The 113888-nt window shown below is 71.7% G+C and carries 101 protein-coding genes and 1 pseudogene (2 of these 102 only partly in view); 41 read left to right on the top strand and 61 right to left on the bottom strand.

Annotated elements, in window-relative coordinates; all coding sequences use genetic code 11:
* The 4 genes from B0675_RS28675 to B0675_RS28660 form a co-directional block, all read left to right on the top strand.
* A protein-coding gene (locus B0675_RS28675; protein ID WP_081222506.1) for a non-ribosomal peptide synthetase crosses the window boundary here: on the top strand, positions 1-8020 show its 3' portion. 14231 nt of this gene lie to the left of the window's left edge; the window shows 8020 of its 22251 coding nt (coding positions 14232-22251); its start codon lies beyond the left edge, outside the window; its stop codon occupies positions 8018-8020.
* Between the two features lie 121 nt (positions 8021-8141).
* On the top strand, positions 8142-8357 hold the full coding sequence (locus B0675_RS28670; RefSeq protein ID WP_081222505.1) for an MbtH family protein: 216 nt from the start codon (positions 8142-8144) through the stop codon (positions 8355-8357).
* Between the two features lie 7 nt (positions 8358-8364).
* On the top strand, positions 8365-9939 hold the full coding sequence (locus B0675_RS28665) for an amidohydrolase (RefSeq protein ID WP_081222504.1): 1575 nt from the start codon (positions 8365-8367) through the stop codon (positions 9937-9939).
* A complete protein-coding gene (locus B0675_RS28660; protein ID WP_081222503.1) occupies positions 9936-10163 on the top strand; it encodes a hypothetical protein in 228 nt (75 codons plus the stop codon). Before B0675_RS28665 ends, B0675_RS28660 begins: the two co-directional genes overlap by 4 nt.
* A gap of 201 nt (positions 10164-10364) precedes the next feature.
* Here B0675_RS28660 and B0675_RS28655 read toward each other — a convergent pair whose 3' ends face one another.
* Positions 10365-10943, bottom strand: a complete 579-nt coding sequence (locus B0675_RS28655; protein ID WP_143661131.1) for a hypothetical protein — start codon at positions 10941-10943, stop codon at positions 10365-10367.
* 94 nt (positions 10944-11037) lie between these two features.
* Here B0675_RS28655 and B0675_RS28650 point away from each other — a divergent pair, with 94 nt between their 5' ends.
* Entirely contained in the window at positions 11038-11538 is a 501-nt protein-coding gene (locus B0675_RS28650) for an NUDIX domain-containing protein (protein ID WP_081222501.1), read from the top strand.
* A gap of 24 nt (positions 11539-11562) precedes the next feature.
* Here the strand turns inward: B0675_RS28650 and B0675_RS28645 are convergent, their stop codons facing one another.
* Positions 11563-12444, bottom strand: coding sequence for an alpha/beta hydrolase (locus tag B0675_RS28645; protein WP_081222500.1), 882 nt, complete (start codon positions 12442-12444; stop codon positions 11563-11565).
* A gap of 205 nt (positions 12445-12649) precedes the next feature.
* On the opposite strand from B0675_RS28645, the gene B0675_RS28640 reads away from it, so the two are divergent.
* Positions 12650-14695: a BTAD domain-containing putative transcriptional regulator gene (locus B0675_RS28640; RefSeq protein WP_081222499.1), complete on the top strand. Its 2046-nt coding sequence runs from the start codon at positions 12650-12652 to the stop codon at positions 14693-14695.
* 180 nt (positions 14696-14875) lie between these two features.
* Positions 14876-15319 carry a cyanase gene (gene cynS / locus B0675_RS28635; RefSeq protein ID WP_081222498.1) on the top strand — a complete coding sequence of 148 codons (444 nt, stop codon included), beginning with the start codon at positions 14876-14878 and terminating at the stop codon, positions 15317-15319.
* On the opposite strand, the gene B0675_RS28630 is transcribed toward cynS, so the two are convergent.
* From B0675_RS28630 to B0675_RS28605, 6 genes are all read right to left on the bottom strand, one after another.
* Positions 15282-17753 (bottom strand): glycoside hydrolase family 3 N-terminal domain-containing protein, encoded by a 2472-nt coding sequence (locus tag B0675_RS28630; RefSeq protein ID WP_081222497.1) that lies wholly within the window; start codon positions 17751-17753, stop codon positions 15282-15284. The two genes, cynS and B0675_RS28630, sit on opposite strands and share 38 nt — an antisense overlap.
* The gene (locus B0675_RS28625) at positions 17750-19684 is read right to left on the bottom strand and encodes a cellulase family glycosylhydrolase (protein ID WP_081222496.1); all 1935 of its coding nucleotides are present in this window, start codon (positions 19682-19684) and stop codon (positions 17750-17752) included. The genes B0675_RS28630 and B0675_RS28625 overlap by 4 nt, the downstream gene beginning before the upstream one ends.
* Before the next feature lie 71 nt (positions 19685-19755).
* Complete coding sequence (locus B0675_RS28620) at positions 19756-20802, bottom strand: LacI family DNA-binding transcriptional regulator (RefSeq protein WP_081222495.1); 1047 nt, start codon at positions 20800-20802, stop codon at positions 19756-19758.
* Entirely contained in the window at positions 20799-21626 is an 828-nt protein-coding gene (locus B0675_RS28615) for a carbohydrate ABC transporter permease (protein WP_081222494.1), read from the bottom strand. The genes B0675_RS28620 and B0675_RS28615 overlap by 4 nt, the downstream gene beginning before the upstream one ends.
* Before the next feature lie 16 nt (positions 21627-21642).
* Positions 21643-22584, bottom strand: a complete 942-nt coding sequence (locus B0675_RS28610; protein ID WP_081222493.1) for a sugar ABC transporter permease — start codon at positions 22582-22584, stop codon at positions 21643-21645.
* 52 nt (positions 22585-22636) lie between these two features.
* Entirely contained in the window at positions 22637-23926 is a 1290-nt protein-coding gene (locus tag B0675_RS28605) for an ABC transporter substrate-binding protein (RefSeq protein WP_081222492.1), read from the bottom strand.
* A gap of 727 nt (positions 23927-24653) precedes the next feature.
* Here B0675_RS28605 and B0675_RS28600 point away from each other — a divergent pair.
* A complete protein-coding gene (locus tag B0675_RS28600; protein ID WP_081222491.1) occupies positions 24654-27701 on the top strand; it encodes a glycosyl hydrolase in 3048 nt (1015 codons plus the stop codon).
* 127 nt (positions 27702-27828) lie between these two features.
* Here B0675_RS28600 and B0675_RS28595 read toward each other — a convergent pair whose 3' ends face one another.
* Positions 27829-29337: a hypothetical protein gene (locus tag B0675_RS28595; RefSeq protein ID WP_241540046.1), complete on the bottom strand. Its 1509-nt coding sequence runs from the start codon at positions 29335-29337 to the stop codon at positions 27829-27831.
* Positions 29338-29709: 372 nt separating this feature from the next.
* Between B0675_RS28595 and B0675_RS28590 the strand changes: the two genes are divergently transcribed.
* Positions 29710-30933, top strand: coding sequence for an MFS transporter (locus B0675_RS28590; protein WP_081222489.1), 1224 nt, complete (start codon positions 29710-29712; stop codon positions 30931-30933).
* Positions 30934-30969: 36 nt separating this feature from the next.
* Here the strand turns inward: B0675_RS28590 and B0675_RS28585 are convergent, their stop codons facing one another.
* Positions 30970-31578: a TetR/AcrR family transcriptional regulator gene (locus B0675_RS28585; RefSeq protein WP_081222488.1), complete on the bottom strand. Its 609-nt coding sequence runs from the start codon at positions 31576-31578 to the stop codon at positions 30970-30972.
* A gap of 163 nt (positions 31579-31741) precedes the next feature.
* On the opposite strand from B0675_RS28585, the gene B0675_RS28580 reads away from it, so the two are divergent.
* The 5 genes from B0675_RS28580 (at position 31742) to B0675_RS28560 (ending at position 35220) form a co-directional block, all read left to right on the top strand.
* Positions 31742-32194: a DUF1801 domain-containing protein gene (locus B0675_RS28580; RefSeq protein ID WP_081222487.1), complete on the top strand. Its 453-nt coding sequence runs from the start codon at positions 31742-31744 to the stop codon at positions 32192-32194.
* 367 nt (positions 32195-32561) lie between these two features.
* On the top strand, positions 32562-33170 hold the full coding sequence (locus B0675_RS28575) for a lamin tail domain-containing protein (RefSeq protein ID WP_081222486.1): 609 nt from the start codon (positions 32562-32564) through the stop codon (positions 33168-33170).
* A 401-nt stretch (positions 33171-33571) separates the two neighbouring features.
* On the top strand, positions 33572-33775 hold the full coding sequence (locus tag B0675_RS28570; RefSeq protein WP_037622929.1) for a cold-shock protein: 204 nt from the start codon (positions 33572-33574) through the stop codon (positions 33773-33775).
* 105 nt (positions 33776-33880) lie between these two features.
* On the top strand, positions 33881-34378 hold the full coding sequence (locus B0675_RS28565) for a hypothetical protein (protein ID WP_081222485.1): 498 nt from the start codon (positions 33881-33883) through the stop codon (positions 34376-34378).
* 212 nt (positions 34379-34590) lie between these two features.
* On the top strand, positions 34591-35220 hold the full coding sequence (locus B0675_RS28560) for a class I SAM-dependent methyltransferase (RefSeq protein ID WP_081222484.1): 630 nt from the start codon (positions 34591-34593) through the stop codon (positions 35218-35220).
* A 121-nt stretch (positions 35221-35341) separates the two neighbouring features.
* Here B0675_RS28560 and B0675_RS28555 read toward each other — a convergent pair whose 3' ends face one another.
* The 5 genes from B0675_RS28555 to B0675_RS28535 form a co-directional block, all read right to left on the bottom strand.
* Complete coding sequence (locus tag B0675_RS28555; protein WP_081222483.1) at positions 35342-36364, bottom strand: ABC transporter permease; 1023 nt, start codon at positions 36362-36364, stop codon at positions 35342-35344.
* A complete protein-coding gene (locus B0675_RS28550; protein WP_081222482.1) occupies positions 36361-37323 on the bottom strand; it encodes an ABC transporter permease in 963 nt (320 codons plus the stop codon). The genes B0675_RS28555 and B0675_RS28550 overlap by 4 nt, the downstream gene beginning before the upstream one ends.
* Positions 37316-38857, bottom strand: coding sequence for a sugar ABC transporter ATP-binding protein (locus B0675_RS28545; protein WP_081222481.1), 1542 nt, complete (start codon positions 38855-38857; stop codon positions 37316-37318). Before B0675_RS28545 ends, B0675_RS28550 begins: the two co-directional genes overlap by 8 nt.
* Before the next feature lies 1 nt (position 38858).
* On the bottom strand, positions 38859-39959 hold the full coding sequence (locus B0675_RS28540) for an ABC transporter substrate-binding protein (RefSeq protein ID WP_081222480.1): 1101 nt from the start codon (positions 39957-39959) through the stop codon (positions 38859-38861).
* A gap of 143 nt (positions 39960-40102) precedes the next feature.
* The gene (locus B0675_RS28535; RefSeq protein ID WP_081222479.1) at positions 40103-41116 is read right to left on the bottom strand and encodes a LacI family DNA-binding transcriptional regulator; all 1014 of its coding nucleotides are present in this window, start codon (positions 41114-41116) and stop codon (positions 40103-40105) included.
* Positions 41117-41275: 159 nt separating this feature from the next.
* Here B0675_RS28535 and B0675_RS28530 point away from each other — a divergent pair, with 159 nt between their 5' ends.
* Both B0675_RS28530 and B0675_RS28525 read left to right on the top strand, forming a co-directional pair.
* Positions 41276-43879 (top strand): PA14 domain-containing protein, encoded by a 2604-nt coding sequence (locus tag B0675_RS28530; RefSeq protein ID WP_081222478.1) that lies wholly within the window; start codon positions 41276-41278, stop codon positions 43877-43879.
* A 198-nt stretch (positions 43880-44077) separates the two neighbouring features.
* On the top strand, positions 44078-45271 hold the full coding sequence (locus B0675_RS28525; protein WP_081222477.1) for an MFS transporter: 1194 nt from the start codon (positions 44078-44080) through the stop codon (positions 45269-45271).
* A 40-nt stretch (positions 45272-45311) separates the two neighbouring features.
* Here B0675_RS28525 and B0675_RS28520 read toward each other — a convergent pair whose 3' ends face one another.
* Positions 45312-45845 (bottom strand): GNAT family N-acetyltransferase, encoded by a 534-nt coding sequence (locus tag B0675_RS28520; RefSeq protein ID WP_081223940.1) that lies wholly within the window; start codon positions 45843-45845, stop codon positions 45312-45314.
* Between the two features lie 126 nt (positions 45846-45971).
* On the opposite strand from B0675_RS28520, the gene B0675_RS28515 reads away from it, so the two are divergent.
* The gene (locus B0675_RS28515) at positions 45972-46379 is read left to right on the top strand and encodes a YrdB family protein (protein WP_081222476.1); all 408 of its coding nucleotides are present in this window, start codon (positions 45972-45974) and stop codon (positions 46377-46379) included.
* Between the two features lie 39 nt (positions 46380-46418).
* Here B0675_RS28515 and B0675_RS28510 read toward each other — a convergent pair whose 3' ends face one another.
* The gene (locus tag B0675_RS28510; RefSeq protein WP_081222475.1) at positions 46419-46904 is read right to left on the bottom strand and encodes a MarR family transcriptional regulator; all 486 of its coding nucleotides are present in this window, start codon (positions 46902-46904) and stop codon (positions 46419-46421) included.
* A gap of 70 nt (positions 46905-46974) precedes the next feature.
* Between B0675_RS28510 and B0675_RS28505 the strand changes: the two genes are divergently transcribed.
* The 3 genes from B0675_RS28505 to B0675_RS28495 all read left to right on the top strand — a co-directional run bounded on the left by B0675_RS28505 (position 46975) and on the right by B0675_RS28495 (position 48886).
* A complete protein-coding gene (locus B0675_RS28505; RefSeq protein ID WP_081222474.1) occupies positions 46975-47817 on the top strand; it encodes an alpha/beta hydrolase in 843 nt (280 codons plus the stop codon).
* A 113-nt stretch (positions 47818-47930) separates the two neighbouring features.
* A complete protein-coding gene (locus B0675_RS28500) occupies positions 47931-48191 on the top strand; it encodes a hypothetical protein (RefSeq protein WP_081222473.1) in 261 nt (86 codons plus the stop codon).
* Between the two features lie 182 nt (positions 48192-48373).
* The gene (locus tag B0675_RS28495) at positions 48374-48886 is read left to right on the top strand and encodes a MarR family transcriptional regulator (RefSeq protein ID WP_081222472.1); all 513 of its coding nucleotides are present in this window, start codon (positions 48374-48376) and stop codon (positions 48884-48886) included.
* Between the two features lie 54 nt (positions 48887-48940).
* Here B0675_RS28495 and B0675_RS28490 read toward each other — a convergent pair whose 3' ends face one another.
* From B0675_RS28490 to B0675_RS28470, 5 genes are all read right to left on the bottom strand, one after another.
* Positions 48941-49375 carry an HGxxPAAW family protein gene (locus tag B0675_RS28490; protein ID WP_081222471.1) on the bottom strand — a complete coding sequence of 145 codons (435 nt, stop codon included), beginning with the start codon at positions 49373-49375 and terminating at the stop codon, positions 48941-48943.
* Between the two features lie 152 nt (positions 49376-49527).
* A complete protein-coding gene (locus B0675_RS28485) occupies positions 49528-49770 on the bottom strand; it encodes a hypothetical protein (protein ID WP_081222470.1) in 243 nt (80 codons plus the stop codon).
* A complete protein-coding gene (locus B0675_RS28480) occupies positions 49767-50381 on the bottom strand; it encodes a ParA family protein (protein WP_241540045.1) in 615 nt (204 codons plus the stop codon). The genes B0675_RS28485 and B0675_RS28480 overlap by 4 nt, the downstream gene beginning before the upstream one ends.
* 235 nt (positions 50382-50616) lie before the next feature.
* A complete protein-coding gene (locus B0675_RS28475; RefSeq protein WP_081222468.1) occupies positions 50617-51540 on the bottom strand; it encodes an RNA polymerase sigma-70 factor in 924 nt (307 codons plus the stop codon).
* A 128-nt stretch (positions 51541-51668) separates the two neighbouring features.
* Positions 51669-52142: a carboxymuconolactone decarboxylase family protein gene (locus tag B0675_RS28470; RefSeq protein WP_081222467.1), complete on the bottom strand. Its 474-nt coding sequence runs from the start codon at positions 52140-52142 to the stop codon at positions 51669-51671.
* A 243-nt stretch (positions 52143-52385) separates the two neighbouring features.
* Here B0675_RS28470 and B0675_RS28465 point away from each other — a divergent pair, with 243 nt between their 5' ends.
* The 3 genes from B0675_RS28465 to helR all read left to right on the top strand — a co-directional run bounded on the left by B0675_RS28465 (position 52386) and on the right by helR (position 57540).
* The gene (locus B0675_RS28465) at positions 52386-53180 is read left to right on the top strand and encodes an SDR family oxidoreductase (protein WP_081222466.1); all 795 of its coding nucleotides are present in this window, start codon (positions 52386-52388) and stop codon (positions 53178-53180) included.
* A 283-nt stretch (positions 53181-53463) separates the two neighbouring features.
* Positions 53464-55044: a cation acetate symporter gene (locus B0675_RS28460; protein WP_081222465.1), complete on the top strand. Its 1581-nt coding sequence runs from the start codon at positions 53464-53466 to the stop codon at positions 55042-55044.
* A 339-nt stretch (positions 55045-55383) separates the two neighbouring features.
* The gene (gene helR, locus B0675_RS28455; protein WP_081222464.1) at positions 55384-57540 is read left to right on the top strand and encodes an RNA polymerase recycling motor ATPase HelR; all 2157 of its coding nucleotides are present in this window, start codon (positions 55384-55386) and stop codon (positions 57538-57540) included.
* 9 nt (positions 57541-57549) lie between these two features.
* On the opposite strand, the gene B0675_RS28450 is transcribed toward helR, so the two are convergent.
* A complete protein-coding gene (locus B0675_RS28450) occupies positions 57550-58011 on the bottom strand; it encodes an SRPBCC family protein (protein ID WP_081223939.1) in 462 nt (153 codons plus the stop codon).
* Positions 58012-58533: 522 nt separating this feature from the next.
* Between B0675_RS28450 and B0675_RS28445 the strand changes: the two genes are divergently transcribed.
* Positions 58534-59310, top strand: coding sequence for a polysaccharide lyase family 7 protein (locus B0675_RS28445; RefSeq protein ID WP_081222463.1), 777 nt, complete (start codon positions 58534-58536; stop codon positions 59308-59310).
* 75 nt (positions 59311-59385) lie between these two features.
* On the opposite strand, the gene B0675_RS28440 is transcribed toward B0675_RS28445, so the two are convergent.
* On the bottom strand, positions 59386-60153 hold the full coding sequence (locus B0675_RS28440; protein WP_081222462.1) for an MBL fold metallo-hydrolase: 768 nt from the start codon (positions 60151-60153) through the stop codon (positions 59386-59388).
* A gap of 75 nt (positions 60154-60228) precedes the next feature.
* On the opposite strand from B0675_RS28440, the gene B0675_RS28435 reads away from it, so the two are divergent.
* Complete coding sequence (locus tag B0675_RS28435; protein WP_081222461.1) at positions 60229-60882, top strand: TetR/AcrR family transcriptional regulator; 654 nt, start codon at positions 60229-60231, stop codon at positions 60880-60882.
* Between the two features lie 92 nt (positions 60883-60974).
* Here the strand turns inward: B0675_RS28435 and B0675_RS28430 are convergent, their stop codons facing one another.
* Complete coding sequence (locus B0675_RS28430; RefSeq protein ID WP_081222460.1) at positions 60975-61565, bottom strand: TetR/AcrR family transcriptional regulator; 591 nt, start codon at positions 61563-61565, stop codon at positions 60975-60977.
* Positions 61566-61760: 195 nt separating this feature from the next.
* On the opposite strand from B0675_RS28430, the gene B0675_RS28425 reads away from it, so the two are divergent.
* Positions 61761-62780: an aldo/keto reductase gene (locus tag B0675_RS28425; protein WP_081222459.1), complete on the top strand. Its 1020-nt coding sequence runs from the start codon at positions 61761-61763 to the stop codon at positions 62778-62780.
* An 86-nt stretch (positions 62781-62866) separates the two neighbouring features.
* On the opposite strand, the gene B0675_RS28420 is transcribed toward B0675_RS28425, so the two are convergent.
* On the bottom strand, positions 62867-65230 hold the full coding sequence (locus B0675_RS28420; RefSeq protein ID WP_081222458.1) for a discoidin domain-containing protein: 2364 nt from the start codon (positions 65228-65230) through the stop codon (positions 62867-62869).
* A 482-nt stretch (positions 65231-65712) separates the two neighbouring features.
* Between B0675_RS28420 and metG the strand changes: the two genes are divergently transcribed.
* Complete coding sequence (gene metG, locus B0675_RS28415) at positions 65713-67236, top strand: methionine--tRNA ligase (protein ID WP_081222457.1); 1524 nt, start codon at positions 65713-65715, stop codon at positions 67234-67236.
* Between the two features lie 101 nt (positions 67237-67337).
* Here the strand turns inward: metG and B0675_RS28410 are convergent, their stop codons facing one another.
* On the bottom strand, positions 67338-68753 hold the full coding sequence (locus B0675_RS28410) for a DEAD/DEAH box helicase (protein WP_081222456.1): 1416 nt from the start codon (positions 68751-68753) through the stop codon (positions 67338-67340).
* Between the two features lie 466 nt (positions 68754-69219).
* Between B0675_RS28410 and B0675_RS28405 the strand changes: the two genes are divergently transcribed.
* Positions 69220-70875 (top strand): sigma-70 family RNA polymerase sigma factor, encoded by a 1656-nt coding sequence (locus B0675_RS28405; RefSeq protein WP_081222455.1) that lies wholly within the window; start codon positions 69220-69222, stop codon positions 70873-70875.
* A 98-nt stretch (positions 70876-70973) separates the two neighbouring features.
* Here B0675_RS28405 and B0675_RS28400 read toward each other — a convergent pair whose 3' ends face one another.
* Entirely contained in the window at positions 70974-71570 is a 597-nt protein-coding gene (locus B0675_RS28400; RefSeq protein WP_081222454.1) for a TetR/AcrR family transcriptional regulator, read from the bottom strand.
* Between the two features lie 221 nt (positions 71571-71791).
* Here B0675_RS28400 and B0675_RS28395 point away from each other — a divergent pair, with 221 nt between their 5' ends.
* Positions 71792-72400 carry an ATP-binding protein gene (locus tag B0675_RS28395; protein WP_241540044.1) on the top strand — a complete coding sequence of 203 codons (609 nt, stop codon included), beginning with the start codon at positions 71792-71794 and terminating at the stop codon, positions 72398-72400.
* Positions 72401-72580: 180 nt separating this feature from the next.
* Here B0675_RS28395 and B0675_RS28390 read toward each other — a convergent pair whose 3' ends face one another.
* Entirely contained in the window at positions 72581-73396 is an 816-nt protein-coding gene (locus B0675_RS28390) for an alpha/beta fold hydrolase (RefSeq protein ID WP_081222453.1), read from the bottom strand.
* 141 nt (positions 73397-73537) lie between these two features.
* On the bottom strand, positions 73538-74401 hold the full coding sequence (locus B0675_RS28385; RefSeq protein WP_081222452.1) for an MHYT domain-containing protein: 864 nt from the start codon (positions 74399-74401) through the stop codon (positions 73538-73540).
* Positions 74402-74717: 316 nt separating this feature from the next.
* On the opposite strand from B0675_RS28385, the gene msrA reads away from it, so the two are divergent.
* On the top strand, positions 74718-75230 hold the full coding sequence (gene msrA / locus B0675_RS28380; RefSeq protein WP_081222451.1) for a peptide-methionine (S)-S-oxide reductase MsrA: 513 nt from the start codon (positions 74718-74720) through the stop codon (positions 75228-75230).
* Positions 75231-75322: 92 nt separating this feature from the next.
* Here msrA and B0675_RS28375 read toward each other — a convergent pair whose 3' ends face one another.
* Entirely contained in the window at positions 75323-75754 is a 432-nt protein-coding gene (locus B0675_RS28375) for an SRPBCC family protein (RefSeq protein WP_081222450.1), read from the bottom strand.
* 42 nt (positions 75755-75796) lie between these two features.
* Complete coding sequence (locus B0675_RS28370; RefSeq protein WP_081222449.1) at positions 75797-76813, bottom strand: aldo/keto reductase; 1017 nt, start codon at positions 76811-76813, stop codon at positions 75797-75799.
* 140 nt (positions 76814-76953) lie between these two features.
* Here B0675_RS28370 and B0675_RS28365 point away from each other — a divergent pair, with 140 nt between their 5' ends.
* Positions 76954-77871 carry a LysR substrate-binding domain-containing protein gene (locus B0675_RS28365; RefSeq protein ID WP_081222448.1) on the top strand — a complete coding sequence of 306 codons (918 nt, stop codon included), beginning with the start codon at positions 76954-76956 and terminating at the stop codon, positions 77869-77871.
* A 22-nt stretch (positions 77872-77893) separates the two neighbouring features.
* Here the strand turns inward: B0675_RS28365 and B0675_RS28360 are convergent, their stop codons facing one another.
* The gene (locus B0675_RS28360) at positions 77894-78736 is read right to left on the bottom strand and encodes a TRIC cation channel family protein (RefSeq protein ID WP_081222447.1); all 843 of its coding nucleotides are present in this window, start codon (positions 78734-78736) and stop codon (positions 77894-77896) included.
* Positions 78737-78839: 103 nt separating this feature from the next.
* On the bottom strand, positions 78840-80669 hold the full coding sequence (locus B0675_RS28355; RefSeq protein ID WP_081222446.1) for an alkyl sulfatase dimerization domain-containing protein: 1830 nt from the start codon (positions 80667-80669) through the stop codon (positions 78840-78842).
* A 232-nt stretch (positions 80670-80901) separates the two neighbouring features.
* On the opposite strand from B0675_RS28355, the gene B0675_RS28350 reads away from it, so the two are divergent.
* Entirely contained in the window at positions 80902-81699 is a 798-nt protein-coding gene (locus tag B0675_RS28350) for a spermidine synthase (protein WP_081222445.1), read from the top strand.
* A 94-nt stretch (positions 81700-81793) separates the two neighbouring features.
* On the opposite strand, the gene B0675_RS28345 is transcribed toward B0675_RS28350, so the two are convergent.
* Positions 81794-82159: a nuclear transport factor 2 family protein gene (locus B0675_RS28345; RefSeq protein WP_081222444.1), complete on the bottom strand. Its 366-nt coding sequence runs from the start codon at positions 82157-82159 to the stop codon at positions 81794-81796.
* Between the two features lie 101 nt (positions 82160-82260).
* Here B0675_RS28345 and B0675_RS28340 point away from each other — a divergent pair, with 101 nt between their 5' ends.
* Positions 82261-83151 (top strand): LysR family transcriptional regulator, encoded by an 891-nt coding sequence (locus tag B0675_RS28340; protein WP_081222443.1) that lies wholly within the window; start codon positions 82261-82263, stop codon positions 83149-83151.
* 35 nt (positions 83152-83186) lie between these two features.
* Here the strand turns inward: B0675_RS28340 and B0675_RS28335 are convergent, their stop codons facing one another.
* The 5 genes from B0675_RS28335 to B0675_RS28315 form a co-directional block, all read right to left on the bottom strand.
* Positions 83187-83741, bottom strand: coding sequence for a putative immunity protein (locus B0675_RS28335; RefSeq protein WP_241540043.1), 555 nt, complete (start codon positions 83739-83741; stop codon positions 83187-83189).
* A gap of 102 nt (positions 83742-83843) precedes the next feature.
* Positions 83844-84488 carry a molybdopterin-dependent oxidoreductase gene (locus B0675_RS28330; protein WP_107482863.1) on the bottom strand — a complete coding sequence of 215 codons (645 nt, stop codon included), beginning with the start codon at positions 84486-84488 and terminating at the stop codon, positions 83844-83846.
* A 236-nt stretch (positions 84489-84724) separates the two neighbouring features.
* Positions 84725-85144, bottom strand: a complete 420-nt coding sequence (locus B0675_RS28325; protein WP_081222441.1) for a TOBE domain-containing protein — start codon at positions 85142-85144, stop codon at positions 84725-84727.
* A gap of 285 nt (positions 85145-85429) precedes the next feature.
* Entirely contained in the window at positions 85430-86503 is a 1074-nt protein-coding gene (locus tag B0675_RS28320) for a MerR family transcriptional regulator (protein ID WP_081222440.1), read from the bottom strand.
* 152 nt (positions 86504-86655) lie between these two features.
* Positions 86656-87369: a hypothetical protein gene (locus tag B0675_RS28315; RefSeq protein ID WP_081222439.1), complete on the bottom strand. Its 714-nt coding sequence runs from the start codon at positions 87367-87369 to the stop codon at positions 86656-86658.
* Between the two features lie 198 nt (positions 87370-87567).
* Here B0675_RS28315 and B0675_RS28310 point away from each other — a divergent pair, with 198 nt between their 5' ends.
* Entirely contained in the window at positions 87568-88392 is an 825-nt protein-coding gene (locus tag B0675_RS28310) for an SDR family oxidoreductase (protein WP_081222438.1), read from the top strand.
* Between the two features lie 127 nt (positions 88393-88519).
* Here the strand turns inward: B0675_RS28310 and B0675_RS28305 are convergent, their stop codons facing one another.
* The gene (locus B0675_RS28305; RefSeq protein WP_081222437.1) at positions 88520-88870 is read right to left on the bottom strand and encodes a PRC-barrel domain-containing protein; all 351 of its coding nucleotides are present in this window, start codon (positions 88868-88870) and stop codon (positions 88520-88522) included.
* Positions 88871-89245: 375 nt separating this feature from the next.
* On the opposite strand from B0675_RS28305, the gene B0675_RS28300 reads away from it, so the two are divergent.
* Complete coding sequence (locus tag B0675_RS28300) at positions 89246-89428, top strand: CsbD family protein (protein WP_081222436.1); 183 nt, start codon at positions 89246-89248, stop codon at positions 89426-89428.
* Positions 89429-89885: 457 nt separating this feature from the next.
* Here B0675_RS28300 and B0675_RS28295 read toward each other — a convergent pair whose 3' ends face one another.
* On the bottom strand, positions 89886-90488 hold the full coding sequence (locus B0675_RS28295; protein WP_107482862.1) for a DUF998 domain-containing protein: 603 nt from the start codon (positions 90486-90488) through the stop codon (positions 89886-89888).
* 307 nt (positions 90489-90795) lie between these two features.
* Between B0675_RS28295 and B0675_RS28290 the strand changes: the two genes are divergently transcribed.
* Positions 90796-92082, top strand: a complete 1287-nt coding sequence (locus B0675_RS28290) for an alkaline phosphatase (RefSeq protein ID WP_241540042.1) — start codon at positions 90796-90798, stop codon at positions 92080-92082.
* 81 nt (positions 92083-92163) lie between these two features.
* On the opposite strand, the gene B0675_RS28285 is transcribed toward B0675_RS28290, so the two are convergent.
* From B0675_RS28285 to B0675_RS28275, 3 genes are all read right to left on the bottom strand, one after another.
* Positions 92164-92703, bottom strand: coding sequence for an EF-hand domain-containing protein (locus B0675_RS28285; protein ID WP_081222433.1), 540 nt, complete (start codon positions 92701-92703; stop codon positions 92164-92166).
* A 232-nt stretch (positions 92704-92935) separates the two neighbouring features.
* The gene (locus B0675_RS28280) at positions 92936-93394 is read right to left on the bottom strand and encodes an Rrf2 family transcriptional regulator (RefSeq protein WP_081222432.1); all 459 of its coding nucleotides are present in this window, start codon (positions 93392-93394) and stop codon (positions 92936-92938) included.
* A 96-nt stretch (positions 93395-93490) separates the two neighbouring features.
* Entirely contained in the window at positions 93491-94747 is a 1257-nt protein-coding gene (locus B0675_RS28275; RefSeq protein ID WP_081222431.1) for an acyl-CoA dehydrogenase family protein, read from the bottom strand.
* Between the two features lie 493 nt (positions 94748-95240).
* Between B0675_RS28275 and B0675_RS42470 the strand changes: the two genes are divergently transcribed.
* Together B0675_RS42470 and B0675_RS28270 are read left to right on the top strand one after the other, a co-directional pair.
* Positions 95241-95369, top strand: coding sequence for a hypothetical protein (locus B0675_RS42470; protein WP_277625261.1), 129 nt, complete (start codon positions 95241-95243; stop codon positions 95367-95369).
* A gap of 288 nt (positions 95370-95657) precedes the next feature.
* A complete protein-coding gene (locus B0675_RS28270) occupies positions 95658-96824 on the top strand; it encodes an alanine--tRNA ligase-related protein (protein WP_081222430.1) in 1167 nt (388 codons plus the stop codon).
* A gap of 65 nt (positions 96825-96889) precedes the next feature.
* Here the strand turns inward: B0675_RS28270 and B0675_RS28265 are convergent, their stop codons facing one another.
* The 11 genes from B0675_RS28265 to B0675_RS28215 form a co-directional block, all read right to left on the bottom strand.
* A complete protein-coding gene (locus B0675_RS28265) occupies positions 96890-97330 on the bottom strand; it encodes a glutaredoxin domain-containing protein (RefSeq protein ID WP_081222429.1) in 441 nt (146 codons plus the stop codon).
* Positions 97331-97403: 73 nt separating this feature from the next.
* The gene (locus tag B0675_RS28260) at positions 97404-98423 is read right to left on the bottom strand and encodes an alcohol dehydrogenase catalytic domain-containing protein (RefSeq protein WP_081222428.1); all 1020 of its coding nucleotides are present in this window, start codon (positions 98421-98423) and stop codon (positions 97404-97406) included.
* 180 nt (positions 98424-98603) lie between these two features.
* The gene (locus B0675_RS28255; RefSeq protein WP_081222427.1) at positions 98604-99398 is read right to left on the bottom strand and encodes an enoyl-CoA hydratase/isomerase family protein; all 795 of its coding nucleotides are present in this window, start codon (positions 99396-99398) and stop codon (positions 98604-98606) included.
* Complete coding sequence (locus tag B0675_RS28250; RefSeq protein ID WP_081222426.1) at positions 99395-100642, bottom strand: cytochrome P450; 1248 nt, start codon at positions 100640-100642, stop codon at positions 99395-99397. The genes B0675_RS28255 and B0675_RS28250 overlap by 4 nt, the downstream gene beginning before the upstream one ends.
* Positions 100643-100735: 93 nt before the next feature.
* Positions 100736-102118, bottom strand: coding sequence for a cytochrome P450 (locus B0675_RS28245; protein ID WP_081222425.1), 1383 nt, complete (start codon positions 102116-102118; stop codon positions 100736-100738).
* 10 nt (positions 102119-102128) lie between these two features.
* Positions 102129-102689, bottom strand: a complete 561-nt coding sequence (locus B0675_RS28240) for an ATP/GTP-binding protein (RefSeq protein ID WP_081222424.1) — start codon at positions 102687-102689, stop codon at positions 102129-102131.
* 3 nt (positions 102690-102692) lie between these two features.
* On the bottom strand, positions 102693-103076 hold the full coding sequence (locus tag B0675_RS28235) for a DUF742 domain-containing protein (RefSeq protein WP_081222423.1): 384 nt from the start codon (positions 103074-103076) through the stop codon (positions 102693-102695).
* Positions 103069-103911, bottom strand: coding sequence for a roadblock/LC7 domain-containing protein (locus B0675_RS28230; RefSeq protein ID WP_241540041.1), 843 nt, complete (start codon positions 103909-103911; stop codon positions 103069-103071). The genes B0675_RS28235 and B0675_RS28230 overlap by 8 nt, the downstream gene beginning before the upstream one ends.
* Positions 103908-105092 (bottom strand): ATP-binding protein, encoded by a 1185-nt coding sequence (locus tag B0675_RS28225; RefSeq protein WP_241540040.1) that lies wholly within the window; start codon positions 105090-105092, stop codon positions 103908-103910. Before B0675_RS28225 ends, B0675_RS28230 begins: the two co-directional genes overlap by 4 nt.
* A gap of 565 nt (positions 105093-105657) precedes the next feature.
* Positions 105658-106521: an alpha/beta hydrolase gene (locus B0675_RS28220; RefSeq protein WP_081222422.1), complete on the bottom strand. Its 864-nt coding sequence runs from the start codon at positions 106519-106521 to the stop codon at positions 105658-105660.
* Positions 106521-107075, bottom strand: coding sequence for a quercetin 2,3-dioxygenase (locus tag B0675_RS28215; protein ID WP_081222421.1), 555 nt, complete (start codon positions 107073-107075; stop codon positions 106521-106523). The genes B0675_RS28220 and B0675_RS28215 overlap by 1 nt, the downstream gene beginning before the upstream one ends.
* Positions 107076-107195: 120 nt before the next feature.
* Here B0675_RS28215 and B0675_RS28210 point away from each other — a divergent pair, with 120 nt between their 5' ends.
* Complete coding sequence (locus B0675_RS28210) at positions 107196-107633, top strand: MarR family winged helix-turn-helix transcriptional regulator (protein ID WP_081222420.1); 438 nt, start codon at positions 107196-107198, stop codon at positions 107631-107633.
* A gap of 140 nt (positions 107634-107773) precedes the next feature.
* Here the strand turns inward: B0675_RS28210 and B0675_RS42235 are convergent.
* The 3 genes and pseudogenes from B0675_RS42235 to B0675_RS28195 form a co-directional block, all read right to left on the bottom strand.
* Positions 107774-108112, bottom strand: a pseudogene (locus B0675_RS42235) (TetR-like C-terminal domain-containing protein); the annotation flags it as partial.
* Between the two features lie 116 nt (positions 108113-108228).
* Entirely contained in the window at positions 108229-109587 is a 1359-nt protein-coding gene (locus tag B0675_RS28200) for an MFS transporter (RefSeq protein ID WP_107482930.1), read from the bottom strand.
* 64 nt (positions 109588-109651) lie between these two features.
* Complete coding sequence (locus B0675_RS28195) at positions 109652-110098, bottom strand: MarR family transcriptional regulator (protein WP_081222417.1); 447 nt, start codon at positions 110096-110098, stop codon at positions 109652-109654.
* 321 nt (positions 110099-110419) lie between these two features.
* Here B0675_RS28195 and B0675_RS28190 point away from each other — a divergent pair, with 321 nt between their 5' ends.
* Both B0675_RS28190 and B0675_RS28185 read left to right on the top strand, forming a co-directional pair.
* A complete protein-coding gene (locus B0675_RS28190) occupies positions 110420-111088 on the top strand; it encodes a GntR family transcriptional regulator (RefSeq protein WP_081222416.1) in 669 nt (222 codons plus the stop codon).
* A gap of 69 nt (positions 111089-111157) precedes the next feature.
* Complete coding sequence (locus B0675_RS28185) at positions 111158-112366, top strand: amidohydrolase (RefSeq protein WP_081222415.1); 1209 nt, start codon at positions 111158-111160, stop codon at positions 112364-112366.
* A gap of 235 nt (positions 112367-112601) precedes the next feature.
* On the opposite strand, the gene B0675_RS28180 is transcribed toward B0675_RS28185, so the two are convergent.
* Together B0675_RS28180 and B0675_RS28175 are read right to left on the bottom strand one after the other, a co-directional pair.
* Entirely contained in the window at positions 112602-113645 is a 1044-nt protein-coding gene (locus tag B0675_RS28180; RefSeq protein ID WP_081222414.1) for an oligopeptide/dipeptide ABC transporter ATP-binding protein, read from the bottom strand.
* Positions 113642-113888, bottom strand: partial view of an ABC transporter ATP-binding protein gene (locus B0675_RS28175; RefSeq protein ID WP_081222413.1) — the 3' portion only. It continues 809 nt past the right edge of the window; only the last 247 of its 1056 coding nucleotides appear in the window; its start codon lies off the right edge, out of view; it ends in the stop codon at positions 113642-113644. The genes B0675_RS28180 and B0675_RS28175 overlap by 4 nt, the downstream gene beginning before the upstream one ends.

Below are 113888 nucleotides of genomic sequence, written 5' to 3'. Positions count from 1 at the left end.
CGGCAAGCTGGACCGCGCCGCCCTGCCCGCACCCGACCTCACCGAGGCCATCGGCGGCCGCCTGCCGCGCACCCCGCGCGAGGAGGTGCTCTGCGAACTGTTCGCCGCCGTCCTCGGCGTGGACCGCGTCGGCATCGACGACGACTTCTTCGCACTCGGCGGCCACTCGCTGCTCGCCATGCGCCTGATCAGCCGGGTCCGCGCCGCCCTCGACGCCGAGCTGTCCCTGCGCACGGTCTTCGACGCGCCGACCGCGGCCCGCCTCGCCGCCCGTCTGGACGAGGCGGCGAACGCCGACCGTCCGGCCCTCACCGCCCACCGGCGCCACCCCGAGCGGCTGCCCCTGTCCTCGGCCCAGCGCCGCCTGTGGCTGCTCCACCAGGTGGACGGCGCCACCCCGGCCTACAACATCCCCAGCGCCTGGCGGCTCACCGGCACGCTCGACCGCCCCGCCCTCGAAGCGGCGCTGGGCGACCTCGTCACCCGGCACGCCACCCTGCGCACGGTCTTCCCCGCCGACGCCGACGGCCTGCCCCACCAGCACATCCTCGACCCCGCGCAGGCACGGGTCACCATCGCCACCGAACCCGCCGACCGGCTCGCCGAGACCGCCGCCCGGCCCTTCGACCTGGCCACCGAACCACCCCTGCGCGCCACCCTGGCCGAGACCGGACCGGACGAGCACGTCCTGCTGCTCGTGCTGCACCACATCGCCACCGACGAGTGGTCCGACCGGCCCCTGCTCGCCGACCTGAGCGCGGCCTACGCGGCCCGCACCGCCGGGAACGCGCCCGACTGGGCCCCGCTGCCGGCGACCTACGCCGACTACACCCTCTGGCAGGAGGAACTCCTCGCGGCCGGCGGCGCCGACCTGCTCGCCCACTGGACCGAGCGGCTGCGCGGCCTGCCCGAGGAACTCGTGCTGCCCACCGACCGTCCGCGCCCCCGCGAGTCCGGCCACGTCGGCGGCACCGTCGGCTTCACCCTCCCGCCGGAACTGGAACGAGCCCTGCGCGACCTTGCCCGCGCGGAGGGCGCCAGCATGTTCATGGTCGTCCAAGCCGCCGTGGCCGCCCTGCTGCACCGGCACGGCGCGGGCGACGACATCCCGCTCGGCGCGCCCGTCTCGGGCCGTGCCGACGAGCAACTGGAGGGTCTGGTCGGCTTCTTCGTCAACTCGCTGGTGCTGCGCACCGACCTGTCCGGCGCCCCCGGCTTCACCGAACTCCTGCGCCGGGTGCGGGAGACCGCCCTGGCGGCCTACGAGCACCAGGACCTGCCGTTCGAAAGGCTCGTCGAGGCGCTCAACCCGCAGCGCTCGCTGGCCCGGCACCCGCTCTTCCAGGTGATGGTCGTCCACCTCGGCGAGCCCGGCAGCACCCCGGACCTGCTCGGCCTGACCGTCCGACGCGAACCGCTGGGACAGCAGAGCGCCAAGTTCGACCTCAGCTTCGACTTCGTCGAACAGGGCGAGGGCGCGGGCATCCAGGGCTGGATCGAGTACAGCGCCGACCTCTTCGACCACGCCACCGCCGAACGGCTCGGGCGGCGCCTGGTCCGGCTGCTGCACCAGGTCGCCGCCGACCCCGGCCGTCCGATCCGGGACCTGGACGTGCTGGACGAACCCGAGCGGGCGCTCGTCGTCGAGCGGTGGAACGACACCGCGCACCAGGTACCGCCGACGACCCTGCCGGAACTCTTCCGCGCCCAGGCCGCCCGGACCCCCGGCGCGCCCGCGCTCGTCTTCGGCGAACAGCGCCTCACCTACGCGGAGTTGGACGACCGGGTCGAACGCGCCGCCCGCGTTCTCGCCGGTCTGGGCGCCGGACCCGAACGCACGGTGGCGGTCGCGCTGCCGCGTTCCGCGGACCTCGTCGTCGCCCTCCTCGCGGTCCACCGCACCGGCGCGGCCTATCTGCCGCTCGACGCGGACCACCCGCCGGAGCGCCGCGCCCTCATGCTGGAGGACGCCCGCCCGGTGTACGTCGTCGACGGTGCCCTGCCCGACGGCCCCGAGGGCGAACTGCCGGGATCCTACGACCCGTTGCATCCGGCCTACATCATCTACACCTCCGGTTCCACGGGCCGCCCCAAGGGCGTGGTGGTGCCGCAGGAGGGGATCGTCAACCGGCTGCTGTGGATGCAGGGGACGTACGCGCTGACCGGCGCCGACCGCGTCCTGCAGAAGACCCCCGCCGGCTTCGACGTGTCGGTGTGGGAGTTCTTCTGGCCCCTGATCACCGGGGCGACCCTCGTCGTCGCCCGCCCGGAGGGCCACAAGGACCCGGCCTACCTCGCCACGCTGATCCGGGAAGAGGCCGTCACCACCGCCCACTTCGTCCCGTCGATGCTCCGCGCCTTCCTCGACGAACCCGCGGCCGCCGGCTGCACCGGGCTGCGCCGCGTCCTGTGCAGCGGCGAGGCCCTGCCCGCCGACCTGGCCGACCGCTTCCACGCCCTGCTCCCCGCCGAACTGCACAACCTGTACGGCCCGACCGAGGCGTCCGTCGACGTCACCGCCGCCCACGTGGCGCCGGGCGCGGGAACCGTCCCGATCGGGCGCCCGGTCTGGAACACGCGCCTGTACGTCCTGGACGACGCCCTGCGCCCCGTACCGCCCGGCGTGGCAGGGGAGTTGTACCTCGCGGGCGTCCAGCTCGCCCGCGGATACCTCGACCGTCCGGGCCTGTCCGCCGAGCGTTTCGTCGCCGACCCGTACGGCGCGCCCGGCACCCGCATGTACCGCACCGGCGACCTCGCCCGCTGGACCGCGGACGGTGAGGTCGACTACCTCGGACGCACCGACGACCAGGTCAAGATCCGCGGGTTCCGCGTCGAACCCGGCGAGATCGAAGCCGCCCTCACCCGTCACGACACGGTCGCCCACGCCTGCGTCATCGCTCGCGAACAGCGGCTGGTCGCCTACGTCGTCCCGGCCCCGGGGCGCACACCCGACCCGGCGGAGCTGCGCACCCACACCGCCGCCGTACTGCCCGAGCACATGGTCCCGGCCGCCGTCGTGCCGCTCGACGCGCTGCCGCTCACGCCGAACGGCAAGCTGGACCGGAAGGCCCTTCCCGCACCCGACTTCGCGGCCGCCACCACGGACACCCGGCCGCGCACCCCGCGCGAGGAGGCCCTGTGCGGCCTGGTCGCCGACGTCCTCGGTCTGGAACGGGTCGGTGTCGAGGACGACTTCTTCAGTCTGGGCGGCGACAGCATCGTGGCGATGCAACTCGTCGCGAGGGCCCGGGCCGCCGGCCTCGCGATCAGCCCGCGCGACGTGTTCCGGCACAAGACGGCCGCCGCGCTGGCCGCCGTCGCCGCCGACCTGGGGGGCGCCCCGAACGCCTCCTCCGACGCCGAACTGTTCACCGCCCTCACCGACGAGGAGCGCGCCGAACTGTCCGCCCTCGGTGCCGCCGAGGTGCTGCCCCTGTCGCCGCTCCAGGCGGGCCTGCTGTTCCACGCGGCCTTCGACTCGGGCGACGACGGACCCGACGTCTACACCGTGCAGGTCTCCCAGGACCTCGAAGGCCCGCTCGACACCGAACGGCTCCGCCGCGCCGGGCAGGCACTGCTCGACCGGCACGGCCATCTGCGCGCCGGTTTCCGCTACCTGGCCTCGGGCCGTCCCGTCGCCGTCGTGCCCCGCACGGTCGTGCTGCCCTGGCGTCACGTCGACCTCTCCGAAACGGACGAGAACACCCGCGAGGAGCGGTGGACCCGCTGCCTCGCGCAGGAGCGCCGCCGCTTCGACCCCGCGGAGCCGCCGCTCCTGCGTCTGATGCTGGTCAAGGTCGGCCCCGAGGCGCACCGACTGGTCCTGTCCCACCAGCACCTGCTCCTCGACGGCTGGTCCGTCCCCCTGGTGACCCGCGAACTGTCCGAGCTGTACGCGGGCAGGGAACTCCCCGCCCCGGCCCCGTACCGCGACTACCTCGCCTGGCTCGGCCGCCAGGACGCCGAGGCTTCCGCCGCCGCGTGGACCCGGGCGCTGGACGGGCTGGAGGAGCCCACCCATCTCGTCGCCGCCGACCCCCATCGCGCGCCGGCGGTGCCCGCGACCCGCACCACCCTGCTCACCCGCGACCTGACCGACGCCCTCACCACCCTGGCCCGCTCACGCGGCCTCACGCTCAACACCCTGGTCCAGGGTGCCTGGAGTGTGCTCCTGTCCCGGCTCACCGGACGCACGGACGTCGTCTTCGGCGCCACCGTCTCCGGACGGCCACCGGAACTCGCCGGGGTCGAGTCGATGATCGGGCTGTTCATCAACACCGTGCCCGTACGGGTCCGGGTCGACGACCGGGAGCCGGCGACCGCGTTCCTCGACCGCCTCCAGGACGAGCAGTCACAGCTGATCGCCCATCAGCACGTCGGACTCTCCGACATCCAACGACAGGCCGCCCTGGGCGAGTTGTTCGACAGTCTCGTCGTCTTCGAGTCCTACCCCGCCGCAGACGGACCCGGGCTCGGTGCCGACGAGGGGCTGCGCACCGGGACGCGCGACCACCAGGACTCGACGCACTACCCGTTCACCTGGGCCGTCGAGCCCGCGGAGCGGCTCACCCTCACCGCCGAGTACCGCACCGACCTGTTCGCTCCGGCGCTGGTCGAGCGGATCTGCGCCGCGATGGTGCTCCTCTTCGAGGCGATGACCACCGACGCCGACCAGCCCCTCGGCCGCGTCGACCTCCTCACCCCCCACGATCGTGACACCGTCCTGGAGACCTGGAACGACACCGCCCTGCCCGTCGCCCCCGGCACGCCGGCGACCGTCCCCGCCCTCTTCGAGGCGCGGGCGGCCGAGGCACCCGACGCGATCGCCGTCGTAGCGGGCCCCGTCACCTGGACCTTCGCCGAACTCAACGAGCGTGCCAACCGGCTCGCCCGGGTACTGGCCGAACACGGCGCGGGACCCGAGCAGATCGTCGCCCTGTCCCTGCCGCGCACGGCGGACTTCCTGCTCGCGATCCTCGCGGTCATGAAGGCGGGCGCGGCCTACCTCCCGGTCGACGCGGACCTCCCCGCCGACCGCGTCCTCGCCATGCTCGACGACGCCCGGCCCCGCCTCGTCCTCACCACCGAGGCCCTGGCCGCGCACCTCCCGGACAGCGACGTGCCCCGGCTGGCACTGGACGCGGCGGACACCGTCGCCCGGACGGCGGCCCGGACCGCCGGCGACCTGCCGTCGGGGCCGGACCCGGACCACCCGGCCTACGTCATCTACACCTCCGGCTCCACCGGCCGCCCCAAGGGGGTCGTCGTCTGCCACCGCAGCGTCGTCAACCTGTTCCACAGCCACCGGCGCAGCCTGCACGACCTCGCCAAGGAGACCACCGGCCGGCGCCGGCTCCGTGTCGGCCACGCCTGGTCCTTCTCCTTCGACGCCTCCTGGCAGCCACAGCTGTGGCTGCTCGACGGGCACGCCCTGCACATCCTCGACGACGAGACCCGGCGCGACCCCGAACTGACCGCCGCGGCGATCCGCGCCGAGGAGCTGGACTTCATCGAGGTCACACCGTCGTTCCTCGCGCAGATGGCCGACACCGGCCTGATCAAGGACGGCGAGTGCCCGCTCGCGGTCGTCGGCGTCGGCGGCGAGGCCGTGCCCGACGCTCTCTGGAGCGAACTGGCCGCCCTGAGGTCCACCACCGCGTTCAACCTCTACGGACCCACCGAGGCCACCGTCGACGCGCTCGCCGCCCGTGTCGGCGAGAGCGGCCGGCCGCTCGTCGGCCGCCCCGTCGGCAACACCCGCGCCTACGTCCTGGACGCCGCACTGCGCCCCGTACTCCCCGGTGTCTCCGGCGAGTTGTACCTCGCCGGGCAGGGGCTGGCCCGCGGCTACCTCGGGCGCCCGGACCTCACCGCCGACCGTTTCGTCGCCGACCCCTTCGGTCCGCCCGGCACCCGGATGTACCGCACCGGCGACCTCGCCCGCTGGAACGAGGACGGACAGCTCGACTACCTCGGACGCGCCGACGACCAGGTCAAGATCCGCGGCTTCCGGGTCGAACTCGCCGAGATCGAGGCCGTACTGGACGGCCACGAGCAGGTCGGACAGGTCGTCGTCGTCGCACGCGAGGACCGCCCCCGGGTGAAGCAACTGGCCGCCTACGTCGTGCCCGCCGAAGGCGCCCCCGCCCCGGACCTGGCCGCCCTGCGCGCCCACGTCGCCGCCGTGCTCCCGGACTACATGGTCCCGGCCGCCGTCCTGGTCCTCGACGGACTGCCGCTGCTCGCCAACGGCAAACTCGACCGCAAGGCCCTGCCCGCACCCGAGTTCACCCGCACGGCCGGCGGCAGGGGACCGGAGAACGCCCTGGAACACACGCTGTGCACCCACTTCGCCGACGTCCTCGGGCTCCCCGAGGCCGGCGCCGAGGACGACTTCTTCGCCCTCGGCGGCGACAGCATCGTCGCCATGGAACTCGTCAGCAGGGCGCGCGCCGCCGGACTGCGGATCACCCCGCGCCAGGTCTTCCAGCACCGTACGGTCGCCGCACTGGCCGCCGTCGCCGTCGCGTCGGGCCCGGACGCCGGCCGTCCGGCGCACGACGACGGCTCGGGCACCGTGCCCCTGACCCCGATCATGCACGCCCTGCGGGAACTCGGCGGCCCGATGGCCGGCTACCACCAGGTGGCGTTCGTCCAGACGCCCGCCACCTTGGACCTGGCCACACTTCACGTGCTTCTCCAGGCCGTGACCGACCGGCACGACCTGCTGCGGGCACGCCTGGAGCGGGCCACCACCGACGGCGCCGAGACATGGTCGCTCCGGGTACCCGCGCCCGGCAGCGTCGACGCGGCCTCCTGGCTCGTACGGGCCGACGTCGTGGGCGCCGACGAGACCGCCCTGCGCGCCACGGTGAGCCGGCACGCCCGCGCCGCGCAGGACCGGCTCGACCCGGACGCCGGGCGCATGGTGCAGGGCGTCTGGTTCGACGCCGGGCCCGGCGTCCCCGGACGGCTGCTCCTGCTCGTCCACCACCTGGTAGTCGACGGCGTGTCCTGGCGCATCCTGCTGCCGGACCTCGCCGCCGCCTGGCAGGACACCACCGAGGGCCGCACCCCGGCCCTCGCCCCCGTCGACCTGTCGTTCCGCCGCTGGTCACGGCTGCTCACCGAACGGGCCGCCGACCCGGCCCGCGAGGACGAACTCCCGCTGTGGACCGCGATCCTGGCCGACGCCCCTCCGCTCCCCACGACCCGCCCGCTCGACCCGCGGCTCGATGTCACCGCCACCGCGCGGAACCTGTCCCTCACCCTGCCCGCCGACGTCACCACGCCGTTGCTGGGCCGGGTACCGAGCGTCCTCGGCGCGACCGTCAACGACGTCCTGCTGACCGGCCTCGCGGTGGCCGTCGCCGACTGGCGCACCCGGCACGACGAGGACGGCGACGGCACCGGCGGGGTGCTCGTGGACCTGGAGGGCCACGGCCGCGAGGAGGAACTCGCCGGCAACGCCGACCTGTCCCGCACCGTCGGCTGGTTCACCAGCGTCGTTCCGGTACGGCTCGACCCCGGCCCCCTCGACCTGGCCGACGCCCTCGTGGGCGGACCCGCGCTCGACACGGCCCTGGCACGCGTCCGCGATCACCTCGCCGCTCTGCCCGCCGCCGGCGTGGGACACGGTCTGCTGCGCCACCTCAATCCGGCCACCGGCCCCGCGCTGGCCCGCCTCGGCTCACCTCAGGTCGAGTTCAACTACATGGGACGGTTCGGTGTCCCCGAGGCCACCGACTGGTCGTACGCCCCCGAGGACGACGCCGCCGACCTGGACGGCGATCCGGAGATGCCGCTGTCCCACGCCCTGACCGTCAACGCCCTGACCGAGGACCTCCCCACCGGACCCGAACTCTCCGCGCACTGGACCTTCGCTCCCGGCGTCCTGCCCGAGGAGTCGGTCCATGACCTGGCGGAGACCTGGTTCCGCGCCCTGCGGGCCCTCGTGACCCGCGCCGGCGCACCGGGCGCCGGCGAGCGGCCCGCCGACACCGCGGAGGCGCCCTGACCGAACGAATCCCGCTGCCACCCCGACGCTCCGGCCCCGGCGGATGTCTCCGTCGCCGACGAAGCCCGCCGACCGATCATGACCGATCACGACCGATCCAAGAGACCGTGAGGAAGATCTGATGACCAACCCGTTCGAGAACCCCGAAGGCCTCTACCGCGTGCTCGTCAACGACGAGGGCCAGTACAGCCTGTGGCCCGACTTCGTCGACGTGCCCGCCGGCTGGACCGTGGTGCACGGCCCCGGCCCGCGCCGCGCGTGCCTGGACCACATCGAGAGCAACTGGACGGACATGCGCCCCAAGAGCCTCGTGGAGAGCATGCGGCGGACGGGCTGACCCGGCGATGCTCTGCACGCGACTGACGAACGCGCGGTTCGTCACCATGGACCCCGACCGGCCCGTCGCCCACGACCTCGGCATCTGGCGGGGCCGGATCGTGGGCCTGGACGAGGAGGTGACCTCGCTGCCCGCGCGCCGCGTGGTCGACCTCCAAGGGGCCACCGTACTGCCCGGGTTCATCGACAGCCACGTCCACCTGGCCTGGACCGGACTCAAGTCGGGCACGCCGAGCATCGCGTCGTGCACCACTGTGGAGGAGGCGCTCACCATTGTCGCCGGGGTCGCCGCGCAGGTCCCCGTCGACGGCTGGGTCCATCTCGCGGGCTACGACCAGCGGGCCCTGGGACGCCATCTGAGGGCCGTGGAACTCGACAAGGCCGGCGGCGGGCGCAAAGTGTTCCTGATGCACGACTCGGGCCACGGATGCGTGGTCAGCACCGCCGTCCTCGACCTGCTCCCGGCCGGCATCGAGCACGAGGACGGCTTCCTCGCCGAGGGGGCGATGGGCGCGGCCCGGGCCCTGCGGCTGCCCCACTCCCAGCAGGAACTCGCGGACGCGATCGGCCGGGCCGCACGGGAGTGCCTTGCGGAGGGGGTGACCGCCGTCGCCGAGGCCGGGATCGGCGGCGCGCTGTTCGGCCACAGTCCCGTCGAGCTCGGCGCCTACCAACTCGCCCGCGAACAGGGCGCCTTGCCGCTGCGGGTGCAGCTGATGGTGGCCGCCGACCGGCTGCACGAGGCGACCACTCACCCGTCCGACGGCATCCCGCGCGCCCTCGACCTCGGCCTGCGCACCGGGTTCGGCGACGCCTGGCTGTCCGTGGGAGCGCTCAAGATCTACACCGACGGCGGCATGATGGCGCGCACCGCCGCCCTGAGCGAACCCTACGAAGGCCTCGACCACGCGGGCCGGTTGCAGGAGGATCCCGAGGTGCTCGCCGCGACCGTCGTCGACGGACACCTCGCGGGGTGGCAGCTCGCCGTCCACGCCATCGGGGACCGGGCGGCCGATGTCGCCCTGGACGCGCTGGAACACGCCCAGCGCCTCCGGCCCCGTACGGACGCACGGCACCGTGTCGAGCACGCCGGCCTGATCCGGCCCGACCAACTGGAGCGGTTCGCCCGGCTCGGTGTGATCGCCGTGGTCCAGCCGAACTTCCTGCGCTCCTTCGGCGACGACTACGCCGCGATCATGGGAGCGGGCCGGGCTCCCTGGCTCTACCGGGGGAGGGGCTTCCTGGACCACGGCATCACGCTGGTCGGCAGCTCCGACCGGCCCGTCACCGACGGATCACCGCTGCGGGCCGTGCAGTTCATGGTCGAGCGGGCCTCCGGATCGGGCCGGACGATCGGCCCGGACGAGGGCGTCACGGTGGACGAGGCGCTGCGCGCGTACACCGTCGCCGGGGCCTTCGCGTGCCGCTGGGAGGACAGTCTGGGCAGTCTGACGCCGGGGAAGTGGGCCGATCTGGCCGTGCTCGCGGACGATCCGCGGTCGGTGGAGGTCTCGCGCATCGGCGACATCGAGGTGGTCGCGACGTACGTCGCGGGCCAGGACACAGTGGAGGCGACGGCATGAGCGTACGGACGCACGGCACGGATCCCCACGCGGAGTTGGGGGTGTCACCGGACCCGCTCAGGTGGGTGATCTGGCACACCGCGACGGAGACGCTGGTCTTCGACCGGGACGTCAACGGCCCGCTCGGGATCGACGACGAGGCGGTCCTGCGTGAGGTCCTCGGCAGGATGCGCGCCGCGGGCGTACCGGAGAGCGACGACTATCCGGGCCGCCCCTGCTCCTGACCTTGGGACACCCGCGGACCCTCTCAGGTCCTGTCGGTCGGCAGCTCGCGCGGCACGACGTCGGTGGCGCACTCGACGTCGGCCTCCGCGTGCGCGAGGGCGCTGGTCGGCGGTGCACGCGATGTCGGCCGCGGGGTGCGCGAGGGTGGCGAGGTGTGAGGCCGGTCGTGCCGGCGCCGTTCGGGGTGCCGCGAGCGGCGGCTATCCGACGGCCGGGTCGCCGTCGACCTGAAGGAGCCGGTACCGGTGTCCGTACGAGGATCCGCTCCGGCGGGCGGACTTCGGTGCCCGGGCGCGGCGTGCCGCGAGGACGAGTGCGTTCACCTCCGGACGCCGCCTGCGCGCCTCGTCCAGTCGACGGCGTGACACCCCGACGCGTGCGCCCGCGGCGCCCACCGCGGCACCCGCGCGGATGACGGTGAGCAGCGTGCGCAGTTCGAGCGGGGTCAGGGGGAGGGGCTTCTCCTCGCTGTGCCCGTGCGACCGGCGCAGGCCGGTCGCCGCGGTCATGGCTTCTTCGAACGAGGGGTCCGAGGCCCGCCAGTTGAGCAGCAGGCGTTCGGGGACCCCGGCGGCCGCGGCGCATCCGGCGGCGTCGATCCCCAGGGCGGCCGCCCGCACGGCCTCCGCCATGCGGGTCAGGGTCTCCTCGCGCAGATTCGGTTCGCGCCCGAGTGCCACGAGGAGCTCTTGGTCGAGCCGGTGCCGTGCGTCGAGGTGGGCCAGGACGTCGTCGGCCCAGGCCGCCAACCCGGCATCGGTGTCGGTTACTTCATCCACTCGTGCAACTTTAGGTTAGCCTCACCTAAGTGTATAGGTCGAGGTCGTTCACCCTTCGATCGACACGGCCCTGTCGCTCTGACACCGTGTGGGGATGCGGATCCCCAGGCAGGCGGCCAGAGTCGTGGTGCTCGATCCCGCCGGTGCCGTGTTCATGTTCCGGTACGACAACGAGGAGGTCGGCGTCCACTGGGCGCTGCCCGGCGGCGGGCTGGACCCCGGCGAGACACCGCTTCAGGCCGCCCGCCGCGAGCTCCGCGAGGAGACCGGCTGGGACGACATCCCCCTCGACGGGACGCTGTTGTGCCTGTGGGAACACGACTTCACCAGGATCGGCGTCCCCGTGCGGCAGCACGAGCACATCTTCCTCACCCACGGTCCCCGCCGGGACCTGACCGGCGAACTCGGCTCGGCGCACGCCGCCGACGGGATCCTCCGCGGGAGGTGGTGGACGCCGGACGAGCTGTCGGCGGCCGTCGAACCGCTGTGGCCGCCGCAACTCCCGGACCTGCTCGCGGCCGTACGGAGCGACGGCCCGCCCACGACCCCCGTCGACCTGGGCTTCGTGCCGCAGGATCCTCCGGCCACGGCCTGACGGGGTCGTGCGGGTGAGAGGGGGTCAGCGCTCGCCGAGCGCGCGGATCTCGGCACCGATCAGCCCGGGGTCCTCCTCCGCCATGAAGTGCCCGCAGTCCACCGTGCGGTGGCGCAGGTCCGGCGCCCAGGCGCTCCAGAGCTGCTCGGCCTGGAAGCCGAGCGCGGCACCCCAGTCCTGCTGGAGCACGGTCACGGGCATGGCCAGCCGGTTCCCGGCGGCCCGGTCGGCGCTGTCGTGGTCGATGTCGACCCCGGCGGAGGCGCGGTAGTCGGCGACGATCGACGGCACCGCCGCGGCGCAGGCGTCGAGGTAGTGGCGGCGGACGCCGGAGGGGACCGCCCGCGGATCGTTGGCCCACACGTCGAGGAAGTGGCCGAAGAACGCGTCGGGCGCGCCCTCGATCAGCCGCTCGGGCAGGCCGGGCGGCTGAGCCGTCAGGTAGAGGTGGAAGGCGACCGCGGCGGACACGCCGTGCAGCGCGTCCCACATGTCGAGCGTCGGCAGGACGTCGAGTACGGCCACGTGGGCCACCGCCCTCGGATGGTCCAGGGCGGCGCGGAAGGCGACGAGGGCGCCGCGGTCGTGACCGACCAGGTCGAAGCGCTCGTGCCCGAGCTCCGCCGCCAGACGGACGACGTCCCTCGCCATGGTGCGCTTGGAGTACACCTCGGGACCGGTCTCCGCGGGCTTGTCGCTGGCGCCGTAGCCGCGCAGGTCGGGACAGACGACCGTGTGGTCGGCGGCGAGATCGGCGGCGACGTGCCGCCACATGAGATGCGTCTGCGGAAAGCCGTGCAGCAGCACGACCGGCGACCCGCTGCCGCCGACCGCCGCGTGCAGGAAGACACCGTCGTCGACCCGCACGCGGTGCTGGGCGAATCCGGGGATGCTCAGGGGTGTCACAACAGCTCCAGGTACTCGTGGCAGGGTGGAGGTCCGGCCCCCGAGGCAGGGCACGGACGCGTCCCGCGCCGATCGGCTCGGCCCGGTCCGCCGGCCTCCGGTCCGTCCGGGATCTCCCGGACGTCGTCCATGCTGCGGGCGCCGGATCAGTGATCGATGAGCGAGTTCCCGGCCCCCGGGTCAGGGCTCGCGGAAAGGCCGTGCGGTGGGCGTGCAGTTCGGAGTGCTGGGGCCGGTGGCGGCCTGGGACGACGAGGGAGCCCCGATGCCGCTCGGTGCCCCGCGCCACCGCGAGGTGCTGGGCAGACTCCTGGTCGCCCGCAACCACGTCGTCCCGGTCGACCGGCTCGTCGCCGATCTCTGGGAGGACGAGCCGCCCAAGGGTGCCCTCGGAGCCGTACGCACCTTCGTCGCCGCGCTCCGCCGCGCCCTGGAACCCGGTCGCCCCGCGCACCGGCCGCCGTCCCTGCTCGTCACCGAGGGCCCCGGATACGTGCTGCGGGCGCGACGCGAAGCGGTGGACGCGGGACGGTTCGAGGAAGCGGTGGCGCGGGCCGACGCCGCCGCCCCGCGCAACGCGGCCGCCGTGTGGGACGAGGCGCTCGCCCTGTGGCGAGGGCCCGCGCTCGCGGACTTCCCGCAGGCGCGCTGGGCCGCGCCGGAGCGGGCGAGGCTGGAGTCACTGCGGCTCCGGGCGGTCGAGGGGCGGGCCGACGCGCTGATCGCCACGGGGGCCGCCCGTGAGGCCGTACCGGACCTGGAGTCCCACGTCACGGCACATCCCTGGAGGGAGGACGGCTGGGTCCTGCTGGCCACCGCCCTCGACCGCTCCGGGCGGCGCGGAGACGCGCTGGCCGTACTGCGACGCGCCCGGGAGACCCTCGCCGACGAACTGGGGATGGACCCGGGACCGGCCCTGGCCCGGGCGGAGGAACGCATCCTGAAGGGCGCGACGGACGCCCGGACCGCGGACCCGGCCGGCCCGGCGGCCGCCGACGACGTGTGGGGGCGGGCGGCCGCCGCGTGGGAGCGGTCCGTGCCGGCCCGGTCGCGGGCGCGGCTGCACGCCACCGCCGGCCTCCTGCGTGAGCTGGCCGTGACCGGGGCGGAGGGACTGGTGGAGGCCCGTGAGCACCGCGGAGCCGTCGTCGCGGCTGCGGGCGCCACCGGCGACGCGGACCTGGCCGCCCGCGTCATCGGCTCCTACGACGTGCCGGCGGTCTGGACCCGCGCGGACGACCCGGGCGAGGCCGCGACGCTGGTGCGGGCCGCCGCCCGCAGCGCGGCGGAACTCGGGCCGGACGCGCCGCCCGCGCTCCGGGCACGGCTGCTGTCGGTCGTGGCGGTGGAGTCGCGCGGCGACGCGGCCGCCGACGGGCCGCTCCCGTTCGCCGGTGCGGAGCCGGCGGCCGAACCCTGGCTGACCCGCGCCGAACGCTCCGCCGAGGAGGCGGTCCGGCTGGCCCGCGGTCAGGGTGACCCGGCGCTGCTGGCGTTCGCCCTGAACGGCGCGTTCATGCAGGCCTTCGGCAGCTGCGGCCTGGCCGCGCGGCGCGCGGCCCTCGGCGACGAACTGGCCAACCTCGCCGCCGGACACGGTCTGCCCAGCCACGAGATCCTGGGTCGCCTCGTACGCCTCCAGGCGCTCGGCGCCCTGCGCCGGCTCACGGCTGCCGACGAGGAGGCCGACACGGTCGACCGTCTGGCGCACCGTCATGAACGCCCGCTGGCAAGGGTGTTCACCTCCTGGTACCGGTCCCTGCGCACCTGCGAGACCGACGGCTGGGAAGCGGCCCGGCCGCTCTACGCGCGAGCGCTCGCCGCCACGGCGGACTGCGGCATGCCCGGCCTCGCCCACGGCGCACCCGCGCTGGTCGCCCTCGTCCCGGTGATGCGCGGCGACGACCTCCCCCGCTCCGGAACGTTCGACGCCGTCGACCCCGGCCCGTACGAACCGTGGGTGCGGCCGCTGCTCCTGGCGGGCGAGGGTGAGACCGTGCAGGCCCGCCGGGCCCTCGACTCCGTCCCCAGACCGCCGCACGACCTGCTCCAGGAGGCCCTGTGGTGTCTGCTCGCCCGGGCGGCCTCGGCCGTCGGACACGAGGGTGTCCTGCGGCGCTCCAGGGACGAACTCGCCCGCGCGGCGGGGGAGTACGCCGGTGCCGGCAGCGGGCTGATCTCGTTCGGCCCGGTCGAACGACACCTGCGCGCCGCGGAGTCGGCACTGCGGGGCCTCGACGGACGCGGATGACCGACGCCCGACCGCGATCCTGACCGCCCCCAGAGGGCGGCAAGTCGTCCGCGAGCAAAACGAGTTGGTGGGACCGCCTCATCGAAGTCCCCCGTCGTGGCGTGCCGTTGTCCGGCAGGATGCGATCTCCTACGCTGGGCCGCGTGTCGCGAGGAGCGCGGTCCGGGAACGGAGACATGCATGCTCAGCAAGCACGAAGCCGCCGAAGCCGTCCGGCAGGCCAAGGTGAGGACCGGAGTCACCTGGGCGCAACTGGCCGAGGCCGTCGGCAAACCGCTCGCCTGGACCACGGCGGCCCTGCTCGGCCAGCACCCGATGGACAAGGACTCGGCGGCGACGGCCGCGGCACTCCTCGAACTCGGTGACGACGCGGCCCTCGCCTTCCAGCTCCAGCCGACGCGCGGCGCCCTGGACGCGGCGGTTCCCGTGGACCCGACGATCTACCGCCTCTACGAGGTGGTCCAGGTCTACGGGCCCACCATCAAGGAACTGATCCACGAGCAGTGCGGTGACGGCATCATGAGCGCCATCAACTTCCGTCTCGACGTCCGCCGCGTCCCCGACCCCGCGGGTGACCGCGTCGTCATCACCCTCGACGGGAAGTACCTCCCGTATCAGTGGTAGTCACCGGGCCGGACCTCCCGCCGTCGATCTCCAGCCGAGCCCCCTGGGTGCGGTCGGAGGCGGGTCCCGTCTCCAGGGCCACCACCCCCGCCTCCACCACGCGTTCATGGTCCGGGCCGACCGAGGCCAGCGTGTCGGGGCCGATCTCGAACACGGCCTCCGCCTCCGCCCCCGGTGCGATGTCGAGCGCCACGAAACCGCGCAGCTCCCGGACCCGCGGCCACGCCGTGCCGCCGGAGAGCCTCCGCACGTACAGCTGTACCGTCTCGTGGGCCGGCCGGGCACCCGTGTTGCGGACCGCGACCCGGCAGACGAGCCGCGACGCATCGGCGGTGACCCGCTCCCGGGACAGCCGGGGCGCGCCGTAGGCGACGGTGGTGTACGACAGGCCGTGGCCGAACGCGTGCTCCGCCTCGGCGCTCTGGTCGACGTAGCCGCGGTACCGGTGGTCCTTGGCGTTGTAGAACACGGGCAGGTGCGCGGCGGAGCGCGGCACCGACACCGGCAGCCGGCCCCGGGGCTCGGCGTCCCCGAAGAGCACGTCGGCCACCGCCCGGCCACCCAGAGGACCCGGGTACCAGGCGCTCAGCAGCGCCCACGCGCTGCTCCGGGGAGCCGGCACCGCGTGCGGGCGGCCCTGCACCAGGACCACCACGACCGGCGTCCCCGTCGCGGACACGGCCTCCAGCAGCGCCCGCTGACCGGACGGCAGCGACAGGTCCGCGAGGTCGACGCCCTCGCCGCACGTCATGCCGGAGGGCGGCCCGGACCCGGTGACCGCCGCGCCGTTGGAGTCGAAGACGGTGTCCCCGGAGCGGGCGCTCGACCCGCCCAGGACGAGCACCGCGACCTCGGCGGCCGCCGCGAGCGCGGCGGCCGAGGCCACCCCCGAGACGTCGTCCCCCACCAGGGCGCATCCCTCGGCATGCGTGATCTCGGTACCTGGCGAAGCCGCCGCGCGGATGCCCTGGAGGACCGAGACCCCGGTGCCCGGCCGCTGCGGTGCCGTGTAGTCGCCGAGCAGGGGGGAGACGGCATCGGCGTTCGGGCCGAGCACGGCGATCCGCCGCGTGCCGGGGGACAGGGGAAGGACGTCGCCCTCGTGCACGAGCAGGGTGACCGAAGCACGGGCGATGCGCTCACCCGGACCGGCCGGTCCGACCGGTCCGGCCCCGTCGCCCTGACCGACCCGTTCGGTCACGCCGTCCTGACCGGTCGGGACACTCGGGCGGGGGCGATCACCCGGTCCGGCCGAACTGCCCTCGCCCACCTGCCGCTTGAGGGCGGTACCGACCTGTACGCCACTCGATTCGATCGCGCCCGCCGGTTCTTCCTCGAACAGGCCGAGCCGGAACTTCAGCGACAGCACCCGCGACACCGCCGCGTCGAGCCGCTCCTCCGCGACCAGCCCGCGGTCGAGGGCCTCGGCGAGACGCGCGAACGAAGCGTCCCACAGGCTCAGATCACAGCCGGCGTCGAGCGCGCGGGCCGCGGCGGCCGCCGGGTCACCGGTGAGCCGGACCAGCCGGTCGATCGCGCCGCCGTCCGCCATGACGACACCCTCGAACCCCCAGCGGTCACGCAGGAGACCGGTCAGCAGATACCGATTCGCGACACAGGGCAGACCGTCGAACTCGTTGTAGGCGGCCATCACCCCGGCCGCGCCCGCCGACACACCGGCCCGGGCGGCTGCCAGGTGGATCTCGTGCAGCTCCCGGGTCCCCAGCTCCGTGGCGGCGCTGTTGCGCCCCCCGACCGAGGCACCCTGCCCCGCGAAATGCTTGAGCACCACGCCGATCCCGGACGCGCGGGCGCCCTCGACCAGCGCCTCGGTCATCCGCGCCGCGAGGTACGGATCCTCCGTGAAGCACTCCTCGGTGCGCCCCCAGCGCGGGTCCCGCACCACGTCGAGGGCGGAGACCAGGGCCAGGTGCGCACCCCGGGCCCGCAGTTCCGCGGCGGCACCGGCCACCGCCTCCGCGTACAACGGCGGATCCCAGGTGGCACCCACCGCCAGGTTCACCGGCAGCACCGTCCCGTCGAGGGCCTGATGGCCGTGGGGCATCTCCTCCACCAGGAGCACCGGAATGCCGAGCCGTGTGTTCTCCCGTACGTGCCGCTGCACCTCGTGGGCCATGCGGGCTCCGTCGCGCGCGTCGAGACCGTCCTCGAAACCGACCCCGGACCACGCGTCGGCGCGCTGGAGCCCGTAGAGCGCGCCCATGCCGCCGAAGGCGCTCACCTCGTCGCGGAAGGTGCCGGTGAGCCGGTGTCCGTCCGGGGTGCGCTCGTACGCGTGCCAGCCGTACAGGCGCTGGTTGACCTGGCCGACCTTCTCCGTCGGCGTCATCCGTCGCAGCAGGTCGCGGACGCGTTCCGCCACCGGCGCCGACGGGTCGCGGTACAACGGTTCGCGGTACGGGGGAGAGGTCATCGCAGCTCCAGGACCGTGACGCCGAAGCCGTCGATCGTCACGTCCGACACCTGGGCGCCGGACCGCAGGTCGTGCAGCGTGCCGTCGGTGACGGGGGCCACGGTGAGCGGCTCGGGGCTCTGGCTGACGAGCCAGACGAAACGTCGCCCGTCGGTGTGCGCGAGAACGTCCGCCGCGACGTGCGGATCGGCGACCGTGACCGGACGCTCCACCCCCGCCACCTCCGCCAGCGCCGCGTACAGCCGGTATGTCGAGTCCGGGTTCGCGTGCGGAGTGCGGGCGGCCATGTGCTCCAGCGGATAGGTGGCGAGGACCGTGCGGCCCGCGCCGGTCTCGTTCACCAGCAGGGCGGGTCGGCCGTGCGCGTCCACCGCGACGACCCGGGCGCCGCGCGCCTCGACGGGCAGATAGGCGCGGCTGTCCTCGTTCCCGGCCACCGGCACCCGCAGCACCTCGCCCGCGCGCAGACCCCCGAAGTCCTCGGTGAACGTCATCTCCAGCACGTCGTCGAGGATCGGTTCGGCCACTCCGTACGACAACTGGAGCTCCACGCCGAACAGCCCGTCGAGGTCGTCGAACCAGGGGCCGCGGGTCGCGGGGTGCTCGCCGGAGCAGAACGACAGGTACACGGTGGCGCCCGCCGCGGCCCGTCGGGCGAGTTCCCGGCGGGTGCGGGTGGTGAGCTGGCGGGTGGCCGGCAGCAGGTACAGCGACGCGTCCCCCGGGAGGCGGTCGGCCTCGCGGGTGAACGCCACGGGCAGGTCCGCGGCGCGCGCGGTGACGTAACTCTGGTGCAGGGACGTGAAGATGAGCGGCCGGTCGGCGGGCCGGCTGTAGGGGTATCCGCGTTCCAGGAAGGCGGGCACGACCAGCGCGGTGTCCGCGTCCGCGCGGGCGCAGCCGGCGAAGTCCACGGCGCGCAGCACGTCGGCGAAGGCGGCGATCTCGCGCAACGGCTCCTTGGGGGCGCCGGTGGAGTCGGTGATGCCGAAGTGCATCTCGAAGGGGTGGTGGTCGTAGGGGGACTGGTCCCAGAGGTCGTCGTAGTCGGTGTTGTTCCAGGCGATCCAGCCGGTGGCCCCGCCGAGCAGCGAGTTGTGCAGGGTCTGGCGGTAGTAGACGCCCGCGTTGCGCGCCGAGACCGTGTCCGTGGAGAGCCCGAACTCCTCCAGCACGACGGGCTGTCCGGTCACCGCGGCCAGCTCGCACTCGAACGCGGCCCGGTAGTGCTGGCGCGGCCGGTCGGTGTCCGAGCGGTACACGTGGGGGCCCACGAAGTCGACGTACTCGGCGGTGTCCCGCAGCGAGAAGCCGTTGTCGCGACCGGTCACCTCGATACCCCAGGCGCCGTCGCCCAGGGACACCGGCTGGGTCGCGCCCGTGGCGCGCACCGCGTTGCACATCGCCTGCGCCCACGCCGTCACCACGTCCGAGGAGGGCGGGTCCACCTGATAGACGCGCCCGTAGCCGGGCATCTCGTTGGTGATCAGCCAGCCGGTGACCGCCGGGTGGTCCTTGAAGCGGCGGGCCATCCGCGACACGAACCACGCCTGGCGGCCGACCATCCAGACGTCCTCGTACAGATCCCGGCCGCCCCGCCAGACCGGGTCCCAGTTCTCTCCGGACATGTGCCCGACGATGAACGTGGGCACGGTCCCCATGCCCGCCTCCCGGTGGGCGTCGAGGAAGTCCTCGAAGCGCTCGCAGAGTTCGTCGTCGATCGTGTGCGGCTCGGGGTGGAAGTCCGGCCAGTAGAAGAACGACCGGGTCATCGTCAGCCCGTGGTCGCGGAGCACACCGAGTTCCTCACGGACCGTCTTCGGGTCGTAGTTCCGCCACATCAGCGGACCGCCGGTGCGGGACCAGAAGTTGGCACCGAGCCAGGGCAGGACGGTGGAGTCGTGGGTGAGCCGGGCGCTGTGGCGTCGCATGGTCCTTCTCAATGGTTGCGGGTGCGTGGTGCGGCTCCGCCGCCCGGGGGCGGCGGAGCGTGGTGGTGCTGTCAGCCGACCGGCGCGGGCCCGGTGGACTCGCGGACCACCAGACGGGGGCGGCCCGTCAGCGGGGTGTCCTCGACCTCCTCGCCGCACAGGGCGAGGAGCATGCGGGCGGCCGCCGCGCCGACCTCCTGGACACGCTGGTCCACCGTGGTCAGGCGGGGGTGCAGCCAGCGGCCGAGCGGCAGATTGTCGTATCCGACGACCGACAGGTCGCGCGGCACGGTCAGCCCGGCGCGCTGCGCGGTGCCGATGCCGCAGACGGCCATCGAGTCGTTGGCGTAGACGACGGCGGTGGGGCGGCCGTCGGCGTCGAGCAGGGCCTGCGTCGCCGCGACCGCCGACCGCTCGGTGAAGTCGGTGTGCAGGACGGCGAAGGGCCGCAGCCCCGCCGCGCGCAGCGCCGTCTCGAAGGCGGTCCCGCGCAGCCGGGTGTGCTGGAGTTCCGCGGGTCCCGCGACATACGCGACCCGCCGGTGCCCGAGTCCCAGCAGATGGGCGACGACCTCCTCGATCCCCGCCCCCTGGTCGAGCAGGCCGACCCGGGGCACGACGGCCCGGCCGTCCGGAGATCCGAGCAGGACCGCCGGCAGTCTCAGCCGCGCCAGCAGCGCGGGCCGGGCGTCGTCGTCACGGGCGTCGGTGAGCACCGCGCCGTCCACCCGGCCCTCGGCGGCGAGCCGCTCGTACAGGGCGTGCTCCTCCTGCGGTCCGCTCACCAGGTGCAGCAGCAACCCGTAGCCGCGCGGCGCGAGTTCGCCCTCTATGCCGGTGATCAGCTCGCTGAAGTGCGGGTCCGCTCCCAGCACGTCGGTGGGCCGCCGGACCACCAGGGCGAGGCTGCGCGTCCGGGCGTTGCGCAGGGCGGCGGCGGGGGCGCTGGGGGACCACCCCAGTGACAGGGCCGCGTCGAGGATCCGGCGCCGCGTCCCCTCCGAGAGCCGGCCCTTGTGGTTGAAGGCCTGGGAGACCGCGGCGGTGGACACACCAGCCGCCGCCGCGACCGCCTTGATGGTGGGACGCCTTCCCGTCTCCTCGGTGGACGCGCTCACATCTTCACCGCCCCACTGACCAGGGCCTGCTGCATACGCTTCTGGAGGACCGTGTAGACGATCCAGACCGGGATCAGCGTCAGGACGGTGCCCGCCGTCAGCACCCCGTAGTCCGTGCCGGTGATCGACTTCAGGGTCGGCAGCGCGACCTGGACCGTGCGCTGCGAGGGGTCGGGGCCGATGATGACCAGCGAGTACAGGTACTCGTTCCAGAAGGTCAGGAAGTTCAGCAGCAGCACGGTGGCGATACCGGGCAGACACATCGGCGTGTAGATGTGCCGGAGCACGGCGAACGTCGAGGCCCCGTCCAGCCGCGCGGCCTCCTCCATCTCCCGGGGGATCGTCCGCATGAACTGGACGAGGATCACCACGGACAGCGGCATCGCGGTCGCCGGCAGGAACAGCACCATGAACGTCCTGGTGTGGAACAGCCCGGTCGCCGCCGCGAGCAGGAACGTCGGGAACAGCGCTGCGAACGTGGGAATGAGGAATCCCAGCGAGAAGACCCGCTCGATCACCGCGGCCGAACGCCCCGTCGACCGGGCGATCGCGAACGCGGCCGGCACGGCGAGCAGCAGGGTCAGCGCGAGGGAGAACAGCGTCACCACGGCCGAGTTGACGACCGACAGACCGAGGTCGGCGCTCTCGAAGGCGGTCCGGAAGTTGCCGAGGCCCAGCGATGTAGGAGGCGCCAGGGGATGCGCGAAGATCTCGTCGTTCGTCTTGAACGCCGACGCGAGGAAGTAGTAGAGCGGGATGACCAGCAGCACCGCGTACGTCCACACCAGGACGTGAGCCGGGAGCCAGCGCTTGCCGAGCTTCATTCTGTGCTGCTCCGAATCAGTAGGTCTGGCGGAAGACGCGGCGGATCGCCAGGAGGCCGACGAGCCCGGCGAGGAAGAGGACGACACCGACGGTCTGGCTGTAGCCGAGGTCCGCCGCGATGAACGCCTTCTGGTAGACGAGGAACGACAGGGTCGTGGACGAGGTCCCCGGGCCGCCCTGGGTCAGCAGGAGGACGTGCTGCGCCGAGCCGAACAGCGTCCACAGGAACTGGAGCATCGTCACGACCCCCACGTAGTCACGGATCACGGGGAAGTGGACCGCCCACATGGTGCGCCAGTGACCCGCTCCGTCCAGTTGGGCGGCCTCGCCCAGCTCGTCGGGCACACTGCCCAGCCGGGCCGCGAACAGCACCGCGGTGAAGCCGATACCGCCCCAGACGTCCAGGGCGATCAGACACCCGAGGGCCGTCGACGGCGACGCCAGCCACGCGTCGGTCAGCGAACCGAGCCCCATCCCCTGCAGCGCGCCGTTGGCCAGACCGTCCGGCGACAGGGCCGCGTAGAAGACCATCGCCTTCGCCGGGGTCGAGATCAGCCCGGGTATGAACAGCAGGTAGCGGATCACCCGGTGCCCGGGCGGCCGTTGCGCCACGTAGTAGCCCAGCATGTACGCGCACACGATCATCACCGGCAGCGCCACGGCGAGCTGGACCGCGGTGTTGCGGGTGGCGTCCCAGAAGACGGGATCGGCGAACACCGTACGGACGTTGTCCAGCCCGGCGAACGACACCGGCTGGAGCATGCCCGGCCAGCGCAGTGCGGCGATCACGAAGATGGCGAGCATCGGCCCGACCATGAACACGAGGTACCAGACCAGCGCGGGCACGGCGAGCACGGTGCCGCCCTGCCGGGTGGCACGGCCCGCCGCGGCAGGAGGGGCGGGCGGTGCGGGGCGGCGGGCCGCCGTACCGTCCGGTGTCGTCGTCAGCGTCGTCATGCGGTGACTCCCGGGGACTGCTCGGCGGAAACGATGGAGGCGGGCGGCCGGCTCATGTGGACCGGTACGCGGCTTCGAGCGTGGTGCGGACCCGTGCGGCACTCGTTCCGCGCGTGAACGACGTACTGGTCGCGGTGATCAGCGGCTGCGCCGCGGCCGGCGGCACGTACACGTCGGGCAGCAGCACCTGACTCACCTCGGAGCCGAGCCGCTGCGCCGCCGCGACCAGCGGGAAGTCGCCGCTGACGGCGTCCGTGCGCAGTGCCATGTCGCGGCCGCTCTCCTTCACGAAGCGCGCCACGGTGTCCTGCCGGTACATGAACCGGAGGAACTTCTCCACGTGCTCGATCTTGCGGACGCCGTTCGGGCTGATCCAGAAACCGATGAGGGTGAAGGCGCGGATGATCGTGGGACGTTCGTGGGCCGACCGCTCGGCGAGCGGCCAGCCGCCCACCTCGGTGTGCCGGGCCACGGCCTCCGGCACCTTCGCCAGGGCGGAGGACATCGCCGACTGGATCGCCGCGGACCGGGTGTTGTACTGCGTGGTCATGGAGTCGGACGTCAGCCCCTGGGCCTTGTCCGCGAACACCCCCGCGTCCCGCAGGTCCACGAAGTACTGGATGCCCTCGCGGGCGCCCCGGCCCGAGAAGTCGCCGGCCGTGTACACGTGCCGCGCCTCGTCCTGGGAGAGGAACGTCTGGATGATCTGGGCCAGGAGCTTCTGCCCGGTCCAGTCGTTGCCGCCGACGGTGACCGGCGCGATTCCCCTGGCCCGCAGCTTGCGGGCGGCGGCGACGAGCTGGTCGCCCGTGGTGGGTATCTCGTCGACGCCGGCCCGGTCGAGCAGCGCGCGGTTGTAGGCGACCGGCCAGTTCGTGGCGAAGTAGGGGAAGGCCCGCAGCCGGTCCTTGCCGTCGGTCCAGGCGGACAGCGCGGTGGGCAGGACGCGCTCGCGCAGCCCCCACGCGTCCAGGTACGGCGCTACGTCCACGGTCGCGTCGACGTCCGTCCAGGCCAGCGTCTTGTCGTAGAGGTTGACCATGACGACGTCGGCCTCTTTGCGGGCCAGCCGCGACGTCTCGTAGACCTGGCCGAGGTCGTCGCCGTTGACGAGGTTCTTGACCTTCAGCCCGGGGTTCTCCCCGCGGAACCGGTCCAGGGCCGACAGATAGGTGGGGGAGCCCGGCGCGGTCGTGCCGAGCTGGGTGTGGATGACGAGGGTGTCCGGATCGGAGTCCGCCGAGGCGAGTTGCGAGCAGCCGGACAGGGCGGGCAGGGCGGCGGCCGTAGCCAGGCCGGAGCCGGCGGCGAGGAGGCCGCGCCGGGTCAGCGAAGAGCGCACAGCGGTTGTCTCCAACCAAGCGGTTAACGACTGGTTAATCGATGTACCTCAAAAGGTGCGAGGACTTTAGGAGGCGAACAGGCCGGGGTCAAGGGGTGGACGTTCACCCGATGCCGGGGAGGGTGACGCCCCGAGGTGGTGCGTGCCGTGAGGGTTGACGGAGCGGTGTGACCCCCTCTGCCCCCGCGTCCCCTCAAGTGCTCCACGGGTGACCGGACTTCACGGGACGCGCGGCCGGGGGTGAGGTGGCCTGACGGTGGAACCGCCCGGCCCACGCCGTGTGCGGTCGCCCCGGAAAGAGATCGACGGAGGCGGCGTACCGGGCCGCCCCCACCTCGTCGCGTATCGGGGTGTCGCGGGCCAACTCCCCACATACGGCGACTCGCCGTGAACCGGGATGATCCGGATGTGCGCCGGGAGCGCTCCCGTGCGCCGGGCTCCTGCGGGCCTCGGCCGACGCGAACGTGCCTGGTGGGCGCGGCGAGTCGGCGGTCTCCTCCGGTACGGGGCGCACGGCGGGTCGGGGGTTCGCTCCGGTGCCGGGGTGCCCCCGGCGCCTCATCCCGTATGCCCGTCCTCCTGGATCCGGATGTGTCCGACCTCCTCGATCCGGAGGTGATCGAGGCCGATCTCTTGACCGTGGCCGAATCGCGGGCTTAGCGTTCCGGCGTCGATACGCATTGAAACGATTCAATCACCCGCCTTTCTCCCGGACTTGGGGCGCACCATGGATGAACGCACGCCGCGACGCAGCGGACCGGCCCGACGTACGGCACTGGCTGCCGGGCTCGGGGCGACGGTCCTGAGCGCGCTTCCCGGAGTGGCCTCCGCCGCCCCGGCCGTCACGGGCGGCAGGGCCGGAGCGGCGCCGACGCCCGGGCCGGCGGGGGCCGGGCTCGGGACCACGGCCGACTGGTTCGCGAACCCGCCGCGCTCGGTGCGCCCGAAGTTCCGCTGGTGGTGGCCCGACGGGCTGGTCGACCCGGACGAGATCGCCCGCGAGATCGACCAGATCGCCGACGCGGGCTTCGGCGGCATGGAGGTCGCCGCCGTCCACCACAGCGTCAAGGACAAGTCCCTGCTGGACACCGAACACCACGGATGGGGGAGCAGACCCTGGCGGGACGGTGTCGAGGCCGCGTTGAGCCGAGCCGCCCGGCGGGGGGTGACCATCGACCTGACGCTCGGCCCCAGTTGGCCCGTCGCGGTCCCCGGCGTGACGCCCGACGACGACGTGGCCGCGCAGGAACTCGCCTACGGGCGGCTCGCGCTGGCCGCCGGTGCCCCCTTCGAAGGGCCCGTTCCCGCCGCCGTCCACGGGCCCGAGTCCGGTGTCACCCGTCAGACGCTCGTCGCCGTGCAGGCCGCCCGCGTCGACCCGGCGAACTCAACGCGCAAGGAGACGGGCCTGGACCTGGACAGCGTCCGGGACCTCACCGCTCTCGTCACCGACGGCGTCCTGTCCTGGACGGCTCCCGGCGACGGCGACTGGGTCCTGATCTCGTACTGGCAGCGCGGCTCGGCCCAGCAGCCCGAGTCGGGGCCGCACACGTCACCGGCGGCGTACGTCGTCGACCACTTCAGTGCCGCGGGCACCGGCGCGGTGACCGACTTCTGGGACCGCACGATCCTGACCTCCTCCCTGCGGCGCCTGCTGCGGGCCGCGGGCGGAGCGTTCTTCGAGGACTCCGTGGAACTGGAGACCGACGGACTGACCTGGACGTCGGGACTCCCCGAGGCCTTCGAGCAGCACACCGGACGCCCCCTGCTGCCCTACCTGCCGGCTCTCGTCCTGGACAAGAGCAACCAGGTCTTCGCCTTCGAGGCCCAGCTGACCCGGCAGATCCGGCACGACTTCTGGGAGACCGTCTCCGGGCTCTTCAACCGGCATCACCTCGGCGCCCTGCGGGACTGGGCCCACTCGCTGGGCATGCGCCTGCGCTCACAGCCGTACGGACTCCAGACGGACGCGATCGCCTCGGCGGCCCTGCTCGACATCCCCGAGGGCGAGTCCCTCGGCTTCAAGAACCTCGACGACTACCGCTGTCTCGCGGGCGGCCGCGACATGGCCGGCCACACGATCCTGTCCTGCGAGGCGGGCGCCTACAACGGCACCGCCTACAGCACGACCTGGGACCGGTTCCTGCGCACCATGGGCGGCGCCTACGCGGCCGGCGTCAACCAGACGGTCCTGCACGGCTTCTCGTACGCCACCGCGCCCCAGGTGGCCTGGCCCGGCTTCGCGGCCTTCAGCCCGTACAACGGCACCGCCGGATACGGGGAGTCGTGGGGACCGCGCCAGCCCACCTGGAAGCACGTTCCGGACATCGCCGACTACCTCGGGCGGCTGCACCGGGTGCTGCAGAGCGGCACGGCGCGCGCGGACGTGGCGATCTTCCGGCAGACCGGATACACCGCCACCGGCATCGGCGCCTCCTGGTTCACCGCGACCGGCATCCCTCTCGGCTGGAGCCACCAGTTCCTCAGCGGACCCCTGCTCGACCTGCCCGCCGCGACCGTCCGGCGGGGCCGCCTCGCACCGGAAGGGCCCGCCTACAAGGCCCTGTTCGTGGAGGGGGACTTCTTCTACGGTTCCACGCCCCCCCTGTCGGCCGACGACGCGCGCAGGATCCTCGCGCTGGCGCGGGCCGGACTGCCCGTCGTCCTGCTCGGCGCCTTCGACCAGGGGCTGACACCCGGAGTGCCCACCGACGGCGAGACCACCGAACTCCGTGACGTCCTGGGCCGGCTGCTCGCCCTCTCGAACGTCGCGCTCGTCAGCGACAAGGCGGCCGTCGGTGACGCGCTGTCCCGGCTCGGGGTCACGGCGGACGCCCGGTACGCCACGCCGTCCACCCTCCTCAACGCGCACCGCGCCACCGCCGAGGCGGACTTCTACTACTTCTGCAACGGCAAGCACGCGGAGACGGTCAAGCCGCCCGTCGCCGCCATCGACCACGAGGTCACCCTGCGCCGCACGGGCTCGGGCAGTTCGGTTCCCTATCTGCTCGACCCGTGGTCGGGCGAGGCCGTCCGGCTCGCGCAATACACCCGGGACGGCGACGACTTCACCGTCCGGATCACGCTGCAACCGGGGGAGTCGACGATCATCGCCCTGGGCCGCACCGGACTCTTCGGCGACCGGCACGGTTCGCTGCCGGGTGTCGTCGAAACGGACGCCGATCAGGCCCTCTTCACCCCGGAGGGTCTCGCGGTCCGGGTGAGCGCGCCCGGTACCTTCACGACCCGGCTGGACCGCGGCCGGCCCGTCTCCACGACCGTCCGGTCCGTGCCGGCCGTCGTCACCCCGACACGTTGGCGGCTGGACGTGGACGACTGGCGCCCCGGCAGCAGTGCCACCCGCACGGAACACGTCTCCGTCCCGGTCGCCCTCGACGCTCTGCTGCCCTGGTCGGCGATCCCCGAACTCGCCGACAGCGCGGGCATCGGCCGCTACCGGACCACCGTGGACCTCCCCTCCGACTGGACGTCCGGCCATGGCGCCCGGCTGGAACTCGGCCAGGTCGGCGACACCTGCCGGGTCAGCGTCAACGGCCGCCGCCTCCCCCCGGTCAGCCGGCTGCACCCGGTCGTCGACCTCGCCCCCGGCCTGCTGCACCGCGGGGCCAACGTGATCGAGGTGGAGGTCGCGACTCCGCTGATCAACCGCCTCCGGGTCGCCCAGCCGACCGTTTTCGGCGGCACGGCCCGCCAGGACCACGGACTGGTCGGCCCCGTCCGTCTGGTGCCGTACGCGCAGACACGCCTGTCCTGAGACGGATCCGTGCGGGGGCGCCGACTCCGTGGGAGGCGGCGCCCCTGGACACCTGCCCGGTGATCACCGGGTTCGGTCACGACGGTCGGTCCGCGGGCCGGTTGCCGGGGTCGGTGTTCCGCGCCGGTCAGTACCCGTAACTCGTCGTGTACGCACACTCCGTGTACACGTACCCCGGTCGCAGCTTCGCCGTGTCCGAGGCCGGCGTCCTGCCTGTACCGGCGTGGGACTTGTGGACGAAGTAGGTCGTGCCGACGGGGAGGCGGATGATTCTGTGGGGGTAGTTCCTGCCGCTGTCGCTGCACGGTTTGAAGCCGATGGCGATGGTGCTGCCGAGCGAGTAGGCGGAGCACTTCCCGCAGGCCTTGAGGGTGAAGCTGCCGGTCACGGGTCCGGTGTAGAGGACCGTGATGTCGTCGGGGCTGTCGTTCTTGACGGTCACGGCGATACTGCCCCCCGAGCCGGTGCCCGGCAGCCGCTTGCCTGCGGCGGGTACCGTCTGGGCCACCTCGGCGGCGATGGCGATCTTCTGCGCGCGCGCCCGGTTCCTGTCGTGCGGATTGCTCTTGGCGAAGTCGTTCATCGTGGCGACGGCCTCGGTGTACTTCGCCTCCTTGTACTGGTCCACCCCGCAGGTGTACGTACCCGAACTCGCGCTCCGCGCCGCCCTGTCGGCGTCCTTGCCGAAGGCGTCGTCCAGCCCGGCTTGCTCGCCGTGCAGCCCTCGCACCTGCGTACTGAGGGTCTCCAGACGGGCGACCGCCGCACAGGGGTCGTCACCGCCCACCGACTTGACCGTTCTGTCGACCGCGTCCCGCACCGCTGGCTCCACCCTGCCCGCCTGCTCGGACTCGGGGAACGTCGACAGGAGTTCGCCGAACTGTGTCGTCCAGTCGCCCGCCCCGGCACGGAGCGACGCCGCCGCGCAGGTGTAGAGCGACGTGGCCAGCCGGTCGTCGGGCCAGGTGGCCAGGTCGCCCAGCTTGTTCTTGGCGATCGTGCGGGGGACCGTACGGAGGTACTCCAACGGAGGTACGGCGGCGCAGTAGTCCTTCTGCTCGTACGGCGTGGCGACCGTGGCGTAGTACGTCTTGAGCCGGTCCGGGACCTGCTGGGCCGCGCGTGAGTCCGGGTGGTCGTCGCTGAGCCCGTCGTAGGCCGAGAGGGCGCGGCGGTAGTCGGGCTCGACGGTCCGGAACGGCTGCTTCCCGGACCGCTCGACCAGGTGGTCGGCCCGCTCCAGCCGGTCCAGCAGCATCTGCTCGGTGGCTTCGTCCCGGGCGTCGCCGTACAGGACGGCTCCGCCGGCCGGGACGGCCAGCAGCACGATGCCGAGCACCGCGGCGATCAGGGCACTCGGCAACAGGGCCAAGCGCGTCCGCAGGCCGACCGAGGCGCCGTGAGCGGCGGCGAGCAGCAGGAGGAGGACGTAGATCACGACCGCCGAGCCCGGGACGCCGTCCGGGTCCGCGGGCAGGGCCACCAGGAGCAGGACGGCCGTCGCGACCCAGCACACGGCCATCAGGACCCAGCGCTTCAGGACGGCGTAACCGAGCCCGAGCCCCGAGAGATTGAGCAGTGCCACCGCCACGGCCCGCCACGGGTCCGCCGGAGCGGGTGGCGGTGCCGTCGGCATCGGTGGAACCGCGAAGTGGTCACCTGATCCATGCTGATCCCAGGACATGACGTTCCCCCCGTCAATCACGCCCGACGTTCCAGAACTTGTCAGCGTACGTTCAGTCGGCGAGCGGCGACAGAGGGTGTGCCGCCGCGTGGGCACTTTCCCCGGCGCCGTCCGGCCGCGTCCGCCCCCGACGGCGCACCCGGGCGTCGCAACTGCCGGACGATTCGCTCCCGTTGGAGCCGCGCGAACGGCTCGGCCGGACAGGAACAGGCGCAGGCGTCGCGTCAATTCCCTGCGGTTCTCTTGCTGTTGCAAGTAATATGCAACAAGCTCTACGGGTCCTTACCCGCAGCCCTTCCCCGCCCCGTGACGTGGAGTTCCGCCATGCCCCGCCTGATCCCGGACACCGGACCCCAGCGCGTCCTCGCGTCCTCGAACCTCGTCTACACCGTCGGCAGCGGTCTCTACCTGACCGCCGGCGTTCTGTACTTCACGCAGGCCGTCCACCTGCCGGCCGGCCGGGTGGGACTCGGACTCGGTGTCGCGGGCGTCGTCGCGCTGGCCCTGGGTGTCGCGGTGGGGCATCTGGCGGACCGGTGCGGAGCACGCGGTGTGTACATCGCCACCCTCCTGGTCCAAGCCCTGAGCACGGCCGCCTTCGTCCTGGCGGACAGCTTCTGGGCGTTCGTGCTCGCCGTCTGCGCGGCCACCGGGGCGAAAGCCGCGGGAACGGCCGCGCGCTCCCCGCTCATCAGGCATCACGGCGGGGACCGGCCGCAGGAGTTCCGTGCCTACCTCCGCGCCGTGACCAATGTCGGCGTCTCCCTCGGTGCCCTGGTCGCGGGCTGGGTCGTGCAGGTGGGCACCCTCACCGCGTATCGGCTCATGGTCGTCGGGAACGCCCTCGCCTTTCTCGTCGCCGCCGCGCTCCTGTTCCTCCTCCCGCCGGTCGCGCCCGTCGCCGAGCCCGTCGACGGACCCCGCCGGAGCGCCCTGCGGGACCGCCCCTATCTGCTGCTCACGGCCGTGGACGGCGTCATGGCCATCCAGTTCAAGGTGCTCACCGTCGCCATCCCGCTCTGGCTGGTCGGCGCCACCGAGGCCCCGCACTGGCTCATCTCCGGCACCATGCTCACCGGCACGGTCATGGTCGTGGCCCTCCAGGTCCGGGCCGGCCGCGGCGTCGACTCCCCGACGGCGGGCGGCCACGCCTACCGCCGCGCCGGGGTGGCGTTCCTCGTCTCCTGCTCGATGGTCCCGTCGGCCGCCGGGGTGCCGGGATGGGCCGCCGCGACCCTGCTCATCGCCGCCGTGGTCGTCCACACGCTCGGCGAACTGTGGCATTCCGCGGCCGGGTTCGAAGTGTCCTTCGCCCTCGCGCCGCCCCATGCCACCGGCCAGTACCTGGGGGTCTTCGGCCTGGGTGCGGGCCTCGCCGAGGCCGTCGGCCCGGGTCTCCTCATCGCGCTCTGCATCACCTGGGGCCGCCCCGGCTGGTACGTCGTGGGACTGCTGTTCGCGCTGACGGGACTGTCCGCGCCGTTCGCCGTCCGCTGGGCCCGACGCCACCGAAGCGGTCTTCCGGCGCCGCTCGCCCGGGCCGCATGACGTCTCCCGTGCACATGTCGGCGGCAGACGGGGCCGCTACGCGCCACCGGGCGCCCGGTACGCCGTCCCATAGGCGGCCATGAACATGTCCAGCAGGCCGTCGACCGCGGTCTCGTCGATCGGTCGCGCCGACAGCAGACTGCGGTAGTACAGGGCGCCGCACAGCACCTCGGCCGCGAACTCCAGGTCCACGCCCGGGGCGAGTTCCCCCGTGTGCTGCGCACGGGTGATCCGGTCGAGCGTGCTCCGCTCCACGGTGACCAGGAACCGTTCGTGCAGCGTCTCCCGGAGGCGGGCGTCGGCCTGCGCCTCGGCGATCACCGCTCGGTACACCGGGCCGATCGGAGGGCCGGAGAGGGCCTGTCCGGAGCGCAGGAACTGCTCCCGGAGATCCGCGCGGACGTCCCCCGTGTCGCGGTAGTCCAGGTCGCTCGTCCACACCCGGCTGAGCGCGTCGAGGAGCAGGGCCGCCTTCGAGGGCCAGCGCCGGTAGATGGTGTGTTTTCCGACGCCGGCCCGTCGCCCGACCGCCTCGATGTTCAGGCCCGCGTAGCCCACCTCCGTCGCCAGGTCGAGGGTCGCCTTCAGCAGCTCCTCGGTGCGGACGGAGCCGCGGCGGCGTGGTGCGGCAGGCGTGTCGCTCATACCGGCACCCTATCGACACGCCTCGTGCCGTTGACAACGGCCGTCGTGGCGAACAGTATGCAGTCTCGATCGGCACGCTGCGTGTCGTTACGGCACGGTGGTGCGTCGGCACGACGGACGCCCACGGGCCCGCCTCGTCGGATTCTCAAGGGGAAGATCTGCCATGAGCACCATCGAAAGCGGCAAGCACGAGGGATTCACGGCCGAGGAGCGGGCCGCGATGAAGGATCACGCACAGGAACTGAAGAAGGCGGCGCGCCGCGGTTCGAGCGCGGACAAGGCCGCCGAGGCGTTGCGGGACGTGCTCGCGAAGATCGCCGAAATGCCGGACGCCGACCGGGTCATGGCCGAACGCGTCCACGCCGTCGTCACGAGGAGCGCTCCCCTCCTCGCGCCGAAGCTCTGGTACGGCATGCCCGCCTACGCCCTGGACGGCAAGGTCGTGTGCTTCTTCCAGAGTGCGGAGAAGTTCAAGGCCCGCTACGCGACGCTCGGATTCAGCGACCGGGCGAAGCTGGACGACGGAGCGATGTGGGCATCCGCCTTCGCCCTCACCGACGTGACGGACGCGGTGGAGGAGCGCATCGAGGCCCTCGTGAGGCAGGCGATGGGCTGACACCGCGGGTGGCGACCGGTGACGGCACCGGGCGCTGTTACCCACTTTCGGGTGGCGGCCCGACGGGCATGGGGGAGCGGCCCGACCCGGCGCCGACCGGATGACGTGAGAGGTACGGGAGTTGACGCCCGGAGTGGGCTATTCATCCTTATTCAGCGCATAAATTGACGATGCAGCCTTCTGTAACCGATATGTGCGCAATTGGTAACAGCGCTCCCGTGTCGCCGTCGTGCGGCGGGTGCGAGGAGGAAGTTGTGGGTCCTCGGCCGACAGGGCCGGGATTCGCACAGGTCGCACCTTCGACTCCACCCTTCTCCAGGGGTGATGCCGCGAGGCGTGACCGGCTCTCGCACCTTGAGGAGCGTTCATGTCTGTTTACACGTCTGTCCCGGTCCGCCGTCTGGTGGCCGCGGCGCTGGCCGCCGGCGCCCTGGTCGGCTCGGCCGCGGTGTCGGCCTCCGCCGCCCCGGGGCCGCGTGCCGAGCGGTCGCCCGTCGCCATCAGCCGGGTGCAGAGCGACGCACCCGGCGTCGACAACCGCTCGAACGGTTCGCTGAACGGCGAGTGGGTGGAGGTCACCAACTCCACGTGGCGCGCCGTCAGCCTGAACGGCTGGACCCTCTCCGACCGGGACGGCAACCGCTACACGTTCCGTCACTACCGCCTGGCGGCCCGTTCCACCGTCCGTGTCCACACCGGAGTCGGCCACGACACCGCGAAGGACCTGTTCCAGGACCGCCGCCGTGAGGTGTGGGACAACCGCTCCGACGTCGCGACGCTGAAGACCGACCGCGGACGCTTCGTCGACAGCGTCGCCTGGGGCCAGCGCCACGACCGGGACCACGACCGGGACCACGGCCGCGGCCAGGACCACGGCCGCGGCCAGGACCACGGCCGTGACCACGACCGCAACACCGGCCGTGGCCAGGAGCACGGTCATGACCACGACCGCGGCCGCGGTCACGACGGGCGCTGACCGCCCCCTGGCCGCGAGGCCGTCCACGGACACGGTCCGACGCCGTCGGGACTCTGCCAGGCCCCGCGCCCACCGGACCGAATCGCGGTCGGCGGCCTCGCCCCGGAAGACCCGCACCCCCCGGTGCGGGTCTTCCCCGTTCGGGCGTACGGGGGCGTCCGCGGTTCCTGTGGCGGCTCACGCCGAAATGTCCGTAACCCCGGGCAACACTGTTTCACCTGAGGGTCCTTGCTCTCTGGTGAGGGGTGAAGTCTCCGTGTAACGTCTCCCGCAGATGTCGTGGTTCGCAGTCCTCGCCCGCGCTTTGGTGCGGGCGTTTTGCTGTGCAGTGCCCGAGGACCAGGACGACCACCTCCGGGTCCGCGTGGTGCGGATCCGTCATTGAATTGAGAGGCATTGGCATGGCCAGCGGAACCGTCAAGTGGTTCAACGCCGAAAAGGGCTTCGGTTTCATCGCGCAGGACGGGGGCGGCCCCGACGTCTTCGCCCACTACTCCAACATCAACGCCACCGGCTTCCGTGAGCTCCAGGAGGGCCAGGCCGTGACGTTCGACATCACGCAGGGCCAGAAGGGCCCCCAGGCGGAGAACATCACCCCCGCCTGACCCCGGCACGACACCGGCACGGTGTCTCACGGAGCGTTCACGCCCGAGACACCGTGCCCGGCCGGCAACCACGCACGTGACCAGGCGCGAAAGGCCGGGTACGGGATGGTCGGAGCACGGTGGGACGACGAGCCCGGACCGGTGCGCGGCTGTCTCGCGTGCGACCTGACGACGGGCGACACCCCACTGCCGGGCGGCACCGTCCTGCGTACGGACGCCTGGGTGGTCGAGCACTGCGTCGGCCCCTTCGGCCTGGGAACCGTCGTCGTGAAGCCGACGCGGCACGTGCTGCACGTCGCCGGGCTGACCGCGGCGGAATCCGCCGAACTGGGCCCCCTGCTGCAGCGCGTCAGCGCCGCCGTCACCACGGTCATGGACCCTGAACAGGTGTACGTGTGCCTGTGGTCGCACGTCGGCGGGACACCGGGACACATCCACTTCGTCGTCCAGCCGGTCACCCGCGCGACCATGGACCGCTTCGACACCTACGGGCCCGCACTGCAACGCGCCATGGGCGAGGCGGCCGAACTGCCCCCGGTGCCCGACGTGGAGCGGGTCTGCGACCGGCTGCGGGACCTCCTCGGCCCGGTCACCGGCACCTGACCGACCGCGACGTGGCCCCCCGTAGCACCGCCCGCCTGCCGGGCGCCCGCATCCCTGAGCCACGTCCGGTCCCCGCGCACGCGACGCCTCACCCCGGCCGACGGTCACGACCGGTACGACGAGCACCCTCGGCGTAGAGTCGGCCGCCGGAGCGCTGCCGTGACACGCGCCGGACCGGAGCCGGGCGGCGGCAGCGGTGGAAGGCCGCTCGCATGACCGCACAGCCACCGCCCGAAGACCCCGAAGTACCGAACCCCTGGCAGGAACTGGACGATCTGTACGCCGTCCGGCCGCCCTGGGAGATCGGACGCCCGCAGCCGGCCTTCCTCGATCTCGCCCGGTCGGGCGTCATCCGGGGACGGGTGCTGGACGTCGGCTGCGGAACGGGCGAACACGCCCTCATGTGCGCCGGCCTCGGCCTCGACGTCACCGGCATCGACCTCGCCGCCACGGCACTGCGGACCGCCGAGGAGAAGGCACAGCGACGCGGGGTCGCCGTGCGGTTCCTGCACCATGACGCCCGTCGGCTCACCGATCTGGGCGAGCGGTTCGACACCGTGCTCGACTCCGGGCTGTTCCACCTCCTCGCCCCGGACGACCGCCCCGCCTTCAGCGGCGGACTGCACGAGATCCTGCGCCCGGGCGGGCGTTACTTCATGCTCTGTTTCAGCGACCGGGAGCCGGAGTCGGGCCGCAGGGGCCCGCACCGGCTGTCGCGGCACGACATCACGGAGGCGTTCGAGGGCGCGCTGCGGATCGACGCCGTCGAGCCGGCGACGATCGACATCACCCTGGACGAGGTGGGCATCCGCGCCTGGCGCGTCGCCATGACGAGGACCTGAGCCGGTACCGGCGGTGGACGGGCCCGCCCGCGGTGACCACCGCGGACGCCCGTCCGGCCGACGCGCCGCCCGTACCCCCGCCCGCCGCGCCCGCGACGGCCGGGGTACTACGACACGCCTCTCAGAGCACCCGACGTCGGCGTCCCAGCCAGGTCTGCGCGATCACGACGACGGCCAGGAACGCCCCGCTGACCACCTGTTGGTAGGCCGAGTCGAGGGAGCCGATCTGGTTGATGACGTTCTGGATGACCTTCAGCAGCAGCACGCCGACCAGGGAGCCGCTGATGAAGCCGAACCCTCCGGTGAGCAGCGTCCCGCCGATGACGACCGCGGAGATCGCCTCCAGTTCCATGCCGGAACCGAGGATCGTCACGCCCGACACCAGCCAGGCCGCGTTGAGTGCCCCGGCGAGCCCGGCACACAGTCCCGAGATCATGTAGACGGAGATCTTCGTACGGGCCACGGGGGCGCCCATCAGCGCCGCCGCGTCCTCGTTCCCGCCGACCGCGTACACGTACTGCCCGAAGCGGGTGCGCCGGAGCACGACCGCGCCCAGCACGAACAGGGCCAGCGTGATGTACACGGGGACACCGATGCCGAGGAAGGTGCCCTGGCCGAGCTTCGCGAAGAACGACCCCTTGTCCACCAGATAGGTCTGGGAGCCCTCGTCGGTGACCGAGAGCAGGATGCCCCGGGCGCCCAGCATGGACGCGAGCGTGACGATGAAGGGAGCCAGTCGCGAACGGGCGATCAGCACTCCGTTGACCAGACCGATCAGTCCGCAGACGGCCAGCGGGAGGAGCAGTGCGACCAGCGTCCCGTACTGCGACCCCCAGGCCGCCAGCACTCCGCCGAGGGCGAAGAGCGAGCCCACCGACAGGTCGATGCCGCCGGTGACGATGACGAAGGTCATGCCCAGCGCGACCACCGCGAGGAAGGCCGAGGAGAGCGCCATGTTCTCCAGGTTGTCCGACGTCAGGAAGGTGTCGAAGCTCAGGGACGCGGCGATCATGGCCACGATCAGGGTCACCAGTGCGCCGTGCTGCTGGGCGAGGGCGCTGAGCCGCTCCGAACGGGGCGCCCCCAGCGGCTCCTCGTCGGTCGTGGTCCTGTCGCTCACCGGAGTGTCCACGTCGGTCGTCATCGCTTTCCTCGTTCCCGTGCCGCGTAGACGGCGAGGACGATCACCACGGCCTGGGCGATCTGGGTCCACGACGGCGGCAGATCGTGCTTGATGAGCGTCGTGGTGAGCAACTGGATCAGGACGGCGCCGGCGACCGTGCCGCCGATCCGGACCCGGCCGCCACTGAGCGGGGTGCCGCCGACGACGACCGCGGTGATCGCGGAGAGTTCCATCAGATTGCCGAGCGACGTCGGATCGCTCGCCGTCAGCCGCGCGGTGGCCAGTACGCCGGCGATCGCGGCGAGGACTCCCGAGCAGACGTACACGAGGATCAGGACGCGCCGTACCGGCAGTCCGGCGAGCTTGGCCGCCGGGCGGCTGTCCCCGATCGCCAGGAGCTGGCGGCCGAACGTGGTGCGGCGCACGACGAACGCGACGAGCAGGGCGAGGGCCGCCGCGATCAGCACGAGATACGGAACGCCCAGCACGTCGCCCGAGCCGAGGTCCGCCATGGTCGGGTCGCGGACGTCCTTGAGCTGGGGGAGGAGCACCAGGGCGAGCCCCCGCCCGGCGACCATCAGCGCGAGGGTCGCGACGATCGGCTGCACGCCCACGAAGGCGATGAGCGATCCGCTGGCCACCCCCACGACGACCCCGCCCACCAGGGCGAGCAGGATGGCGAGCCAGGGCCCGTATCCGAGATAGAGGGACAGCAGCGAGGTGGACAGGGCCATCACCGAGCCCACCGCCAGGTCGACGCCCTCGCTGCCGATCGCCAGTGCCATGCCGAGGGCCACGATCAGCACCGGGGCGACCTGGACCGCCTGCGTGCGGAAGTTCTCCGTGGACAGGAAGTGCGGGGTGAAGACGGTGTTCACCAGCAGCAGGACCACGACGCCCAGGTAGACGCCGTACTCCTGGAGGAGGCGCAGCAGACGGTCCCGGTCGACGGCCGGCCGGCCGAGCGTCAGATCAGTCATCGTGGCCTCCCGGGCCGGTGCCGACAGCGGTGGCGGCGGGCGCCGCGGCGATGGCGCGCATCAGCCGGTCCTCGGTGACGGCGTCACCGGTCAACTCCTCCACCACGGCGCCGTCCTTGAGGACGATCACCCGGTCACTGCCCTCGATCAGTTCCTCCGGATCGGAGGAGATGAGCAGGACGGCCAGTCCGTCGTCGGCGAGTTCGTCGATCAGCTTCTGCACTTCGGCCTTGGCGCCCACGTCGATGCCGCGGGTCGGCTCGTCCAGCAGCAGGATCTTCGGCTGCATGGCCAGCCAGCGGGCCAGCAGCACCTTCTGCTGGTTGCCGCCGGAGAGTTCGCCGACCTTCTGGTGCGGACTCGCCGCCTTGATACGCAGCCGCTCGACGAAGGTGTCGACGATCCGGTCGATCCGCGCCTCGTCGACCAGACCGAAGCGGGACAGCCCGGGAAGGGCGGCGAGCGCGATGTTCTCGCGGACCGACAGGCCCGGCACGATGCCCTCGGCCTTGCGGTCCTCGGGCAGCAGGCTGATGCCCGCGCGGATGGCGGCCGGGGTCGACCCGGTGCGGACCCGGACCCCCGCCACCTCGACCTGACCGGAGTCGGTGGGCAGTGCCCCCGCGATGGCCTTGGCGGTCTCGCTGCGGCCGGAACCGAGCAGCCCGCCGAGCCCCACCACCTCTCCGGGGCGCACCGACACCGACACCCCGTCCAGTTGGTGGCGGACCGTCAGGCCACTGGCGCGCAGGATCGGTTCGGCCTCCGTGTCGTGACCGCCGGCGAACTTGGTCAGCCCGTCCTCCCGTACGTCCGAGATCTCCCGGCCCAGCATCAGCGCCACCAGCCGGAGCCGGTCGAGTTCGGCGATGGGGCCCGTGTGCACGACCTTGCCGTCGCGCAGCACGGTGACCGCGTCGCAGATCTCGTACAGCTCGTCGAGCCGGTGACTGACGTAGATCACCGCGATGCCCCGCTCGCGCAGCATCCGGATCACGCCGAACAGGGTGCGGACCTCGCGTGGTTCGAGCGAGGAGGTCGGTTCGTCCATGATGACCACGCGGGCGTCGACGGAGACGGCGCGGGCGAGCGCGACCATCTGCTGCGCGCCGACGCCCAGTTCGCGCAGCGGTCGCCGCACGTCCACCCGGATTCCGAGATCGCGGAGCGCGGCGCCGGCTTCCCGGTGCATGCGCCGGAAGTCGATCAGACCCAGCCTGTTCCGGGGCTCGCGGCCGAGGAACAGGTTGCGCGCCACGGTCATCAGCGGGACGAGGTTGACCTCCTGGTAGATCGTGGAGATACCCGCGTGCTGCGCCTGGAGCGGCGTGGCGAAGCGGACCGGGGCGCCGTCGTACGTCACCTCGCCCTCGTCCGGCTGGTACACACCGGTGAGGACCTTGATGAGGGTCGACTTGCCCGCGCCGTTCTCTCCGATGAGCGCGTGCACCTCCCCGGCGCGGGCCGTGAAGTCCACCTGGGACAGGGCCTTCACGCCGGGGAAGGTCTTGGACAGACCGGCAACCGACAACATGTCAGAAGGCCTTGCCCAGGTCGGCCTTGGCGTTGTCCTTGGTGTACGCGCTGTCCTGGATGACGATGTCCTGGGAGACCTTCTCGCCCTTCGTGAAGGTGTCCAGCGTCTGGAAGGCGAGCGGACCGAAGCGCGGGTTGGACTCGACGACCCCGTCGATCCAGCCGTCGACGATGCCCTGGACGGCGTTGCGCGTCCCGTCGACCGTCACGATCTTCACCTTGCCCGGCTGCTTGCCCGCGCCCTTGAGGGCGTTGACCGCGCCGAGGCCCATCTCGTCGTTCTCGGCGTAGATCCCGGTGATGCCGGGCTTCGACTGGATGAGGTTCTCGGTGACCGACTGGCCCTTCTCCCGGGCGAAGTCACCGGTCTGCTTGAAGACGATCTTCAGGCCGGGGGCCTTCTCCTTGATGCGGTCCTCGAAGCCCTTGGTGCGCTCGGTCGTCACGTTGTTGCCCGCGGCGCCCAGCAGGATGGCGATCTCGCCCTTGCCGCCGGTCGACTCGATCATCTGGTCCGCGGCCCGCTTGCCCTGCTCCAGGAAGTCGGAGCCGATGAAGCTCACGTAGTCCTTGCACGCGGTGGCGTTGATCTTGCGGTCGATCGTGACGATCGGGATGTGCTTGGCGGAGGCCGAGCGCAGCACCGGCTCCCAGCCGTCCGAGTTGAGCGGCGCGATGACCAGCAGGTCGGCGCCCTTGGCGATGAGGTCCTGGACGTCGCTGATCTGCTTGGAGAACTGCGACTGGGCGTTGGCCGTCAGGAGCTTCACGCCCTGCTTCTTCGCCTCGGCCTTGATGGACGCCGTCTCGGCGATCCGGAAGGGGTTGGCCTCCTTCTCGGACTGGGAGAAGCCGACGGTGGCCGACTTCAGGTCGATCTTCTTCGCGCCGTAGGCGTCGATGGTGCAGGTCGGGCCCGAACCCGTCGACGGCGAGGCGACGACCTGCCCCTGGTCGTCCTGGCTCGCGGAGCTCTTGTCCGTGCCGGACGAGTCGTCCTCCGACTTCGCGCATCCGGAGACGAGCGCGAGGCTCGTGATGAGGCCGGTGGCGAGAAGGGTCCTTGCGGCGGTGCGATGGCGAGGTGTGAGCGGCTTCATGGAGTCCCCAAACGGCGCGGCCCCGGCGCTGATTGCGCTCCCGGGGATGATCGGCTCTTGCGGTCAACTCTGCGTACTTGGCGTTCCGGGGAGGTTTTTACATCGTTGGAAGAGGGCTGTAAAGCCCTCCTTCCGAAATCCCGTCAGCGTCGGCCCAGCGTGCTCTCGCGTTCCACCAGCCTGAAATCCGCGGTCAGTTCACGTCCGCCGGGCTCCGTGCGGCCCGACAGACTGCGCAGCAGCGAGGCCACCGCCATCCGCGCGATCGCCTGCTTGTCCGGCGAGATCGTCGTCAGGGTGACGGCGCCGAACCGGCCCTCCTCGATGTCGTCGAATCCGACCACCGCAACGTCCCACGGCACCCGCAGCCCGCGTTCGTGCAGCACCCGCATCGCACCGATCGCGACCAGGTCGTTGTACGCGAAGACCGCGTCCGGACGCACCCCGGAATCCAGCAGGTGGGCCATGCCCCGCGCGCCCTCGTCCCGGTCCCAGCCGCCGACCGGCACGACCAGGTCGTCCGGTGCCGGAATCCCCGCCTCCATCAGCTCCTCGCGCCAGCCCGCGAGCCGCAGATGAGCCGGCTGGTTCGCCGAGTCGGTGCGGGCGCCCAGGTAGGCGATCCGTGAGCGTCCGCGGCTCAGCAGATGGCGTACCGCGCTCCGCGCCGCGGCCACGTTGTCGATGGCGATGTGGTCGTAGGGCAGTTCGTACTCCCGCTCGCCGAGCAGGACGAGCGGCACGTCGTCGGTCCGCGACCGCAGGTCCTCCGCCTCCAGCTCCAGCGGGCTGAGGATCAGGCCGTCGATGACGTTGGCCCGGAAGCCCTGGCTGACCAGCACCTCCTGCTCGCGGTCGCCGCGCGTGTGGTCGAGGAGCACGGTGAACTCGTGCTCGGCGGCCGCGTCGATGACGGCTCCCGCCAGCTCCGCGAAGTACGGGTTGCCCAGCTCGGGAACGGCGAGGGCGATGATGCCCGTGCGGCCTTTGCGCAGGTGGCGGGCGGTGAGGTTGGGCCGGTAACCCAGCTCGTCGATGGCCTCCTGGACCCGGGCCCGCATGGCCGGGGTGACGTGCGGATAGTTGTTCACGACGTTCGAAACCGTCTTGATCGAGACGCCGGCCCGCTCGGCGACGTCCTTCAGGCTGACCCGCAAGGGATCTCCTCTTCATCGATGTGCGCCGCAGCCACCTGGGTGTTTGTCATGACCCTGGACAGCGGCCGGGACCCGTGCTGTGATGCCAACTCCCGTTCCTTCCAACGTTGTACAGACTGAAGCAACGAGCCGCCACCCTTCCTCAGCCAAGGAGGATCCGTGCGCATCAGCAGACTCCGAACTCACCTGACACTCCTCTTCGCCGTGCTGCTCGGCATGGCCGGACTCACGGCCGTCCCCGCCGCCACAGCCGCCGACGACCCCGTGGAGGTCCACGGCCTGAAGGGCGAGTACTACACCCAGTCCGCCCCCGGCGCCTTCGACTTCCACGAGCTCAAGGCCACCGGCCTCGACACCAACCTCGACTTCGACAACCTGGAGCCGCGACTCGCCTTCGCCACCGGCCAGTCGGACGACGTCAACGTCCGGTGGACGGGTCGTATCGTGCCGGAGAAGACCGGCGCCCACACCTTCTCGGTCATCGGCGACAACGGTTTCCGGGTGTGGATCGACGGACACCTCGCCATCGACCACTGGGTCGACGACTGGGACAAGGAACAGACCTCCCAGCCCGTCGACCTGACCGCCGGACAGGCCTACGACATCAAGGTCGAGTACTTCGAGCACTTCGGCGGCTCCAACCTCCACCTGCGCTGGACCCCGCCGGGCGGCACCAAGGCCGCCGTCCCCCAGTCGGCTCTCCGGCTGCCCGACGGCTACGCCTACGACGGTGCCGTCGCGACCACGGTCGAGAAGGACGGGCGCACCCTGCGCCTCGACTTCGCCCAGGCCCTGACCGCACCCCCGGCCGGCCTCACCGACCACGTCGAGGCCGTCATCGGCGGCGCCAAGTGGCCGCTGTCCACGGCGAAACTCGACCCCGCCGACCCCAAGTCCCTCATCGTCGGACTGAAGGAACCCGTCGTCGGCAACAAGACCGGCACGGCCCGCGGCACCGCCGACCTGCGCTACGACGGAAAGGGCGGCCTCTCCGGCGAGGACGGCAACGTTGTCAACGCCTTCTGGAGCAGCGGCCCCAACCACTCCACGTACCAGCTGCGCACGAAGTGGGCGGACGATGTCGGGCCGGGCAACGCCCTTCCCGAATACCCCCGTCCGCAGCTGACCCGGGACAACTGGCGGAACCTGAACGGCTCGTGGCAGTTCGCGGCCGCGGACTCCGGCGACAAGCCGCCCGTGGGCAAGAACCTCGCCGAGAAGATCCTCGTTCCCTACCCCGTGGAGTCCCAGCTCTCCGGTATCGAACGGCACGAGGACCGCATGTGGTACCGCCGCACCTTCACCGTCCCGTCCGACTGGCGGATCGGTTCCGGCAAGCACCTCCAGCTCAACTTCGGCGCCGTCGACTGGAAGGCCGAGGTCTACGTCAACGGCACCAAGGTCACCGAACACCAGGGCGGTTACGACAAGTTCAGCGCCGACGTCACCGCCGCGCTGAAGCCCGGCCGGACCCAGGAGCTGATCGTCGGGGTCTACGACCCCACCGATGCGGCGGGCGGCGAGAACCCGCCGGTCGGCAAGCAGCGCCTCGACCCCAGCGGCATCTGGTACACCCCGTCCTCCGGCATCTGGCAGACGGTGTGGATGGAGCCGGTGGCCACCGACCACGTCGACTCGCTCAAGCTCACCCCCGACGTCAGGAACAGCCGGCTCACCGTCGAGCCCCAGGGCGTCAAGGACGGACTGCCGGTCGCCGCGACCGCGTACGCCGGACACCGCAAGGTCGCCACGGTGACCGGCCGTACCGGACAGCCGCTCACCCTGAAGATCACCGACCCGCATCTGTGGTCGCCGGACGACCCGTTCCTCTACGACCTGAAGGTCTCCGTCGGCGCCGACCGCGTCGGCAGCTACTTCGGGATGCGGTCGATCGCCGTGGAGAAGGTGAACGGCACCCCGCGCACCGTCCTCAACGGCAAACCCGTCTTCATGATGGCCACCCTCGACCAGGGCTTCTGGCCCGACGGCCTGCACACCGCGCCGACCGACGAGGCACTGGCGTACGACCTGAAGATGCACAAGGAGATGGGCTTCAACGCGGTCCGCAAGCACATCAAGGTGGAACCCGACCGCTGGTTCTACTGGGCGGACCGGCTCGGCCTGATGGTCTGGCAGGACATGCCCGCCATGACCGCCGGTGTGAACCCGGACGCCGCGTCCCGCGCCGAGTACGAGCGCGAGATGAAGCAGATGATCGACGAGCACATCAGCAGCCCGTCGGTCGTCATGTGGGTGACCTTCAACGAGGGCTGGGGCCAGTACGACGAGGCCCGTATCGCCGACCAGGCCAAGTCCTGGGACCCGACCCGTCTCGTCAACTCCATGTCCGGCATCAACCTCGGCGTCGACGGAGGCACCGGCGACATCATCGACGAGCACGGCTACCCGAGCCCGGCACTCCCACCGAATCCGGACGGGAAACGGGCGCTGGTCAGCGGTGAGTACGGAGGCCTCGGCCTCGCGGTACCCGGACACGCCTGGTCGGTCCAGCAGTCCTACGTGGACGTCGACCCCTCGGCGTACACCGACGACTACCTGGCCCGGCTCGACGAGGTGCACCAGCTCGCCTGCAAGGGAGGCAACGGCGCCGTCTACACCCAGATCTCCGATGTGGAGGGCGAGTTGAACGGACTCGTCACCTACGACCGCAAGGTGGTCAAGCCCGATGTGAAACGCCTGAAGGCCGCCCACACCGCGCTGATCCACGACGCGTCGCAGCCGACACCCGCCGGCTGCCCCTGACGGACGGGACGCACACACCTCCCCGTGTGCGTCCCGCCCCGACCCACCGCCGGGCCACCCGGCACGGTCCGCCTCCGGTACGGGGGGAGGCGGACCCGTGTGCCGGGACGCGCACCACGCGCCCCGTGCACGGCCGCTCGGCCCCGCCCGGCACGTCGGGCGGGGCCGACGCGCGTCGGCACGGTTAGTGTCGGCGGCATGGAAGGTGATGATCGCCCGGGGTGGCGTGCGTGCCTGCTCGGTGGTGCCGTGTTCGCCGTGTGCATGGCCGGCACCACCCTGCCCACCCCCCTTTACGGCCTCTACCAGGACAAGTTCGACTTCTCCGAGCTGATGGTCACCGTGGTCTATGCGGTGTACGCCTTCGGAGTCATCGGGGTGCTGCTCCTGGCGGGCAACGCCTCCGACTCGGTCGGCAGACGTCCCGTTCTGCTGTGCGGTCTCGGCTTCGCCGCGCTGAGCGCGGTCTGCTTCCTGTGCGCCACCGGCCTGGGCTGGCTCTACGCGGGTCGGCTGATGTCGGGTCTGTCCGCCGGGCTGTTCACCGGAGCCGCCACGGCCTACGTGATGGAACTGGCACCCCGCGGCGGCTCGGCCAGGGCCACCTTCGTGGCGACCGCCGCGAACATGGGCGGACTGGGCTGCGGGCCGCTGCTCGCCGGGTTGCTCGCGCAGTTCGCCCCCTGGCCTCTGTACCTTCCGTTCATCGTGCACCTCGCCCTGGTGGCCTGCTCGGTCGCCGTCGTGCTGTGGCTCCGGGAGACCGTGGGGGAGCGCAGCCCGCTCAGCAGCCTGCGACCGCACCGGCCCCGCCTGCCCCGGGAGGTGCGGGCGGTGTTCGGCCCGCCCGCCATCGCCGCGTTCGTGGGGTTCGCGCTCTTCGGGGTGTTCACCTCGGTCAGCCCGGCGTTCCTCGCGGAGTCCCTGAACGTGACCGACCACGCCGTGACCGGGCTGGTCGTCGCTCTTGCCTTCTTCGCCTCGACCGCGGGTCAGCTCGCCGTCGGCCGGGTCGGACCCACCCGGTCGCTCCCGCTGGGCTGCGCCGCACTCCTCGCCGGGCTGGCGCTGCTCGCGGGCGCTCTTCGCTGGGACCTGATGGTGCTGGTGGTGCTCAGCGCCCTGGTCGGCGGGACCGGTCAGGGACTGGCGTTCCGCGGGGCGCTGTCCACCGTGGCGGGCGCGTCCCCCGCGGACCAGCGCGCGGCGGTCATCTCCACCCTGTTCGTGGTCGCCTACACGGGCATCTCGCTGCCGGTGATCGGGGTGGGACTGCTGGTGGGGCCCATCGGGCTGGAGGGGGCGGGCCTGGTCTTCATCGCCTGTATGGCGGTCCTGGTCTCCGTCGCCGGGATCTATCTGCTCCGGCGGCCGGCACCCGCGAACGCCTGACAGGACGGGCGGATCCGGCGGGGGAGCGCCGGGTCCCCCGTCAGGCCTGGAACTCGGTCAGGTCGATGGAGTGGATGCTCAGAGGGAAGTCGTACTCCGGGTGCACCGCCTCCCGCTCCAGCTTCATGCCGAGCTTGCGGACGACGTTCTCCGACGCTTCGTTGCCCACGCGGTTGATGCTGACGACCCGGTCGAGGTTGCGGTCCTGGAGCGCGAACTCCAGCGTGGCGTGGGCGGCTTCGGACGCGTAGCCCTGCCCCCAGAACGGGGTGCCGAGCCGCCAGCAGATCGCCACGTCGGACGCCACCTCCGGCAGGAACTCGGGCACGGACAGTCCGGCGAAGCCGACGAGCTCACCGGAGGCGAGCAGCTCGACCGCGAACAGCCCGAAGCCCTCCTCGTCCCACTCGTCCTCCCACCGCTCGATCGCCTCGGCCGTGTCGTCGAGGCCGAGGACCGTGCCGTCGTCGACCCAGCGCATGACCTGGGGGTCCGCGTTGATCTCCGCCATGGGGGCGAGGTCGTCGTCGTACCAGCGGCGCAGAAGCAGGCGGGGGGTGCGGATCTCGGTCATGGACCCCATCTTGCCCGACGGACGGAGCACCGGAGCGCCGGGGCGTCCCGACCTGGTTCGGTGAACGCGCACGTCACGCACCGTCTCCTGCCATGCTGGCACCGACGAGCACGCCGAGAGGACGTCATGCCGAAGGACCCCGAGCCCGCCGTCCTGCCCGGACCGTGGTGGTTCGCCGCCAACGAAGTCCTGGCGTTCCTGCTGGAACTGGCCGCCCTGGCCCTCCTGAGCCGGTGGGGATTCAGCACCGGAGAGAACGTGGTGCTCCGCGTCGCCCTCGGCGTGGGCGTCCCGCTGGCGGCCATCGCCCTATGGGGCCTGTTCGCCGCTCCGAAGGCCAGGCTGAGACCGGCGCTGCCCTTCGTGCTGCTGGTGAAGGCGCTGGTGCTGGGCGGCAGCACGGTGGCCCTCCACGCGCTGGGACACCATGGCGCCGCGATCGTCCTGGCGGTCGTCGTGGTGGCGAACACAGCGGTCGCGGAGACCTTCCGCCGCGACCCGTCCGTCCGCACCGGCCCCCCGGCGTCGGTCTGAGACACCCCCGACGGAATAGGGGGCCAGGGCGGGCACCCCCTACTCCTCGCCGCTGGTCCCGCCCGTCCGCTGAATCCGTCGACCCGCCGCGGCGACATCGCGCATCGACAGCAGGAAGCGTCGGACGACAGCGAGGTCCCGGTCGTTGAAGGAGCGCATCGAGGCGACCATCTCCGCGATCAGCGGGCCGAAGAACGACCAGCCCAGGGTCACGGCTCCGTCGGTGACCGTCAGCAGGACCCGGCGGCGGTCGGTCGTGTCGCGCTCCCGGCGGACCAGGTCCAGCCGCTCCAGCCGGTCGACCAGCGCGGTGGTCGACGCCGAGTTCACCCCGAGCTGCGCACCGAGCCATCCCGGGGTCGCGGGTGTGTCCGCGCGCGCCGCGTCCAGCAGGTGGATCAGCGCCCGTACGTCGGTCGGGTGCAGTCGGTGCAGGCCGGCGAACTCGCCCGCGAACAGGTCGAGTTCCACCGCGACGGCGCGCAGCAGATGAACGAGTTGGAGTTCCGGGTCCCGTTCGGCCATGACATCCCTCCCGATGATAATATCGCGACCATCGAGATTATCGTTGGTCGAGCAATCATAGGCGGCGATCATGGATGGCGAGAACGGATTCCTCACCGCGTACGACACCGTCCTGCGGCGGTGGCCCGTACCCGTCGACAGCGTCGACGTGCCGTCCCCGTACGGGACGACCCGGGTCCAGATCGCCGGTCCCGAGGGTGGCCCCCCGCTGGTGCTGCTGCCCGGCGGTGGCACCACCTCCGTGGTGTGGTTCGCCACCGTCGGCGCCCTCGCCGCCACGCATCGCGTCCACGCGCCCGACCTCATGGGCGACATCGGCCGCAGCCGGCACGACGGGGCGCCGCTGCGCGGCGTCGGTGACCTGACGGCATGGCTCGACGCGCTCTTCGACGAACTCGCCCTGGACGGAGCGGACTTGTGCGGCCACTCCTACGGCGCCTGGATCGCCCTCCACTACGCGGCGCACGCCCCGCGGAGGCTCCGCCGGCTCGCGCTGCTCGACCCCACCCAGTGCTTCGCCGGGATGAACCCCGCATACCTGCTCCGCGCACTGCCGATGCTGCTGCGCCCCACAGCCGAGCGCGTCCAGGCCTTCCACGCGTGGGAGACGGGCGGTGTCCCCGGGGAACCGGCCTGGCGGACGTTCCTCGGCAGCACCGCCACCGCGCACCGGTCGAAGATCGTCGCGATGCGCCGCCCCCGTGCACGGGACGTACGGGCGTGCACCGTGCCCACGCTGGTTGTGGCCGCCGGGCGCAGCCGTGCGCACAACGCGCGCCGGGTGGCCGCGGAGGCCGGCGCGCTCCTGCCCGACGCACGCGTCGTCGTCCTCCCGGAAGCGTCCCACCACTCCCTCCCGACGGAACGGCCGGCCGAACTGAACCGTGTGCTGACCGAGTTCCTGGCAGGGTGACCGCGCACGATCCGTTCCGGTCGGTCCGCCCGCCGCGAGAGGTGGGCCGGGTGGTCGCCGACCGGCGCGAGGGCCCGTAGTTTCGGACCCCCGGGCCGGGGCAACCGGCGGTCATGGAGACGAATGAGGGTACGCAGGAAGCGGTCGAGACCCAGGGGGACGAGCACAACGTCCTCCTCAGCGCCGACACCAACGGCGACGGCAAGACCGACGTCTGGATGACCGACACCACGGGCGACGGCAAGGCCGACCTCTACCAGTTCGACACCGACGGCGACGGCGAGATCGACGTCACGATGGTCGAGCGGGCCGACGAGCCGGGCGTGGACCGTGTGGTGGTCGAGGGCGACGGCGGCCACCCCCTGGAGACCTGAACGCCGTCCCGGCCGTCGGCATCCTGAGCCGGCCGGCGGCATCGTGCCCCCGGGCGGGCCGGCCGGCCCGCTCCGCCGTGTGCCGAGCCCACGCCACGGTCCGGGGTCCGGACGGATGAACGCTAGGGTTTGTCCTGTCCGATTCGGCTTGGCGTGGTGATGTCGTGGGTCATAGGTGATGCATGGAGGGCAAGGCGCGTCCCGAGGCGACCGCTGACCAGGCGTTGTTCGAGATGGACCGCCTGATCGCGCTCGCGCAGTTCGGCCAGCAGGACATCGCCGGACGGCTCGGGCTCAACGTGACCGACCTGACCTGCCTCGGATTCGTGATCGAGTCGTCCATGGCCGGCCGGTCCCTCGGTGCCAGCGACCTGGCCGCGCGGGCCCGGCTGAGCACCGGCGCGGTGACGGGTGTGCTCAACCGGCTGGAGAAGGCCCGTTTCATCCGCAGGGAAAGCGACCTGAAGGACCGTCGGCGCGTCTGGGTCGTGATGGACGAATCGGCGCAGGCCCGCATTCTCGAGGTGTACGGCCCGTTCTACGAGCGACTGCGTCTGCTCTTCGCCGACTACTCGGCCGACGAGGTGGCCGTTCTGGCCGACTGGTTCGGGAAGGCCCGGACCGTGATGCAGGAGAGCCTCGACGACATCAGAGACGCTTCCCGGGGCGAGGGTTCGTCGGCCGCTCGGACCTGAGGGCGTCACGGTCGGGTGAGGACGCGGGGCGGCTCCGCCCTTGGCAGGTCGGTTTCAGCGCCCACCGTCGCCCCGTACCGCCGCCGGGGCCGGCGCGGGAGCCATGGATCGGGCCGGTTCGCCCTGCCCCGCGGCCCGCGCGGCGGGCAACGGCACGCTCCCCTTCGCAGCCGCGCGGCGCGGTCCTGAACGGCCGGCCAGACGGCATCCGAGGCAGCCGGGGTGTCCCTCCGCCGCCGCCCGGTCCTTCGTGCGCCAGTTCTGTTCACCGACGGGGCGGGGGCCGCTCGGCTTGCCCCACCCGCCCAGGTGCAGCACCCAGGTGACCAGCGCGGCCGCGACGATCACCGCGGCCCCGACGGTGATGCCGGCCGACGACCCCCGCGTCAGGGCCGCGCCCGTGACGCAGACGCCGAGGACGGCGACGGCCGTTCCCGTCCATCCGGCGACGGTGTGTCCCAGGTCGTGGTTTCCGTGCAGACCGCTCATGAGGCTCCTCGAAGAGGCGAGGCGCGAGACAATTTATCTCGCGAGCTAAATTATATTTCCCCATCGTAGAGGCGGTCCGTGGAGACGGCAAACGGGCCGCGTTCCGTACGCGGCCCGTTCTGCGTCTGCCGGGGGAGGGAGGGGGCGGCCGGTCAGGCGGTACCGGTGAGCGGGCGCAGCACCGCCGCGCCGACGCGCATCAGGGCGGACACCGGAGGCCCCACCCATCGCGTCACCTCGCGCGGAACGGCGGGGTCGAGTTCGATCGTCACGCGCACGTAGCGCAGATCCAGGCGCGTGACCGACGAGTGGGGCGGTGCGGCGGCCCGGCGCGGTGCGGCGGTGTCCGTGTCCCGCTGCAAGGCGGCCCGGTAGGTGTCCCTGCGCTGGTTCACTGCGATTCCTGACGCTTGATGAGTTCGTCCGCGAGGTCCATGTACGCCGAGCCCTTGACCTCCACAGGGCTGCCGAACGACTGGGCGTACAGGTCGAGCCGTGGAATGTGGGTGGACAGCACGTCGAAGCCCCGCTCGGTGAGCGCCTCACGGGCATCGGCGTCGGGCCCGGTCCGCGTGGCGTCGGGGCGGTTCGTACGGTTCAGGAGCACGGCGGAGCGGGCCGGCCGGGCGCGCAGCGACTGGACGTCGCCCATCTCGCCGCCGATCGGCGCCATCCGGTCCAGCTCGATGGGGGAGGGGGTGACCGGCACGATCCACTCGCTCGCGTACCGCATGATGCTCCGGGCGATGGGGGCGTGATCCTCCATCTGCGGGGCGTCGAAGACCACGGCACGCCGGTCGCCGAGGAAGTCGTTCACCCGTCGGTGCACGTCGCCCACGGGCAGGGAGAAGACCGGGAACGGGAAGCCGCCCGCCAGTTCGCTCCACCGCAGCGCCGAGGACGCGGGATCGCTGTCCACCAGCAGGGGGGAGTGGCCCGACTCGTGCAGTGCGTGAGCCAACCACACCGCGCTCGTCGTCTTGCCCACTCCGGGTTTCAGGTTCACAAAGGCATAGCTCATCGACACAAGAGGCGACGCTAGTGAGTACGGAGGGTCGCCACTGTCGAGGCGGGGCGCATCGCCCCGTCGTTCACCCTGCGGCGCCCGCGAATCATTCCGATGGATCAACGTCCCGGCCCAGACGGTGGGCCGACGCCCTGTGACGCGTCCGGGACGCACCGCCCGCCCCAGCCGTCGGCGGTTCACGCGCGCCGCCGGACGACCCCGGCCCGCCCCGGCCTCAACTCGTCCGCCGACGCGCGTCCTTCACCTCGCGGTCGACCGCCCAGGCGTCCGCGACCGGCCCGAGGTGGCCGAGCTTGTCGGGATTGATCACCGAGCGAATGGTCAGGATCCGGCCGTCGACCACGTCGAGGGCCATGGTGTGCAGGACATCGCCGTCCCGCGTCCGGAACACCGCGCCCGGCTGGCCGTTGACCTCGTGCACCTCGAACGTCACGTCGATCAGGGCCATGTGCGGGTAGACGGAGGCCAGCAGCCGGGCCACGTTCTCGGCCCCGACGACCGCCCGGGACAACTGCGGCACCTTGCCGCCGCCGTCCCCGACCAGCTGGACGTCCGCCGCCAGCATGTTCCGCAGCGAGCCCACGTCGCCGTCCTTCAACGCGTCGAAGAACCGCGTCGCCAGCTCCTGCCGCTGTTCACGGTCCGCCGCGAACCGGGGCCGCCCGTCCGCCATGTGCCGCCGCGCCCGTACGAGCAACTGCCGGCAGGCCGCCTCCGAACGCCCCACCGCCCGCGCGATCTCGTCGAACTCGAAGGCGAACACGTCCCGCAGCACGAAGACGGAGCGTTCCAGGGGGCTGAGCCGTTCCAGCAGGAGCAGCGCCGCCACCGACACCGAGTCCGCCAGTTCCACCGAACGCGCCGGGTCCTCGTACGGATCGCTCAGCAGCGGCTCGGGGAACCACGGACCCACGTAGGCCTCCCGCCGCATCCGGGCCGAGCGCAGGACGTCGATCGCGATCCGCGTCACCGTCGCGGACAGGAACGCCTTGGCCGACGTGGGGCGGGTGGCGGAACCGTCGTAGCGGAGCCACGACTCCTGGACGGCGTCCTCGGCCTCGCTCACGCTGCCGAGGATCCGGTAGGCGATCGAGAACAGCAGCGGCCGCAGCTCCTCGAACTCCTCGACCTTGCTCACGTCGACTCCCTCATGGCTGAACCTCCTGCCGCCGGGCCGTACCGGCGGGAGCGGGCGACTTCCGGTGATCGTCCGGACCCGTCGGCAGGTCAGCGTAGCGACGGGCCCGGGCCGGGGCTGCCGGTTCGTCAGTGGAACTGTCCGGGCTTGTAGGCCCCGGCGGGCTGCCGCGTGATGACGTTCAGCCGGTTCACCGAGTTCATGAACGCCACCAGGATCACCAGGGCGGTGAGCTGGTCCTCGTCGTAGTGCTTCGCGGCGGTCGACCACACCTCGTCACTGACACCCGTGGCCGCGTCCGCGACCCGGGTCCCCTGCTCCGCCAGGTCCAGGGCGGCCCGCTCGGCCTCGGTGAAGACCGTGGCCTCCCGCCACGCCGCGACCAGGTTCAGCCGCACCGCGTCCTCGCCCGCGGCGGCGGCATCCTTGGTGTGCATGTCGATGCAGACGGCGCAGCCGTTGATCTGGCTCACGCGCAGGGCCACCAGCTCCTGTGTCGCGGGCGGCAGCGGGGAGTTCTTCAGCGACCTTCCCGCCGACATGAAGTACTTGAGGGACGTGCCGGCGGTCGGGTTGGCGAAGTAGTTCAGTCGCGCTTCCATGGTGGCCTTCTCCCTGGTCGTCAGTGCCTGTACCCACGAGACGAGGCAGCCCGGCCCCCTGTGACATCGCTGGATGTGACCCGCGTCTCCCCGTCGTGCCGTCGGCGTGGCACCGGCGGCGTGAGCCGCACGCCGTGCGGGTACCCGTCCCGTCCGTGATGATCGAACAGGGCCCGCGGCCACGGTCCCGACGCGTCACGAGCAGGATCCCGACCGGCAGGCAGTCGACGAAGTGGTGATCTGATGGAGCTGAATCTCGAAGGACGGACCGCGCTCGTCACCGGCTCGACGCAGGGGATCGGTGCGGCCATCGCCCTGGGACTCGCGCGGGCCGGTGCCCGCGTCGGGATCAACGGGCGCGACCCCGGCCGGGTGGAGGAAGCGGTCGCGCAGGCACGGAAGGAAGCACCTCGGGCCGACCTCGTCGCCGTGGCCGCCGACCTCGGCACGGAGGAGGGAGCCGCCCGGGCCCAGGAGGTCCTGCCCGAGGTGGACATCCTGGTCAACAACCTCGGCATCTTCGGCGCCAAGCCGGCTCTGGAGATCAGCGACGCGGAATGGCGGCGCTACTTCGAGATCAACGTCCTCGCCGCCGTGCGCCTCACCCGCATGTACCTGCCGGGCATGATGGACCGGGGCTTCGGCCGGGTGCAGTACATCGCCAGCGACTCGGCGGTCGTCATTCCGGCCGAGATGATCCACTACGGCATGTCCAAGACGGCTCTGCTGGCGGTGAGCAGGGGATTCGCCAAGGAGGCGGCGGGCACGGGCGTCACCGTCAACTCCGTCATCGCGGGACCGACCCATACGGGCGGCGTCGAGGACTTCGTCTACCAACTGGTGGACCGGGACCTGCCCTGGGACGAGGCGCAGCGCACGTTCATGCGCGAGCACCGCCCCCAGTCCCTGCTGCAACGGCTGATCGAACCCGAGGAGATCGCGAACCTCGTGGTCTACCTCAGCTCGGAGCAGGCGTCCGCCACCACGGGGGGCGCGGTCCGGGTCGACGGCGGCTACGTCGACTCGATCCTTCCCTAGGACCCGGTAGAACCCGGTAGGACCCCCAGGGCAGCTGGGAACCCCAGGGGTTCTGGGACTTCTGCGGGCGTCACGCGATCGGGGACGCGTGACGCTGTGCCGTCGCACAGCGCCGCGCCGCTTCCGCTGTGCGACGGCATTGCGAACACTCCGCCCCCTGTACGCGACGGCGGACGGCTGATGCCATGCCCGGCATGTCTCCCGCATCCCGATCATCACTTCCGACGCCTTCGGCGGACGCGTGTCCTGTGCAGGACGTCCTCTCGGGACGGGAGCGCAGACCGTGAGCGGGGGCGACGGGCAGTCGCTGGCCGTCGTGGTCTTCCTGGGCTTCGTCGCCGTCTCCCTCCTGCTGTGCGGGCTCGCGGCGGCCGACCTGGACGACCCCGAGCACTTCTACGCGGGCGGCAGCGCGGCCTTCGGACCGGTCGGCGGCGGCCTCGCCATCGCCGGTGACTACATCTCGGCCGCCACCCTGCTCAGCACCACCGGCGCGGTCGCCCTCGACGGCGCCGACGGCATGCTCTTCGCCGGCGCCACCGTCGTGTCGCTCTGTCTGGTCCTGCGCATTCTGGGCGAACCCCTGCGCCGGAGCGGGGTGTTCACACTCGGGGACTTCCTCGCCGACCGGCTCGGTGATCCCTCGGCACGGCGCGCCCTCGGCGTGGCGACCCTCGTCGTCCTCACCCCGCTGCTCCTGGTGCAGCTCGGCACCGCCGGGCACATCATGGCGGCCATGTTCGGCCTCCCCGACGGAGCGCTCACCGGATGCACGGTGGCCGGCGGCGCCCTCATGGTCTGTTACGCCGCGTTCGGCGGGATGCGCGGGACCGGCTACGTACAGATCCTCAAGGTCGGCGTGACCCTGACCGCCGTCGTGCTGGTGGCCGGAATCGTCCTCGCCCGGTTCGGCTGGTCACCGACGGCCCTGTTCGACGCCGCGAGGAAGCACTCCGGAGCGGGCGCCGCCTACGCGCGGCCCGGGCGCCACTTCGGGCCGTCCCTCGCCGGGCGCCTCGACCTGATCAGCTTCCAGGCGACCCTGCTGGTCGGCGCCGCCTGTCTGCCGCACATCACCATGCGCCTCCACCCGCTGCGCGACGCCCGCACCGCCCGGCGGGCCTTCGGCTGGGCCGTGGGCCCCGTCGCGGTGGTCTGCGCCGGAGTCGTCGTCGCCGGACTGGGGGCCTGCGCCCTGATCGGCGGGGACGCGCTGCGGGCGGCCGACCCGGGAGGCTCGACGGCCCTGCTCACGGTGACGGGGGCGCTCGACCCGGCCGACGGCGTCGTCCGGCACAGCATGCTCTTCGCGATCGTCGCCTGCGCCGTCTTCGCGACCACGCTCGCGGCCGTCGCGGGCATCACCCTGGCCGCCGCCTCCAGCCTCGCCCGTGACTTCCGGAACCGGCCGGCGCACGGGGCCGGGGCCGGTTCGCAGGCCAGGGAGATCCGGCGGGCGCGGGTGGCCATCGTCCTGGTGGGCGCGGCGGCGGTGGTGCTCTCCGCCGTCCTCGCCGACCGGGGCAGGCTCACGCTCATCTCGCTGTCGTTCACCGTCGCGGCCTCGGTGCTGGCGCCGGTCCTCCTGTACGCGCTGTTCCTGCCGGGCCACACGGCCACCGGGGTGCGCTGGACGGTCTACGGCACGCTGCCGTTGATCGTGCTGCTGCTGACGGGTTCGCCCGCCGTCTCGGGCATACCGACCGCGGTCTTCCCCGACCACGACCTGCATTGGTTCCCGCTCCAGACACCGGGGCTCATCACCATCCCGGCCGGTTTCCTGCTCGGTCTCGTCGGTCGTGACCGCTCCAGCGCGGCGCCCCAACAGCCTTGGCGCGAGCGTCAGTTCGTCCATCGGGGATGAGCGAGGTCCGGGTCGCACACCTGAGGTGGACGGACGACGAGGGGGAGGGGTGAAGAGGGACACCACACCTCTTGCCACTTTCAACTTATAGCGCACAGGGGGGCTTGCGGCAAGGCCCCCTCGGTGCCGCAGAATCTCCCGGCAAGCCCAGGGACCTGCGGAAACGGGAGACTCGCTCGGTGCGTTCGCGTGTGGTGGTGGAGGGGTGGCGCGACGGCGCCGCAGTCGGGACGGGAGGCGCACCGTGGGCACGGCCGCGCGGCGCGGGCGCGAGCCCGGTGTCGCCGCGCGTGCGGCCGTACGGAGCGGGCGCGGTCGCCCAGGAACGGAGCTGACGTGATGACACCGATGACCACCAGCGCGTTCGCCCTGCCCGGGCACCTCGCCCCCAAGGCCGAACCGGCGCTGATCGCCGCCGACGAGCGGCACTTCGCGGCCGTCGCCGACACCCTCGAACAGACCGTCCAGGAACTCTCCGACCGTCTCGGCGCCCTGCGCAGGGAACCCGGCGGCATCGGCCGGGAGGCGATGGAACGCGATGCCGAGATCCACCGGCTGACCGGCCGGCTCCGTGCCCTGCGTCGCTTCGGCATCGACCTGTGCCTCGGCCACACCGTCGGCGCCGACGGCACCGAACCCCTGTACATCGGACGCCTCGGCCTCACCGACAGCACGGGTCGCCGCCTGCTCACCGACTGGCGCTCACCGGCCGCGGAGCCGTTCTTCGCGGCCACCCACGCCAACCCGATGGGGCTGACGAGCCGTCGCCGGTACCGCTGGACGCACGGCCGGATCAGCGACTACTGGGACGAGGTGTTCGCCGCCGACGGCCTGGACCGGCACGCGGCGCTCGACGACCAGTCCGCCTTCATCGCGAGCCTCGGCGCCAACCGGTCGGACCGGATGCGGGACGTGCTCGCGACCATCCAGGCGGACCAGGACGCCGTCATCCGCGCCGGATCACGCGGCGCGCTCGTCGTCGACGGCGGCCCCGGCACGGGAAAGACCGTCGTCGCGCTGCACCGGTCGGCCTACCTCCTCTACGCGGACCCGCGGCTCGGCCGGCATCGTCGTGGCGGTGTCCTGTTCGTCGGCCCGCACCAGCCCTACCTGGCCTACGTCGCCGACGTCCTCCCGAGCCTCGGCGAGGAGGGCGTGCAGATCTGCACCCTGCGCGACCTGGTGCCCGAGGGCGCCTCCGCAACGGCCGAGACCGACCCCGACGTCGCCCTCCTGAAGTCCTCCTCCGACATGGTGAAGGCGATCGAGCGGGCCGCCCGGTTCTACGAGACACCACCCACCCGGGGCATGACGGTCTCCACTCCCTGGGCCGACGTCAGGCTGAGCGCCGACGACTGGGCCGAGGCGTTCGAAGCACCCGGTCCCGGGGTTCCGCACAACGAGGCGCGGGACCAGATCTGGGATGAACTGCTCGCGATCCTGCTGGACAAGCACGACGACGACATCGCGCCCGACCTGTTCGGCAGGGCCCTGCGCCACGACGAGGAACTGGTGGGAACCCTCCACCGGGCCTGGCCGATCATCGAACCCGCCGACCTCGTCGGGGACCTCTGGTCCGTGCCCGCCTACCTGCGGATGTGCGCGCCCCGGCTCGGCCCCGACGACGTACGCAAGCTGCAGCGCGCGGACGCGCACGCCTGGACGACCTCCGACCTGCCGCTCCTGGACGCCGCACGTCAACGGCTCGGCGACCCCGAGGCGTCGGCCCGCAGACAGCGGCACGCGGCCTCCGTCGCCGCCGAGCGCGCGCGCCGGGCCGACGTCGTCGACAGCCTGCTCCAGAACGTCGTGATCGACGAGAGCGAGGGGGCGATGGGAATGCTGCGCGGACGGGACCTCCAGGAGTCCCTCATCGACGAGGCGGCGTTGCCCGGCACCGACCCGTCCCCGCTCGCCGGCCCGTTCGCGCACGTCGTCGTGGACGAGGCCCAGGAACTCACCGACGCCGAATGGCAGATGCTGCTGCTCCGCTGTCCCTCGCGGAGCTTCACCGTCGTCGGCGACCGGGCGCAGGCCAGGCACGGCTTCACCGAGTCGTGGCGGGAACGCCTCGAACGGATCGGGCTCGACCGGGTCGAGGTGGCGTCCCTGAACATCAACTACCGCACGCCGGAGGAGGTGATGGCGGAGGCCGAGCCGGTCGTCCGCGCGGTGCTCCCGGACGCCAACGTGCCGACCTCCGTACGCCGCAGCGGCATCCCCGTCGTCCACGGATCCGTCGGTGAGAGGGACGCGATCCTCGACGCGTGGCTGGCCGCGCACGACGAGGGCGTCGCCTGCGTCATCGGCGACCCCGGGTTCCGGCCGACGGCCCGCGTCCGCTCGCTCACTCCCGAGCTGTCGAAGGGCCTTGAGTTCGACCTGGTCGTCCTCGTCGACCCGGACGCGTTCGGCGAGGGCGTCGAGGGGGCCGTCGACCGCTACGTCGCGATGACCCGGGCCACCCGGCAACTGGCGGTGCTCACGCGTCCGTGACCCGGTCGCTCAGTACCCGGACTCGACCAGCCGCGCCAGGTTGTCCAGCGCCATACGCGTTCCGGTCTCGTTGTCCGCGGCCGGAACCGCGTCGGGCACTCCTTCGTGCACGATGACGACCTCGGTGCCGCCGTCGACCTCGCTGAGCTGTGTGGTGACGACCATCTCGCCGCGCAGCGCGGGATCCGCCGTCTCGAACTCGAGCACCTCCACCACCCGTTCGTCGGGCACGAGTTGAGCGAAGCGGCCGTGATACGTGTCGGTGCGCCCCGCCGATTTGCCGGTGGCGTCCGGCGCTTCGTAGGTGAGTGACACCCGGAACGCGCCGCCCTCACGGGCGTCGAAGGTGTGCACCTCGGTGCGCATGTCGTGCGGCACCCGCCACCGCGCGACCGCGTCCCCGTCCAGCAGGGCCCGGTAGACAGCAGCTCGGGGGGCGTTCACGCGCCCCGTCATTCGCGTCGTGTACACGCGATCCAGGCTACCGAGATCCAGCTGCGGACGGGACACCGAGGAGGCGCGGCGCGCGGCGCTGCCGTGTGCCCTGCGCCGCGCGTGCATGTCCGGCGCTTCTCCCGGGCCGTGGCCCGCCCCGCACAACACCCCTTCGTCCGCGGGCCGTTGCATGTCCGGCGCGAAGGCGGTGCCGGTGGTTTCTCCGCGGGGGCCACACCGACGCGACCTCTTGACGGCTGTGGTTCAGACCTTTACCGTCGCGACACGCGTAGTTCACAGGTGAACTTGAAGTTCACCTACCTGAACAATGCCTCCCCCCACCGTCTGCTCGGCACGACCAGACGAAAGGCCGTGATCGTCATCTTGAAGAGGCAGCCACGTACTCGAACGTCCGCCGCGCGTCGCGGACTTGCCGTGGCGGTGCCGCTGTGGGATGTCGGGCGCTCCCTTTCGGCGGACCCGGTCAGGACGGGCCGCCCCGGTGGGCCGATCCACCGCACCGCCCTCAGTTCCCGACGATCGACGAAGGACGTCAACATGTCTCGTTCCAGGATCCTCGCGGCGATGACCGTCGCCGGTGTCGTCACCGCGGTGACCGTGCTCGGCACGGCCGACGCGGGCGCGGCCGACCCCAAGGTCGCGCCCGGCGGCAACTTCGACCTGTCCGTCTGGCAGTTGCAGGAGCCGGTGGGATCGCCGGGCTCACCGACGACGATCTCGTCGTCCCGGCTGCAGGGAGCGAACGGCTTCCAGGACTCGCACTTCTACACCGACACCCGCGACGGAGCGATGACGTTCTGGGCGCCGGAGAAGGGCGTCACCACACCCAACTCCAACTACGCGCGCTCCGAGCTGCGGGAGATGAACCGCAGCGGCGGTGCGGCGGACTGGTCGCTCGGCGGCAGTCACCGGCTGAGCGCGACCCTGCGGGTGGTGTCGGTGACGTCCAACGTGTGCGTCGGCCAGATCCACCTCGGCTCGGGCGGCTCGTCCACGAAGCCGCTGGTAGAGCTCTACTACCGCTCCAGCGGCGACATCGTCGTCGGCACCGAGAACTCCCCCTCGGGCGGCCAGACGACCCACACGGTGGGGCACGTGTCCGTCGGCAAGACGTGGACCTACACCATCGCCGTGTCCGGGGGGAACACCATCGACCTGACCGTCAACGGCAGCACGACGCACTACCCGATACCGTCGTCGTTCTTCCCGTACAAGCAGTACTTCAAGGCGGGCTCCTACAACCAGTCGTCCTCCGACAGCACGACGAAGGGCGCGCGCGTGGGCTTCTACGGTCTGACCGTCTCCCACGGCTGACGCCCGATCCCTTACCCGCGCGAGGGGCCCTGCGACGACTTCCACGCCGTCGCGGGGCCTCGTCCGGGTCGGCGTTCAGCGGATGCCGGCCTGTCGCGCCCGCGCGGTGACCGTGCGGAGGTCGCCGGAGAAGGGGTCGCCGTGCCCGGGCAGCATGACCGTCGCCCCCAGCTCGTCGATACGGTCGAGGGCTGCGAGCGCGGCGCGGCTGTCGTGGGTGAAGCCGCGGCAGACCAGGGTGGGTCCGATGTGGCCGGTCAGCCCGTCGTGGGTGACCAGGGCGTCGCCCGTGAAGAGCAGGCCGCGCTCCGGGAAGAAGTACCCGGCGCTGCCCGGAGTGTGCCCCGGCAGGGCGACCGCGAGAGGAGCGCCGGGCACCTCCTCCAGGCGCCGGTCGGCGTCGAAGGCGCGCGGGTCGGGGACGGCGGGAGCGGTGAAGGCGCCCGTGCGGGCCAGATGCACGGGGGTCGCGAGTGCGCCGGGCCTGCGCAGCAGGTACGGGAGGGCCGATCGCTCGGGCCTGGCGTGGCGCAGCGCGCTGCGCGGCCCGTCGCGCAGGACGGCCGCGTCCTTCTCGTGCACCCAGACGTCGGCGCCGCCCTGCTGGACGGTCCGGGCGAGACCCGTGTGGTCCGGGTGCCCGTGCGTCAGGAGGACGGCTCGGATCTCGGCGGGGGAGTGGCCCGTGAGCGCCAGATGGTCACGCAGCTGTCCCAGGTGTGCGGGGAGCCCCGCGTCGACGAGGACGAGGCCGCCGGGCTCCTCGACCACGTAGAAGTTGACGACGTGGTCGCCGAGCCGGTGGACGCCCGGTGCGACCTGCCGGGCGGTGGGACGGGGCATGCGGTCCTCCGGTGGCGTGCGGCCCAACTATTTCGATACAGTCGACTGTAACGGAATCAGGAGGGATGCGCACCGATGACCAGTGACCCACCGCGCCGGGCCTACGACGCCGGGCGCCGCCGCGACGCGGCGCGCCAGAAGCAGGCCGACGTGCTCTCGGCCTGCCGGGAGCTGTTGTTCCGTGACGGCTATCAGGCGACGACGGTTCGTGCCGTCGCGGACCGCGCGGGCGTCTCCGTGGAGACCGTGTACAAGGCGTTCGGCGGCAAGCCCGGCCTGGTCAAGGCGCTCTGGGACATCACTCTGGCCGGCGACGACGATCCTCGGGCCATGGCCGAGCGCCCCCAGCTGCAGGAGGTCTGGGCGACGAGCGACCCGCACGTCAAGCTCCGGCTCTACGCGGCGTTCGTCCGCGGGGTCCATGAACGGCTCGCCGCGTTGTCCGTGCTGCTCGCGCAGGCGGGACCCGCGGTCGGTGAGGTCCTGGAGGCTGCCGAGCGCGAACGTCTGACCGGTGTCACCGCTTTCGTCACCCACCTCGCGGAGGCCGGTGTCGTGCGCTCGGGCGCCGACCGTGCCCGCCTCGCGGACTCCGTCTGGACCCTGACAGGACCGGGACCCTTCACGCGGCTCACCGCGGAGCGCGGCTGGCCCGCCGGCGCCTACGAGGGCTGGCTCACGGCCCTGCTCGCGGCCACGCTCCTGGAGCCGTCACCGCGACCTGGCTAGACAGGGGTGCCGGGCCCGTCCCGACGGTGGGAACGGCCGGGCGGCGGGGGCCACGGCCGGTGCGGGACCTCCGGCGCTCCGGGCGAGCCCGCTCAGTCGCCCCGGCGCAGGCCCGCGATCAGGAGGGTGACCAGGCGTCGCGCGTCGTAGCGCGGGTCGTTGTCCGCGCCGATGCACAGGTTCCCGACGCCGCGCATCAGCTCGTAGGCCTTCAGGTCCGGGCGGATCTCGCCGGAGTCGGCGGCCGCGTCGAGGAGCCGGGTGCACACGGGCAGGAGTCGGTCGAGGAAATAGGTGTGCAGCCCGTCGAAGGCCGTGTTGTCGGGCTGGAGAACCGCCGCGAGGCCGTGCTTGGTGACGAGGAAGTCGACGAAGAGGTCGATCCACCGGGTGAGCGCCGCGTAGGGGGACGGCCCGGCGGCCAGAAGGGCCGGACCGGCCTCGGCGCACGCCTCGACCTGGTGGCGGTAGACGGCGATGATGAGGTCCGCCCGGGTAGGGAAGTGCCGGTAGATGGTGGCCGTCCCGACACCGGCCCGCGCGGCGACATCGCGTACGGGCGCCTCCACGCCGGACTCCGCGAAGATCGCCGCCGCCGCGTCGAGGAGGGACTCCTGATTCCGCCGGGCGTCGGCGCGCTTGGCCCGGGGCGCTCGCCCCGCGCTCTCGTCGCTGTCGTTCATCCGGGCCGTTCCCTTCACTGCTTTTCACTGCGGACCACCGGAACGGGACACCGTTCCGGATCGAGGTTGCTAAGCGGGACGCTGTTCCGTATCGTCAAACGGGACGGGGTTCCGCTTGCTCATGATGGCAGACCGGGGGCCCGTCGACCAAGCCACGCAGTGACACATGCTTCACAGCGATCGAGGAGTCAGGTCATGCAGTACCGCACCTTGGGCCGTACCGGCGTGCAGGTCAGCTCGCTCGCGCTCGGCGCGATGAACTTCGGCCGCATCGGGCGCACCACGCAGGACGAGGCCACCGCCGTCGTCGACGCCGCCCTGGAGGGCGGGATCAACCTCGTCGACACGGCCGACATGTACGGCGACGGGGAGTCGGAGGAGATGGTCGGCAAAGCCATCGCCGGGCGCCGGGACGACATCGTGCTCGCCACGAAGGCCGGCCTGCCCATGGGAGACGATCCCAACCGCCGCGGCAGTTCACGCCGTTGGCTGGTCACCGAGCTGGACAACAGTCTGCGCCGGCTCGGCGTCGACCACGTCGACCTCTACCAGATCCACCGGTGGGACCCGGAGACCTCCGACGAGGAGACGCTGTCGGCCCTGACCGATCTGCAACGTGCCGGAAAGATCAGGTACTTCGGCTCCTCCACCTTCCCCGCGCACCGCGTCGTCCAGGCGCAGTGGGCCGCCCGTGAACACCGGCTCGGCCGGTACGTCACCGAGCAGCCCAGTTACTCGATCCTGCAACGCGGCGTCGAGGCCCACGTCCTGCCCGTCACCGAGGAGTACGGTCTCGGCGTCCTGGTCTGGAGTCCGCTGGCCTCGGGCTGGCTGTCGGGGGCGGTCCGCGCGGGCCGGGAGATCACCACCAGCCGCTCCGCGGCCATGCCGCAGCGCTTCGACCTCTCGGTCCCCTCCAACCGGGCCCGCCTCGACGCCGTAGAACAGCTCGCGGCCGTCGCCGACGAGGCGGGACTGACCCTGATCCAGCTGGCGCTGGGCTTCGTCACCGCGCATCCCGCCGTGACGAGTGCGCTCGTCGGCCCCCGCACGACGGACCACCTGCACGCGCAACTCGCCGCCGCGGACACCGTGCTCTCCGCCGACGTGCTGGACGCGATCGACGCGATCGTGGCCCCGGGGACCGACCTCGCGGCGCACGAGAAGTTCGACACCCCGCCGGCCCTGCTCGACCCGGCGTTGCGCCGGCGCTGACCGCCCCCGGGACATGGCCTGGCGACCCTGCTCCGGGTCAGGTCCGGTGCGGGGCCGCCAGGAATCGATGGGCGGAACGGGGACGGTCAGCCGGTGTAGGCCTCCAGTTCGGACAGTTGTCCCGCCGGCCAGCCGGTGTTGCCGGTGAAGGTCACCCGGAGGTAGCGGGTCGGAGTGCCGGTCAGGTTGATGGTCACGGCGTTGCCGCTCGACGGGTTGAACGTGTATCCCGCAGACGACTTCAGCGTGCCGAACGTGGAGTTGTCGGTACTGCCGAGCACGCTCAGGGTCTGGGTGCGCGTGGCCCAGGCGGTCGCCGGGGGCAGTTTGAGCACGACGCGCTTGACGGCCTTGGCGGCGCCGAGGTCGACGGTGACGGACTGCGGGAAGGCGTTGTTGGCGCTCTCCCAGTAGGTGTCCGCGTTGCCGTCCACGGCCTTGGAGGCGGGGTAGACGTCGGTGTGACTCGTCTCGGTGACCGGCCGGTTCTTGGCGAGGTTGACGGTCGGGTCCGTGGGCGGGTCGGTCGGCGGGTCCGTCGGAGGATCGGTGGGCGGGTCGGTCGGCGGAGTGGTGCCTCCGCCCGGTACCCCGCCGTTCGTCCACTGCGGTGCGGGCCAGTTGCCGGTGCAGGCCGGCGGGTCCGCGTACCAGCCGCTGTTGCCGGCGCCGCGCGTGATCACGAAGCCGGGACCGACGCAGTTGTGGATCGGGTTGGACTGGGCGATGTGCGTGGCCGTGACGTTGGTGAAGGAGGCCGTGCCCGTCGCCTGGATCTGCAGCGCGTAGGTGCCCGCCCCGTCGATCCGGACGTTCTCGAAGTGCAGGCCCTTCGTCGCACCCTCGATGTTCATGATGGCGGCGTAGGAGCTGTCGAGGATCTCGCTGTCGGTGATGTTGATCGTCGCGTCCAGCGCTTCGTTGAGCCCGCTGAACCAGACCGCGCCGACACCGAACTGCCAGTTGTAGTCGTTGTTGCCGGTCCGGATCAGGGTGTTGCGGGCGGCCGTGGTGGTACCCGAGACGGCTGTTCCCTGGCCGGAGTTGACGCCGGGATAGCGGTTGGCGACGTGCAGTCCGCCGCCGTTGGTGATGGTGTCCGCCATCACGTTGTCGGAGATGGTGATGTCCTTGCCGCCGTACGTGACGATGTTGTTGGCGAGGATCGGCAGGATCACCGTGTTGAAGGTGAACTTGTTCTTGACGTTGGGGACGCTCTCGGCCCACATCGCCAGGCCGTCGTCACCCGTGTTCCGTACGAACGTGTTGGTGACCGTGGAGTTGGTGACCCCCATGTGGAAGTTCACGCCGTCCGCGGTCTGGTCCAGGATGCGGCTGTTCTTGATGGTGAAGTTGTCCATCGGGCCGTCCATCCAGGCCCCGCACTTGGTGTGCTGCATCCACACGTTGTCGACCGTGGAGTTGGACAGCGCGCCGCCGATGGCGTTCACCTGGTCGTCGTCGACGCGCTCGCGGATGTCCCCGAGGATGGCGAAGTCCTTGAGGGTGACGTTCTTGCTGCCGCCCTGGTTGGCGTACTTGCCGTAGACGCCCACGGCCTTCGACCGGTTCACCGGGTCACGGCCGGTCAGGACGCTGTACCAGGGACCCGCGCCGGCCAGCGTCACCTGATCGACGACGATGTGGTCGCGTACCTGGAAGGTGCCCTGGGGGATGTAGACGGTCTTGCCCTGCGCCTTGCCCGCGTCCACGGCCGCCTGGATCTTGGCGGTCGAGTCGGCGGCGCCGGTCGGGTCGGCGCCGAAGTCGCCGACGACGTCCAGCGCTCCGGACGGCTTGGCGATGGGTGCGCCCACCTGCTCGAAGTCGGCGAGGTCGATGGTGAACGTCGGTGAGTCGCTGGTGGACGACACCTGGAGGCGCACCTTGGTCCCGGCCGGCAGCGTCGAGCCGAGGAGGGTGCGGGTCTCGTCGTAGAAGTGATGGGGGTTGGTGTCGCCCGGGTTGTTGTTGAACGGATATCCGCCGTAGTACCAGCTGTACTTCGAGGTCACCGGGATGCTCTTGAGCTGCGTGCCGTTGACCTTCAGGTCGAGGCTCGCGTCGCGGCCGGTGCCCGCGGAGTTGTCGGGCAGCGAGTAGCGGAACGACATCGCGTTGGCGGGGGCGGTCAGCGTGAACTCGACGTACTCACCCGTCGCGTCCAGCGTCACCGCCTGCCGGCCCGACGCCTCCGAGGGGAGGTGACCGTAGAGCCGGTCCGGTCCGATGAGGGTGCCGTTGGTGGCGGCGTATTCGGCCTCCTGTTCCTTGAACGGGACGGTTGCGCCGCGGCCGGATATGCCGACCGGGGAAGGAGCCGGCACTCCCGCCGCGACGGCGTCGGGAGCGAGTGCCACGGCCACGACCGTGCCGGCCGCGGCGAGCGCGAGCGACACGGTGGCCGCCAGTCCTCGGCGCAGGGGTCTGCCATTGGGGGATGAATTCACAGGCGTGCGTCCTCAGGGCTCGTGGGGTGAGCGGACGCAAGAAGGCTAGAAGCGACGGCAAAGGAAGTCTATGAACGTGCGCAAGATTGATACAGAGGACCGCAAATAATCGACGGACGGAGGAGGTCTCCTCATGACGACGGCGATCGCGGAGCGTCGCTCGTGCCGGGGCGGCCGGGGCCGACACGGCGCCACGGGCGCCGAGGAGCCCCGCCGACGGGTCCCCGTGCGTCGACAGCGCGGCCGGTCCGCGGACGTGCCGGGCACCCGGTTTCCCGGCACGTCCGGCCGGGAGCCGGAAAACCGCGTGCCCCCGCCGAACCCCCGTTGCTAGCATCGCCGTCATGATCACGCCTTCGCCCCAGCACCGGATGATGCCCCGCACACGGGGCTGCTGAGCACGGACGCGTACCGCATTCCGAGGCCCCGGGACGGGGCCCCGACATGCGCTGCGGATCGGCCCCACCCCGGTAGGAGGACCGATGACCGCATCACGCCACTACGTCACGACGACCATCCCGTACGTCAACTCCCGCCCGCACCTGGGCTTCGCCCTGGAACTCGTCCAGGCGGACACGCTGGCCCGCCACTGGCGCCGCAGAGGGAGCGAGGTCCGCCTCCTCAGCGGCACCGACGACAACTCCCTCAAGAACGTCCTCGCCGCCGAGGCGGAGGGCATCGACGTGCGGGTGCTGGTCGACCGCAACGCCGACGCGTTCGCCGCCCTGCGCGCCCCGCTCGACCTCTCGCTGGACGACTTCATCCGGACCAGCAGCGACCCCCGCCACCGGGTCGGCGTGGAACGGCTGTGGCGCCGCTGCGCCGCCGCGGGCGACCTCTACCGCAAGGAGTACGAGGGCCTGTACTGCGTCGGCTGCGAGCAGTTCTACACCGCAGGTGAACTGGTCGGGGGCCGCTGCGCCGAGCACGGCACCGAGCCCCGACGCGTCGCCGAGGAGAACTGGTTCTTCCGTCTGTCGCGCCACGCCGACCGACTTCACCAGCTGATCAGGGACGGGGTGTTGCGCGTCGAACCCGCCGTCCGTCGCAACGAGGTCCTCGCCCTGATCGAGAGCGGCCTGCACGACTTCTCCGTCTCCCGGTCGCAGTCCCGCGCCCGCGGCTGGGGCATCCCCGTGCCCGACGACCCCGGCCAGGTGGTCTACGTCTGGTGGGACGCCCTCGGCAACTACGTCACCAGCCTCGGCTACGGCACCGACGAGGCTGCGTACGGGCGGTGGTGGGCGGGAGACGGACGGCGTGTGCACCTGGCGGGCAAGGGTGTCGTGCGCTTCCACGCCGTGTACTGGCCGGCGATCCTGCTGTCGGCCGGACTGCCGCTGCCCACGGACGTCCTGGTCCACGACTACCTCACGGTCGGCGGCCGCAAGATCAGCAAGTCCGGTCCGGACACCGTCGACCCGGTCGCGCTCACCGACGCGTACGGCACCGACGCCGTGCGCTGGTGGCTGCTGCGGGACGTGCCCCGGGTCGGGGACGCCGACTTCACCCCGGAACGACTGACCGCCCGCGCCGACGCGGACTTCGCGGGCGGGCTGGGCAATCTCGTCCACCGTGTCGTGACCATGGTCCACCGGTACCGTGCCGGGACGGTCCCCCCTCCCAGTGGTGTCGAACCCGGGGTGGAGCCGCTGGCCGGCGTGTGCCGAAGAGCCCCCGGCCGGGTCGACGCCGCCCTGGAGGACTACGACTTCCGTCGGGCCCTGGGCGCCGTGTGGGAGATCGTGGAAGCCGCGAACCGCTGCGTCGACACCATTCGCCCGTGGGAACTGGCGCGCGCCGAGGGGCGCGGAGACCGCGCGGCGGGCGGGCGCCTGGACGACGTCCTCGCCGCGCTGGTGGCGGCGTGCCGTCTGCTGGCCGACGAACTCGCGCCCTTCGTCCCCGGCGCCGCCGCACGGATCTGCGAACAGCTCGGACCCACCGGGAAGGGGACGCTCCCTCCCGCGGTTCCGCTCTTCACCCCGCTCCACGACGGCGGCTAGTGCAGCGCGAAGCGGGCGGCGCCGGCGGAGAACTCCGCCGCGGGCGCAGGGATCCTGCCCGACGACGCGCTGCGCCTTCCGTGGCGGCAGCGGGACGCGGGTCAGCGGCTCTTGCGCACCCGGGCCGCCGCGCGGGCCTCCGCCGCCTTCCGGGCGTCGGCTGCCTTGCGGGTCTCCTTCGCCGGGCGCCCCGGGCGGGTGCCCATGCCGCGGAACGCCGCGTTGCCGGTGGCCTTCGGCGGGGTCGGCGGGCGCTTGGCGCCGGTGATCTCGGACAGCGCCGACTCTCCCGACCGGACCTGGGTGACGGTCGGCCTGATCCCGGCTTCGGACATCATCCGGTTCACGTCGCGTCGCTGGTTCTGCGTGACCAGGGTGACCACTCGTCCGGACTCGCCGGCCCGCGCGGTGCGCCCGCCCCGGTGCAGGTAGTCCTTGGCGTCGGCCGGCGGGTCGACGTTGACCACGAGGTCCAGGTCGTCGATGTGGATGCCCCGTGCCGCGACGTTCGTGGCGACCAGGACGGTGATCTCACCGTCTTTGAACTGGCCGAGCGTGTGGGTGCGTTGCGGCTGCGACTTGCCGCTGTGCAGGGCGGAGGCCCTGATGCCGCTCGCCCGGAGGTGACGGGTGAACTGGTCCACACCGGCCTTGGTGTCCAGGAACATCAGCACCCGGCCGTCCCGTGCGGCGATCTCGGTCGCCGTCGCGTACTTGTCGGCGCCGTGGATGTTCAGCACGTGGTGTTCCATCGTGGTGACCGAGGCGGCCATCCTGTCGACGGAGGCGAGAACGGGGTCGTGCAGGTGCTCGCGGACGAGCTGGTCGACGTTGCGGTCGAGGGTGGCCGAGAACAGCAGGCGCTGCCCGTCGGGGTGCACCTGCTCCAGGATCTTCGACACCTGTGGCAGGAACCCCAGGTCGCACATCTGGTCGGCCTCGTCCAGCACCGCGATCCGCACCTGGTTGAGGTAACAGTCACGGCGTGAGATCAGGTCCGTGAGGCGGCCCGGAGTCGCGATGAGCACCTCGACGCCGGTGCGCAGCGCCGCTGTCTGCCGGTTGATGGAGAGCCCGCCGACCACGGTCGTCAGCCGCAGGTCCAGCGCCTGCGCGTACGGTGCGAGGGCGTCGTCCACCTGCTGGGCGAGTTCCCGCGTCGGCACCAGCACCAGTGCAAGCGGCTGCTTGGGCTCCGCCCGCCGTCCCGCCGTCCGGGCGAGCAGGGCCAGCCCGAACGCCAGCGTCTTGCCGGAACCGGTGCGGGCCCGGCCGAGCACGTCCCGGCCGGCGAGCGCGTTCGGCAGCGTCGCCGCCTGGACCGGGAACGGCTCCGTCACCCCGAGGCCGGTCAGCGTCGTCAGCAGCTCCGGCGGCAGTCCGAGCTCGTCGAAGGACGTGACCGGCGGCAGACCGGGGGAGACCGCGTGCGGCGTCGCGACCTCGCTCTGCGGTGCTGTCACCGGCCGACGGTCGCCGGTGCGGTGCCGTCCAGAAGCCGGAGGCTTCGCGTTCATGGGGAACCTTCCTCAGTCCGACGCCCGAAACACTCCGGGGCCCGTACCCCTGGGTACGGGCCCCGGCGACGTCGAAGCGTGACCCCATTTTACCAGCGGCGGACCCGGCGCCTCCCGGGCCCTGATCGGGCACGCGACCTCGGCCGTCCGTCCGGGCCGCGCCCTCCGGCGGACTCCGGCCCGCGGACGCGAACGGTGGTCCGGACGGCCGGGTGCCGTGTGCGCCGAACGGCGGCCCAGCGGGCGCCGAGCGGCGCCGGACCGTGGTGCAATCCGGGCAAGGACGCCATACCCACCCGCCCTTTCTCGACGAGGCGGCCGGATGTGACCTTCTCCATTGCGGGCGGTGGGCCGAGGCGGCGAGTGTCTGCCGGAACGAGTCCCCGAAGAAGTGTTATCCGGGGCTCTGGGGGCGGTCTCCCATGTGACGGCAGCATCGTTCGGAGTCGAGGACAGGGAAGTTTTCATGAGGAGACAGCACGGGGTGGACACGGCGGCACTGGTCACTGCCGCCCGAGCGGGCGACTCGCAGGCCCAGGACGCCCTGGTCGGCGCTTATCTCCCCCTGGTCTACAACGTCGTGGGACGCGCCCTGAACGGCTCGGTCGACGTGGACGACGTCGTGCAGAACACCATGCTCCGCGCCCTGGACGGCCTCGACGGGCTGCGCTCTCCGGAGAACTTCCGTTCCTGGCTCGTGGCGATCGCGATGAACCAGGTGCGCGCCCACTGGCAGGACCGGCAGCTCGCCCCCGGCGGTGTCGAGGAGGCGGAACACCTCGCGGACCCGGGCGCCGACTTCGTGGACCTCACCATGTGGCAGCTGCAGTTGTCCGGCCAGCGCCAGGAGACCGCGCTCGCCACGCGCTGGCTGGAGCCCGACGACCGTGCGGTGCTCTCCCTGTGGTGGCTGGAGTGCGCCGGGGAACTGACCCGCGCCGAGGTCGCCGAGGCACTGGAGCTGTCCCCGCAGCACGCGGCGGTCCAGGTGCAGCGCATGAAGGCGCAGCTGGAGACGGCTCGGGTGGTCGTACGGGCCCTCGACGCGCAGCCGCCCTGTGCGGAACTGAACGGGCTGCTCGGCTCCTGGAACGGCCGGCCCTCGGCGCTGTGGCGCAAGCGAATAGCCCGGCACGCGCGTGGCTGCGTCCGCTGCTCGGGACTGTGGAACGGGCTGATGCCCGCCGAGGGACTGCTGGCCGGCCTGGCCCTGATCGCGGCCTCCCCCGGACTGCTCGCGGCGCTGTGGCCCGGCCCGGACGGGATGGTCGCCGCCGGATCGGCTTCACGTCTGGGGGACGTCGGAGGCGACCGCGGCTCGCACGCCGGCGGCGCGGGGCACCGGGCCCCTCGCGGCGGTGGATCGGCGTCGCGTCTGGAGGCGCGCCGGCGCCGTCGGGTGAGGCGCCGGGCGGTCGGCGGCGCCGTCGTCGCCGCGTGCGTGGCGGGCGGGGGCCTCTGGTACTTCGCGATCGACTCCGGGACCCCGAACGAGGGAGCGACCGCCGCGCGTACCGCGGGCGACCCCGTCATGGACCTCTCGGCGCCGGGCGCCGACGGCATCTCGGCCTCGCCCTCGACTTCCCCGTCCGCTTCGCCGTCGCCCTCCGCATCGAAGTCGGCCGAGCCGAAGCCGTCCAGGACCACCCGGCACGCGGTGCCGAGCGTGCCCGCCTCCCCGTCCGCGGCACCGCCGACCCGCCGAGCCTCCGCCACTCCGAGGGCCCAGGCGGCCCCGTCGGGCACCGTGGCCCAGGTGGTCGCGCTGGTGAACAAGGAACGCGCCGCCGCCGGCTGCGGTCCGCTCACCGAGAACGCGGACCTGGAGGAGGCGGCGCTGGACCACTCCGAGGACATGGCGGCCCGTGACTTCTTCGACCACAGCAACCCCGACGGCGAGGACCCCGGCCAGCGCATCACCGCCGCGGGCTACCGCTGGTCCACGTACGGCGAGAACATCGCCCGGGGCCAGCAGACCCCGGCATCGGTGATGGACTCCTGGATGAACAGCCCCGGTCACCGGGCGAACATCCTGAACTGCTCGTTCAAGAACATCGGCGTCGGCGTGCACAAGGGCGCGGGCGGCCCGTGGTGGACGCAGGACTTCGGCACCAAGATGTGACGTCGCCGGACCCGCAGGCCGTGTCTTCGCCGGTGAGGACGGTGAATCCGGCCGGGGAGACCGCCCACGCCCGCCGGGCGTGGGCGTGCGCGTTGCCGTCAGGGCATGCGCCACGCGGGTTCGAGCCGGTCCAGGAGGGTGTGGAAAGCCGCGTCGGCCCGGGCCCAGTCACCGTCGCCCAGCGGCGCGACGAGCAGGCCGAGACACGCGTCGACCAGGAGGTCGGCCTCCGCTCGTGCCCGTTCCTCGGCCATGCCGAGGTCCCGGAAGGCGGAGGCGAGCAGCGCGGTCCACTCGGCCAGCACGTCGCGCAGCACGAGGCCGTACCGGTCGGAGTGGAGCACGCTGGCGGCCATGATCTCCACGTACAGGGGGAGTGTGCCGCGCAGATCGGGCCTGCCGAAGCGCTGCCAGATCTCCTCCATGAAGCGGCGGACCCTCCCCGGGTCCCCGGGAGAGCCCGCGTCCGCGAGCAGCTCCCGGGCCTGCCGGAGGGGCCGTCGCTCGTCGAGTGCCAGGGCCTCGGCGACCATGCGCTCCTTCGTCCCGAAGTAGTAGAGCAGCATGCGGTCACTGGTGCCCAGGGCCCGGGCGAGGGGGCGCAGGGAGAGACCGGCCAGACCGTTGCGGACCAGGTGATCCCGGACCCGGTCCAGGAGGTCTCGCCGTTTTGCCTGGTCAGGAGGGCGCGGCATCGGGTGTCCCGGAGATCTGGAGCGAAGGACCTGACAGCTTCCGTATGTCTGGTTAAATACTGTTGATACGAATATTTACCGTAGCGGGCGCTACATGTATATCCGTAGTCGTGGCACAGCCCACGCACAGGCGTCCCCCGCTTCATCCCGGCTCCGCCGGCGGTGGATCTCCGCGGCCCGGGTGGCCGCGGCAGCCAGCAGTTCAGAAGGGACTGATTCTCATGGCCCCCTGGGCCATCGGCCCCGCGACGGTCTCCCGTCGCGGACGCTTCGGCCGGTTCTCCCGTCTCCGATCCCAGGAGACGGTCGGCGAGAGCGGAGGGGTCCCCGCACAGGATCCGGACAGGCCCGCGAAGGTGCGGCCGAGCTCGTGGATCACCCGGAACCAGGCTCTCTGGTCCCGCACCCTCGAACCGCTGCGCCCGCTCGACGCCCCGCGCGGCTGCGCCACCGCCTGGGACGCCTCCTGGCCCCTGCCGCGCGAACTGACGTCGGCCGGCCGGGCCCGCCGCCTGGTCACGGCGCAGCTGGACGACTGGAAGCTGGAAGAGCTCACCGACACCGCCGAACTCCTGGTCAGTGAACTCGTCACCAACGCTCTGCGGCACACGCGCGGCCCGCTGCGGCTGAACCTGTGCGGACGTGGCCCGCACCTGCGGTGCGAGGTGGAGGACACCGACCCCACCGGCCCCGTGCGCCGCGTCGTCGACGCCGACGCGGAAAGCGGCCGGGGCACGGAACTGCTCGACCTCCTCGCCGAATCCTGGGGCAGCACGCGCACCGCCACCGGCAAGACCATGTGGTTCCAGATCCCCATGCGGACGCCCTGACATCTCGGGCCGGAGCGTGTCGTCCGCCGGAACGACGTTCCCGCCTCGCCTCGACACGGCGGCGCCACCGCCCACTTCGACCGTCTGCGCACGTACGCGCACGCCCCCTGAGCCGGGCTTGTTCCTCCGGCAGCGGCCGCTTCCCGGGGGACGCGGCCACTGCCGCCTCGGCCCTGGCGCTCAACCGGCGGTGGCCACCCGTGTCGTCAGGAAGTCCAGCAGGGCGCCGTTGAACAGGTCGGGCTGCTCCGCGCCGGGCAGGTGGCCGGCGCCGTCGATCACGGTCAGCACCGCGTGCGGGACCAGGGCGTGGAGGGCCTCGGCGTCGGCGACCGGTGTGAACACGTCGTCGGCCCCGACGACGATCAGGACCGGGGACCGGACGGCGGCGAGCGTGGCGCGGTAGTCGGGACGCTCGGCCCGGCCGCGCAGAGCCGCCGCGGCACCCCGGGGATCCGTGGAACGCATCATGGCGAGCACGCGAGCGGCCACGTCGGGCATCGCGGTGACGTTGTACGCGGCGAGCATCCTGCCGATGACCTCGACGGCGTAGCCGTCCATCCCCTCGGCCAGGAGCCGGTCCGCCATCCGGTTGCGGACGGCCTTCCCCTCGTCCGTCTCGGCCGGCGCAGAGGTGTCCGACAGGACGAGGGCGCGCACGCGCCCGGCGTGGCTCCGTTGCATCTCCATGGCGATCTGTCCGCCCATCGACACCCCGCCGACCACGGCCCGGTCGATGCCGAGATGGTCGAGCAGCCCGACGAGGTCGTCGGCGAACGCGTCGAGGTGCACGGACCCCTCTTCGACCCCGCTGTCGCCGTAGCCGCGCAGGTCCGGGGTGACGACCCGGTGTCCGGCGGCCACGAGGGCGGTCGCCTGGGGTGCCCACAGGGCCCGGTTGAAGGGGTGCCCGTGGATCAGCAGCACGGGGAGCCCGTCGGCCGGGCCGGAGTCGTCGTAGCGGATCGTCGTGCCGCGCAGCGCCAGTGAGGTCACGGCGCGCACCCTAGCCCCAAGATCGTCGCGCCCAGGGTCGTCCGCGGTCCCGGAGCCGCACGGTGGGCGGGTGGCCGGGCCGGGGGAGGCGGAGCGAAGCCGGTGCACCGGGGGCTGGGGTGACCGGCCGTGGGGCGCTCGCTACCGGCCGCCCGGTCGACGGCCGTCGTACGAGGCGAAGAGGTCCTCGGGTTCGGTGACGGCGGGGGAGCCGGGGCCGTTGCCGCCCGTGGGCCCGGAACGGCCGCGGGCGGACTTGTTCCACTCGCCCTGGCCGAGGATCAGGACCGGGTCGAACATGACGATCGCCCCGGCGAGGATCAGGAAGATGACCGGGCCGATCAGCATGGGCAGCAGGAGCGAGGCGCCGGACTGCCCGTTCGCGACCTGCGAGGACGTGTTGTGCAGGTGGACGCTCACCGCGGCCATGCCGGTGTAGTGCATGCCGGTGACCGCCAGTCCCATGACGAGGCTGGCTCCGAGAGAACGCAGGAACCCCTGGACGGAGACGGCGGCCCACAGTGCCGCTGTGGCCGCCACCAGGGCGACGACCAGGGACAGCGCCACGGTGACCGTGTCGTACCGGAGGTCGCCGTTGAGCTGCATGGCGAACATGCCGAGGTAGTGCATGGTCGCGACGCCGATACCGGTGATGCTGCCGCCCACCGCGAGGGAGGCCCGCGTGGCGCCTCGGCTGCCGACGATGAAGACGCCCGCCGAGACCACGACGATCGCCACGACCAGGCTGAGGACGGTGAGAGGTATGTCGTAGGTGATGGATGTCTGCTGTACGGAGAAGCCGGTCATGGCGATGAAGTGCATCGTCCAGATCCCGCAGCCGAGCGAAGCCGCTCCGAGTGCGAGCCAGCCCGTCCGCCAGCCGGGCTCGTGGTGGATCGTGCGGACCACGCAACGCAGTCCGAGTGCCGATCCCACGCAGGCCATGACGAAGGCCGCCACCGGTGTGACGAGCCCATAGCTGAAGCCGTCGATCGTGCCGTTCATCCGCTCGCAGATCCTTTTTGCCGATGAGGAAGGACATTGAGCCCTTTTTCAGCCACTGTCAGCAAGGCCTTACCGGCGGTAGTTATTGAAACTTGCACGATCGTTATCGCGCCGTCGTCGGGCGACGGTCCCGTCGGATCGTCCGTGGGGTCCGGAGACGGCGCTCCAGGGCTCCGACCGGGAATTTCGTGCGGCTCCGAAGCCTTGTGCAGAGCGGTGGCCGTGTCGTCGCGGCGGTGGGGGAGAGTGACCGCCGGGGGTGTGTGCGACGACAGCTGTGCGAGCCTGACGAGAAGACCGAAGAAGGGTGTGTGCGATGAGCCGGAACGAGGAGAAGGCCCTGCTGGCGGGCGGCTGCTTCTGGGGTGTGCAGGAGCTGATCAGGACGTTCCCGGGTGTCCTGGACACGCGGGTGGGTTACAGCGGAGGCGACGTCCCGAACGCGACGTACCGGAACCACGGCACGCACGCCGAGGCGATCGAGATCACCTTCGACCCCACGAAGACCGACTACCGGACGATCCTGGAGTACTTCTTCCAGATCCACGACCCGTCCACGAAGAACCGCCAGGGCAACGACATCGGCCTCAGCTACCGGTCCGCGATCTACTACTTCGACGACGAGCAGAAGCGTGTCGCCGAGGACACCATCGCCGACGTGGACGCCTCCGGTCTGTGGCCCGGCAAGGTCGTGACCGAGGTCGTGCCGGCCGGTCCGTTCTGGGAGGCGGAGCCGGAGCACCAGGACTACCTCCAGCGCTACCCCGACGGGTACACCTGCCACTTCGTCCGCCCGAACTGGCGGCTGCCGAAGCGCGCGCAGGCCTGAGTCGGACCGAAGCCCCCGTACCGGCACGCACTGCCGTTACGGGGGCTTTCCGTTGTTCCCAAGGGGTTGGTTCGCGTCCGGCCGCCGTCTTCCTATCGGGTCGCCGGGACGGAGGCGAGGGTCTGGGCGAGCGCGTCCAGCCCCTGGGTGTAGATGCCGTGGAACAGGGTCACCGCGTCGGCGTCACTGATGCCGTCGGGAGTGAAGGAGCCGGACCACTCCACGCGGGCCCTGCCCGGCTCGGCACTCTCGTGCACGGTGAGCGTCGACCGGTAGCCGGTGACCGGGAACGGGGCCCGCAGGATCGAGTAGCTGTAGGTGCGGTGCTCGTCGTCGAAGGCCTGGAGGCGTTCGACGATCACCTCACCGTCCTCGTTCTCCAGGCGGCGGACCCGTCCGCCCTCGCTCAGCTCGCTGACGGGGATGTACGGAAGCCAGTCGGGCAGCGAGCCGAAGCCGCCGACGAGCTGCCAGACGCGGTCGGGTGCGACGTCGATGTCGATGGACGCGGTGGTCGTGGCCACAGGAGTCTCCTTCGCGGTGGGGGGGTGGGGGGGCGACGGGTGTCAGGCGGCGGCTGCGGGCACGGGGGCGTCCTGGGCCAGCAGGCGCTCCGCGCGCAGGTCTGTCCAGAATCCGGCCGGGATGCTTTCGCCGAGGGCCGCCACGTCCTCGGCGATGCGGCTTGGCCTGGTCGCGCCCGGGATCGCGGCGGCCGTCGCCGGGTGGGCGAGGGAGAACTGCAGTGCGGCAGCCTTGATGCCGACGCCGTGCCGCCGGGCCACCGCCTTGATGCGCTCCACCTTCTCGACGATGTGCGCGGGAGCCTGCTGGTACTCGAAGTGCGTGCCGCCGGCGAGGATGCCCGAGCTGTACGGGCCGCCGACCACGACGTCGACGCCCTGCTCGGCGGCGGACGGCAGGAGGCGCTGGAGGGCTCGGTCGTGATCGAGCAGCGTGTACCGGCCGGCCAGCAGGAACGCGTCGGGCTTCGGCTCGTCCAGGTCCAGGGTCAGTTCCAGCGGTTCCACCCGGTTCACGCCCAGGCCCCAGGCCTTGATGACCCCCTCCTCGCGCAGCTTCTGCAGCACGCGGAAGGCGCCGGTGCGGGCGCTCTCGTAGGCCGCGAGCCACTCGTCCCCGTAGAAGTCCTGGGCGACGTCGTGCACCCACACGATGTCGAGGCGGTCGGTCCGCAGTCGCTTCAGGCTGTCCTCGACGGACCGCAGGGTGGCGTCGGCGGAGTAGTCGTTCACCATCCTGTTCGGCCGGCCGTGTTCGAAGAGGCCGCCCTTCTCACCGAGATCGCGCGCGGCCGGGTCCTCGGTCTCGTCGAGGATCACGCGGCCGACCTTCGTGCTGAGGACGAAGTCCTCGCGCGGGTGCCGCGCGAGGACCTCGCCGAGCCGCAGCTCGGAGAGGCCCGCCCCGTAGAAGGGCGCGGTGTCGAAGTAGCGGATGCCATGGTCCCAGGCCGCCTCGACGGTGGCCGCGGCCTCCTCGTCGGGGATGGCGCGGAACATGTTGCCGAGCGGTGCGGTGCCGAAACCGAGCGCTCCGGGCAGAAGGGACGTGATGCTCATGAAGGAATCCTCGTGATGGTGGTTCGGACGGATAAGAGGCCGGATGGTCGATCCGTCGGCCTTGCGTGTTCGAGGTTAGGATCCCTACATGAGACTGTCCAAGACTTGCTCGGACACACTTGAGTCCTCCGAGGTCCTACATGCTTGACCTGCGACAACTGCGCTACTTCGTCGCCGTGGCCGAGGACGAACACGTCGGCCGCGCCGCCGAGCGCCTGCACATCTCCCAGTCGCCGCTCAGCCGGCAGATCGCCCAGCTGGAGAAGAACCTGGGACTCACCCTGTTCGAACGCAGCCAGCAGCGCATCCGGCTCACCTCCGACGGCAGGGTCTTCCTGACCGAGGCGCGCGCCCTGCTGCGGCACGCGGACCGCCTGGAGAACCTGGGCCGGCGCCTCGGCCGCGGCGAGGAGGGCGGCCTCTGCATCGGGTACGTCGCCGACGCCATGCACACCGGCGTGCTGCCCTCCGCCCTGCGGGCCCTGCGCGAGGACCGCCCCGGCATCCATGTCGCGCTCTACGACCAGGAGTCGGCCGCGCAGTTCGAGGGCCTGCGCCAGCGCAGCCTGGACATCGCCCTCGTCCGCACCCCGCCCGGCGACGACGAACCGGACCTGGACGCGGCGCCCCTGCTCCGGGACCCCCTGCTCCTGGTGCTGCCCGCGCAACACCCCCTCGCGGAGCAGGACGACCTGACCCCCGAGGCCCTCGACGGGCAGCCGTGGATCGCGGTCGGCGACGCCCAGGACCCGGCGTGGCGCGACACGTTCGTCGCGTCCTGCGTCGCCTCCGGCTTCACCCCGGACATCAGACTCGACGCGGCCGACCCCCTCACCGCGCTCGGCCTGGTCGCCTCCGGCCTGGGCCTCGCGCTCATCCAGCGGAGCATGGTCCGCGGCACCTCCGACGGTGTCGCCGTCCGCGAACTGCCCTGGTACGAAGGGTCCATCCAGCTGTGGGCCGCCTGGCACCGCGTCGATCTGCGGCCGGTCGTCGCGGAGTTCCGTGCGACGGTCCTCGCCGAACGCGGCGCCCCACCGGCCGGGACGACGGCCTGATACCGACGTCTCCCACGCCGGACTACGGTCGGCCCGCACCGGAGCCGCGCGGCGGGCCGGGGGCACGCGCCCCGGCATCAGGATCCGGTTCCACGGTCAGGCCGAGCAGCCGCATCTCGCGCGCGGACCTGCCGGCGATCTTGCGGCCGAGCAGCGGACGTCCGTCGTCGTGCCGGTACACACCCGCCGGTTCGGCGGCCAGTGGTTCCTCCCAGCCGCGGTAGAGCGCGGTGAGCCGGACGGTGAAACCGACCAGGAACGCCACGGGCGCGCTCGCGGCGCGGGGCAGTCCCGCCTGGTCCAGGACGATCCAGACCGCACCGGTGAGCGCGGCGATGGCGACGAACCACTCCCCGCGGACGAACTGCTTGGGCGGCACACCGCAGGACACGTCGATGAGGAACCGCCCCGCGGTCGGGCCGACCACGGCGAGGGCCAGCGATCCCAGAACCGGCAGACCCACCTCCACGCCCGTCTGCGCGCCGACGATGGCGTACCAGGGCAGGGCGAACGAGGTGACGAACTGGAAGAGCCCCTCACGGAACAACTGCCCCTTGTCGTAGGCCAGAAGATGGCCGATGACCCCGGCGGTCAGGCAGAGCGCGATGTACGACGAGTTCGTGAGCGCGGCCGGCACACGGCCCACCAGGACGTCCCGGCTCACTCCGCCACCGATCCCGCCGAGCAGCGCCATGAGCAGGATGCCGATCACGGTGAAGTTCTTGTAGTGGTCGGGCCGACGGGCGAGCAGGGCTCCGTTGAGCGCGTTCGTGGTCGCCGCCACCAGGTTGATCAGGGTGCCGCCGCCGGTGAACTCGAACGACCCGAAGCCGAGGGCTCCCAGGGTCAGTTGTGTCGCGCTCACAGGATTCCCCCGGTGGGCTCGGACGAGGCGCTGCGGTCTCCGGACCCGACCGCCGCGCCCCCGGCGGGCACGAGGCGGTCGGGCGGCGTGCGGACGGGCACGCTCAGGGGGTGACGATGGGGAAGTCGGGGTCCGGAGTGTCGAGCAGACCGAAGAGCGTGGTGAGGACCTGAGGGTCGCCCTCGACCTGAACGCCGTCCAACCCCTCGCCCGCGAGGAGCGCGAGCAGCTGCGGCTTCGTCAGTGTCAGCGTGAGATCGGCCGACGGCGCCGGACCCGCCCCGCCGGTCGCGGTCTCCGTACTGCGGTACGTGAGCGCCCCGTTGGACAGCTGGATCCGCCAGGTCCGTCCCTCGTCGGTGAGGTGCCACGTCATGGTGAGTCTCTCGTCCCAGGCACGCGGGCCGTCGACGCGGATGGCGAGGGAGTCGATGAGCATGTCGACCGTCAGCGCCATGGCCATCTCGGGGTTGGTCGTCTCCAGCGCGGTGTGCGCGACGCTGCCCCGCAGTTCCTGCGCGCCCATCAGGTAGAAGTTCCGCCACGGACCGTTCTCGCAGCCGTGACCGAGCCGCTCGTACACGCCCGCGAGGGCCTCCTTGGCGTCCGGGTCGTCCGGTGCGGCGAAGACCGCGTGTCCGAGGAGGGTCGCGGCGAAGCGCAGGTCGCCCGCCGAGGCGTACTCCCGGCCCTTGGCGACGAGCGCGGGGACACCGCCGTAGTCGGCGGCGAAGCGCTGGGCCAGTTCGGTCGGCGGGTGCTCCCACAGATGCGCGGGGTTCCCGTCGAACCAGCCCATGTAGCGCTGGTAGATGGCCTTGGAGTTGTGGCTGACGGAACCGTAGTAGCCGCGGTTGGCCCACCGGTTCGCGACGGCCGGCGGCAGCTCGATCCGCTCGGCGATCTCGGTCCCGGTCAGCCCCTGGTTGGTCATGCGCAGGGTCTGGTCGTGCAGATAGGCCCACATGTCCCGCTGCCCGGCGAGGTGTTCGACGATCCGGTCACGGCCCCAGGTCGGCCAGTGGTGCGAGGCGAACGCCACGTCCGCCCGGTCGGCGAACAGGGCGATCGCCTCGTTCAGGTAGTGCGCCCAGATCCGGGTGTCCCGCACGACCGCGCCGCGCAGGGTCAGGATGTTGTGCATGTTGTGCGTGGCGTTCTCCGCCATGCACAGGGCCCGCCGGTCCGGGAAGTAGAAGTTCATCTCCGAGGGCGCCTCGGTGTCCGGCGTCATCTGGAAGACGATCCGCACACCGTCGACGGTCTCCTCCTGGCCGGTGTGCGTGATGTCGAGCGTCGGCGGTACGAGGGTGATGGTGCCCTTGGACGTCGTCATGCCGAGCCCCGCGCTGATCTGCCCGGCGGGCCCCTTGTCCAGTTCGGCGCCGTACATGTAGACGGCCCGGCGGGTCATCGCGCCGCCCGCGTAGACGTTCTCCGCGACGGCGTGCTCCAGGAAACCCGCCGGGGCGATCACCGGCACCGGCGCGTGGCCGTGCGGCAGGACGCCGCGCGAGCCGCCGAAGTGGTCGCCGTGCGAGTGGGTGTAGACGAGCCCCGTGACCGGGCGCTCTCCCCGGTGCGCTCGGTAGAGCGCCAGCGCGGCGGCGGCGTTCTCGGCCGAGATCAGCGGATCGATGACGATGACGCCCGTGTCGCCCTCGACCAGCGTCATGTTCGACAGGTCCAGGTTCCGGACCTGGTAGATGCCATCGGTCACCTCGAAGAGCCCCTGCTTGTTGCACAGCTGGCTCTGCCGCCACAGGCTCGGGTGCGCGGTGTCCGGACATTCCGCGTCCAGGAACGCGTACGCGTCGCCGTCCCAGACCACCCGGCCGTCCTCGGCACGGATGACCGCCGGTTCCAGAGCGGCGACGAAACCCCGCTCGGCGTCGTCGAAGTCGGACCTGTCGGCGTAGTCGAGAGTGCTCATACGACATGAATAACTCGGATACGCATCAACCCAAACAAACTGCGACACCGGCCCGGGCCGGTGCGTCCGCGCGGCCGACAGGGTGCGTACGGGTGTGCGACCGCTCCACCCGGGGAGCATCCCTCGGGGGTCCCCGTGAGCATCCGGCCCTGACCTGCCGGTACGGTGCCTTCCTGCGGCGTACCTCAACCCGCTCGCGGCAGTGGACCTTCGACGGGGAGCAGGACACCGGATGAGCGCACGTTTCCAGGAACTCGACTGGCAGCCCACCCCGATGGGCGAGATCAGCCTCCGCCGACGACGCGATCCCTCGTCGGGGGAGGACGTGTACGAGGTGAAGCTCGGCGACGAGTACCTGATGTCCAGTCTCTTCACCGAGGGCGAGGTCGAACTGACCCGGCTCGGCCTGGCGGAACTGGCCGAGGGCCCGCTCGACGTCGTCGTGGGCGGACTCGGCCTCGGATACACCGCCCGGACGGCGCTGGACGACCCCCGAGTGCGTTCCCTGGTCGTCGTCGACGCCCTGCCGCAAGTGATCGACTGGCACCGGCGCGGACTCGTACCGCTCGGCACGGGACTGTCGACGGACCCGCGCTGCCGCCTGGTGCTCGGGGACTTCTTCGCCATGGTCACCGGCGGTTCCGGGACCGGCGCCCCCGCCTCGCCGGAGGACACCGGTGTCACGGAGGACACGGACAGCGGGGCCGACGGCGCCCCTCGTGGGCTGGACCCGGAGACCCCCGGCCGCCGGTTCCACGCGATCCTCCTCGACGTGGACCACTCGCCGCGCCATGTGCTGCACCCCAGCCACGCCGCTCTCTACGGCGTGCCCGGTCTGACGGCCCTGGCCGACCTGCTGCATCCCGGGGGCGTGTTCGCGCTGTGGTCGAACGATCCGCCGGACGAGGAGTTCGGCAAGGTCCTCGCCCAGGTCTTCACGGACACGGCCGCCCACGTGGTCGACTTCGACAATCCGCTCCAGGGCGGAACCGCGGCGAACACCGTGTACGTCGCCCGCCGCCGCGACTGACCGCCGCGACTACCGCCGATCCGGCGGGCGAATCCGGCTCCGGCGCGCCCGCTCGACGCCCGCGGGTCGCGCCGGGACCTCGCGGGTGCCCGCCCTACCGGGCCGGTGGGGCGAACTCGGGCTGGTCCAGCAGGCGCAGCCAGCTTCCGTCCGGCTGACGGCGGACGACCTGGGCCCGCGCGCCGGCCCCGTCCTTCGGAGGCGTCGAGGTCAGGGCTATGTCGCCGCTGACCAGCGTCGGCAGCGGCTGCTCCGGTTCGAAGCGCGGGCCACCGGCCAGCACCTTCTCCCACAGGGCGCGGATCGCCTCACGACCCACCGTGAACTCGCCCGGCGGGAAGGCCATCACCGCGCCCTCCTCGTACAGGGCAGCGACTCCGGCCGCGTCACCTGCGTTGGACCGTTCGACGAACAGCCGTGTGAGGTCCTCGGGCCGCAGGGCCTTCGCATGCTCCGGCATGGACTTCTCCGCTTCTCGTGGCGTCCGGTGTCTCTCCAGCGTGGTCTCCCGACAATCAGAAGTCCAACAGATGGATGTGCTCGGAGCTAGAATTTCCAGTTATGGACCTGAGGCAGCTGGAGTACTTCGTCGCGGTCGCCGAGGAACGGAACTTCACGCGGGCGGCCGAGCGCGTCCATATCAGCCAGTCCGGTGTCAGCGCCCAGATCCGCCGACTGGAGCTTGAGCTAGGTGCCGAGCTCTTCGACCGCACGGGGCGCACCGCCACCCTCACCGTCGCGGGAAAGGCCGCACTCGGGCCTGCCCGCGCTGCCCTCGCGGCGGCCGAGGCGGTCGGCCAGGCGGTGGGCCAGGTGACCGGGCTCATCCGGGGCCGGCTGACCGTCGGCATGGTCACCGGATGCACGATCGCCCCGCTGTTCGACGCCCTCGCCGCCTTCCACGAGGCCCATCCCGGCGTCGACATCTCCCTCCTGGAGGACACCTCCGACCGGCTGCTCGAACAGGTACGGGCCGGCGTCGTCGATCTGGCCCTGGTCGGCACCGCGACCACCGCCCCCGACGGACTCGACAGGCTGACCATCATCAGCGAGCGGCTCGTCGCAGCCGTCCCGCACGGACATCCGCTCGCGGAGCGGCGCCAGGTGACGCTGCGCGACCTGGCCGACCACCCCATCGTGTGCATGCCGGCCGGGACGGGCCTGCGGACGGTCTTCGACCGCGCCTGTGCCGCACAGGGCCTCCAGCCGGCGATCGCGCTCCAGGCCAGCGCCGCGGACGCCATCGCCGACCTCGCCGCCCGCGGGCTCGGCGTCGCCGTCCTCAGCGACTCGATGGCCGCCGGCCACCGCGACCGGCTCACCGCCCGGACCATCGACGATGTCGAGGCACCCGCCTTGCTCGCCCTCGTCTGGAGGGGCTCGGACAACGCGTCGGTACGGGAGTTCCTCGTGCACGGCAGACGAGCGTTCGGGAAGCCCGACACCGCGTAGGCGTTCCTCGGCGGGACACCGCCGCGTCGGCGCGTTCAGGTGCGGAGCGCCGCGTCGAGAGCCCGGACGAGTGCGCCGACCGGCCCGCCTCCGGGCGGCGCGACCGGCAGGCGGCCCAGCACGGTCCTGACCGCGGCCGGGGCGTGGTCGCGAGCCGTTGCGAGCGCCCCCGCGCCCACGCGCGTGCCTTCGGTGCCCGCTGCCGACGCGAGTTCTTCCGCCCTCGCCGCGTGAGCCGCGGCGCCCAGGATGTGCTTCACCTGATGAGCGCTCGCCTTGGGATGCAGATACGCGGCGGCGGCCGCATGGCTCGCCGCACGAGCCGCGTCGGCCGCCGCGGGGGAGAGGGACGGCTCGCGGGCCGCCTTGAACGCCGCCCAGGCGCTCTGCCGCAGAGCGCCGGTGCGCGGTCCGCCCGCTGCGAAGACGCGGGCCGCGTCGACGGCGTCACGCGGGCGTGTGTCGGAGGGAAGGTCCCGTTCGAAGAGGGACAGCACGGGGGAAGCACAGTCGGCGGCGTACCCCGCGATCGCGCGGAGTTCGTCCTCGGTCAGCTCGATGGTCTCCGGGGCGTTCGGCTTGTTCGGCACGCACGCCATCCTCCCCCGGGCCGGCCTTCGGTGCGGAACCGCGCCGATCCGGTCCGTGAAGTCGCCCACCCCGTGCGGGTGTCGGGTATCGGGCCGGGCTGTTCAGACGTGCGGTCGTGCCCCCTCGCCGTCCGCCTCCTGGTGGGCGTAGCGCTGCTCCTGCCAGGGGTCACCGATGGTGTGGTGGCCGCGGTCCTCCCAGAATCCTCGGCGGTCCTCGGTGAGGTACTCGACGGCGCGGAGCCACTTGGTGCTCTTGTAGCCGTACAGGTGCGGCACGACGAGACGCAGCGGGAACCCGTGCTCGGCGGTGAGGGGTTCGTCGTCGTGGTGCGTGGCCAACAGCGTCTGCGGTGCCGTGAAGTCGGCAAGCCGGACGTTGGACGTGTAGCCGTACTCGGCCCACGTCATGATGTGCGTGACCTCAGGTGCGGGCGGCACCAGCTCCAGCAGGGCCGCGGCGGGGATTCCGTACCACTCGTGGTCGGTGGACGTCGGCCCCGAGGCGCAGTGCAGATCGGCGATCACCGTCGTGTGCGGCAGGGTGGCCAGTTCCTCGAAGGTCCAACTGCGGTCGACGCCGCCCGCGGTGGCGCCGAAGACCCGGAGGTTCCAGCGCTCGGGGCGGAAGCGGGGGACGGGTCCGTAGTGCGAGACCGGCCAGCCGTTCACGTGGTGCTGGCCGGGAGGGACACGCCGGGTCCGGTCGGCGGCGGCCTCGACGGTGCTGTGCCGGTCTCTGGCCACGCGGGTGTCCTTTCGTCGCCGGTGTTCGGTGACGATCGCCTTCCCCGAGCGGCGCGGATGCTCACCTGCTGTGAGGCGCGGGCCCGGACCGGCGCTTCGACGGAGCCCGCTCCTGGCGGGGCATCCGCCCCCGCTCCGGCGCCGGACCGGTCGATGTTCTCACCGGGAGGCGGCGCACCGGACCGTGGCCCTCATCGCCTCACGGGCGTCACCGGCACCGACTGCCCCGGCCCGCGTCAGGCGGTCGCGAGGGACACCTCGGTCGACTTGATGAGAGCGACGACCGACGAACCGGGCGCCAGTGACAGGTCGGAGACCGCGTCCTTGGTGATCGCCGCCGTCAGTTCGCCCCCGTCGACCGTGATCTTGACCGTGGCCATCGCCCCGCCCGTGGCGACATCACTGACCGTGCCGGGCAGTTGGTTGCGGATGGACAGGCCCTCGACGGGACCGGTGGCGAGCGCGACCTCGGTCGACTTCATCATGGCGCGCACCGGTGACCCCTCGGCGAGTCCCAGGTCCTTGACGGCTTCCTGCGTGATCGCCGCGGTGAGGTCCTGACCCCCGTCCAGGCGCACCTTGACGGTCGCCATGACCTCGCCGGTGGTGACTGCGGTGACGGTGCCGGGAAGCTGGTTGCGGATGCTCAGGCTCATGACGAAGCGCCTCACAGTTGGAGTTGGGGTTGGAGTTGGGGTGGGGGACAAAGAACTCATGGCCGGACTTTGTGCCGGGCTCGCGTCCCCAAGCTAGCCCCTTCGGCGGGGGCCGTCGGGACCTGCGACGCATCCTCCACGTGTGTGTTGCCATGGCCTGGCTCAGGAGACGGCCCCGCCCGGCTGCCGAGGCCGCCGCAGGTGCGGAGCCACCGGGCGGCACGCAGAGGCGGCCGGTCGCTCTCGTGAGACCGACCGGCCGCCTCTACTTTCTCCAGTCCACCTCTACGACTGGCCCTCCACGACGTCGGCGACCACGCAACTGACGTTGTCGGGGCCGCCGAACCCGTTGGCGAGACCGACGAGTTCGCGGACCGCCTCGTCGGGATCGGTCACCTCGGTGAGGACCCGGCGCACCTCGGCGATCTCCACCACGGTGGACAGCCCGTCGGAACAGAGCAGATAGCGGTCACCCGGCCGGGCGTCGTGCAGGCGCACGTCGGGCGTGCCGTGGGTCCCGTGCCCCAGGGCGCGCAGCAGCAGGGCCCGCTGCGGGTGCGAGACCGCTTCCTCCGGAGTGATGCGCCCGTCGTCCACCATCGACTGGACCATCGTGTGGTCGTGGGTGATCTGGAACAGCTCGCCGTCGCGCAGGAGATGGGCGCGGGAGTCGCCGATGTGCACAAGGGCCAGTTGCGAGCCCGTCCAGAGCATCGCGGTGAGCGTGGTGCCGGACTCCGCGGGGGACGAGCCGGTGGCACCGGCGACGGCCGACTTGGCCTCCGCGACGGCCTCTTCGAGGACGTTGAGGAGATCACCCGCGGCGAAACCCGCGGTTTCGAGGGGTTTGAGGGCCTCGACGGCGGCGGCGCCGGCCGTGGCGCCCGCACGGCCGAAGCCGTCGGCGACCGCGAGCAGCCGGGAGCCGGCGTACACGGTGTCCTGGTTGTTCTCCCGGATGAGGCCGGTGTCGGACAGGGCGGCATAACGGATGCTCAGGGACGGGGTGTCGGCGGACATGGCAGGGTCCTTCCGTGACAGGTGGTCGACGAGGAAGGAGGCGAGATCGCGCCGGGCCGCGGTGTCGGCCTCGACTTCGGCCCAGTACCGCCGGAGCTCCGGCACCGCCTCTGAGGGCTCCAGCGCGCAGACGTGCCGGATGCGGGCCAGGGGCATTCCCAGCCGCCGGAGCCACGCGACCAGCCGTGCCAGGTCCAGCTGGTCCGGCGCGTAGAGCCGGTAGCCGGTCACCGGGTCGACGTGCGCCGGCCGGAGCAGACCCAGTTCGTCGTAGAGCCGCAGTGCCTTCGGTGAGAGCCGGGACGCCTTCGCGAACGCCCCGATGGTCAGCAACCCCATGCTCGTCTCCTCCTCGAGCCGGGCACCTCGCCCGGCCTCACCGATGCTGTGGCCTCACCCAAGGTGAAGGTCAACCACGAGGTCCGCGGCGGGGGCAGACGCCCCGCGGACCTGGCCGAAAGGACCGGGTCGCGGCCCTTCGACATCATCGTTCACTGCCGGTGCAGCCAGATCCGTAGCGGGCCGATCGGTTCGAAGCCGTGGCGTACGGCCGCCGTCAGGTCCTCCCCGTGCTCGTAGCCGACCACGGGGAGCGTGGGGAACAGGCGGTGGGTCGCGGTGAGCGCGAAGGACCAGGCCGCGTCGGGGCCGCCCTCGCGGGCGAAGACGTTCGAGACGCCGACCACGTCGTTACCCCGGCTCGCCACCGCTCCGGCCACCACCCGGCCGTCGGCGGAGCGCCCGACGAGGACCGCGGTGGCGGGGTCGTCGAGCAGTTCCGGCCGGAAGAGACACTCGTTGCCGTCCCCGTCGTCCCAGGCGAGCGACCAGGCCCGCAGTGCGGCGGTGTCGGCCGCGACTTCCGGGGCGAGACCCGACACGACAGCCGGCGCGCCCGCCGGTCGATGGATCCACCGGGCCTCGAACAGGACCTGGAAGCCGGCGCTGCCGAGATCGAGGTCGGCGAAGCTGTCCTTGACGGACGCGCCGGGCGTACGGGTGTCGATCCGCGCCACCAGCCCCGCGGGGTCGGTACCGGGCTCCAGCGTCACCGCGTCGGGGTAGAACAGCGGTGTGCGTTCGGAAGCCGTCCAGGCACCGGGCGCGAAGGCGCTCGGCAGGCCGTGGGACCGGCTCATGGCCGCGCACCACTCGGCGTTGTTGCGGGCAGCGGCCCGGACCAGGAACTGCTCGGACGTCGTCACGAGTGCCGATCATGGTCGCCGCGGGGCTGCCCGTCGAGGGGATTTCGCCGTCCTTCCGGGCGCTGCTCCCGAACGACGGCGCAGGCCGCACGCGGAAGTGCCGAAGTTGCCTTCGAGCCCACTCGAAGGTGTTGGCTGGTGCAAGAAACACCGTGACGCGATGATCGTACGGGGACGTCTTTTCTTGAGGAGCACACCATGACGCAGAAGATCTGGTTCATCACCGGTGCCTCACGCGGTTTCGGCAGGGAGTGGGCCATCGCCGCGCTGGACCGCGGCGACTCGGTGGCCGCGACGGCGCGCGACCTGTCCACGCTGGGCGATCTTCGCGAGAAGTACGGGGAACGGCTGCTGCCCCTGCAACTCGACGTCACGGACCGTGACGCCGACTTCGCCGCGGTCCAGCAGGCGCACGAGCGGTTCGGACGCCTGGACGTGGTGGTCAACAACGCCGGCTACGGCCACTTCGGACTGATCGAGGAGCTCACCGAGGCGGAGGCCCGCGCGCAGCTGGAGACCAACCTGTTCGGCGCCCTGTGGGTCACCCAGGCCGCCCTGCCGATCCTGCGCGAGCAGGGCAGCGGACACATCCTTCAGGTCTCCTCCATCGGAGGCATCAGTGCCTTCCCGCTGGTCGGCATCTACCACGCGTCGAAGTGGGCGCTCGAAGGCATGAGCCAGGCGCTGGCACAGGAAGTGGCGCCGTTCGGGATCAAGGTCACGCTGATCGAGCCCGGCGGGTTCGCCACGGACTGGGCGGGCTCCTCGTCGAGCACGTCCGAACCGCTGCCCGCGTACGCCGAATTCCACAAGGAGGTGCAGGAGCAGCGACGCAAGAGGGTCGGCACGCCGGGCGATCCGACCGCGTCCGCCTCGGCCGTCCTGGAGATCGTGGACGCCGACGAGCCGCCGCTGCGCTGCTTCTTCGGTTCGGCGCCGCTGGGCATCGCCAAGGCCGACTACGAGCAGCGTCTCGCCGGGTGGGAGAAGTGGCAGCCGGTGGCGGAGCTGGCGCAGGGCTGAGCTTGCGGCGGACACCGCCGCGCAGGCCGTGGCGGCGTCCCCCTCCCACAACCGTGGGACCGCATACGAAGAAGGGGGCCGACCGGAGTGACTCCGGTCGGCCCCCTTCCGCGACGGCGCTGTGCGGTCAGGCGCGGTGGGTCTGGTAGTACTCGCCGACCTGCTGGTGATAGCCGGAGTCGCCGACGTGCTTGTCCTTGTCGAACTCCGGAGAGTTCTTGATCTGGTCCTTGGTCAGCGCGACGAAGATCTTCCGCTCGGCCTGGTCGACCGTCTGGACGGTGCCGGCCGGGAGCAGCACGTGCTTGCCGAAGATCCACACGCCGGTGTCGACGACGAGGTACGAGGAGTTGACGTCGTCCGAGTGCTTGTCGACCTTCCCGATGCTGCCGTCGGTCGCCTCGACCTTGAATCCGATCAGGTCGGTGCCCGCGGTGTAACCGGTGGTCGGCTGATAGCCCCAGATGTTGTCACTCATAAAACGGCTCCCTCATCAGAATTCCTCGACACTCCGCAAGAAGAAACAACGGAGTCGTGCAAAGCGTCATACGCAGTCGATGACGTTTCCTCGGAGCGTCGGGTGCCCAGGGCCCCGGACTCCACACACACGCTTCGAGAATTTCGACATCCACGCCTGAACGTCGGCCGGTGGGCCGCACCCGTCGCCCGTTCCAGCAGTTCAGGTGACCTGTCGAATCGCTCAACACTCCCTGATCTTCTTTATGAACCTCCTCTGGACTGCGATGTGACGAAGATTTCATTCGCCGTCTTCGCCGGTTCCGTGTTTGAGGATCCGCTGCCGGGTGACCCAGCAGAGGAATCAATTCGCGAGAAGGACAGGGTGTGAGTGGTTGTGGCTGCGGACGAAAAGGCTCAGGCCAAGGGCGAGCAGGCCAAGGGCAAGGCCAAGAAGGTCGTCGGCGGTGCGGTGGGCAACGAGTCCCTCAAGGCCGAGGGGCGCGCCGAGGAGTCCAAGGGCGACCTGCGCTCGGCCAAGGAGAAGGCCAAGGACGCCGTCAAGCCCAAGTCCAAGTAGGGCCGACACGAGCAGTTCCGCTCGACGGATCCCGGCAGCCGCATTCCCCCGGGCTGCCGGGATCTTCGCTGTCGCGGCCCGCTCGTACCACGCCTCCGCCCCTCGTGTCACGTGGAACCGCGGCGGTCGCCCGGCGAGCCATGGGCGTGCTGTGCCGCAGCCTCGCCCGGTGGAGGGCGCGTGGAACAGGAGAGACTCTCCTGTGTGACGCGAGGGAACGGGTGGGCGGGCTCGGGTGGCACACGGTGGGCTGCTGGCTTACAGTATGATTGATCTTGAGCGGGTCGGCGGAAGTCGCCCCGGCTCACGATGCGTTGGTGGTCCAAGGAAAGACGTCCCGCTTCCTGCGGGGAGATGCAGGTGCAAGGCCTGCCCGGCGCTCTGTGAAGACCCCGTTCCGCCTGTGCGGGACGGGGTCTCTTGTTGCCCCGGGTCTGCGACCGGAACGGCGTCCGCGTCAGACCCGCGTCTCCTCCGGCACCTTCGCGTGGCGAAGGCACGAGGCCACGACCACGAACGGCCACAGGGACTGGACGCCTGTCACGAAGCGCTCGGCGACGCCCAGGTCCCCGTGGCGCTGGGTCTCGACGAGGAACCATGCGGCTCCGGCCACCATGACCGCCGTGGCCGTGATCGACGGGACGCGTCTGAGGGCCCAGGGCGCGGACTCACTGCCGTCCGCGGACAGGACGGGCCACAGCGCCAGGAGCGCGAACCCGATGGCGGCCGCCGTGCCGTGGCGCAGCGAACCCCCGCTGATCGGGGCGGGGAGCAGGGCCAGCACCAGCGCCGTGACTCCGCCGCCGGCCAACGCCAGCCGGCCGGGTACGGCCACCGACCGCAGTCCCCAGGCGGTCAGCAGATGACAGATGCCCAGCGCGAGCAGTGCGCCGGTCATCACCCAGAAGCCCGACTCGCCGTACGCCGCGAGGACGCTGATCGTCTGCGTGACCGGGTCGTAGGCGGGCCCCACCAGATGGGCCCCGAGGACCCAGCCCGCGGTGAACAGAACGGGGGCACACCCCGACGAGAGAAGAACCCATCTCGGTACATTCGACACTGATCCAAGATATAAGGCGCAAACCATCCAAAGCGCCTTGGCGGGTTTCGGTGTCGCGGCCGCCTGCCGAGGGGTGGCCCTTGCGCCGTGGTCGACGGCTCCGCGCAGGGAGGGCGTGCGCTGCGGGCGTGCACGGAGGGGAGGGCGGGCCTCGTCACGCGCCGACCTGTCCGGACAAGTGGGCTCACGTCTTCACCTCCCGCTGGAGATTTCGACGTGTGCTGGTCACCTGTTCTTGGTCAATCACCCCCCATGGAAACTTATGTTCGCGGTCAAGCAATGGGCAAGAACAGTAACGGAGGACGTTGTGTCCCTGGACGCTCGTAGGGCTCGTCGGTTCGCCGCTCCCTCGGCCGCCGCGGTCGCGGCCGCTGTGGTGACGATGGTGGTCAACCCGACGTTGGGCGCGTCGGCCTCGGCTCCGCAGGCCAAGGCCAAGACCCCGACCGCGAAGAACGTCATCTTCATCAACGGTGACGGCATGGGTGCAGCCACGCGCCAGGCCGCTCGCCTGCACCTCGCCGGTCTGGGAGGTCAGCTCGCCATGGACAAGCTGCCCGTCTCGGGACAGCTGACCACCGAGCCGGACGACCCGAAGGCCGTCGTCACCGACTCGGCCGCCGCGGCGACGGCGTGGGCCACGGGCGAGAAGACCTACAACGGCGCGATCAGTGTCGACGTGGACGGCAACCCGCTCGCCACGCTCGGCCGGCAGGCGAAGGCGGCCGGGAAGGCCACCGGCCTGGTCACCACCGCGCAGGTCACCGACGCGTCACCGGCGGCGTTCTTCTCGAACACCGCCAACCGTTCGGCGCAGGACGAGATCGCCCGTCAGTACATCGAGGTGTCCAAGCCCGACGTCATCCTCGGCGGCGGCGAGGACTGGTGGCTGCCCGCGGGCAGCGCCGGCGCCTTCAAGGACCAGCCCGCGGAGGACCCGTCCGAGGCCAGCAAGGGCACCAAGGGCGACCTCATCAAGAAGGCCAAGAAGGCCGGCTACTCGTACGTCAACAGCGCGGACCAGCTCAGCCGGGCCAAGAACGGCAAGCTCCTCGGTCTCTTCGCCAACGAGGAGATGTTCCAGCAGCGCTCCGAGGGCCAGGGCGACGTGTACAGCCCGGTGGTCGGTCTCTCGACCATGACCAGCAAGGCCCTGGGAACGCTGGACAAGAACAAGAAGGGCTTCTTCCTCATGGTCGAGGAGGAGGGTGTGGACGAGTTCGCCCACGCCAACAACGGCGCCCGTGTCCTGCAGTCCATGCAGGAACTCGAGAAGACCGTCGCTGTCGCCCGCGCCTACGTCGCCACGCACCCCGACACCCTGCTGGTCATCACCGGTGACCACGAGACCGGCGGCCTGGCCGTCGAGGAGTCGGACGCCGCCGACGAGTCCGGCACCGGCGTCTCCGCCGAGGACGGCCCCTTCGGCATCCGCGGCAGCGAGAAGAAGTTCTACATCGACTGGACCACGTCCGGTCACACCGGCGTCGACGTACCGGTGACGGCGGTGGGCCCGCTGTCGGACCGCTTCACCGGCAAGCACCCCAACACCCACGTGTACGACGTGCTGCGCCAGTCCCTGACGCGCCGATGAGCGACACCGTGACACCCGGAGCCCCACGGCCGTCCGGCCGAGGGGCTCCGGGTGCGACCGGTGCGGCGACGGGTGCCGGGGTCAGGCCGGGATGCGGCCGCAGAGCCAGTTGCCCGGTTCCTTCGGGTCGTCGCTGATCCAGAACTGGCGCCAGAGCGACGCGAACTCCTCGCGGCTGAGGTGCCCGTCGCCATTCAAGTCGAGGAGTTCGAAGACGCCTGTCATGTCGACGGGCAGCCCGTTCCAGGTCTCGACGAGACGACGGTGCTCCTCCGGCGTGATCCGGCCGTCCCCGTTGGTGTCGACGGCGTCGAAGACCGTGTCGGCGGTCGCGGTGACGGCGTCGGCCATCGCGGGCAACTGGTCGACGAGGGCCAGCAGTTCGCTCATGTCGACCGTGCCGTCCCCGTTGGCGTCACCGGCTTGCAGCAGGGCCGCCCACCAGCCCATCAGCAGTGTTTCCACCCGCGTACGCAACTGGGTCCCGGGCTCCACTCCCGGCAGGCGGCTCCAACGGCCGACGAGTGCCGTGAAGTCGTCCTCGCGCAGGTAACCGTCGCCGTCCGCGTCGAACGCGGCGAACATCCCTCTGAGCTTTCGCTCCTGAAACGCACTGGCCATGAGCGGCCTCCTTCGACGCCGGACCGAACCACGAACCGCCCGCCGCGACCGTCCCACGGACGCAGACGGCGCCCCTGTCTGACGGTGCCTCAGACGTGTCCCCACGATAGGTCGCGGTTCGGGCGCGTCTCCACGAGCACATCTGCGCGAACGATCACCCGTCGGCCGGTCACCGCTCGTGCCCGCTGAGCCCGGCCCCGCACCGTCCGTGCGACCTGTACGCCCTGTCGGCTCAGGGATTGACCCAGGCGTCCGGTGCCGTGGTCAACGCCGAGACACTGGCGGGCAGTTGGGCCGAGGCGACGTCGGCGAGGGACACGCCCTCCAGGATCTCGCGCACGTTGGAACGCAGCGCGATCCACAGGGGCAGCAGCGACTCGGCAGGGCCCGTGTAGGTCAGCTCCGGCGGGCGGACCCCGCGCACGGAGACCAGGGGGCCGTCCACCGTACGGATGACGTCGGCGATGGTGATGGACTCCGCCGCCCTGGCCAGCCGGTAGCCGCCGTTGCCGCCGCGCCGGCTCAGCACGAGGCCGCCTCGGCGCATGTCGTTCAGGATGCCTTCGAGGAACTTGTGCGGGATGTCCTGGGCGTCCGCGATGGCCTCGGCCTTGATCGGGCCGCCGTCCCGGGACGCGGTGAGCTGGAGCGCGGCACGGATCGCGTAGTCCGCCCTGGCTGAAATCCGCATGGGTGCATTATCCCGTATGACCTCGGGGGTTGTCCCCGCGGTCCTGGTCGTCGCCGTGCCGGCCCGCCGGTCGGGCGGTGCCACGGAGTTTCTCGGTCAGAAGGGCAGGGCGAACGGCGGGTGGGCGCCGTTCAGGAAGTAGTCGCCGACGTCGCGGACCCGGTGGGCGACCGGTTCGTGCAGCGTGTGGGTGCGGGCGTTGCGCCAGAAGCGGTCGAAGCCGAGGCGTGCGGAGGTCGCGCGGGGGCCGACGATGTCGAGGGCGCGGGCGGTGGACTCCTGCGCCGCCCTGGAGGCGGCGGCCTCGGCCATGGCCACCAGCGCGGAGATCTCCGCGCACTCGTCGTAGGTGAGGTCCTCCCCGCGCGCCAGGCCGACGTGCACGGCGTCCAGCGCCTGGGCGGCCAGCGCGGACGCGGAGCGTACGAGGACGGTGAGTTCCCCGACGACCGTCAACACGTGCGGGTCCTGCGGCGAGCCGACCGGCCAGGCGGGGTGCCAGACGGAGTGGCCCGCTCTGCTGTACTCGCGCGCCTCGGCGAGCACACCCTCGGCCATGCCGAGCAGGAGCTGGACGGAGACCAGACGTCCGACCGGGGAGGAAAGGGCCGTCAGGGGCGACAGGACGTCCTCGTCCGCGGACAGTGAGCCGAGTACGTCGCGGACGGGGACGGGAACGCTGTCGAACTCCACACTGCCTCCGGCGGCGAGCCGCTGGCCGAAGGTGTCGGCGTCGGCGTCGATCCGCACACCGTGATGGGCGGGGTCGACGGCGACGGCGAGGGGTTCGCCCGTGTCGGCCCGCTCCGCCCGCACGGCCAGCCGGTCGGCCACGAGGACACCGCTGGCGTACCGCTGCCGGCCGTTGAGAACGTAGTGGCCACCCTTCCGCGTCAGGGTCGGCGACGGTTCCTGTCGGGCGAACCCGCCCGCCCAACACGCCTGCTCGTCGGCCGACTTGTGCTGTGCCGCGGTTCTGCGGTGCGGCTGGGGCTGCGGGGTGACGGCGGCGGACTGGGAGAAATGCCGGGCGCTCCAGGACAGGAAGTAGTGACAGCCGAGCAGTTGACCGATCGCGCCGTCGGCTGCGGCGATCTCCCGGACCACGGCGTAGGCCGTGGACCAGTCCTCGCCCCCGCCCCCGGCCTCCGCCGGCACGAGCAGCGCCAGCAGCCCCGACTCGCGCAGGCGGGACACCTCGTCGAACGGGATCTTCCCGGCGTGCTCCCTCGCCACCGCGTCCGTGGCCAGGTCGTCGGCCGTCTCGCGGGCGACGTGCAGCCAGTGGGCGCGACCGGGCCCGGTTCCGTCGGACTCCGGCTCGGCTCCGGACGGCGCGGTGGCGGGGCCCATGGCGATGGTCTCCTCAAGTTCGGCGTCACGATGTGGTGATGGGGCTCATGCGGGTCGGGTGATGCGTGCGCGCGGCCCACGCCGCTCCCTGCGGTGGCGATCCTTCGCCCGGCCGACAGGACCGTCCCGCTGGGGACGTCGAACGGGGGAGAGGGACGGCATGCGTCCCGCTCGGGGACCCGGGGCGGAATCGCTGCGCGAAGGCGCTGCATCAGGGGTGCGCGCGAGAGCCGAGGCCGCGTCGTGGTCCGTTCGGACCTGGGGCGCGGCCGAGCGCGTAAGTCGGGAGCGGTGCCCTAGGCGCGACAGCAGCCGGCGCCGGTGACGCGGCCGAAGTCGATATGCCGACGACGTACGAGTCGTAGCTGCATAGAGGGCATGTACATCATCCTGCGCAGTCGACGGGCGGGCCGTCAATATATTCCTAGTAAATCGATAGGAAATATGGAGAACGCAGCACCGGTGCGACGCTCCGGACCCGGCGGCAGGAGCGGTGCTCGTCCTCGCCGCCAGCTTCGCGGGTCACTGGGCGGTCCCCCTGGCGGGCCTGGCGGCGGCCTGCACCGTCGCCGCCGGTGTCGGCCTCGCCGCGACCAGCGTCCGTCCGCCCCGGGCGCCGTGAAGAGGGGAGCGACGCGAGCCGGGTGGCGAGGCGCACGGCGGGAAATCCGCGTGCCGACCTGCCCTCGGGTCCGTTACCGTCGGCCCATGAACGTCACCGGCCGCACCAGCACCGCAACCGCGCGAGCGACCAGCTCACCGGTTGCCGCCGTCTGACCTTCCCCCTTCCACCGGCGACCGGAAACGGCCCGTCGGTGGTTCCGTGGCGTTCAGGCTCTCCTGCCCCGGTGTCGTCCCGGCGGACCCGTTGTCCGGTGCCTCCCCGCATCGCTGCCAAGGAGACCCCGTCATGCAAACGGAGCAGATCGTCCGCACCTTCGTCGAGTACTTCGAGGAGCGCGGTCATCGCCGCGTCACCGGCTCGACACTCCTGCCGCCGAGCGGCGACCCGGTGCTGTTCACCACCTCGGGCATGCACCCCCTCACCCCGTATCTCCTGGGCCGGCCCCATCCGCTCGGCAGACGACTGGTCAACGTGCAGCGCTGTCTGCGGACCACGGACCTGGAGGAGGTCGGCGACGACACCCACCTGACGGTCTTCGAGATGCTCGGCTCCTGGTCGCTCGGCGACTACGAGGGGCCGCAGAGCCTCGACTGGGGACACCGGCTGCTCACCGAGGGGCTGGGGATCGACCCGAGCCTGCTGTACGTCACCGTCTTCGCCGGTGACGAGCAGAGCGGGCCGGACACGGACTCCCTCGGGCTGTGGCAGGAACGCGGAGTCCCCGTGGAACTCACCGTCGAGGACAACTGGTGGTCCAACGGGCCGGTCGGGCCGTGCGGCCCCGACTCGGAGATCTTCCTGTGGAGCGGGGACAGCCCTCCCCGCTCGACGCCCACCGGTGACGACCGCTGGGTCGAGGTGTGGAACCACGTGATGATGCGCCATCGCCGGCTCGAGGACGGATCCCTCGTGCCGCTTCCCCAACGCAGCGTCGACACCGGACTCGGCCTGGAACGGCTCGCCTGCCTGCTCCAGGGCAAGTCGTCCGTCTTCGACTGCGACGTCTTCGAACCCTGGCGCCGCCTCGTGCCGTCGCTGTGGCCGCTGGAGGAACCCTCGCTCCGGCTGGTCGTCGACCACCTGCGCTCGTCCGTCGTGGTCGTCGGCGACGGCGTGCGCCCGTCCGCCACGGGCCAGGGCTACGTACTGCGCCGCCTCGTGCGCCGCGTGCTCACCACTCTGTGGCGGGACGAACCGTCCCGCACGCTCGGCGACCTGCCGGACGAACTGCTGCTCCACACCCTCGATCACTTCCGTCAGGACGTGGATCCCGGCGAGGTCCGGCAGATCCTGCTGGACGAGGAACGCCGGTTCGGCCGTCTCATGGAGCGCGGCCGGCAACTCCTGGCCCGCCCCCGCTTCCTGGGCCCGCTGAGGGACGAGGACTTCCACTACCTGCACGACACGCACGGCCTGCCGCGCGACCTGGTCCTCAACCTACGGGAGGAGTGAGTGCGCGACCGGCACGGACCCGGCCGAGGAGGGCCGTTCACCGCGATCGGTCGTCCTCGCGGCGCCTAGCGCGGTGCGGAGGTGATCTGCGCGCGCACCCACTCCGGGGCCGGGTTGACGTGAGGGCGGCCCGCGACGAGGACCGTGGGAACGGTCTCGTTGCCGTCGTTGGCCGCCCGCACCACCTCCGCGCCCGCGGGATCGCGCCAGATGTCCACCCAGTGGACCTGACGGGAGTCACGGCCCAGCCGCATGCGCAGCCGCAGGCAGTACGAGCATCCCGCCCGCCAGAAGACGACCGGCCGGCCGTCGACCGCGCTCCGGCGCTGGGCTTCGAGGGCACCGACCGACCGGGGGAAGGCCAGAGGCGAGTGCACGCCCCCGAGCAGCACGCAGAGCAGCAGGAGGACGACCCCGAGCCCGGGACTCCCGCGCAGGGCCGACCCGGTCGCCGCCAGCGAGCCGGCGAGCACCAACAGCAGGGGCAGGAACCAGGCGCGCATCATGAGGCCGAAGGCTACCGGTGCGCGGCCCGCCGCCGGGAGCGGAGTGGACCGTCGGACACGATCGTCCCGTCCCTCAGGACATGGTCAGCACCATGCGGAACCGGGCGTCACCGGACAGCATCCGCTGATAGGCGTCACCCACTCCGTCCAGCGGCACGGTCTCGATCATCGGCCGGATCCCGAAGAGCGCGCTGAACCCCATCGCGTCCTCGACGTCCTGCGACGTACCGGACGGATGACCGCGAACGACCCTGCCCGGAATGAGGAGTTGGGTGGGAGTGACGTCCAGGGACGACATGTCCGCGCCCACCACGATGAGTTCGCCGCGGGGCAGCAGTCCGTCGATGACGGCCGAGGTCGCCTGGGAACTCGCGGCGGTGGCCAGCACGGCCTTGGCACCGCCGAGCGCCTGCAACGCCTCGGAGGGCGAACCGGCGGTGCTGTCGATGTAGTGGTGCGCCCCGAGCTGTTCGGCCAGTTCCGCCTTGGCGCCGCCGCGCGCGACGACCACGGTCTCGAAGCCCATGGCGACCGCGTACTGGACCCCCAGATGCCCGAGACCGCCGAGTCCGAGGACGGCGACCAGGTCACCGGGGCGGGCCGAGCTGCGCCGCAGGCTGTTGTAGACGGTCACGCCCGCGCAGCCGAGAGGCGCCGCCTCCGTGAAGGACAGGCCGTCCGGGATCCGCGCCAGCGCGTCCTGCGGCACGATCACGGACTCGGCGAACCCGCCGTCGTAACTCCAGCCGGGAACCTTGAGGTTCTCGCAGACGATGAAGTCGCCCTGACGGCAGGGCCTGCAGTGGAGGCAGCTTCCGCCGAACCAGCCCACGCCGACACGCTCGCCCGCCGTCCAGCCCTCGTGGACGCCCTCGCCGATCTCCTCGATGCGCCCGGCGATCTCATGGCCGGCGACGAGCGGGAAGGTCACGCCCGGCAGCCCGGCGCTGACGAAGAAGGCGTCGCTGTGGCAGATCCCGCAGGCCTCGACGCGCACGCGTACGTGTCCTGGGCCCGGCTTGGGCACCTCCCGTTCGGCGATCTCGAACGGACCGTTCGCGGTCCGGACCTCCGCGACTCGATAGGTGCTCATGGCATCTCCCTCGTGCATGCGTGAAACGCCCCGCTCTCCAGCGAACCAGCTCCGGCCGGATCACGCATGCCGAGACGGCTACGCCGCCTGATCGCCGGGGGGGGAGAGAGAACCCGCCCCGCGGTTCGTGGGCGAGTTGCCTGTGCGGAGGTCCGGTTCCGCACAGGCGGGGTGTGCGGCTCAGAGAGCCGTCAGGTCGCGGCCCTGTGGCCGGGCGAGGTGGGCGGTCAGGAGGTGGGCGTCGAGCAGGGAGACGTCGGAGGTGCGGGACGCCTGCGAGAAACCGGTGAGCATGCGCTTCGTCAGGACCAGACTCTCGGGGGACCGTCGGACGAGCGGCCTGGTCCAGGCGGCGACGGTCCGGTCCAGCTCGTCGACCGGGGCGATCTTGTGGAGCAGCCCGAGCCGGTGGGCGGTGGACGCGTCGAACACCTCGCAGGTGAGCATGAGTTCGCGGATCCTCGCGACACCGGCCTCGGACACGAGCCGCCCCATGGCCCCTCCCCAGGCCGGGGGCAGGCCGAGGCCCACCTCCGGCATCCGGAACCTACAGGTGTCGGCGCCGACGCGCAGATCGCAGTACGCCGCGAGGGCGAGACCCGCTCCGACGACCTTGCCGTGCAGCCGGGCGACGGTGACGGCGTGGGTGTTCTCCAGCGCCCGGCACAGTCGTTGGGCCTTGTCCGCGATCCTGCGCATGGTGGCGCCGGTCGGGTCCGCGTCGAGCGCGGCCAGGTACTCCGTGCGGTCGGCTCCCAGACAGAAGTCCTCGCCCAGGGAGGAGAGGACCACGACGCGCACGTCCGGCCGGTCGTGCAACTCGTCGAGGAGGGCCGTCAGATCGTCGAGGACGGCGACGCCCAGCGTGTCGTCCCGGTGCGAGGGGTTGAGGCGCACGTGCAGGACGGGTCCGTCCTGCACGGTGCCGATGGAGCCGGGGGAGTGCTCCGGAAGAGCGGGAAGTATGTCGTTCATGCGAGGGCGACGTCCAGGTTCAGCAGACGACGGAAGGCGACACGGGGTGCCCTCTGCGGGCGCCGCACGAGGGTGAGACGTGGCAGTCGTCCGACGAGTTGGCGGAGAAGGGTCTGGGCCTCCAGGCGGGCCAGCGGGGCGCCGAGGCAGTAGTGGATGCCTCCGCTGAAGGCGAGGTGGGCCGGTTTGCGCAGGGGGTCGAAGCGGTCGGGGTCGGGGTGCTTGGCCGGGTCCCGGTGGGCCGCTCCCACCATCAGATGGACCATGTCGTTCGCGTGGATCTCGACACCGTCCAGGACACAGTCCTGTGCCGCGACCCTGCTGATCACGTGCGTGGGTGAGTCGTAGCGCAGGGCCTCCTCCACGAACGCGGGCACGATGCCGGGGTCCGCGGCGACCATGTCCCACCGTTCAGGATGTTCGAGGAGCAGGAACGTCATGGTGGACAGCAGCGTGGAGGTGGTCTCCAGCGCGGCCAGCAGGATGAACAGGACCAGCAGATAGACGGCCTCGTCCGCCTTCTCCTGGTCCGGTTCCATGCCGTCCCAGGTGGTGATCCACCGGGACACGGGGTCCTCGCCCGGATGGCGGCGCCGGTGGCGCACCACTTCCGTGAGATAGGAGCGCAGTTCGGCCATGGCGGCGTCGGACTGCGCCAACTGGCTCGCGGAGGGCAGCAGTTCCTGGGTGAAGACCTGGTCGTGGGTCAAAGCGCGCAGGCGAGGCCAGTCCGCGGGCGGCAGCCGAAGCCAGTCGCCGATGGCGGCGATCGGCAGTTCCTCGCTGACCAGGGCGGCGAAGTCCGCCTCCCCGTGGCGCAGTCGCTCTTCGAGGGTGTCGATGAGCGAGTCGGTCACCCGGCTCACCGTGCGCCCGATCTGCTCGATGGTCCCGCGGTCGAAGCTGCCTGCCGCGCGCCGCACCCTGGTGTGTTCCGGCGGGTTGAGCGCCGGCAGGGTGCGGCCTATCTCGCGTGAGGAGGAGGCGCTCCAGCGGGTGCGCGGTCCCTGGCGCTCGCGCCAGTTCCTGTCCGGTTCCAGCCAGTCGGAGCTGCGCAGGATCCGGTCGCAGGTGGCGAAACCGGTGACGAGGAAACCTCCCCAGGGCGCGGGGCTCACCGCCCCCCTCGACCGGAGTTCTGTGTAGATCGAAAAGGGATCGGCTTGGCCCTCTGCTGTCCGCAGGCGGGAGAAGAGAGCGACGGCTGTCCGGCGGTCGGTGGACGGTGTCGTGGCAATCCCCACGGTGGCGGCTCCTTTCTGAGCAAACGCCGCCATGCATACCCGCGGGGTGATTGAAGCATCCAATAACACTCTGGTCTCTTAGGGTTACCTACGTCACTCGCCTCGCGTCCACGCCAGGAAGCGGCTGAAGAGTCCGCCCTTGTGCTGCGGCGCTGCGTGCGCGGCAGGACGGGCCGCGGGGGCGCCGGAGGCCTGCTGGGCCGACGCGGACGTCTGCGCCGCCTGGGCGGGCAGGGAGTGGGCCCGCTGGGCCGCGGCCGAGGGGACCTGGCGTGGGCTGAAGCGGATCGGGACGGTCACCAGGGAGCGGCTCCAGGGCGCGGGCACCCAGGAGAGGTCCTTGAAGGGGACACGCAGCTCGACGTCGGGGAGCCGGTTGAGCAGCGACTCCACGGCCGTGACCGCGATCATGAACGCCGGGTCCTTGGCGGGACAGGCATGGGGTCCCGCGCCGAAGGCGAGATGCGCCTTGCCGCTCAGCTGCTCGCGGTGCTCGGTGAGCTTCGGGTCGGTGTTGGCGGCCGCGAAGGAGATGAGCACGGGGTCGTTGGCGCGGAGCGTCCTGCCGCCCAGCTCGACGTCCTGCGTCGGGTAGTGGGCCGCGTAGTTGGCGATCGGCGCGTAGTTCCACAGGGTCTGGACGACGGCGTCCTCGATGGGCAGGCCGGCCTGCCACTCCTCGCCGAGGTACAGCGCGCTGCTGGTCCCGATGGCGGCCGCGAGCGGTGCGGTGCCGCCGGAGAGCAGGGTGACGAGCTGGTGCAGGACCTCCTCGTCGGTCAGACCCGCGGGGTGCTTCATCAGACGGGTCGTCAGGTCCTCGCCGGGCTGCCGGTGCTTGAGGGCGATCAGCTCGGCGAGCGCTCCGCCCAGCACCTCGTCCGCGCCGGGTGTGCCCTCGAAGATGCCGCTGATCCCGACGATGACACGGTCGCCGATCTCGGGGGGACAGCCGAACAGGTCGCTGAAGACCAGGAGCGGGAGCGGCTGGGCGTAGTCCGCCATCAGCTCGGCCTGGCCGCGGAGTTCGGTGCTGAACCGGCTGATGAGGTAGTCGGCGGACTGCTGCACCTGCCGGATGAGCTGGAGTTCGTTGACGGTGGCCAGACTGTCGGTGACGGCCTGCCGGAGCCGGGCGTGCGCGGCGCCGTCGCTGAACAGGGCGTTGGGCCGGTAGCCCATCATCGGCAGCGCCGGGCTGTCCGCCGGGACCCGCCCCTCGTTGAGCGCGTTCCAGCGACGCGAGTCGCGGACGAACCAGGCCGGGTTCTGCAGGATGTACAGGCTCGCGTCGTAACTGGTGACCAGCTCGACCTCGACACCCGGGGCGATGTCGACGGGCGCGCTGGGGCCGGCCGCGCGCAGCTCCGCGTAGTGGGCCTCGGGATCGGAGCCGAACTCCGGGCCGAACAGCTGGACGTTCCCGTGTGCGGGGCAACCAGGCGGTATGCCCGGCGCGTTGAAGGGCTGCTGCATTGCGTGTCTCCTAGCCGAGGACTGTCATGAGGTGGGTGACGAGGGCGATGAGCGCCTGCGCGGAGGACTGCTCGTCACGGACGTCGCAGTGCACGATGGGAGTCGCCTCGGAGAGGTTGAGGGCCTCGCGTACTTCGTCGAGCGGGTAGTCCGGTGTGTTGTCGAAGCGGTTGACGCCGACGGCGTACGTCAGCCCGAACCGCTCGACCAGGTCCAGGACGGCGAAACTCTCGTGGAGCCGCGTGGGGTCGACCAGTACCAGGGCGCCCAGCGCACCCCGGGACAGTTCCTCCCACATCTCCTTGAAGCGTTCCTGTCCGGGGGTCCCGAAGAGGTAGAGGACGAGCTCCTCGCTGAGGGTGAGCCGGCCGAAGTCCATGGCGACCGTGGTGGTCGTCTTGTCCGGGGTCCCCGACAGGTCGTCGAAGCCCTCGCTCGCCTCGGTGATCTCTTCCTCGGTCTGCAGCGGCTCGATCTCGGAGATGCTGCCGATGCAGGTGGTCTTGCCCACCCCGAAGTGCCCGACGATGAGTATCTTCACGGAGTTGGAGACGGCTGGATCCAGATACACGAGTCACGCTCCGAATCGGGTTCGCAGGCCGTCGAGCACGGCGCTGAGCAGTTCGCGGTCGACACGCTCGGCGCGGGGCACGGGCTTCCTCACGAGGATGAGGCCGTTCTCCTCCAACTGCGCCAGCAGGATGCGCACGATGCCGATCGGCAGGTGCGTGTGGCCCGACACCTCGGCCACGGACAGGAACCCGTCCGCGACGAGGTCCAGCACCTTGCGTGCCTCGGGGGACAGCACGGGTGCAGCGCCGGGCGCGTCCTCGTGGGCGGTGACCAGGGTGGTGTGCTCGTACTCGTGGTCCGCGGGAAGCTCGCGTCCGCCCGTGATCACGAACAGGGGGACTAAGGGCGCCGTCAGTTCCAGTTCGTCGTCCGGTCCGTCATGCATCGTCGGCCCTCTCTCCCTGGGGTGCCCGGTTCGCGAGCAGTGTGGGAACGGCGTCCTCGAGACGTGCGGTGAACTCTTCGATGTCGCAGTCGTGATCGGCCGACGCGGCGAGGAACGCGCCGTCACCGGCCGCGATCAGGAAGATCCAGCCGTGCTGGAACTCGATGACCGTCTGACGCCACTCGGCGTCCTCCAGGCCGCCCGCGAACTGCGAGGTGACCCGGCTGTAGGCGTGAATGCCCGTCATGGCCGCGGAGATCGTGTCCGCGAGGTCCTTGCTCATCCCGGAGGTCGCGCCCCGCGGGAGCCCGTCCGATCCGAGGAGTACGGCGTGCCGGGCGCCCGGCACGTCGGCGATGGCCTGGTCCAGCCCGGCGAGCACGAACCCCGACGCGCCGGCCTCCTCCCGCGGTCCCGCGGCCTCGTCGCGCCGGGCGTCACCGGCGGTCACCCGGGGCGGCGAGGTCAGGTTGTCGCCCAGCCGGGCGACGAGCCGGTGCATACGGAACGAGATCTGCTGCAGGTCGACGTCGGGTTCCGCGGCCGCGGCCAGGTAGGCGCCCTGCCCCGCGCCGATCAGGAAGATCCACCCGTGGGAGAACTCGATGACCGTCTGGTTCCACCGCCGCTCGTCGGCCGGTCCGGCGAAGTGCGCGGTGGCCCGGCTCAGCGACTGCATGCCGGCCATGGCGGCGGAGATGGTCCTGACGTCCTTGGGAGTCAGGCCGTCCGTGGACCCGCGGGGGATGCCGTCCGCGGACAGCACCACCGCGTGCCGTGCCCGGGGAACGTTGTCCACGATGTCCCGGACCATCCACGACATGTCTGTGGTCATGCGTCTTCGGACCCTTCGGGCGAGGGAACTGCGAGGTCGCGGCCGGAGAGCGTGCCACGCTGGAGGGCGCCGAGACCGCCGGAGCCGCGGGCGGTCCTGCGGGGCGTCCGCGCCGCCGGGGTGTCCGTCTCGTCGGTGAGGCTCGCGACGGGCTCCTGACGGTCGGCCCGCTTCGGCAGACCGTGCAGCGTGCGCGTCGCGGGCTGCTGCTCCTCGCGGCTCTCGACCCGGCGGATCCTCGTGACGGGAGCCTCCTTCGGGGTCGGCGGGGTCTCCTCCACGGTCCACAACTCCTCGGGCAGCAGGACGACGGCCCGGACGCCGCCGTACCGGGAGACCCCGGTGACGTCCACCTTGAAGCCGTACTGACGGGCGATCAGGCCGACCACCGGGAAGCCGAACTTCGGCTGGGTGCCCAGCTCCGACAGGCGCGGGACGGATTCGCCGGACAGCAGCGTCGTCGCCTTCTGCCGGTCCTCGTCGCTCATGCTCACGCCGGCGTCGTCGATGACGATGCACAGGTTGCTCTGGACCCGCTGGAACGTCACCTCGATCGGCGCGTCGTGCTGCGAGAAGCTGGCAGCGTTGTCAAGCAGCTCGGCCACCGCGAGGGCGACGGGCGCCACCGCGGACGCCTTCAGCGCGATGCCGCTCTGCTGCATGATCTGGACGCGGTGGAAGTTGCGGATCTGTCCCTGCGCGCTGCGCACGACGTCGTACACGCTGGCGGGCTGGTTGCGGCGGCCGAGCGGCGCGCCGCACATGACCGCGATGCCCTGGGCCTTGCGGGCCATCTGCGCGTTGGCGTGGTTGACGTCCAGCAGGTCGGAGAGGACCGCGTGTCCGCCGTACTTGCGCTGGATGCCGTCGAGGAGCGTCGTCTGCTCGGCGGCGAGACTCTGCAGGAAGCGGGCCGCGCCCTTGAGGACGGCCTTGGTGCTCTCCTCGGCCGACCGCTCGGCCTCCTGGATGACGGCGGCCTGTTCGTCGCTGAACTTCTGCAACTCGGCGCGCGAGTGGCCGAGTTTGCCCTCGGACTCGCTCAACTGCGCGGTGAGCGCCGCCTCGACCTGCTTCCTCCTGGCCCCCAGGGCCTTGTTGCGGATGACGAGGACCACGGCTGCGCCGACGGCGACCACCGCTGCCGCAGCCAGACACCATATGAGCGTGTCTTTATTCATGGAAACCTTTCCTGGTGCGTGGCATGCAGGCATCACCAGATACACCCCGAAAGGACCCGCGACACATCCGCTAACTGCATGACCGCTGTTACACGAAGAGCAGGCCGACCTCGGACCACCACGCGAGCCGAGTTGATCAAGGTCGAAGACGCGGGAATGCTATCACTGCGACATGGCCTCCGGATCGCGACCCCTTTGACCGAATTCGACGCCAACGCGGCTGCTGGGTAGGCTTGTTGATGCCTCCTCAGCCATCGCTCCGGCCGGTTCCGGTTCACCTTGCCGCTGGGCGCCGGATCATGCGCGGATCTCTTCACGCGCGGCGCGGAACCTTCACCGGGCGGGGCTCGGGACGGCCGTCGGCGGCACAGCCGACCTGTCGCTGCGGCAGCGCGCCGTCCTGAGGCTCGGCGCGGCCGCGGCGACAGGTCGACAGGCACCGGAAATGGGCCTGTTGAGGTGGCTCATCCCCGATGCGGTCCGCACTCCATAGCTCCGGCGCGGTCCGCATTCCGTGCCTCCCGTGCGGTCCACCGCGTGCCTCCGGCCCCATGGGCGGCGTCGTTCAGCAGCCGGCTCGTTCGCGGGCCCAGCGGAGCGAGGCGGTGAACACCTCCTCGACCTGGCTCTCGGCGAGGCCGTACCAGACGTGGTCGGCACCCGGCACCAGTCGCAGCTCGACCGGCGTCCCCACCTCCGCGAGCCGGGCGGCCAGTCGCGTCGCGTGCTCGGCGCCGACCATGGAGTCGCTCTCCCCGTGCGCGAGGAAGAAGGGGGGTGCTCCCGGACGGACCTGGTGGAGCGGGCTTGCGAGGGCGGCGCGGTCCGGAACCTCGGAGGGGGCGCCCTCGAGCAGCAGCGCCTCCGGACTGTCCGGGTTGTCCGCGTCCGGGCCGAGGTCGGTCGGCGCGTACCAGACGACGGCACCGACGATTCCCCGCATGCCGTCCGCCAGGGCGAGCAGCGCGGCGAGGTGGCCACCGGCGGACTCGCCCCACACCACCGTCCTCGCGGTGTCGAGGGCTAGTTCGCCGGAGCGTGCCGACAGCCAGCGGAAAGCGCCGCGCAGGTCGTCGAGTTGGGCCGGGAAGGCGGCCTCGCCGCTGAGCCGGTAGTCGACCGAGGCGACCGCGCACCCCGAGGCGGCGATGCGGGCGAACGGGCTCGGCTCCCAGGAACGCAAGCGGTGGCCCATGTCCCCGCGATGCCCCCTGCGCCAGGCGCCGCCATGGACGAGGAGGACCAGCGGATGCGGCCCCGGACCCTCCGGGAGCCACAGGTCGAGTTCGAGGGGGCGGGCTCCGGGCACCTCGGCGTAGGCGACGCCGCGGTACAGCCGTACCCCGTCGCCGACCGGTGCCGATGGCGGGAGCGGCGCGACGTCGGGGTGCGGCGCCGCGATCACCGAGCGGAGGTCCGGCGCGGGCATCAGACCTGCCACTGGTGCTGGGGCAGGAACCGGACGTCGTACTGCTGGGGCACGGTGCCGAACTTCCGCGGCTCGGGGACGCAGGGGTCCTGGGGGAGTCCGAGCGACTCCGTGGGCGTGCCCAGGTTCTCGAAGAAGCGCTCGAAGGTGCCCGAGGGCCCCGAGGCGACGCCGACGATGCGGCTGCCGTTGCGCTCGATGCGGTAGGCGTGGGGGCAGTTCTTGGGGACGAAGCCGAAGTCCCCGCTGGTGAGCAGTTTCGTGTGCTGCGTCCCGTTCGGCTCCTCGACGTAGAGCCGCACCGCCCCGTCCGTCACGAAGAACACCTCGTACGTGTCGGCGTGCATGTGGGCCGGGATGATGTCGCCCTTGGGGCCCTCGCACGTGAAGAAGTTGAAGGTGTTCTCCGTCTGCTCGCCGCCGGCGTACACGGTGAACAGGTCGGTGAAGAGGTGGGCCCGGTCGCCCATGCCCTTCTCGATGAAGTACGGCTTTCCCGGTTCCGGCGGGATGTGCGAGGCCGGGCGGTATCGGGTGGCGTACTCGAAGGTCATGCGATCTCCTCGGAACCGGCAGTCGATGTCAGGGTGCCTGACATGAATGTGAGGTAGCCTGACATGCCGGTCCGGGCGGTGCAAGACCCGTGCCGTGGCCCGCGGGGAGACGAGGAACGTATGGGTGCCGGAGGCCGGAACCTGCCGCAGTTGCTGGGCGCCGCGCGTCGGTGGTTCGACGAGGGACTGCTCGCGGCACTGGAGGCCGAGGACGTGGACCCCGTCACCGCGACCCAGCTGAATGTCTTCGCGGTCCTCGACGAGCAGGGCACGACGGTGGCAGAGCTGGCCCGGCGCATGGGTGTCACGCGGCAGACGGCGCACCAAGCGGTCCACAGCCTCATCGCGGTCGGCCTGCTCGAACAGAACCCGGACCCCGAGTCCGCGCGCCGGCGGCTGATCCTGCGGACGGCCAAGGGCCGGACCGTGCACGAACGGGCGGAAGCCATGGTCGGACAGCTGGAGCGCACACTCGCCGCCCGCATCGGCGAGGACGCCGTCGCAGCCCTGAAGGCGACCCTCGAACAGCCCTGGGGGGCGCCCGAAGGGCCGCACTGACCCGGAAGCGTGGCTTCCCCCGTGCCGTCTCCGCTCGTCGACAGGGTGGCCGGGATCCGGTCGCGGATGTGCTGGACCAGGTTCCGCATGGCCATCCGGAAGATCTCGGCCCGGTGGTCGCCGAGGATCGCGGTGTGCCCGAAGACCTCCAGGACGACCTGGCCCTGCATGTGGCTCCACGCGCTCAGGACGAGGGCGGTCGCGGGAGGCGGCAGTTCGTCCCGGCCGATCGGGGCCAACCCGTCCAGGTGGGCCGGAGCCGAGGCGGAGAGGCCGCCGGTGTCGGCGGCGGCGAGCCGCGCCGCGGAGAAGCCGGCGAACAACTGCCGCCCGAAGACGGCGCTCGTCCGGCGCGCCGCCCGCCTGGGCGTTCCCTCGGCGGGTGCCGCGTAGTAGCGCAGCGGCGTCCCGTACAGGAGGTGGAACCGCTCGGGGTGGTCGACGGCCCAACGGCGGTATTTCCCGGCCGCGATGACCACGCCCTCCCGGGCCACGTCGCCCGCGGAGGCGCCGACCGCGCTCTGCACGGCCTCCGCATCAAGGAACTCCACGGCGCGTGCCGGAGCGAACTCCCGCGGGGGCAGGCCGTGCGTCGCTACGAGGACGCCGGGGAGGACGAAGAACCGTCCCGGTCGACCGAGACCCGGCGCAGGCTCCGGTCGACGACGGTGATGAGCAGATACAGCACGCCCGCGCCGAGCATGAACCAGGCGAGGTGGTGCATTCCCTCGGTACTGGCACGCTCCCCGAAGGACGCGGCGGTGGCCGAGGACGCGATCATCGACCCCATGTAGGCGAAGGTGCGCAGCAGTCCGGCGGAGGAGCCGGTGCGCTCGGGGTCGGCCTGGAAGTAGACGGAGTTCTGCAGGGCCAGACTGTTGGACCCCTGCGGCACGCCGAAGACGACCGCGAGCAGGACCAGCGCCCAGATCGGGCTCGCCGGGGTGAGGGTCAGCATCAGCGCGCACGCGGCGATCTGGCCGACGCCCCCGAGCAGGAGCTTGCCGAGGACCCCGCTGCGCCGGCCGACGGTCACGGAGACACCTATCCCCACGAGGAACATCGGGATCTGCACCAGTCCGGCGTGGAACGGCGAGAGTCCGTAACTCTCCTCCGTCCACTGGGTGAACCCATAGAGGAAGGCGTACGACACGATGTAGGCCACCAGGGCGCGCCCGTAGGTGGCCAGCAGCGGGGCGTTGCCGCCGAGGACGCGGAGGTCGATGAACGGTGTCTTCGCGCGCAGCTCCCGCAGCGTGAAGCCGACGGCGGCGGCGACGGTGATCACCGGCAGGTACCAGTCGCCGGAACGCAGGTTCATCAGGAACAGCAGCAGCGAGAAGAGCATGGCCGCGAACAGGCCCATCCCCGGCAGGTCGACCCGCGAGGCCAGGTCGCCACGCCCGGCCGCCCGGGTGTGCGGCTGCTTGGGGAGCCGCAGCCGGCCGAGCACGACGGCGACCACGGCGAGGGGGATGTTGAGGGCGAACGTGGAGCGCCAGCCGCCCAGTCCGATCAGCAGGCCGCCCAGCAGCGGCCCGACCACGGCGATGGTCTGGTTGGTGACCGCCAGCGTGGTCAGGACGCCCGCGGGACTGTCCTGTCCGGTTCGCTCGGCCTCGCTGCGCACCAGGGCCATGGCGGCGGGGTATCCGGCGCAGGTGCCGAAGCCGAGCAGGACCCGTGCGGCGATGAGGACGCCGAGGTTCGGGGAGAGGGTGCCCACGACGCCGGCGATGCCGACGAGGCCGGTGCTGAGGAGGAAGAGGCGACGGGGGCCGAAGATGTCGATGAGGCGGCCGACGATCGGCTGACCGAGGGCGGTGGCCAGATAGAGGGCCGAGACCAGCCAGGCGGTCTGCGAGGCCGGCGCCCCGAACGCCACGCCGATGGGGACGAGCGCCACGGCGATGATGGTGGAGTTGATCGGATTCAGGACCGACCCCAGCATCATCGGGGGGAGGAGCCGGCGGTCGAAGCCTGCCTTCCTGGTGTCGCCGGGGGCGGCGGTGCGCTGCTCAGTCACTGACGAGACGCTCCAGTACGGCCATCGCCTCTATCACGGTCCGGCGCTCCTCCTCGGTGCACTTCATCTGCAGTTCGGCGGCGAGCCACTCGCCGCGCGCCTGTCTGCCCGCCTCGGCCCGTCGGCGCCCCTCGTCGGTGAGCGCGATCAGCAGGCGCCGACCGTCACCGGGGTCGCGGCGTCGTTCCACCAGGCCCCGGACCGCCAGGGCGCCGACCGTGGACGCCATCGACTGGTGGCGCATCCCCTCGGAGACCGCGAGATCGCTGGTCGTGAGCCCCTGGTCGTCCGTCAGGCGGGCCAGCACCGACGCCTGGGTGAGGCTGAGGTCCTCGGTGCTCCCGGCGGCGCGGATACGGCGGCGCAGGCGCCCGATGACTCCTCGGACCGACTGCGAGGCGCGGACGGCTGAAGGCGACAGCCCACGATCATCACTCATGACTCCCAGCCTAGGATCGACAGCCCAGATTGTCCAGTTTACCTGCGCAGTTTGGCTGGATGATCGACAGGCCGCGACATCGGGGATCGCGGTATACCGAACTCCTCGTCGAGGTTCCGGTCCGGCGGTGGATAACGGGCCATCAAGGGCAAAACGTGCGGCATTCCAGTGATCCGCACCCGACTGGTATGCCAAATGCTAGGGTCCCCGTGACGCACGGCCGAGGAGTGCCGCGTGTCCGCTCGCCCGGGGCCTCCGGGAGCGACCGACCGCGGGCGGCCCTGTTCCCGTCCCCTTGTCCCGCGTTGGAGGAGTGCCACGGTGACCACCCATCCGGACAACGGCGTCTCGCACGTCGACCGCGCCGAGCGGACCCTGCGCGCCGCCATCCTCGACGGCACCCACCCGCCGGGCTCCCGGCTGCGTGAGCGCGACCTCTCCGAAGCGCTCGGCTTCTCCCGCGTGCCCGTGCGCGAGGCGCTGTCCCGCCTGGCGGCGGACGGACTCGTCGAACTCTCTCCCGGCAAGGGCGCGTCGGTGCGCAGGCTGACCCTCCGCGACGTGGACGAGCTGTTCGACCTGCGGCTGAGTCTCGAAGTTTTCGCCACCCGGCGCGCGGCCCAGGTCAGCGCGGCGGGCGCCAGTACCGCCCGGCTGAGCGAACTGATGACGGTCGCCGAGGACGCCACCCGCCGGGCCGACGTGCAGGAGATCCCCGGCGCGAACACCGCCCTGCACGCGGAGATCGTGGCGCTCACCGGGAACCGGCTGCTGCAGACGACTCTCCAGCCCTCCCTGGGCCTCGTGCAGTGGGTGTTCACCCTCACCGGCGACCGCGACCAGAGCGTCCAGTGCTCCGAACACCAGGACATCTGCGCGGCGATCACCGAAGGCAAGCCGGATCTCGCCGCCGCCCTCGCCTACACGCACATCGAGATGGGCCGGGCCCCCTCCCTCGCCACGCTCGCCGACGTGTTGCCGGCCGACTGAGACACCCGCGTCGGCCGGCCCCCGACCACTGTCACCCACGGCACCAACCGCAAGGAGTACGACCCACCCATGCTGATCAGGAACGTCCGCCCCTGGGGCGGGGAGGCCAGTGACATAGAGATCCGCGACGCCCGGATCTCCGCGATCCTGCCGCACGACCCGTCCCGCACGGACGACGGCACGAGCGTCGACGGCCGCGGCCGCCTGGCCATGCCCTCCTTCTCCGACGTCCACTGCCACCTGGACTCCAACCGGATCGGCCTGCCGTTCCGCCCGCACACCGGCAAGCCCGGCGTGTGGGGCCTGACCATGAACGACCGCGACCACTGGCGGGAGGACCCGCCGGTCGCCGAGCGCGCGACCGCCCTGCTGGGCCGCATGATCGAGCGGGGCACCACACGGGTGCGCAGCTACGCGCAGATCGACGCCGACAGCGGGCTGGAGCGCTTCGAGGGCGTCCTCGCCGCGAAGGAGGCGCACAAGGACCGTGCCGACGTCGAGATCATGGCGTTCCCGCAGGCGGGCCTCCTCCTGGAGAAGGGGGTGCCGGACCTGATGGACCAGGCGCTCTCCTCGGGGGCCGCGGTCGTCGGCGGCATCGACCCGTGCACCCTGGACCGCGACCCGGTCCGCCATCTCGACATCGTCTTCGGGCTCGCCGAACGGCATCAGGCACCCGTCGACATCCACCTCCACGAGCCGGGCCACCTGGGCGTGTTCAGCACCGACCTGATCCTGGAACGCACCCGTGCCCTCGGCATGCAGGGCAAGGTCACGCTCTCCCACGCGTACGAGCTCGGCACCGTGGACGAGGCGACGACCCGCCGCCTCATCGAGGAGTTCGCCGAGCTGGACGTCTCGATGGCCACGATCGCCCCCGCGCAGCAGCAGAACGCCCTGCCGCTGGCCGACCTGACCCGGGCCGGCGTCCGGGTCGGTCTCGGCGAGGACGGCCAGCGCGACTACTGGTCGCCGTACGGCAACGGCGACATGCTCGACCGCACGTGGCAGCTGGCGTTCACCAACCGCTACCGGCCGGACGAGCTGATCGAGCACTGCTGGGCGGTCGCGAGCCGGGGCGGCGCCGCGATCCTGGACCCGTCGCTGGAGCGGCTGACATCCACGGCCGACCGGCCCGGCGTCGGCGTCGGGGACGTGGCCGACCTCGTCCTCGTCGACGGTGACAGCGTGGCCGCCGCCGTCATGGACCGGGGCACCGACCGCACCGTCGTGCACGCGGGACGGGTCGTCGCGGACCAGCTGCGTCTCGTCGGCTGAGCCGCCCACCCGCTCGTTCGGGCCGGACCGCACCGCGCGGTCCGGCCCGTTCCCGTATCCCTTCGGCGAAGAGGCCTCCACGCGCGGGCCCTTGAGTGCAGACGCGTGGAGCAACGTCAGCAACGACCGGCCCCGCGCGTGATCCGAAGGGGGGAACGGCGAAGCTCCGTGCCGAGAGCTCGCTACTCGGCACGGAGCTTGACGAACCATCAGGGACGGTCGCCCGCAAGATGCTTCAGACGCCTGCTGTCACCGGGACGTGTGCCGCGTCCGGCGCGGTGCCGTCCTCGGCCACGAGATGGCAGGCGACCTGGCGGGGAACCCCGCCGTCCTCCGCAGACGGCACGGTGCGCAGTTCCGGCGCCTCGGTACGGCAGCGGTCCGTCGCGAGCGGACAGCGGGTGTGGAAGTGACAGCCGGGCGGCGGGTCGAGCGGACTCGGCAGATCGCCGCCCAGCAGGATCCGGGTCCGCCCGCGCTGCTCCTCCGGGTCCGGAACCGGCGCCGCGGACAACAAGGCCTGTGTGTACGGGTGCTTGGGGTCGGCGAACAGCTCGGCGGCGGGCGCCTGTTCGACGATGCGGCCGAGATACATCACGGCGATCCGGTCCGCCAGGTACTCCACGGCCGCCAGGTCGTGCGTGATGAACAGGCAGCCGAAACCGCGCTCGCGCTGGAGGTCCGCGAGCAGGTTGAGGACGGACGCCTGCACCGACACGTCGAGCGCGGACGTCGGTTCGTCCGCGACGAGCAGTACCGGTTCCACCGCCAGCGCCCGCGCGATGGACACCCGCTGCCGCTGGCCTCCCGAGAGCTGATGGGGTTTCCGGTCCGCCAGTTCGGGGCGCAGCCCCACCCGGCGCAGCAGCTCGTCGACCCGGCGCGCGGCCTCCGCCCGGCCCGCGAGACGGTGCAACCGGATCGGCTCCGTAATGATCTGACGGATCGTCATGCGGGGATTGAGCGACGAGGACGGGTCCTGGAAGACCAGATGCACATTGCGGCGCAGGGGCCGCATCGCACGGGCGGACAGTGTCGTCACGTCGGTTCCGTCGATGACGACCCGACCGTCGGTCGGCTCGTCGAGGCGCACCACGCAGCGGCCCACCGTCGACTTGCCGCTGCCGGACTCGCCGACCAGACCGACGACTTCACCGGGTCCGATCGTCAGGGACACCCCGTCGACGGCGCGGACCGTGCCGGTCGGCGAGGCGAAGTGGCGCCGCAGGTCGCGGACGTCCAGCACCGGGGTGGCGTGCACGTCGTCGGGTCCGGTCATCGGGCGGCCTCCTCTGAGGCGGGGGAGGGTACGGCCGGGTGGTGGCAGGCGATCCGGTGGGTGCCGGCGACGGTGCGCAGTGCGGGGCGCCCCGTGCGGCAGTCGTCCTGGGCGAAGGCGCAGCGCGGTGCGAAGCCGCAGGCGTCCGGCTGCTCGCGCAGGTCCGGCACCAGACCGGGGATCTCGTTGAGCCGGGCCCGTCCCTCGGCGGTACGGCTGCCGGGCCGGAGGACGGCCCCGAGC

Source organism: Streptomyces sp. M41(2017) (assembly GCF_002078175.1).
In the GTDB taxonomy this organism is placed as follows: domain Bacteria; phylum Actinomycetota; class Actinomycetes; order Streptomycetales; family Streptomycetaceae; genus Streptomyces.
This window is presented reverse-complemented; position numbering and strand designations above follow the sequence as displayed.

What these genes read in the sequence shown, in the direction of transcription:
- B0675_RS28410 (WP_081222456.1), bottom strand. Translation starts at nt 68,753, where the DNA reads ATGAACGCGAAGCCTCCGGCTTCTGGACGGCACCGCACCGGCGACCGT.
- B0675_RS28660 (WP_081222503.1), top strand. Translation starts at nt 9,936, where the DNA reads ATGAGCGTACGGACGCACGGCACGGATCCCCACGCGGAGTTGGGGGTG.
- B0675_RS28425 (WP_081222459.1), top strand. Translation starts at nt 61,761, where the DNA reads ATGCAGTACCGCACCTTGGGCCGTACCGGCGTGCAGGTCAGCTCGCTC.
- B0675_RS28245 (WP_081222425.1), bottom strand. Translation starts at nt 102,118, where the DNA reads ATGCAGCAGCCCTTCAACGCGCCGGGCATACCGCCTGGTTGCCCCGCA.
- B0675_RS28385 (WP_081222452.1), bottom strand. Translation starts at nt 74,401, where the DNA reads ATGAACGGCACGATCGACGGCTTCAGCTATGGGCTCGTCACACCGGTG.
- B0675_RS28185 (WP_081222415.1), top strand. Translation starts at nt 111,158, where the DNA reads ATGCTGATCAGGAACGTCCGCCCCTGGGGCGGGGAGGCCAGTGACATA.
- B0675_RS28565 (WP_081222485.1), top strand. Translation starts at nt 33,881, where the DNA reads ATGGTCGGAGCACGGTGGGACGACGAGCCCGGACCGGTGCGCGGCTGT.
- B0675_RS28665 (WP_081222504.1), top strand. Translation starts at nt 8,365, where the DNA reads ATGCTCTGCACGCGACTGACGAACGCGCGGTTCGTCACCATGGACCCC.
- B0675_RS28495 (WP_081222472.1), top strand. Translation starts at nt 48,374, where the DNA reads ATGGAGGGCAAGGCGCGTCCCGAGGCGACCGCTGACCAGGCGTTGTTC.
- B0675_RS28500 (WP_081222473.1), top strand. Translation starts at nt 47,931, where the DNA reads ATGGAGACGAATGAGGGTACGCAGGAAGCGGTCGAGACCCAGGGGGAC.
- B0675_RS28540 (WP_081222480.1), bottom strand. Translation starts at nt 39,959, where the DNA reads ATGAAGCCGCTCACACCTCGCCATCGCACCGCCGCAAGGACCCTTCTC.
- B0675_RS28650 (WP_081222501.1), top strand. Translation starts at nt 11,038, where the DNA reads ATGCGGATCCCCAGGCAGGCGGCCAGAGTCGTGGTGCTCGATCCCGCC.
- B0675_RS28355 (WP_081222446.1), bottom strand. Translation starts at nt 80,669, where the DNA reads ATGAGCACTCTCGACTACGCCGACAGGTCCGACTTCGACGACGCCGAG.
- B0675_RS28430 (WP_081222460.1), bottom strand. Translation starts at nt 61,565, where the DNA reads ATGAACGACAGCGACGAGAGCGCGGGGCGAGCGCCCCGGGCCAAGCGC.
- metG (WP_081222457.1), top strand. Translation starts at nt 65,713, where the DNA reads ATGACCGCATCACGCCACTACGTCACGACGACCATCCCGTACGTCAAC.
- B0675_RS28595 (WP_241540046.1), bottom strand. Translation starts at nt 29,337, where the DNA reads ATGCCGACGGCACCGCCACCCGCTCCGGCGGACCCGTGGCGGGCCGTG.
- B0675_RS28215 (WP_081222421.1), bottom strand. Translation starts at nt 107,075, where the DNA reads ATGACCTTCGAGTACGCCACCCGATACCGCCCGGCCTCGCACATCCCG.
- B0675_RS28325 (WP_081222441.1), bottom strand. Translation starts at nt 85,144, where the DNA reads ATGAGCCTGAGCATCCGCAACCAGCTTCCCGGCACCGTCACCGCAGTC.
- B0675_RS28465 (WP_081222466.1), top strand. Translation starts at nt 52,386, where the DNA reads ATGGAGCTGAATCTCGAAGGACGGACCGCGCTCGTCACCGGCTCGACG.
- B0675_RS28180 (WP_081222414.1), bottom strand. Translation starts at nt 113,645, where the DNA reads ATGACCGGACCCGACGACGTGCACGCCACCCCGGTGCTGGACGTCCGC.
- B0675_RS28580 (WP_081222487.1), top strand. Translation starts at nt 31,742, where the DNA reads ATGAGCACCATCGAAAGCGGCAAGCACGAGGGATTCACGGCCGAGGAG.
- B0675_RS28195 (WP_081222417.1), bottom strand. Translation starts at nt 110,098, where the DNA reads ATGAGTGATGATCGTGGGCTGTCGCCTTCAGCCGTCCGCGCCTCGCAG.
- B0675_RS28305 (WP_081222437.1), bottom strand. Translation starts at nt 88,870, where the DNA reads ATGAGTGACAACATCTGGGGCTATCAGCCGACCACCGGTTACACCGCG.
- B0675_RS28470 (WP_081222467.1), bottom strand. Translation starts at nt 52,142, where the DNA reads ATGGAAGCGCGACTGAACTACTTCGCCAACCCGACCGCCGGCACGTCC.
- B0675_RS28235 (WP_081222423.1), bottom strand. Translation starts at nt 103,076, where the DNA reads ATGCATGACGGACCGGACGACGAACTGGAACTGACGGCGCCCTTAGTC.
- B0675_RS28510 (WP_081222475.1), bottom strand. Translation starts at nt 46,904, where the DNA reads ATGGCCGAACGGGACCCGGAACTCCAACTCGTTCATCTGCTGCGCGCC.
- B0675_RS28505 (WP_081222474.1), top strand. Translation starts at nt 46,975, where the DNA reads ATGGATGGCGAGAACGGATTCCTCACCGCGTACGACACCGTCCTGCGG.
- B0675_RS28630 (WP_081222497.1), bottom strand. Translation starts at nt 17,753, where the DNA reads ATGACCTCTCCCCCGTACCGCGAACCGTTGTACCGCGACCCGTCGGCG.
- B0675_RS28225 (WP_241540040.1), bottom strand. Translation starts at nt 105,092, where the DNA reads ATGAATAAAGACACGCTCATATGGTGTCTGGCTGCGGCAGCGGTGGTC.
- B0675_RS28260 (WP_081222428.1), bottom strand. Translation starts at nt 98,423, where the DNA reads ATGAGCACCTATCGAGTCGCGGAGGTCCGGACCGCGAACGGTCCGTTC.
- B0675_RS28280 (WP_081222432.1), bottom strand. Translation starts at nt 93,394, where the DNA reads ATGCGGATTTCAGCCAGGGCGGACTACGCGATCCGTGCCGCGCTCCAG.
- B0675_RS28275 (WP_081222431.1), bottom strand. Translation starts at nt 94,747, where the DNA reads ATGGGCCCCGCCACCGCGCCGTCCGGAGCCGAGCCGGAGTCCGACGGA.
- B0675_RS28590 (WP_081222489.1), top strand. Translation starts at nt 29,710, where the DNA reads ATGCCCCGCCTGATCCCGGACACCGGACCCCAGCGCGTCCTCGCGTCC.
- helR (WP_081222464.1), top strand. Translation starts at nt 55,384, where the DNA reads ATGACACCGATGACCACCAGCGCGTTCGCCCTGCCCGGGCACCTCGCC.
- msrA (WP_081222451.1), top strand. Translation starts at nt 74,718, where the DNA reads ATGAGCCGGAACGAGGAGAAGGCCCTGCTGGCGGGCGGCTGCTTCTGG.
- B0675_RS28615 (WP_081222494.1), bottom strand. Translation starts at nt 21,626, where the DNA reads ATGAAGCTCGGCAAGCGCTGGCTCCCGGCTCACGTCCTGGTGTGGACG.
- B0675_RS28490 (WP_081222471.1), bottom strand. Translation starts at nt 49,375, where the DNA reads ATGAGCGGTCTGCACGGAAACCACGACCTGGGACACACCGTCGCCGGA.
- B0675_RS28365 (WP_081222448.1), top strand. Translation starts at nt 76,954, where the DNA reads ATGCTTGACCTGCGACAACTGCGCTACTTCGTCGCCGTGGCCGAGGAC.
- B0675_RS28560 (WP_081222484.1), top strand. Translation starts at nt 34,591, where the DNA reads ATGACCGCACAGCCACCGCCCGAAGACCCCGAAGTACCGAACCCCTGG.
- B0675_RS28210 (WP_081222420.1), top strand. Translation starts at nt 107,196, where the DNA reads ATGGGTGCCGGAGGCCGGAACCTGCCGCAGTTGCTGGGCGCCGCGCGT.
- B0675_RS28445 (WP_081222463.1), top strand. Translation starts at nt 58,534, where the DNA reads ATGTCTCGTTCCAGGATCCTCGCGGCGATGACCGTCGCCGGTGTCGTC.
- B0675_RS28345 (WP_081222444.1), bottom strand. Translation starts at nt 82,159, where the DNA reads ATGCCGGAGCATGCGAAGGCCCTGCGGCCCGAGGACCTCACACGGCTG.
- B0675_RS28310 (WP_081222438.1), top strand. Translation starts at nt 87,568, where the DNA reads ATGACGCAGAAGATCTGGTTCATCACCGGTGCCTCACGCGGTTTCGGC.
- B0675_RS28285 (WP_081222433.1), bottom strand. Translation starts at nt 92,703, where the DNA reads ATGGCCAGTGCGTTTCAGGAGCGAAAGCTCAGAGGGATGTTCGCCGCG.
- B0675_RS28320 (WP_081222440.1), bottom strand. Translation starts at nt 86,503, where the DNA reads ATGGGGTTGCTGACCATCGGGGCGTTCGCGAAGGCGTCCCGGCTCTCA.
- B0675_RS28230 (WP_241540041.1), bottom strand. Translation starts at nt 103,911, where the DNA reads ATGACCACAGACATGTCGTGGATGGTCCGGGACATCGTGGACAACGTT.
- B0675_RS28265 (WP_081222429.1), bottom strand. Translation starts at nt 97,330, where the DNA reads ATGATGCGCGCCTGGTTCCTGCCCCTGCTGTTGGTGCTCGCCGGCTCG.
- B0675_RS28255 (WP_081222427.1), bottom strand. Translation starts at nt 99,398, where the DNA reads ATGAACGACATACTTCCCGCTCTTCCGGAGCACTCCCCCGGCTCCATC.
- B0675_RS28400 (WP_081222454.1), bottom strand. Translation starts at nt 71,570, where the DNA reads ATGCCGCGCCCTCCTGACCAGGCAAAACGGCGAGACCTCCTGGACCGG.
- B0675_RS28575 (WP_081222486.1), top strand. Translation starts at nt 32,562, where the DNA reads ATGTCTGTTTACACGTCTGTCCCGGTCCGCCGTCTGGTGGCCGCGGCG.
- B0675_RS28610 (WP_081222493.1), bottom strand. Translation starts at nt 22,584, where the DNA reads ATGACGACGCTGACGACGACACCGGACGGTACGGCGGCCCGCCGCCCC.
- B0675_RS28555 (WP_081222483.1), bottom strand. Translation starts at nt 36,364, where the DNA reads ATGACGACCGACGTGGACACTCCGGTGAGCGACAGGACCACGACCGAC.
- B0675_RS28545 (WP_081222481.1), bottom strand. Translation starts at nt 38,857, where the DNA reads ATGTTGTCGGTTGCCGGTCTGTCCAAGACCTTCCCCGGCGTGAAGGCC.
- B0675_RS28370 (WP_081222449.1), bottom strand. Translation starts at nt 76,813, where the DNA reads ATGAGCATCACGTCCCTTCTGCCCGGAGCGCTCGGTTTCGGCACCGCA.
- B0675_RS28670 (WP_081222505.1), top strand. Translation starts at nt 8,142, where the DNA reads ATGACCAACCCGTTCGAGAACCCCGAAGGCCTCTACCGCGTGCTCGTC.
- B0675_RS28395 (WP_241540044.1), top strand. Translation starts at nt 71,792, where the DNA reads ATGGCCCCCTGGGCCATCGGCCCCGCGACGGTCTCCCGTCGCGGACGC.
- B0675_RS28270 (WP_081222430.1), top strand. Translation starts at nt 95,658, where the DNA reads ATGCAAACGGAGCAGATCGTCCGCACCTTCGTCGAGTACTTCGAGGAG.
- B0675_RS28220 (WP_081222422.1), bottom strand. Translation starts at nt 106,521, where the DNA reads ATGCCCGCGCCGGACCTCCGCTCGGTGATCGCGGCGCCGCACCCCGAC.
- B0675_RS28525 (WP_081222477.1), top strand. Translation starts at nt 44,078, where the DNA reads ATGGAAGGTGATGATCGCCCGGGGTGGCGTGCGTGCCTGCTCGGTGGT.
- B0675_RS28585 (WP_081222488.1), bottom strand. Translation starts at nt 31,578, where the DNA reads ATGAGCGACACGCCTGCCGCACCACGCCGCCGCGGCTCCGTCCGCACC.
- B0675_RS28625 (WP_081222496.1), bottom strand. Translation starts at nt 19,684, where the DNA reads ATGCGACGCCACAGCGCCCGGCTCACCCACGACTCCACCGTCCTGCCC.
- B0675_RS28520 (WP_081223940.1), bottom strand. Translation starts at nt 45,845, where the DNA reads ATGACCGAGATCCGCACCCCCCGCCTGCTTCTGCGCCGCTGGTACGAC.
- B0675_RS28515 (WP_081222476.1), top strand. Translation starts at nt 45,972, where the DNA reads ATGCCGAAGGACCCCGAGCCCGCCGTCCTGCCCGGACCGTGGTGGTTC.
- B0675_RS28405 (WP_081222455.1), top strand. Translation starts at nt 69,220, where the DNA reads ATGAGGAGACAGCACGGGGTGGACACGGCGGCACTGGTCACTGCCGCC.
- B0675_RS28440 (WP_081222462.1), bottom strand. Translation starts at nt 60,153, where the DNA reads ATGCCCCGTCCCACCGCCCGGCAGGTCGCACCGGGCGTCCACCGGCTC.
- B0675_RS28550 (WP_081222482.1), bottom strand. Translation starts at nt 37,323, where the DNA reads ATGACTGATCTGACGCTCGGCCGGCCGGCCGTCGACCGGGACCGTCTG.
- B0675_RS28570 (WP_037622929.1), top strand. Translation starts at nt 33,572, where the DNA reads ATGGCCAGCGGAACCGTCAAGTGGTTCAACGCCGAAAAGGGCTTCGGT.
- B0675_RS28600 (WP_081222491.1), top strand. Translation starts at nt 24,654, where the DNA reads ATGGATGAACGCACGCCGCGACGCAGCGGACCGGCCCGACGTACGGCA.
- cynS (WP_081222498.1), top strand. Translation starts at nt 14,876, where the DNA reads ATGCTCAGCAAGCACGAAGCCGCCGAAGCCGTCCGGCAGGCCAAGGTG.
- B0675_RS28340 (WP_081222443.1), top strand. Translation starts at nt 82,261, where the DNA reads ATGGACCTGAGGCAGCTGGAGTACTTCGTCGCGGTCGCCGAGGAACGG.
- B0675_RS28350 (WP_081222445.1), top strand. Translation starts at nt 80,902, where the DNA reads ATGAGCGCACGTTTCCAGGAACTCGACTGGCAGCCCACCCCGATGGGC.
- B0675_RS28200 (WP_107482930.1), bottom strand. Translation starts at nt 109,587, where the DNA reads ATGATGCTGGGGTCGGTCCTGAATCCGATCAACTCCACCATCATCGCC.
- B0675_RS28435 (WP_081222461.1), top strand. Translation starts at nt 60,229, where the DNA reads ATGACCAGTGACCCACCGCGCCGGGCCTACGACGCCGGGCGCCGCCGC.